The sequence below is a fragment of the Anoxybacillus andreesenii genome (assembly GCF_030813005.1).
GTDB lineage: Bacteria > Bacillota > Bacilli > Bacillales > Cytobacillaceae > Robertmurraya > Robertmurraya andreesenii.
The window spans coordinates 1-115,343 of the sequence record NZ_JAUSTU010000011.1 but is presented as its reverse complement, the minus strand read 5'-3'; the positions used below and the strand labels follow the sequence as shown (position 1 = coordinate 115,343).

General features: G+C 40.2%; 109 protein-coding genes, 1 rRNA gene and 3 pseudogenes. 83 read left to right on the top strand and 30 right to left on the bottom strand.

The features are described 5' to 3' along the window. Positions 1–145 precede the first annotated feature (145 nt). The gene (locus J2S07_RS12780) at positions 146–715 is read left to right on the top strand and encodes a Uma2 family endonuclease (RefSeq protein WP_307150798.1); all 570 of its coding nucleotides are present in this window, start codon (positions 146–148) and stop codon (positions 713–715) included. Positions 716–817: 102 nt separating this feature from the next. On the opposite strand, the gene J2S07_RS12775 is transcribed toward J2S07_RS12780, so the two are convergent. Continuing rightward, entirely contained in the window at positions 818–1,750 is a 933-nt protein-coding gene (locus J2S07_RS12775; protein WP_307150797.1) for a helix-turn-helix transcriptional regulator, read from the bottom strand. 181 nt (positions 1,751–1,931) lie between these two features. On the opposite strand from J2S07_RS12775, the gene J2S07_RS12770 reads away from it, so the two are divergent. The 4 genes from J2S07_RS12770 (at position 1,932) to J2S07_RS12755 (ending at position 5,493) form a co-directional block, all read left to right on the top strand. Next, positions 1,932–2,894 carry a cation diffusion facilitator family transporter gene (locus tag J2S07_RS12770; protein ID WP_307150796.1) on the top strand — a complete coding sequence of 321 codons (963 nt, stop codon included), beginning with the start codon at positions 1,932–1,934 and terminating at the stop codon, positions 2,892–2,894. Positions 2,895–3,030: 136 nt separating this feature from the next. Next, positions 3,031–3,816, top strand: coding sequence for a Cof-type HAD-IIB family hydrolase (locus J2S07_RS12765; protein WP_307150795.1), 786 nt, complete (start codon positions 3,031–3,033; stop codon positions 3,814–3,816). A gap of 196 nt (positions 3,817–4,012) precedes the next feature. Next, positions 4,013–5,059 carry a hypothetical protein gene (locus tag J2S07_RS12760; protein ID WP_307150794.1) on the top strand — a complete coding sequence of 349 codons (1,047 nt, stop codon included), beginning with the start codon at positions 4,013–4,015 and terminating at the stop codon, positions 5,057–5,059. Next, the gene (locus J2S07_RS12755; RefSeq protein WP_307150848.1) at positions 4,978–5,493 is read left to right on the top strand and encodes an EAL domain-containing protein; all 516 of its coding nucleotides are present in this window, start codon (positions 4,978–4,980) and stop codon (positions 5,491–5,493) included. Before J2S07_RS12760 ends, J2S07_RS12755 begins: the two co-directional genes overlap by 82 nt. Before the next feature lie 44 nt (positions 5,494–5,537). Here J2S07_RS12755 and J2S07_RS12750 read toward each other — a convergent pair whose 3' ends face one another. Continuing rightward, positions 5,538–7,274, bottom strand: coding sequence for a HAMP domain-containing methyl-accepting chemotaxis protein (locus J2S07_RS12750; protein WP_307150793.1), 1,737 nt, complete (start codon positions 7,272–7,274; stop codon positions 5,538–5,540). 148 nt (positions 7,275–7,422) lie between these two features. Between J2S07_RS12750 and J2S07_RS12745 the strand changes: the two genes are divergently transcribed. The 5 genes from J2S07_RS12745 to J2S07_RS12725 all read left to right on the top strand — a co-directional run bounded on the left by J2S07_RS12745 (position 7,423) and on the right by J2S07_RS12725 (position 13,521). Beyond that, entirely contained in the window at positions 7,423–7,845 is a 423-nt protein-coding gene (locus J2S07_RS12745; protein ID WP_307150792.1) for a universal stress protein, read from the top strand. Positions 7,846–8,089: 244 nt separating this feature from the next. Beyond that, a complete protein-coding gene (locus J2S07_RS12740; protein WP_307150791.1) occupies positions 8,090–9,772 on the top strand; it encodes a methyl-accepting chemotaxis protein in 1,683 nt (560 codons plus the stop codon). A gap of 401 nt (positions 9,773–10,173) precedes the next feature. Next, on the top strand, positions 10,174–10,869 hold the full coding sequence (locus J2S07_RS12735; RefSeq protein ID WP_307150790.1) for a response regulator transcription factor: 696 nt from the start codon (positions 10,174–10,176) through the stop codon (positions 10,867–10,869). Positions 10,870–11,208: 339 nt separating this feature from the next. Next, on the top strand, positions 11,209–13,029 hold the full coding sequence (locus J2S07_RS12730; protein WP_307150789.1) for a sensor histidine kinase: 1,821 nt from the start codon (positions 11,209–11,211) through the stop codon (positions 13,027–13,029). A 315-nt stretch (positions 13,030–13,344) separates the two neighbouring features. Further along, complete coding sequence (locus J2S07_RS12725; RefSeq protein ID WP_307150788.1) at positions 13,345–13,521, top strand: anti-repressor SinI family protein; 177 nt, start codon at positions 13,345–13,347, stop codon at positions 13,519–13,521. A 52-nt stretch (positions 13,522–13,573) separates the two neighbouring features. Here the strand turns inward: J2S07_RS12725 and J2S07_RS12720 are convergent, their stop codons facing one another. The 4 genes from J2S07_RS12720 to J2S07_RS12705 all read right to left on the bottom strand — a co-directional run bounded on the left by J2S07_RS12720 (position 13,574) and on the right by J2S07_RS12705 (position 17,640). Beyond that, complete coding sequence (locus J2S07_RS12720) at positions 13,574–13,945, bottom strand: universal stress protein (RefSeq protein WP_307150787.1); 372 nt, start codon at positions 13,943–13,945, stop codon at positions 13,574–13,576. A gap of 156 nt (positions 13,946–14,101) precedes the next feature. After that, on the bottom strand, positions 14,102–14,998 hold the full coding sequence (locus tag J2S07_RS12715) for a peptide ABC transporter permease (protein WP_307150786.1): 897 nt from the start codon (positions 14,996–14,998) through the stop codon (positions 14,102–14,104). Further along, the gene (locus J2S07_RS12710) at positions 14,995–15,897 is read right to left on the bottom strand and encodes an ABC transporter permease subunit (RefSeq protein ID WP_307150785.1); all 903 of its coding nucleotides are present in this window, start codon (positions 15,895–15,897) and stop codon (positions 14,995–14,997) included. The genes J2S07_RS12715 and J2S07_RS12710 overlap by 4 nt, the downstream gene beginning before the upstream one ends. Before the next feature lie 183 nt (positions 15,898–16,080). Continuing rightward, the gene (locus J2S07_RS12705) at positions 16,081–17,640 is read right to left on the bottom strand and encodes a histidine kinase N-terminal 7TM domain-containing diguanylate cyclase (RefSeq protein WP_307150784.1); all 1,560 of its coding nucleotides are present in this window, start codon (positions 17,638–17,640) and stop codon (positions 16,081–16,083) included. A 582-nt stretch (positions 17,641–18,222) separates the two neighbouring features. On the opposite strand from J2S07_RS12705, the gene proV reads away from it, so the two are divergent. The 4 genes from proV (at position 18,223) to J2S07_RS12685 (ending at position 22,149) form a co-directional block, all read left to right on the top strand. Next, entirely contained in the window at positions 18,223–19,431 is a 1,209-nt protein-coding gene (gene proV / locus J2S07_RS12700; RefSeq protein ID WP_307150783.1) for a glycine betaine/L-proline ABC transporter ATP-binding protein ProV, read from the top strand. A gap of 1 nt (position 19,432) precedes the next feature. After that, positions 19,433–20,260: an ABC transporter permease gene (locus tag J2S07_RS12695; protein WP_307150782.1), complete on the top strand. Its 828-nt coding sequence runs from the start codon at positions 19,433–19,435 to the stop codon at positions 20,258–20,260. 26 nt (positions 20,261–20,286) lie between these two features. Continuing rightward, positions 20,287–21,189 carry a glycine betaine ABC transporter substrate-binding protein gene (locus tag J2S07_RS12690; protein WP_307150781.1) on the top strand — a complete coding sequence of 301 codons (903 nt, stop codon included), beginning with the start codon at positions 20,287–20,289 and terminating at the stop codon, positions 21,187–21,189. A 102-nt stretch (positions 21,190–21,291) separates the two neighbouring features. Continuing rightward, on the top strand, positions 21,292–22,149 hold the full coding sequence (locus J2S07_RS12685; RefSeq protein WP_307150780.1) for an MBL fold metallo-hydrolase: 858 nt from the start codon (positions 21,292–21,294) through the stop codon (positions 22,147–22,149). A 28-nt stretch (positions 22,150–22,177) separates the two neighbouring features. Here the strand turns inward: J2S07_RS12685 and J2S07_RS12680 are convergent, their stop codons facing one another. Continuing rightward, entirely contained in the window at positions 22,178–23,074 is an 897-nt protein-coding gene (locus tag J2S07_RS12680) for a TetR/AcrR family transcriptional regulator (protein WP_307150779.1), read from the bottom strand. Between the two features lie 251 nt (positions 23,075–23,325). Between J2S07_RS12680 and J2S07_RS12675 the strand changes: the two genes are divergently transcribed. The 12 genes and pseudogenes from J2S07_RS12675 to J2S07_RS12615 all read left to right on the top strand — a co-directional run bounded on the left by J2S07_RS12675 (position 23,326) and on the right by J2S07_RS12615 (position 39,256). Beyond that, positions 23,326–24,795: a DHA2 family efflux MFS transporter permease subunit gene (locus tag J2S07_RS12675; RefSeq protein ID WP_370872823.1), complete on the top strand. Its 1,470-nt coding sequence runs from the start codon at positions 23,326–23,328 to the stop codon at positions 24,793–24,795. A 166-nt stretch (positions 24,796–24,961) separates the two neighbouring features. After that, complete coding sequence (locus J2S07_RS12670) at positions 24,962–27,568, top strand: calcium-translocating P-type ATPase, PMCA-type (protein ID WP_307150777.1); 2,607 nt, start codon at positions 24,962–24,964, stop codon at positions 27,566–27,568. A gap of 302 nt (positions 27,569–27,870) precedes the next feature. Beyond that, the gene (locus J2S07_RS12665; RefSeq protein WP_307150776.1) at positions 27,871–28,638 is read left to right on the top strand and encodes a MeeY/MeeF family manganese export membrane protein; all 768 of its coding nucleotides are present in this window, start codon (positions 27,871–27,873) and stop codon (positions 28,636–28,638) included. A 134-nt stretch (positions 28,639–28,772) separates the two neighbouring features. Beyond that, positions 28,773–29,111: an SCP2 sterol-binding domain-containing protein gene (locus J2S07_RS12660; protein WP_307150775.1), complete on the top strand. Its 339-nt coding sequence runs from the start codon at positions 28,773–28,775 to the stop codon at positions 29,109–29,111. Positions 29,112–29,258: 147 nt separating this feature from the next. Then, positions 29,259–30,395: an acyl-CoA dehydrogenase family protein gene (locus J2S07_RS12655; RefSeq protein WP_307150774.1), complete on the top strand. Its 1,137-nt coding sequence runs from the start codon at positions 29,259–29,261 to the stop codon at positions 30,393–30,395. Next, positions 30,395–31,754: pseudogene (locus J2S07_RS21940) on the top strand (acyl-CoA dehydrogenase family protein). Before J2S07_RS12655 ends, J2S07_RS21940 begins: the two are co-directional and overlap by 1 nt. Positions 31,755–31,794: 40 nt before the next feature. Further along, the gene (locus J2S07_RS12640; protein ID WP_307150771.1) at positions 31,795–33,342 is read left to right on the top strand and encodes a kinetochore Spc7 family protein; all 1,548 of its coding nucleotides are present in this window, start codon (positions 31,795–31,797) and stop codon (positions 33,340–33,342) included. A gap of 157 nt (positions 33,343–33,499) precedes the next feature. Next, positions 33,500–34,828 carry a hemolysin family protein gene (locus J2S07_RS12635; RefSeq protein WP_307150770.1) on the top strand — a complete coding sequence of 443 codons (1,329 nt, stop codon included), beginning with the start codon at positions 33,500–33,502 and terminating at the stop codon, positions 34,826–34,828. Between the two features lie 139 nt (positions 34,829–34,967). Next, the gene (locus tag J2S07_RS12630; protein ID WP_307150769.1) at positions 34,968–36,560 is read left to right on the top strand and encodes an acyl-CoA dehydrogenase family protein; all 1,593 of its coding nucleotides are present in this window, start codon (positions 34,968–34,970) and stop codon (positions 36,558–36,560) included. 215 nt (positions 36,561–36,775) lie between these two features. Further along, positions 36,776–37,348 carry a TetR/AcrR family transcriptional regulator gene (locus J2S07_RS12625; protein ID WP_307150768.1) on the top strand — a complete coding sequence of 191 codons (573 nt, stop codon included), beginning with the start codon at positions 36,776–36,778 and terminating at the stop codon, positions 37,346–37,348. A 50-nt stretch (positions 37,349–37,398) separates the two neighbouring features. Further along, the gene (locus J2S07_RS12620; protein ID WP_307150767.1) at positions 37,399–38,337 is read left to right on the top strand and encodes an SDR family NAD(P)-dependent oxidoreductase; all 939 of its coding nucleotides are present in this window, start codon (positions 37,399–37,401) and stop codon (positions 38,335–38,337) included. Between the two features lie 82 nt (positions 38,338–38,419). Then, complete coding sequence (locus tag J2S07_RS12615; protein ID WP_307150766.1) at positions 38,420–39,256, top strand: DUF2785 domain-containing protein; 837 nt, start codon at positions 38,420–38,422, stop codon at positions 39,254–39,256. A gap of 124 nt (positions 39,257–39,380) precedes the next feature. Here the strand turns inward: J2S07_RS12615 and J2S07_RS12610 are convergent. Next, positions 39,381–39,547: pseudogene (locus J2S07_RS12610) on the bottom strand (DUF2200 family protein); the annotation flags it as partial. A 251-nt stretch (positions 39,548–39,798) separates the two neighbouring features. Here J2S07_RS12610 and J2S07_RS12605 point away from each other — a divergent pair. Both J2S07_RS12605 and J2S07_RS12600 read left to right on the top strand, forming a co-directional pair. Next, the gene (locus J2S07_RS12605) at positions 39,799–40,260 is read left to right on the top strand and encodes a hypothetical protein (RefSeq protein WP_307150765.1); all 462 of its coding nucleotides are present in this window, start codon (positions 39,799–39,801) and stop codon (positions 40,258–40,260) included. Between the two features lie 211 nt (positions 40,261–40,471). Beyond that, the gene (locus J2S07_RS12600; RefSeq protein WP_307150764.1) at positions 40,472–41,137 is read left to right on the top strand and encodes a putative endonuclease domain-containing protein; all 666 of its coding nucleotides are present in this window, start codon (positions 40,472–40,474) and stop codon (positions 41,135–41,137) included. A 284-nt stretch (positions 41,138–41,421) separates the two neighbouring features. Here J2S07_RS12600 and J2S07_RS12595 read toward each other — a convergent pair whose 3' ends face one another. Both J2S07_RS12595 and J2S07_RS12590 read right to left on the bottom strand, forming a co-directional pair. After that, entirely contained in the window at positions 41,422–42,399 is a 978-nt protein-coding gene (locus J2S07_RS12595; RefSeq protein WP_307150763.1) for a sensor histidine kinase, read from the bottom strand. A gap of 11 nt (positions 42,400–42,410) precedes the next feature. After that, positions 42,411–43,109, bottom strand: coding sequence for a LytR/AlgR family response regulator transcription factor (locus J2S07_RS12590; RefSeq protein ID WP_307150762.1), 699 nt, complete (start codon positions 43,107–43,109; stop codon positions 42,411–42,413). A 168-nt stretch (positions 43,110–43,277) separates the two neighbouring features. Between J2S07_RS12590 and J2S07_RS12585 the strand changes: the two genes are divergently transcribed. Both J2S07_RS12585 and J2S07_RS12580 read left to right on the top strand, forming a co-directional pair. Next, complete coding sequence (locus J2S07_RS12585; RefSeq protein ID WP_307150761.1) at positions 43,278–44,030, top strand: ABC transporter ATP-binding protein; 753 nt, start codon at positions 43,278–43,280, stop codon at positions 44,028–44,030. Then, positions 44,020–45,177: an ABC transporter permease gene (locus J2S07_RS12580; protein ID WP_307150760.1), complete on the top strand. Its 1,158-nt coding sequence runs from the start codon at positions 44,020–44,022 to the stop codon at positions 45,175–45,177. Before J2S07_RS12585 ends, J2S07_RS12580 begins: the two co-directional genes overlap by 11 nt. A 168-nt stretch (positions 45,178–45,345) precedes the next feature. Here the strand turns inward: J2S07_RS12580 and J2S07_RS12575 are convergent, their stop codons facing one another. Then, positions 45,346–45,945, bottom strand: coding sequence for an SCO family protein (locus tag J2S07_RS12575; RefSeq protein WP_307150759.1), 600 nt, complete (start codon positions 45,943–45,945; stop codon positions 45,346–45,348). A gap of 245 nt (positions 45,946–46,190) precedes the next feature. Beyond that, the gene (locus J2S07_RS12570; RefSeq protein ID WP_307150758.1) at positions 46,191–46,550 is read right to left on the bottom strand and encodes a DoxX family protein; all 360 of its coding nucleotides are present in this window, start codon (positions 46,548–46,550) and stop codon (positions 46,191–46,193) included. A 502-nt stretch (positions 46,551–47,052) separates the two neighbouring features. Between J2S07_RS12570 and J2S07_RS12565 the strand changes: the two genes are divergently transcribed. The 5 genes from J2S07_RS12565 to cydC all read left to right on the top strand — a co-directional run bounded on the left by J2S07_RS12565 (position 47,053) and on the right by cydC (position 55,141). Continuing rightward, positions 47,053–48,981, top strand: a complete 1,929-nt coding sequence (locus J2S07_RS12565) for an endonuclease MutS2 (RefSeq protein WP_307150757.1) — start codon at positions 47,053–47,055, stop codon at positions 48,979–48,981. A 314-nt stretch (positions 48,982–49,295) separates the two neighbouring features. After that, positions 49,296–50,699: a cytochrome ubiquinol oxidase subunit I gene (locus tag J2S07_RS12560; protein WP_307150756.1), complete on the top strand. Its 1,404-nt coding sequence runs from the start codon at positions 49,296–49,298 to the stop codon at positions 50,697–50,699. Continuing rightward, on the top strand, positions 50,686–51,699 hold the full coding sequence (gene cydB, locus J2S07_RS12555; protein ID WP_307150755.1) for a cytochrome d ubiquinol oxidase subunit II: 1,014 nt from the start codon (positions 50,686–50,688) through the stop codon (positions 51,697–51,699). Before J2S07_RS12560 ends, cydB begins: the two co-directional genes overlap by 14 nt. After that, positions 51,699–53,423 carry a thiol reductant ABC exporter subunit CydD gene (gene cydD, locus J2S07_RS12550; RefSeq protein WP_307150754.1) on the top strand — a complete coding sequence of 575 codons (1,725 nt, stop codon included), beginning with the start codon at positions 51,699–51,701 and terminating at the stop codon, positions 53,421–53,423. The genes cydB and cydD overlap by 1 nt, the downstream gene beginning before the upstream one ends. After that, positions 53,420–55,141 (top strand): thiol reductant ABC exporter subunit CydC, encoded by a 1,722-nt coding sequence (gene cydC, locus J2S07_RS12545; protein WP_307150753.1) that lies wholly within the window; start codon positions 53,420–53,422, stop codon positions 55,139–55,141. The genes cydD and cydC overlap by 4 nt, the downstream gene beginning before the upstream one ends. Positions 55,142–55,250: 109 nt before the next feature. On the opposite strand, the gene J2S07_RS12540 is transcribed toward cydC, so the two are convergent. The 4 genes from J2S07_RS12540 to J2S07_RS12525 are packed head-to-tail and all read right to left on the bottom strand — an operon-like array spanning position 55,251 to position 59,030. Then, on the bottom strand, positions 55,251–56,324 hold the full coding sequence (locus tag J2S07_RS12540; RefSeq protein WP_307150752.1) for an ABC transporter substrate-binding protein: 1,074 nt from the start codon (positions 56,322–56,324) through the stop codon (positions 55,251–55,253). After that, entirely contained in the window at positions 56,317–57,123 is an 807-nt protein-coding gene (locus tag J2S07_RS12535) for an ABC transporter permease (RefSeq protein ID WP_307150751.1), read from the bottom strand. Before J2S07_RS12535 ends, J2S07_RS12540 begins: the two co-directional genes overlap by 8 nt. Position 57,124: 1 nt before the next feature. Beyond that, positions 57,125–57,928 (bottom strand): ABC transporter permease, encoded by an 804-nt coding sequence (locus J2S07_RS12530; RefSeq protein WP_307150750.1) that lies wholly within the window; start codon positions 57,926–57,928, stop codon positions 57,125–57,127. Further along, entirely contained in the window at positions 57,918–59,030 is a 1,113-nt protein-coding gene (locus J2S07_RS12525; protein WP_307150847.1) for an ABC transporter ATP-binding protein, read from the bottom strand. The genes J2S07_RS12530 and J2S07_RS12525 overlap by 11 nt, the downstream gene beginning before the upstream one ends. Positions 59,031–59,236: 206 nt before the next feature. Between J2S07_RS12525 and J2S07_RS12520 the strand changes: the two genes are divergently transcribed. From J2S07_RS12520 to J2S07_RS12510, 3 genes are all read left to right on the top strand, one after another. Beyond that, positions 59,237–59,767, top strand: coding sequence for a sigma-70 family RNA polymerase sigma factor (locus tag J2S07_RS12520; RefSeq protein ID WP_307150846.1), 531 nt, complete (start codon positions 59,237–59,239; stop codon positions 59,765–59,767). Then, positions 59,748–61,004, top strand: coding sequence for a DUF4179 domain-containing protein (locus J2S07_RS12515; RefSeq protein ID WP_307150749.1), 1,257 nt, complete (start codon positions 59,748–59,750; stop codon positions 61,002–61,004). Before J2S07_RS12520 ends, J2S07_RS12515 begins: the two co-directional genes overlap by 20 nt. 203 nt (positions 61,005–61,207) lie before the next feature. Then, complete coding sequence (locus J2S07_RS12510; protein WP_307150748.1) at positions 61,208–61,972, top strand: MerR family transcriptional regulator; 765 nt, start codon at positions 61,208–61,210, stop codon at positions 61,970–61,972. A gap of 149 nt (positions 61,973–62,121) precedes the next feature. On the opposite strand, the gene J2S07_RS12505 is transcribed toward J2S07_RS12510, so the two are convergent. Then, a complete protein-coding gene (locus J2S07_RS12505) occupies positions 62,122–63,615 on the bottom strand; it encodes a peptide MFS transporter (RefSeq protein WP_307150747.1) in 1,494 nt (497 codons plus the stop codon). Positions 63,616–63,836: 221 nt separating this feature from the next. Here J2S07_RS12505 and J2S07_RS12500 point away from each other — a divergent pair, with 221 nt between their 5' ends. The 3 genes and pseudogenes from J2S07_RS12500 to J2S07_RS12490 all read left to right on the top strand — a co-directional run bounded on the left by J2S07_RS12500 (position 63,837) and on the right by J2S07_RS12490 (position 66,038). After that, on the top strand, positions 63,837–64,178 hold the full coding sequence (locus J2S07_RS12500) for a hypothetical protein (RefSeq protein ID WP_307150746.1): 342 nt from the start codon (positions 63,837–63,839) through the stop codon (positions 64,176–64,178). Between the two features lie 175 nt (positions 64,179–64,353). Then, positions 64,354–65,237, top strand: a pseudogene (locus tag J2S07_RS12495) (ABC transporter ATP-binding protein). 6 nt (positions 65,238–65,243) lie between these two features. Further along, positions 65,244–66,038 carry an ABC transporter permease subunit gene (locus J2S07_RS12490; protein WP_307150745.1) on the top strand — a complete coding sequence of 265 codons (795 nt, stop codon included), beginning with the start codon at positions 65,244–65,246 and terminating at the stop codon, positions 66,036–66,038. An 11-nt stretch (positions 66,039–66,049) separates the two neighbouring features. Here the strand turns inward: J2S07_RS12490 and J2S07_RS12485 are convergent, their stop codons facing one another. Then, entirely contained in the window at positions 66,050–66,241 is a 192-nt protein-coding gene (locus J2S07_RS12485; RefSeq protein WP_307150744.1) for an SE1832 family protein, read from the bottom strand. A gap of 243 nt (positions 66,242–66,484) precedes the next feature. Here J2S07_RS12485 and J2S07_RS12480 point away from each other — a divergent pair, with 243 nt between their 5' ends. Together J2S07_RS12480 and J2S07_RS12475 are read left to right on the top strand one after the other, a co-directional pair. Continuing rightward, entirely contained in the window at positions 66,485–66,919 is a 435-nt protein-coding gene (locus J2S07_RS12480; RefSeq protein WP_307150743.1) for an acyl-CoA thioesterase, read from the top strand. Between the two features lie 151 nt (positions 66,920–67,070). Further along, positions 67,071–68,291 (top strand): benzoate/H(+) symporter BenE family transporter, encoded by a 1,221-nt coding sequence (locus J2S07_RS12475; RefSeq protein ID WP_307150742.1) that lies wholly within the window; start codon positions 67,071–67,073, stop codon positions 68,289–68,291. 178 nt (positions 68,292–68,469) lie between these two features. Here J2S07_RS12475 and J2S07_RS12470 read toward each other — a convergent pair whose 3' ends face one another. Together J2S07_RS12470 and pepT are read right to left on the bottom strand one after the other, a co-directional pair. Further along, positions 68,470–69,681, bottom strand: a complete 1,212-nt coding sequence (locus tag J2S07_RS12470) for a CynX/NimT family MFS transporter (RefSeq protein ID WP_370872822.1) — start codon at positions 69,679–69,681, stop codon at positions 68,470–68,472. 166 nt (positions 69,682–69,847) lie between these two features. Next, positions 69,848–71,080 (bottom strand): peptidase T, encoded by a 1,233-nt coding sequence (gene pepT, locus J2S07_RS12465; protein ID WP_307150740.1) that lies wholly within the window; start codon positions 71,078–71,080, stop codon positions 69,848–69,850. Positions 71,081–71,253: 173 nt separating this feature from the next. Here pepT and J2S07_RS12460 point away from each other — a divergent pair, with 173 nt between their 5' ends. The 8 genes from J2S07_RS12460 to J2S07_RS12425 all read left to right on the top strand — a co-directional run bounded on the left by J2S07_RS12460 (position 71,254) and on the right by J2S07_RS12425 (position 78,904). Next, positions 71,254–71,934, top strand: coding sequence for a M50 family metallopeptidase (locus J2S07_RS12460; RefSeq protein ID WP_307150739.1), 681 nt, complete (start codon positions 71,254–71,256; stop codon positions 71,932–71,934). A gap of 112 nt (positions 71,935–72,046) precedes the next feature. Further along, the gene (locus J2S07_RS12455) at positions 72,047–72,547 is read left to right on the top strand and encodes a sigma-70 family RNA polymerase sigma factor (protein ID WP_307150738.1); all 501 of its coding nucleotides are present in this window, start codon (positions 72,047–72,049) and stop codon (positions 72,545–72,547) included. Then, positions 72,531–73,562: an anti-sigma factor gene (locus J2S07_RS12450; protein ID WP_307150737.1), complete on the top strand. Its 1,032-nt coding sequence runs from the start codon at positions 72,531–72,533 to the stop codon at positions 73,560–73,562. The genes J2S07_RS12455 and J2S07_RS12450 overlap by 17 nt, the downstream gene beginning before the upstream one ends. A 5-nt stretch (positions 73,563–73,567) precedes the next feature. Beyond that, positions 73,568–73,846 (top strand): hypothetical protein, encoded by a 279-nt coding sequence (locus J2S07_RS12445; protein WP_307150736.1) that lies wholly within the window; start codon positions 73,568–73,570, stop codon positions 73,844–73,846. A 107-nt stretch (positions 73,847–73,953) separates the two neighbouring features. Next, a complete protein-coding gene (locus tag J2S07_RS12440; protein WP_307150735.1) occupies positions 73,954–74,295 on the top strand; it encodes a cupin domain-containing protein in 342 nt (113 codons plus the stop codon). A 902-nt stretch (positions 74,296–75,197) separates the two neighbouring features. Further along, positions 75,198–75,590, top strand: a complete 393-nt coding sequence (locus J2S07_RS12435) for a hypothetical protein (RefSeq protein WP_307150734.1) — start codon at positions 75,198–75,200, stop codon at positions 75,588–75,590. 91 nt (positions 75,591–75,681) lie between these two features. After that, complete coding sequence (locus tag J2S07_RS12430; protein WP_307150733.1) at positions 75,682–78,258, top strand: hypothetical protein; 2,577 nt, start codon at positions 75,682–75,684, stop codon at positions 78,256–78,258. Between the two features lie 25 nt (positions 78,259–78,283). After that, positions 78,284–78,904: an ABC transporter ATP-binding protein gene (locus J2S07_RS12425; protein WP_307150732.1), complete on the top strand. Its 621-nt coding sequence runs from the start codon at positions 78,284–78,286 to the stop codon at positions 78,902–78,904. A gap of 102 nt (positions 78,905–79,006) precedes the next feature. Here the strand turns inward: J2S07_RS12425 and J2S07_RS12420 are convergent, their stop codons facing one another. Continuing rightward, the gene (locus J2S07_RS12420; protein ID WP_307150731.1) at positions 79,007–79,894 is read right to left on the bottom strand and encodes a selenium metabolism-associated LysR family transcriptional regulator; all 888 of its coding nucleotides are present in this window, start codon (positions 79,892–79,894) and stop codon (positions 79,007–79,009) included. Positions 79,895–80,124: 230 nt separating this feature from the next. Between J2S07_RS12420 and J2S07_RS12415 the strand changes: the two genes are divergently transcribed. The 12 genes from J2S07_RS12415 (at position 80,125) to J2S07_RS12360 (ending at position 91,334) form a co-directional block, all read left to right on the top strand. Further along, positions 80,125–80,367, top strand: a complete 243-nt coding sequence (locus J2S07_RS12415; RefSeq protein WP_307150730.1) for a sulfurtransferase TusA family protein — start codon at positions 80,125–80,127, stop codon at positions 80,365–80,367. 83 nt (positions 80,368–80,450) lie between these two features. Then, positions 80,451–80,810, top strand: a complete 360-nt coding sequence (locus J2S07_RS12410; RefSeq protein ID WP_307150729.1) for a DsrE family protein — start codon at positions 80,451–80,453, stop codon at positions 80,808–80,810. 12 nt (positions 80,811–80,822) lie between these two features. Then, a complete protein-coding gene (locus tag J2S07_RS12405; RefSeq protein ID WP_307150728.1) occupies positions 80,823–81,536 on the top strand; it encodes a sulfurtransferase TusA family protein in 714 nt (237 codons plus the stop codon). 157 nt (positions 81,537–81,693) lie between these two features. After that, positions 81,694–82,857 carry a cobalamin-independent methionine synthase II family protein gene (locus tag J2S07_RS12400; protein WP_307150727.1) on the top strand — a complete coding sequence of 388 codons (1,164 nt, stop codon included), beginning with the start codon at positions 81,694–81,696 and terminating at the stop codon, positions 82,855–82,857. 14 nt (positions 82,858–82,871) lie between these two features. Beyond that, positions 82,872–83,312 (top strand): OsmC family protein, encoded by a 441-nt coding sequence (locus tag J2S07_RS12395; RefSeq protein ID WP_307150726.1) that lies wholly within the window; start codon positions 82,872–82,874, stop codon positions 83,310–83,312. A gap of 314 nt (positions 83,313–83,626) precedes the next feature. Continuing rightward, complete coding sequence (locus J2S07_RS12390; RefSeq protein WP_307150725.1) at positions 83,627–84,526, top strand: ABC transporter ATP-binding protein; 900 nt, start codon at positions 83,627–83,629, stop codon at positions 84,524–84,526. A gap of 1 nt (position 84,527) precedes the next feature. Continuing rightward, on the top strand, positions 84,528–85,268 hold the full coding sequence (locus J2S07_RS12385; protein WP_307150724.1) for an ABC transporter permease: 741 nt from the start codon (positions 84,528–84,530) through the stop codon (positions 85,266–85,268). A 4-nt stretch (positions 85,269–85,272) separates the two neighbouring features. Beyond that, positions 85,273–86,415, top strand: a complete 1,143-nt coding sequence (locus tag J2S07_RS12380) for a sensor histidine kinase (protein ID WP_307150723.1) — start codon at positions 85,273–85,275, stop codon at positions 86,413–86,415. Beyond that, a complete protein-coding gene (locus tag J2S07_RS12375) occupies positions 86,412–87,014 on the top strand; it encodes a response regulator transcription factor (protein WP_307150722.1) in 603 nt (200 codons plus the stop codon). The genes J2S07_RS12380 and J2S07_RS12375 overlap by 4 nt, the downstream gene beginning before the upstream one ends. A gap of 143 nt (positions 87,015–87,157) precedes the next feature. Then, positions 87,158–87,367 (top strand): hypothetical protein, encoded by a 210-nt coding sequence (locus J2S07_RS12370; protein ID WP_307150721.1) that lies wholly within the window; start codon positions 87,158–87,160, stop codon positions 87,365–87,367. 449 nt (positions 87,368–87,816) lie between these two features. Continuing rightward, a complete protein-coding gene (locus J2S07_RS12365; protein WP_307150720.1) occupies positions 87,817–88,311 on the top strand; it encodes a DoxX family membrane protein in 495 nt (164 codons plus the stop codon). Positions 88,312–88,415: 104 nt separating this feature from the next. Further along, a complete protein-coding gene (locus J2S07_RS12360; protein WP_307150719.1) occupies positions 88,416–91,334 on the top strand; it encodes a DEAD/DEAH box helicase in 2,919 nt (972 codons plus the stop codon). Between the two features lie 56 nt (positions 91,335–91,390). Here J2S07_RS12360 and J2S07_RS12355 read toward each other — a convergent pair whose 3' ends face one another. The 3 genes from J2S07_RS12355 to J2S07_RS12345 form a co-directional block, all read right to left on the bottom strand. Beyond that, entirely contained in the window at positions 91,391–91,573 is a 183-nt protein-coding gene (locus J2S07_RS12355) for a YfhD family protein (protein WP_307150718.1), read from the bottom strand. Between the two features lie 96 nt (positions 91,574–91,669). After that, positions 91,670–91,798 (bottom strand): YfhE family protein, encoded by a 129-nt coding sequence (locus tag J2S07_RS12350; RefSeq protein WP_307150717.1) that lies wholly within the window; start codon positions 91,796–91,798, stop codon positions 91,670–91,672. Positions 91,799–91,874: 76 nt separating this feature from the next. Next, the gene (locus J2S07_RS12345; RefSeq protein ID WP_307150716.1) at positions 91,875–92,777 is read right to left on the bottom strand and encodes a TIGR01777 family oxidoreductase; all 903 of its coding nucleotides are present in this window, start codon (positions 92,775–92,777) and stop codon (positions 91,875–91,877) included. Positions 92,778–92,884: 107 nt separating this feature from the next. Between J2S07_RS12345 and recX the strand changes: the two genes are divergently transcribed. Both recX and J2S07_RS12335 read left to right on the top strand, forming a co-directional pair. Beyond that, on the top strand, positions 92,885–93,694 hold the full coding sequence (gene recX / locus J2S07_RS12340; protein ID WP_307150715.1) for a recombination regulator RecX: 810 nt from the start codon (positions 92,885–92,887) through the stop codon (positions 93,692–93,694). Positions 93,695–93,721: 27 nt separating this feature from the next. Continuing rightward, positions 93,722–94,042 (top strand): YfhH family protein, encoded by a 321-nt coding sequence (locus J2S07_RS12335; protein WP_307150714.1) that lies wholly within the window; start codon positions 93,722–93,724, stop codon positions 94,040–94,042. 42 nt (positions 94,043–94,084) lie between these two features. Here J2S07_RS12335 and J2S07_RS12330 read toward each other — a convergent pair whose 3' ends face one another. From J2S07_RS12330 to J2S07_RS12320, 3 genes are all read right to left on the bottom strand, one after another. Then, positions 94,085–94,243: a YpzG family protein gene (locus tag J2S07_RS12330; RefSeq protein ID WP_307150713.1), complete on the bottom strand. Its 159-nt coding sequence runs from the start codon at positions 94,241–94,243 to the stop codon at positions 94,085–94,087. Between the two features lie 65 nt (positions 94,244–94,308). Beyond that, complete coding sequence (locus J2S07_RS12325; protein WP_307150712.1) at positions 94,309–94,485, bottom strand: small, acid-soluble spore protein K; 177 nt, start codon at positions 94,483–94,485, stop codon at positions 94,309–94,311. 142 nt (positions 94,486–94,627) lie between these two features. After that, a complete protein-coding gene (locus J2S07_RS12320) occupies positions 94,628–95,608 on the bottom strand; it encodes a metal-dependent hydrolase (RefSeq protein WP_307150711.1) in 981 nt (326 codons plus the stop codon). Positions 95,609–95,783: 175 nt separating this feature from the next. Here J2S07_RS12320 and mutY point away from each other — a divergent pair, with 175 nt between their 5' ends. The 11 genes from mutY to J2S07_RS12265 all read left to right on the top strand — a co-directional run bounded on the left by mutY (position 95,784) and on the right by J2S07_RS12265 (position 106,970). Continuing rightward, positions 95,784–96,899, top strand: a complete 1,116-nt coding sequence (mutY, locus tag J2S07_RS12315) for an A/G-specific adenine glycosylase (RefSeq protein WP_307150710.1) — start codon at positions 95,784–95,786, stop codon at positions 96,897–96,899. Beyond that, positions 96,889–97,638 carry an enoyl-[acyl-carrier-protein] reductase FabL gene (gene fabL / locus J2S07_RS12310; protein WP_307150709.1) on the top strand — a complete coding sequence of 250 codons (750 nt, stop codon included), beginning with the start codon at positions 96,889–96,891 and terminating at the stop codon, positions 97,636–97,638. The genes mutY and fabL overlap by 11 nt, the downstream gene beginning before the upstream one ends. A gap of 67 nt (positions 97,639–97,705) precedes the next feature. Beyond that, a complete protein-coding gene (locus J2S07_RS12305; protein WP_307150708.1) occupies positions 97,706–97,903 on the top strand; it encodes a gamma-type small acid-soluble spore protein in 198 nt (65 codons plus the stop codon). 213 nt (positions 97,904–98,116) lie between these two features. Beyond that, positions 98,117–98,368, top strand: coding sequence for a YgaB family protein (locus tag J2S07_RS12300; RefSeq protein WP_307150707.1), 252 nt, complete (start codon positions 98,117–98,119; stop codon positions 98,366–98,368). A gap of 154 nt (positions 98,369–98,522) precedes the next feature. Next, the gene (ntdP, locus tag J2S07_RS12295) at positions 98,523–99,053 is read left to right on the top strand and encodes a nucleoside tri-diphosphate phosphatase (RefSeq protein WP_307150706.1); all 531 of its coding nucleotides are present in this window, start codon (positions 98,523–98,525) and stop codon (positions 99,051–99,053) included. 326 nt (positions 99,054–99,379) lie between these two features. After that, on the top strand, positions 99,380–101,128 hold the full coding sequence (locus tag J2S07_RS12290) for an ABC transporter ATP-binding protein (RefSeq protein ID WP_307150705.1): 1,749 nt from the start codon (positions 99,380–99,382) through the stop codon (positions 101,126–101,128). Between the two features lie 172 nt (positions 101,129–101,300). Then, complete coding sequence (locus J2S07_RS12285) at positions 101,301–102,293, top strand: ABC transporter ATP-binding protein (protein ID WP_307150704.1); 993 nt, start codon at positions 101,301–101,303, stop codon at positions 102,291–102,293. Beyond that, on the top strand, positions 102,286–103,269 hold the full coding sequence (locus tag J2S07_RS12280; RefSeq protein WP_307150703.1) for an ABC transporter ATP-binding protein: 984 nt from the start codon (positions 102,286–102,288) through the stop codon (positions 103,267–103,269). The genes J2S07_RS12285 and J2S07_RS12280 overlap by 8 nt, the downstream gene beginning before the upstream one ends. 47 nt (positions 103,270–103,316) lie before the next feature. Beyond that, positions 103,317–104,933 carry an ABC transporter substrate-binding protein gene (locus J2S07_RS12275; RefSeq protein ID WP_307150702.1) on the top strand — a complete coding sequence of 539 codons (1,617 nt, stop codon included), beginning with the start codon at positions 103,317–103,319 and terminating at the stop codon, positions 104,931–104,933. Between the two features lie 117 nt (positions 104,934–105,050). Then, positions 105,051–106,055 (top strand): ABC transporter permease, encoded by a 1,005-nt coding sequence (locus tag J2S07_RS12270; RefSeq protein WP_307150701.1) that lies wholly within the window; start codon positions 105,051–105,053, stop codon positions 106,053–106,055. Between the two features lie 15 nt (positions 106,056–106,070). Continuing rightward, positions 106,071–106,970, top strand: coding sequence for an ABC transporter permease (locus tag J2S07_RS12265; protein ID WP_307150700.1), 900 nt, complete (start codon positions 106,071–106,073; stop codon positions 106,968–106,970). A 39-nt stretch (positions 106,971–107,009) separates the two neighbouring features. Here the strand turns inward: J2S07_RS12265 and J2S07_RS12260 are convergent, their stop codons facing one another. Together J2S07_RS12260 and J2S07_RS12255 are read right to left on the bottom strand one after the other, a co-directional pair. Next, complete coding sequence (locus J2S07_RS12260) at positions 107,010–108,092, bottom strand: FUSC family protein (protein WP_307150699.1); 1,083 nt, start codon at positions 108,090–108,092, stop codon at positions 107,010–107,012. 174 nt (positions 108,093–108,266) lie between these two features. Then, the gene (locus J2S07_RS12255) at positions 108,267–109,562 is read right to left on the bottom strand and encodes a glutamate-1-semialdehyde 2,1-aminomutase (RefSeq protein ID WP_307150698.1); all 1,296 of its coding nucleotides are present in this window, start codon (positions 109,560–109,562) and stop codon (positions 108,267–108,269) included. A 153-nt stretch (positions 109,563–109,715) separates the two neighbouring features. Between J2S07_RS12255 and J2S07_RS12250 the strand changes: the two genes are divergently transcribed. The 5 genes from J2S07_RS12250 (at position 109,716) to perR (ending at position 113,328) form a co-directional block, all read left to right on the top strand. Continuing rightward, positions 109,716–110,120, top strand: coding sequence for a potassium channel family protein (locus J2S07_RS12250; protein WP_307150697.1), 405 nt, complete (start codon positions 109,716–109,718; stop codon positions 110,118–110,120). Positions 110,121–110,210: 90 nt separating this feature from the next. Then, on the top strand, positions 110,211–110,681 hold the full coding sequence (bcp, locus tag J2S07_RS12245) for a thioredoxin-dependent thiol peroxidase (RefSeq protein ID WP_307150696.1): 471 nt from the start codon (positions 110,211–110,213) through the stop codon (positions 110,679–110,681). A 353-nt stretch (positions 110,682–111,034) separates the two neighbouring features. Further along, entirely contained in the window at positions 111,035–111,616 is a 582-nt protein-coding gene (locus tag J2S07_RS12240; protein ID WP_307150695.1) for a hypothetical protein, read from the top strand. 211 nt (positions 111,617–111,827) lie between these two features. Then, entirely contained in the window at positions 111,828–112,778 is a 951-nt protein-coding gene (locus J2S07_RS12235) for a D-2-hydroxyacid dehydrogenase (RefSeq protein WP_307150694.1), read from the top strand. 112 nt (positions 112,779–112,890) lie between these two features. After that, positions 112,891–113,328, top strand: a complete 438-nt coding sequence (gene perR, locus J2S07_RS12230) for a peroxide-responsive transcriptional repressor PerR (protein WP_307150693.1) — start codon at positions 112,891–112,893, stop codon at positions 113,326–113,328. A gap of 251 nt (positions 113,329–113,579) precedes the next feature. Here the strand turns inward: perR and J2S07_RS12225 are convergent, their stop codons facing one another. After that, the gene (locus J2S07_RS12225) at positions 113,580–113,939 is read right to left on the bottom strand and encodes a YgzB family protein (RefSeq protein WP_307150692.1); all 360 of its coding nucleotides are present in this window, start codon (positions 113,937–113,939) and stop codon (positions 113,580–113,582) included. A gap of 149 nt (positions 113,940–114,088) precedes the next feature. On the opposite strand from J2S07_RS12225, the gene J2S07_RS12220 reads away from it, so the two are divergent. Both J2S07_RS12220 and J2S07_RS12215 read left to right on the top strand, forming a co-directional pair. Beyond that, positions 114,089–114,964, top strand: coding sequence for a nucleotidyltransferase-like protein (locus J2S07_RS12220; protein WP_307150691.1), 876 nt, complete (start codon positions 114,089–114,091; stop codon positions 114,962–114,964). Positions 114,965–115,256: 292 nt separating this feature from the next. After that, a 16S ribosomal RNA gene (locus tag J2S07_RS12215) occupies positions 115,257–115,343 on the top strand; the annotation flags it as partial.

The window sequence follows — 115,343 nt, the reverse complement described above, 5'->3', positions numbered from 1 at the left end:
GAGAGAAAGGTTATCCGCAAATGAGCCTAATGAGGACATGAATCATTGAAATCATGGGAAACATGTCCCCATTAACAAGCCGGGGGACCACAAATCCATTAAAGCCAGTGATATAATGGAAATAAAAAGGGTGATTTTTGAGGGCATGCCTGAAGAAAAAAGAAAGTACTCCTACGCCGAATACATGTCTTGGGATGAAGATTTTCTTTGTGAAGTGCTGGATGGTGAAATCATTTCAATGTCCCCGTCACCAACCCCAAAACATCAGGATGTCGTAGATGAACTAACTGCTGAATTTAAGATGTTTCTTAGAGGCAAAGAGTGTATGGCATTTTCTTCTCCGATTGATGTTTGTTTATTTGCGGAGCATGAAATGAAGTACGAAGAAATTAAAGATTGGGTTCAGCCCGATTTAATCGTTGTCTGTGACCGTAGTAAAATAGGGGAAAAGAATATTATTGGAGCACCCGATCTTGTCATCGAAGTGTTGTCCCCTTCTACCACAAAAAACGACCGCTTAATAAAGTACAAGAATTATGAAAAAGCCGGGGTAAGAGAATATTGGATTGTTGATCCGTATCATATGTCCGTTGAGGTATATGAATTGAATAAAAATAGTTTTGATCGTACAGGGATATATCTTAAAGAAGACAACGTGAACGTAGGAGTTTTAGAAGGATTTAGCATCAACTTGGGGAATATCTTTAAGGATTAATTTACACAACATGAACGGACCTAAAATATTGGGGACCCATATAGCAGGAATTTCTCACAAAAAAGAATTTCCTGCATATGTCTTGGGATAAAGTCCAGTACCTTAGGTCTCGTAGATGATTTTCCCTGATAGGCTGAGATCATATCCGTGCAATTGTTCTAGCTGCTTACGGTAATCGAAGGAAGAGACGGATTCTTTGATGGTTTGAAGCAACTGTAAATTTTCCTTTGTTTTTAATACAACGAGATCGTATTGTTCTTTAATTAATGGGATGAAGTCGACATTGACCATTTTCGCGACATTCTCAATTCCAACTCCCACATCGGCTTGACCACTTGCTACAGCTGAAGCGATAGAAAAGTGGCTCGTCAGTTCCTTCTCATAGCCCTTGATGGAATCCCTTGAAATCCCATGTATGCGGAGCTGCTCATCGAGTAAGGCTCTGGCCCCAGAGCCTTTTTCACGATTGACAATTGTGACTTGTGCCCCCGCTAAATCCTCCCATTTTCTTATGTTCTTTGGATTGCCCTGTTGGACGTAAATCCCAGCATTCCGACAAACGAGATTGATCAGCATATAGGAATGGTTGACTAATATCCGTTTGACATAAGGAAGATTGTACTCGCCCGTATCGCCATCGAATAAGTGTACACTGACCACATCGCAGTCTCCGTTATACATGGAAATCAAGCTATTTAAGCTACCCTCATATAATCTTAATGGCGTTAAATCAGTGTTTTTTTCAATATACTTGCTTAAAATATCTAGTACGATGTCTTGTCCACTAATGATAATTTGCTTTTTATTATTTTTATCAATGCCTTGTTTTGCTTCTACAGATGGGTAAGTCTGATCGGAAACAGCCGTTTTCCCTTTTGATTTATATCTTTCAAGATCCTCGTGCTCAACTCTCATTTGCCTACCGACTCTAAAAGCGACAAGATCACCTTTTTTGATTAGATCATAAACAGTCAATTTGGATATCTTCAATAATTGAGAAACCTCTTCAATAGTATATGACGAGTTATTATTCATACGATCACTCTCCATGTCTATTATAGCTTGAATTTGTTTTTTAAGTGAAATTTGAAAAAAATCCTTTAAAGATAAAATTAATTATAATAAAATATAACTATTTTTAACGGGGTTTCAAACAATAAGGAGGTAGGATCATAAACGAATAAAATTTCAAAAAAAAATTATACTGGAGGCTTGTATGGCACAAAAGGAAAGCTTATTAAAAAAGGGAAATAAATCCTCTTTGATAGCTGCTATCGTCAATACGATTATCGCAATTGTAAAGGGAATTGCTTATTTTATGACTGGGAATGTGGCGATGTTTGCCGAGACGATGCACTCCTTAGGGGATGCAGCGAATCAATTTTTCGTGTATATCGGTAGTGCATTAAGTAAAAAAATGCCAACGGATCGCTATCCGAATGGATTTGGACGGCTCGTAAACCTAGTCCTTTTGGGGGCAGTTCTTATAGTAGGGATTATGAGCTATGAAACCATTAAAGAGGGAATTGAGCACATCATTCATCCGATTGAATCTAGCGGAATTGTGATCAATCTGTCCGTCTTAGGTGTTGGTGCAGCATTGGAATCCTATGTCCTTTTTAAAGCGATGAAGGAAATTCTCCACGATACCCATACAGAAGCAAAAGGTTTTGCGATCTTAATAAAGAGCTTCGCTAAGCTTAGCAGTGCAAAGCCTGCTACAAAGCTTGTTTTTATGGAGGATTTTGTTGCGACCTTAGGTGGAGTTATTGCCATTATCGGAATTTTAATTTCTTATTTTCTTGGATTTCATGCGGCAGAAGGCATAGCCTCTGTCATGATAGGATTGATGATGTTCTATGTGGTAGGAAAGGTTTTCCTCGATAATGCGAAGGGTGTTCTTGGTGAAGCAGACGATGCATTAGAGGAGGAAATTGGGAATTTCATTATAACCTACCCGGAAATAAAGGACATTCAAACCATGTACGCTGTCAAAGAGGGCGAAGATTTCCACATTGAGATGAAGCTTGAAATCAACCCGGTGCTGACTGTTAGGGAGGCCACAAGAATTAAGGATGAGATCGAAGCGAAGATTTATGATGCATTTAAAGGAGTAACTGATGTCATCATTGAATTTGTTGTGGACGACGGGGTAATGAATTGGGGCAACAATAAGTGACATAGAATGGAAAAAAGATATGGAAAATAGCCAAGGTAAGCAGTTTCTAAGTTTTTCGTACATAGATCAGGTATACATATTCTGATTGCAAACGAACAATATGGATATAGATATCATATAGAAAGTTGGAATAAGTATGGCACAACCAAGCGTTATTTTTTTCGATATTGATGGGACTTTGCTTACAGATGAGAAAGTATTGCCTGCCTCTACAAAGGAGGCCATCTTTACCCTTAAATGTCTCGGTCATACCGTGGCGATCGCTACAGGAAGGGCCCCTTTTATGTTTAAGGACCTGCGACGGGAGCTCGAAATCGACACCTTTGTGAGCTATAACGGTCAGTATGTTGTTTTGAATGGGGAAGTCATTTACACAAATCCATTAAAGATGTCCCCACTCGTTCAATTAACAGAAGCGGCTCTATTGAATAACCATCCAGTGGTGTATATGGACCATGAAGATATGAAGGCGAATGTACCAGAGCATGACTATATAAATGAAAGCATCGGTTCACTCAAAATCAACCAATTTCCGACTCATGATCCGCTCTATTATGAGGGGCGTGAGCTTTATCAAACGCTACTTTTCTGTCCGGAGGGTGAGGAAAAGCAATATGAAGAGGCTTTTCCAGACTTTGACTTCGTTCGCTGGCATCCAGTTTCCTTGGATGTACTCCCAAAGGGTGGCTCGAAGGCAAATGGCATTGCCAAGGTTGTTGAAAAATTAGGCTTTCCAAAAGAAAGACAGTATGCTTTCGGTGATGGCTTGAATGATAAGCAGATGCTTTCAACCATTGAAAATAGTGTTGCGATGGGAAATGGGGAGGAAGAAATCAAACAGGTCGCCAAATATGTAACAAAGTCTGTTGAAGAGGATGGCATTCTTCATGGGCTGCAAATGGTTGGCTTGCTGCCTAAATAATTATGTTGAGATTATGAGTCAGTCCTCAGCTGGAGGGACTGGCTTTTTTTATAGGAAAATTGGCTTAAATTAAATCTTTAAAAATGTTCAAGTAAACACTATTGTGATATTATTTAACTATGCAAATCAAATGGTATTTTTGGGAAATCATTACTTAAAAAATACCTATTTTAACCAGAAGTAATGGGAGAATTATATGACCAAATATAGAAGCGTACTATCCCAGTTTAATAGAGATATTCCCCTCCTCCTTTGCCTGATGGGGCTTGTGTTCCTTACTTCGACCTATAAGTTGACGTTTATCTATGGGATTACGATTACCTTCGCCAGTATTTTCCTATTTTTGATCCTGAGGATTTATGGGCTTGCGACAAGCATAATTACGGGATTATTAACCTTTCTTTTCATTCCAAAGGAAATGAGCCATATTGCTTACCAAACTATTTTTTTATTAGAAATCGTGTTCGTAGGTTTGTTCTTTCTAAAGGGAAGAAAAGCAAAAATGTTCTATGTGGATGTGCTTTTTTGGGTGTTAATAGGTGGAGCCCTCCTGTTTTTTATGAACCGGGAATTTCTATCAGGCTATGCCCTCCCCTTTAAAGTCTGTAAAGATATTATTAATGCACTAGTGAATGTTCTCATAGCCGATATGCTCCTTGCCTATTTTCCATTTTATAAATTGTTAAAATCAAATCGACTGAGCAAGAATAACGTCTCTATCCACCAATTTTTGGCGCATATTACCTTATTATCTGCTCTGCTTCCTTTTTACGTTAGTGTCACAACGAATACAATTAATATTTACGAATCGATTTCAACGGATCTAGTTGAAGAGGCGAGAATGACCGCCACCCGAGTCGAAAAACAAATTCGTGCTTTAAAGCAAAATGGACTGGTAGATCCATCCGTATTAAGAAAAATTCTTTTCGAGAACGAGTCACAGGAATACGTGATGATCATTGAACAGAATAAAAGGGTTTTGGCAGCAACCAATGACCAAGAAGGGACTAGCTCAACAGTATTGGCTCAAAAATATCGGGCCAAGGAGATAAAAGAGCATTTTTATGAGTTTCTTCCGCTGGAAAATAAAGATATCCAGCCTATTGTTGGTCACTTATACACGCTTGCAAACAAAATAAACAATGGCAGGAAGAGGAATCGATCTTTATTCCGATCTCCGTCAATATTTCAGCTAAACATTTTCAACAGGATTATCTTATTTCAATGGTCAAGAAAGCATTGAACGAATCAGGCTTGGCCCCGGAGTATTTGAAGCTTGAGATTACGGAAAGTGTCTTTATTCGAAATCCTGAACATGTGGCGGAAGTGATTCATCGGCTAAAAGGTATGGGAGTCCAGATTTCTATCGATGATTTTGGCAAGGGATATTCATCGCTATATCAGCTCTTGTACTTGCCAATCGATGAGATCAAAATTGATCGTCAGTTTATCAGGGATATCCATCAAAATGATAAACAGGCCCTTTTGGTAAAATCGATTTTGGAGTTAGCACGTGGATTGCAATTGAATGTGGTTGCAGAAGGTGTAGAAACAAAGCTAGAAAATGAAGTTTTGCTACAAATGGGCTGCTATGAAATTCAAGGCTTCCTTTTCAGTCCTCCTTTGGCAAAGGAGGATATCATCAAATTACTGCAGGCAGAAAGAAATAGTATTTGAATAGAAAAAATCCCTCATCACAAAATTGTGGTGAGGGATTTTTGTTAGACTTTAAATCTAGCCACATTCTCTTGTAATTCTTGTGCTAGGACACTTAAAGAATGAGCGGATGCGGAGATTTCTTCCATTGAGGCATTCTGCTCCTCTGCCGATGCGGCAACCTGTTGCGTGTTTCCAGCAGATTGCTGTGAAATGGTTGCGATTTCAGACATTTTTTGGACCATATTATCTGTACTAGCATTTACTTCTTCGACTACAGCAGATACTTCTTGTGCTTGTACAGTTATGTTGGAGATAAACTCTGTGATTTCCTGAAATGATTTTCCTGTTTCATTGACTTTTTCAATTCCTGATTGAACAGATTGTGTTCCTTCCTCCATGGACATGGTCACATCATCGATTTCTTTTTGAATTTGTTCAATAAGAACCCGAATATTATCTGTCGCTTTATTTGATTCCTCTGCTAGCTTTCTCACTTCATCCGCCACAACAGCAAAGCCTTTTCCATGCTCACCTGCCCGGGCAGCTTCAATGGCAGCATTTAATGCGAGAAGGTTCGTTTGGTCTGAAACTTGGGAGATCAAGTCAACAATATGGCCAATTTCTTTTGAACGATTGCCGAGCACATGAATGATGCCAGCGATTTTTGCAACATGCTGTGCAACGACTTCCATTTGAGAAATGGTTTCGGATACGACAATGTTTCCAGCCTCTGCTTTTTCGTTAGAGGTCATGCTCAAATCTGACACGATTTGGATGGAAGCTGCAACCTGCTCCATTCCTTTCGAAATTTCTTGCATCGATTGGTTTCCTGCCATAGCACTTCCTACTTGTTGTTCAGAACCAGAAGCAACATCCTGAATGGCAATCGTGATTTGTTCTGTCGCCTTCGAGGTTTGCTCTGAGCTTGCTAGCAGCTGTTCAGCTGATGCTGCTACCGTTTCGGAGGTCACCCTAACCTTGCGGATCAAGTTGGCAAGACTCGTTCCCATTTCATTAAAGGATTCAGCTAAATCGCTAATTTCATCTTTATTTTTTACCTGGATCGGATCCATTGTTAAATTCCCATTCGCCACTTCTTTTACGTTATCATTAACAAATTTCAATGGCTTCGTGATCATCTTTGCTACGATATAGGCAATCGATAAACCAAGGACAATCCCTCCAATTAGGAAGCCAATAATCATCCAGAAGCTTTGGGTAGATTCTTTATCCGCTTGGTTGCTAGCTATTTGTGCATTTTCTCGATTCAGTTCGACTAACTTATCAAGGTTAATTTGCATACTGGAGTAGGCATTATCTGCTTCGCTAATTAATGAAAGCAACCGAATCCCGTTAATATTCCCTGTCCCTTTGACAATATCCATGCTAGACCCAAGTTCAATAAATTTTTGATGTATTTTGGCGTAATTTTCCCATTTTCCTTTCAATACTTTAAAATTTTCTTTTTCCTCTTCTAACGTGATCATGGCTTCGAACTTTACAAAGGCTTTGTCGATTTCGGAAAAGGTTTGATTCATTTCTTCCTCAATGATTTTAAGCTTTTTCTCGTCAGGCTCAATTATATATTTGTATTCATGGGAAGCAAGATTTTCCGTTAAATAGTTGATATTATTAATCAACTCAACACTCGGAAGCCACTTTTCTGTTATTTCCGAGGACTTATCCTTAATACTATACATACTATAAATGGAGCCCAATCCTAAAAGCCCCATAATGAATAAGACGGATATAAAGCCTATGTATAATTTTTTTGTTACCGTAAACCTTATTCGTTTCATCTCTATCTCTTTCCCCCTAGTGGTTCCTAGTATATATTTCCCATTATACCATCTTGTAAATAATAAAAACTATTTAAATATTCCATAATTAATATTATAAAAGTATAATATAGCTAGTATCCTATTATCAATAAAGGAGAGACCAAAAATGATATTCTCAAATATTTTAGTTCCATTTGATGGTTCAGAATTAGCTATGAAATCATTAGAAAAAGCGATAGAGTTTGCAAAATTGGATCGTACGGTGAAGGTAACAGCTCTTCATGCCTACCAGCTTCCCATTAAGCGGGTTCCAGATGCTATTTTTAATCCAGTGAAGAATATGATTATGGAGGACGCCCATGCCACGATCGAGCCGGCGAAGAAAAAACTAGAAGTCATTTCGGAACAATCGGAAGCAATGATTGTGGAAGGAGCTCCGATAAAGGTCATTCTAGAAAAAGCTGAGGAGCTAAACTGTGATGTAATTATTATGGGAAGCCGTGGGCTAAGTGGAATCAAGGAGTTCTTGGGAAGCATTAGCCACTACATCTCGCAGCATTCTCCTATTCCATTATTGTTAATAAAATAGACAAAAAATCCCCCAACTACTCGTAAAAGGGGGATTTTTTTTTTCGTTAATATGGTGTTGATCAAATAGAATGGGCATATTTCATCAAGAATCCCCCTTAGAACAATCCTTTAATCTTTTCGGAATTCACCAAAAAGATAAAAAAGCTTCAACAAAACCTAAGTAAAATAATGTATTATTATGGTTAAATGTGATAAATGTCATAGTTCGAAGTGTGCAGACAAACATAATAGGGGGGATTTGCTTGTCCATTCGTCTTAAGCTTTTTATCAGTAATGCGCTTTTAATTTTATTGTTTTCTGGTACTGAGCTATTCTTAATAACAAAAATGGAAGCGCATAATCAAATGATTCAGGATATTAAAGAGCATTCATTAGAAGTCGCATTAACGATGGATGAATTGAAATTAGATGTTATCCAGGTGCAGCAATGGCTAACGGACATCAGTGCGACAAGGGGACAGGATGGCTTAAATGACGGTTTTGATGAAGCAGAAATCTACGCAAAGGATTTCAATGAAAATGTTCAACGGCTGGAGAAACTAGGTGTCGATGCTTCTTTACTTTCCTCATTTCAAGATTCTTTTGATGACTATTATGATATGGGAAAAAAGATGGCTCAGTCATACATTGATGGAGGACCAGAGCTAGGTAATCAAATTATGGGAGACTTCGATGTATATGCCACGGAAATCAATGAAAAAATCAATGAATTTCGTGATAAGTCTCTGATTGCCATCCACGAGGATATGGATTCATTAAATCGAGAGGTGCAACAAAGCAAGCTTTTTGCATGGTCTCTATTAGGAATCGTAATCATTGTATCGGCTATATTGGGAAATCTTATATCCAGACCAATTATCCGAAACCTAAACCTATTAAAGGCTTCCTCTCAAGAGATTGCATCAGGCAATCTGACTAATGAAATTAGGATCAAGACAAAGGATGAGGTCGGGGAATTAGGACAATCCTTGGAGACAATGCGTCATGATTTGCTTCATATAATAGCGAATATTAAGGATTCCGTTCAGACGATTAATGATAGCAGTCACCATTTATCAGCATCCGCAGAGGAATCGGAGGCGTCCTCCAGACAGATCGTCGAATCGATGGAGCAGGTGGCTGGTGGATTAGATAACGAATCACAACAGGTCCATAATATTTTGGATACGATGAAGAATACAACAGCAAATTTAGAAAAGGGAAATGCCTATCTGGAAAAGACCCTTCATATTTCATCTGTTTCTACAAATTTAGCCAATGAGGGCAAACTAAAAACACAAGCTGGTGTTGAAGCCCTCCTGAGATTATTGGTTGATTTAGAGAATGCGACGAAAAAGGTACTAGATTTGGGTGAACGGTCCAATGAGATTGGGGTCGTTATTGGATTAATCAATAATATCTCAGAACAAACTAATCTATTAGCTCTCAATGCCTCGATTGAAGCTGCAAGAGCAGGGGAGCAAGGAAAAGGCTTTGCCGTTGTTGCTGAAGAGGTTCGAAAGCTTGCCGAGGAAACGAAGGAAGCCACTGCCAAAATCACACAGGATATCAAACAGATTCAGGAGGATACACAAGAGACAATTGCCGTAATGGAGCAGAATCTTGAGCTCTTCAAAAATGAGGTTGAAGTGATTGAAGGAAACAATGAATCTCTAGAAAAGATATCAGCTAGTGTGAAAGAAACAGAGGAGAACATTCAAGAAGTGAAGGAGCTATTCAAGGAGAATTTGGAATATGCGGGCAGTGTAGAAGCGATGATTACGGAAATTACCGCCTCGGTTGAGGAATCTTCAGCTTCCTCGGAGGAGGTTCTATCAACCGTTGAGGAGCAAACGGCCGTCGCACAGGAAATTTCTAAGAAGGCGAACGACCTAGAAAATATAGCGGAGGAATTGGAAAGCCATATAACAAAATTTACTATTTAATTACGATGAAGGGAGTAGTCAAAAAAGAGACTGCTCTCTTATTTTTGACAGGGCATGATTCTAGGAAGAATATAAGCAAGGCTCTTTTCTCAAACATTGTTGCTTTGAACAAAAAATTATTAGACAATAAAGTTGTTTATGCTGTCTATCTGTTGAAACAACGGAGAAAAGTGCTACTCAAACTATGCGTATCGCACGCCTAGTATGAAACGGAATGGCCGGTATTAAGGACATTCCAGAACCACAATCCGTGCGAAAACAGCCATAAACAATTAGTAGAATGTTCCTAATTATGCTATAATAAAACAAATATTTCCATCAATTTCTGTCTCGTACTGGAGGGCTTTGGAAGGATTGCATCAGCGAATTGAGTGAAAAGTATTTTCTATTTGAGGTGGGCTATGAAAGAGAAAATATCTATTTTAATTGCTGATGACCAACCAATTATTCGTGATGGATTAGCCACGATTTTGAGCCTTGAGGAAGACATGGAAATCGTCGGTAAGGCGAATGATGGAAAGGAAGCTGTAGAGTTAGCCCGTCTGACCAATCCGAGTATTCTGTTGATCGATATTCGCATGCCAGTAATGAATGGAATCGAAGCAGTTCGAGAGATTAAGCGTTTTTTGCCAGAACTTCCGGTCGTCATGCTGACGACCTTTTCTGAACAAGAATACATAATAGATGCACTTAAAGCAGGAGCATCCGGCTATCTTTTAAAGGATATGGATACTGACCAGCTTATCAGTTCGATTAGAAGCTTTGTCTCAGGACATATCATTTTTCCTGTAGGGATTAAAGATTTCTTGATGAATCACTCGAGCACTGCATCAGATGGTACTCCGACGTCAGAAGGAAAATCTATATTTCTATTATTAGAGCAAAAGGGGATCTCGTTTTCCGAGCGGGAAAAGGAGTTGTTAGACCTCGTGCTGATGGGAAAGACGAATGAGGACATAAGCAAAGAATTTTATCTATCTGTTGGCACGATTAAAAACTATTTAGGAGCCATTTACAAAAAAATAGGGATTAATAGCCGTTCTGAGCTTATGGCCTATATTTATTCGTTATTAAAGGAGCATGATTTTTTAAAATAAAATAAGATTCTGTTTAACTGGCTTTCCGTGAGGGTCAGTTTTTTTGTTTTATATGGAGGTGTTTCGGATCGCCTTAGGTAACATTATGCTAGCCAATGGTCACAAACTGTAGATCATCTATTTATCGCAAAATTTAAATGATAAAATATTTGAAAGACCAGATGCTGAAACGGGGCGTGCTAGATCATGAAAAAATTATCGGTGATATTAGCCATTCTGATTACAATTACCTTGGCATGGTTAGTCTTATTTAATTCTTCCTCCCAATGGAAGTAGGATTCTTACCCGCAAGCAAGGAGTGGATGGCTAGATCTAAGTAAGGTCTCCACGAAAGAGGTGGTGCCTCTTAACGGTGAATGGGCATTTTATTATAAGAAGCTGTTAGAATCAAATGAGATTATGGGTCATAACCCAACCGCCAATGTCCCGATACCAGGTATGTGGTCAAGCTATGAAGATGGACAAGGAAAGGTTTTTTCAAACCAAGGATATGGAACGCTGCACCTAATCTTGAAGGTTGGCTCGAAGGAAATTGACACGGAAAAAGCTTTGTACATTCCAGTATTTAATACTGCCTATGAAATATATATTGATGGAAAAAAGCTCGGAGGTGCCGGGAAAGTAGGTAAAAATAAGGAGTCTATGACTCCACAGTATTTACCACAAATCTTCTATTTCACTCCAACAGCAGAGCAGGTAGAGATTATTATTCAAACCTCCAATTTTTATCATATGAAAAGCGGGGTAAGCAAGGAAATTCTTTATGGCGATGCGGTGCGAGTAAGTAAATTAATTGATAAAAGAATTGCAAAGGATAGCTTTTTATTTGGCGTTTTCATCCTCATTATGCTCTATCATCTTGCTTTCTATTTTAACAGAAAACGGGAGTTCAAATCCTTCGTGTTTGGAATCCTTAGCTTTGTCATCGCTATGCGCATCGTCCTGATTGGAGAGTCACTACTTTATCAATATTTTCCGAACTTTAATTGGACAATCGGCTTAAAAATGGAATACCTAACTGTCAACTTTGGTTTCTTTCTTTATAGTGTCTTTTCCTACTATCTTTACCCTCATGAATCAAATATTGTCATTTACCGAATTTCCCTATTGGTAACGGGAGCGTTTTCTCTTTGTGTGCTTCTTACTCCTCCGACAGTATTTGGGTATTTGTTGAAGCCATCAGGGGTTGTAGCAGGCTGCCTAATTGTCTACTTCTCTTATGTGTTTGTTTTATCCATCATTAGAAAGCGCGAAGGGGCATCGATTATTTTTGTAACGGGTCTGTTTTTCTCATATACAGGGGTTCATGATATCTTGATGTATTTCGGCTTTATCCAATCTTTGGATCTCGTTCCTGTCGGCTTTTTCGTATTTATATTTTCTCAATTCATCGTTCTTGCAAATGGGTATGCAAGGTCATTTAATGAAGCTGATCGCTTGAACGAGAAGCTGAGGGAATTGAATGAGCATTTAGAGGATAGGGTCCAAGCACAAACAGCAACCATTGAGATGGCGATGAAAGAAACAGCTGTCGCATTGGCGGATAAGAAAGTACTTCAGGAGAGAAATCGAATCATTGGAGAAATTCATGATACCGTTGGTCATATTCTTACTTCAATCATTATTCAAATAGAAGCGGGAAAAAGGCTCATTAAAAAGGATTCTGCTCTTGCCATAGAGAAGCTTGAAATCTCCCAAGGACAGGTTCGACAGGGATTGAATGATATCAGAAGATCACTCCGACTCATTAATGATGATAGAACCGTTGTTAAGGATCTTCTTTCTATTAGATCCCTGATTAAGGATACAGAGGCCAATATGGGAGTAATCATAGAAAGGGATATAAGACTAAAAGAAGAATTATCAAAGGATCAAAAACTGGTCATTTATCGTGCCTTGCAGGAGGGACTAACGAATGGGGTTCGTCATGGTCAAGCAAAGCATTTTACTTTTGAACTCTTTCATGCGGATGAAGAAATTATTTTTAGACTAGAGGATGATGGGAACGGAGCGGATGAAATTAAGCATGGAATTGGTCTTGAGGCGATGCAGGAAAGGGTCAAACGAGTAGGCGGAACTATGTTTGTAAGATCGGAAAAAGGAAAAGGCTTTACGATAGAAATCCAAATCCCGCTTATTCCTCCTAACAATTTTGAATGAGGCATTGAGAGAGCAATGAAGAAGACGGCTGTTGCTCTTGCAGATAAAAAATTAGCTCTATTACTGGCTTTCACTTTTTGAAGGTCAGTTTTTTTGCTGCGGAATTTGCCCAAGGTCACATATACTTATCCGAAGGTCACTTTTCAGTATTTAAACAATAATTAACGTTGAATTCGTGATATATTGTATTAGTATTGGGAATATTTGAACAAATTGTGTCCTTAGTTGTTGCTGACTAGGCTGGCTGTATAGAATAAAAGAGCTGAAGCCTCTGAATCTTTGGAATATTGGGAGAAACCTTTTAGGGGGATTATGATGAATGGAATCACAGGCAAAAATGAAGAATTGGATAAGGATTGGCTGCAATTAATCATTGAGGCAAAAAAGATGGGGATTCAAATGGAAGAGATTCGTGATTTTTTTATTCATAATAGCCCGAATAGCCAAAAACAAATAGAGTTACTTTCCTTTCCAAAAAGGAAAACTGTCTAATTTGACAAATGGTGAATGCCATAACGACAATCTTCCTTTATTATCATACCGATTAACTTGGAATAAACACAATGGGGCAAGGTGCCATGGTGAGTGTGGCTTGACTGACACTTCCTAACTTTCTATCAGAATTTCCCGCTCCCTTTGTACCCATTACGATGCAGCGAATATCTGCATCCTTTGCTTCCGTAATAATTTCAATAGAGGGAGTTCCTAATCTAATTTTTGAAGAATAAAGCACTCTTGCTTCTTCTAGCAATCTGGCTGCTTCAGCAATTACACTTTCTCCAAGAATTTGATGATTTGGCTGGATGTTGATTAGCCTAATTTGATCCCCATAGGCCTTTGCCATGGAGATCGCAAAGCTTAAAGCATTTTGAGATGTTTTTGAACCGTCAATTGGAACAATGATCTTTTTACTCATATCTGTCCCTTCCTTCTGAGATTATCATTTCCTCATTTTTAGATTAGAATGATTATTCATCCAATTCAAGGACTAGAATAGACAAAACTATGACTTTTTCCCTACGTTCTTCTAAATGAAGCTATTCAAAAATTTGTAAAGAAAAAGGACGCCCCTCTACCCTAGACGCTTCTGCAATCCCTGTGCCAAAATATTGAAGGTCAAAATCACATAGGTCATCGCGAGCGCAGGGTAGAATGGGATCCAAACGGGTCCTCTTATATCATTAAAGGCATTTAACAATAGCATCGGCCAAGAGAGTGAAGTATTTTGAAATTCAAAGGCACCAGGGTCAATTTGAACAAAATCTTGGGCAACAAATATCCCAATAAACCCTAATTGTCCAAGGAGAAACATCACTTTCCCCATATCTCCAACAAGACTCACAAGGACTCTTCCATAGAGAAAAGGCATATAGTAATTTTTTAATAATCGAACATTCGTGACGCCAATGGCGTTTCCACCCTTAACGAATTCCTTTGTTGAAATTTGATTGAATTCTACTTTTACCATTTCTGCTACTCTACCAATTTCAACGGCTGCGATGATGAGTACGACAAAAACGGGCCTTATTTCCGTTTCAAGAATTGGTGGCAGGGTGACGAGCAAAATCACGACGATGATGGTTGGGATATAGGATAAGAATCCATTGAGCCAGTTTAGAACTGCATTGGCACCAAGCCATCTTTTGTGTGCAAAATAGGCAAGGGGAATGGCCAATAAATATCGAACAACTGTGATGGATACGACGATAAGAAGAGTTTCTTTCGCCCCCAAAACAATGAGACTTAAAAGATCTCTTCCTAATCGATCGGTTCCTAACGGAAAATGATCGGAGGGATCGAAAGGAGGGATAGTCGGAATCTTATCGACCCAAAGATACTCAATAACTTTTAATTCCGCATCAATCCCGGGAAGGAACTTTCCAAAAAAGGTGATGAAAAGAAGAACCAATAGCATGACTAAACCTAAGCATAATAGAATATTATTCTTCATAAATTCAACGATCTTCATCTTATTTCTCCTGACCTTTGGGGTACTGTCCAAAATCTAACCATCTTTGAAAATAGCACAGTGACAAACATGAATGCTAGAAATGGGAGCATATAGGCTAAGGCACTTACATCGTCATGGGCAAGAATGCTGCCTAAGAGATGATAACCAGCATCTTGATAGCTTGATAATTTTTCGATAATTGGCAAGCTTGATAGGATATATAACATGATAAATTGTATTTGATTAAATAGTGAATAAAGGCAATTCTTAAGCATATGCTTGAGAACACTGATCGTTTGTAGCCCTTTTGCTCTGGCTGTTCTCAAGTAATCTTGACCGACTTCATTTTCTAAGGCTGCTGCTGTATATTTTGTCATATGAATCAAAGGAAAAATTGTTAAGGCTATCATAGGGACGAAAAAATTATACCAGTGATCATTCCCATATAGGCTAAAGCGTGGAAATCCTAGGTGAAATAGCTTGATCAATAAATACTGAACAGCAATAAAGAAAAAGAAATCAGGTATAGATGAAAAGATCCAAGAGAAAAACGATTGAACCCTTCCAAAGAAGCGATTACGAAAATAGAACTGAACAATTCCTAAAAGAATCCCAAAAATAATGGAAAGCAGGAAGGCCGGGATAATGATATAGAGATCCCGTTTAAGAAATTTTTGCACTTCCTCAACAATAGGAACCCCATATCTATTCAGTCCAAAGCCTTTTTCTATCTGGAAATGCTGAATAAATGCCACAATATTCTCCCTAAATAATTCCAACGTAAACGGATACTCCGCTGTAAAGACCAAGCCGCCATGATGAGTGACGGACATTTCTCTTGGCAAAAGCAAAAGTAAAATGAAGCCAACTACGATTAAAACAAAGACTAGTAAACTTTTAACAATCTCCCACCACATAAGAACCCCCGAATTATCTTTCTGATAGAATAATATAAATTTTCCCACAAGTGGGATTAATTGGTCAAATGTTCCTATAAGAGATTTTGAATTTTATGATGTTATACGATGCTAGAGGGTTAAAGAGGTAGCTAAAAAAAGCAGCAGGTTCATAATTGACAAACCTGCTGCTTTTTTGATGGATTAATTCGTAAAGACCAAGTTATTAGCACATTGGATCGCATTTCTACCACTATTCTTAGCAGCATAGAGAGCCTGATCTGCTTTGTTGATGACCATATCAAGGGACATGGAGGCTGTTGCTTCCGCTACACCGAAGCTCGCCGTGATCTGGATTTGACCGGTTGCAAGTGGTAACGGAGAATTTTCCAGCATGGAGCGAATTTCCTCAGCGATATTTTCTGCCTCTTCCATCGAGAAATTTGGCAAGGATACGATAAATTCTTCCCCGCCAAAGCGAGCAAAGATGTGTTCAGATTCAAGAATGCTGTTACAGATTGCTACGAGATGGCAAATCGCTTTGTCCCCAACATTATGCCCATAGGTATCATTCACCTTTTTAAAATGATCGATATCGAATAAAAGGAGAGAAAAAGGCTGAGTTTTCTTCTTGGCTTGATTCAAGAGCTCTGAACTTCTTTCCATAAAATAGATACGATTATATATCTTCGTTAGACCATCTGTGAAGGCTAACTCTGTAAGCCGATTCTCCAGTTGTTTCTGTTCGGTAATATCATGGACAACAATCGTTTTTCCAACGCTAATATCTTTCCCTTTCAGAACGGGAGTAGAATAGATTCGATAATGCTTTTCTTCTACAGTGCTCCATTCATACTCTTTGATTGTTATTAAAGTATCGGGTGTTAAGAGGCTGTGAAAGGCTCCGTCTAAAAGGGTCTTGATATTATTCCCAATGGAGGAGGAATCCAATTGCGATATCAGCCTTTTAGCTGAAGCGTTATAATCGACAATCCGATTTTCCGTATCAACAACGAGAACTGCGTCACGCATGCCCTCAAACACACGATTACGAGCAATTGGAGCGAGTACAAAGAGATTGCTAGAAAGAATTGCCCAAAAATACAAAGCAGAAGTTAAACACATTACGATTGGAACCGGGTCCATCCCCATAGGTGATAATCCCATTAAATAAAGAAAAGAAGCGATCATAGGAAGAAGATTACTTAATAAAAGGGTCATGATTTGTTTCCAGTACACCCACTTTGTTTGCTTCCAATACCAAATAAGAAGAACAATCCCCACCAACAAACAGGCAAACGTATAGCTTCCGTGCACAATATACCATGGACCAGGGAGCATATCTGCAAGTGGAGAAGGCTCATTTGGTCGTAAATACACGGAGCGGTACAATAAATGGTGGAAATCATTCGTTAAACTTATGATTGATGTGAGAAAAGGGATGAATAGAATGAACCCGACAGTTTTCTTATGGATAACCCTTTCTAACCCGACGTAATGCATAACTAGAAGTAGACCACATGGAGGGATGAAGGGGAGGCCGAGGTATTGTATCTTAAGCCACAATTTGATTTCGGGTAATGTACTGCTAGCGAGCTCAATCGCATGACTAAATATGTAGATAGCAGAGAGGAAAGTCATCCAAATGAAGAGTTGGCTACTGGAAAAATCTTTTCTTTTTACATAGGCATACACCCCGAGTAAAACAGATAAAACACCAGATATCGAGGTAAAGACAATGTAAATAAAAATGTCATTATTCATATTAGATACTCCGAATTTATCTACTTTTTTATTTTGCTTTGACATTTCGTATTATAGCAAACAAAAGGAAAAGCCAATATAGAAATCTACAAATATTTATGGAAACTTTCAATGATTTCACGATGATAGGAGAGCGCAATTTTTAGTATGATTAGCTCGAAGGAAAAAAATCAAAAGCGAAGTTAGAATCAAAGTTTATTAACTAAGCTCTGTTATATTCTGTATTGACTTATATACCGCCTTATACGCGTACGTTCATAACGTTTTTCGTACCGAATAAAACCCATTCACGCACACGTATAAGGCTAGAGTCAAACTGTACATTAACTATAAGAGGCCTGCCACATATGAAGCTTTGTGGGGTCCCTTTTTATGCGGACCTGAAGTTATCTGGAGGATATGGGAGGAATATGGAAGAACTTTAAGGATTTGCCAGTTAAACGAACGAGACACGAGGATATCCGTGGTTACCGCGGAATATAGAGGGATATCAAGTTTGTTTCAGATTATTGATAGGTCTACACTTTAAATATGCGGGTGAAAAATTCTGAAAAACAAACCGAAATCAATTGAGGTGAAAAGATGAATGATCCAAAAATAGAGGTTCGAAATGTCTCGAAAATTTTCGGGAAATCACCCCAGCAAGGTGTAAAAATGCTAAATGAGGGCATGACGAAAAAGGAAATTCTCGAAAAAACGGGGATGACCGTTGGCGTAAATAAGGCTAGCTTCAAGGTGTACGCTGGTGAGATTTTTGTCATTATGGGTCTCTCAGGAAGTGGAAAATCCACGCTCGTCCGAATGTTTAATCGACTCATTGATCCAACAAGTGGTGAAGTCCTAATTGATGGACAAGACATTGTCAAAATGAAGCCCAAGGATCTAAGAGAGGTTCGGAGGACAAAATTGGGCATGGTCTTTCAAAAGTTTGCTTTGTTCCCACACCGAACCGTATTAAGTAATACGGAGTATGGGCTTGAAATGAGGGGAATAGATAAGAAGACTCAGAGGGAAAAAGCGATGGAAGCCTTGCGCCTAGTGGGTCTAGAAGGCTATGAAAATAGTTATCCAAGTGAGCTTAGTGGTGGAATGCAGCAACGGGTTGGTCTAGCAAGAGCTTTGGCTAATGATCCGGATATTTTACTCATGGATGAGGCCTTTAGTGCCCTTGATCCACTAATTCGCAAGGATATGCAGAACGAACTGCTTGAACTGCAGGAGAAAATGGAGAAAACGATTATTTTCATTACCCATGATTTAGATGAAGCGCTGCGACTTGGTGACAGAATCGCTCTCATGAGGGATGGTTCCATCGTTCAGATCGGGACGGCAGAAGAAATTCTAATGAATCCTGCCAATGATTATGTGGAACGTTTTGTCGAGGATGTTGATTTATCGAAGGTCTTAACTGCTGCCCACGTGATGAAGCGCCCAGAGAAACTCCTTGCTGAAAGGGGGCCGAGAGTGGCACTCCAAATTATGAAGGAGGTTGGGATCTCGAGTGTGTATATCGTCGACAAAGGCCGTAAGCTAATAGGGGCGATTACGGCACAGGATGCAGCGGATGCAGTGAAAAATGGGAAGAAAATTGAAGAAGTGATGATTCGTGATATACAGACTGTCTCACCCGATACTTTATTAACGGATCTACTCGAGTGCGTAGCTACAGCTTCATTACCTGTCGCCGTTGTAGATGAGGAAAACCGCTTAGAGGGAATCATTGTTCGCGGTGCGGTGCTGGCAGCTCTTGCAGGTGATGAAATTCAATTGAATGGAAAAGAGGTGAATTAGGATGGCGATTCCAAAAATACCTCTTGCCGAGTGGATTGATCATTTTGTCAATTTTCTTCGTGATACACTAGAACCATTTTTCAATCTTATTTCGGATGGAATTGGAAGTTTTGTAGATTTACTTGTTTGGCTTTTAACAATAATACCTCCTTCTATTCTTATCATACTCTTTACTGGAATTGCCCTTTGGGTAAGCCGGTGGTCAACCGCAATTTTCACTGCAATCGGCCTTCTCCTAATCTATAACCTAGGTTATTGGGATGGAACGATTGACACTTTGGCACTTGTGCTAACCTCTGTCATTATTTCCATTGTGATTGGAATTCCGATTGGGATTGGAATTTCCCAAAATGATCGTGCCCGGAATATTGTTACGCCAATTCTTGACTTTATGCAGACAATGCCAGCGTTCGTGTATTTAATTCCAGCCATTCTCTTCTTTGGGATTGGAGTGGTGCCAGGCATTATTGCCTCAGTTATTTTTGCGATGCCACCAACGATTCGACTTTCCAATCTTGGTATTCGCCAGGTTCCAGAGGATCTGATAGAGGCTGCTAATGCGTTTGGTTCAACGACCAAACAGAAGCTATTAAAGGTTCAACTGCCACTAGCCATGCCAACGATTATGGCGGGTATTAATCAAAGCGTCATGCTATCACTTTCAATGGTGGTCATTGCCTCCCTTGTAGGAGCGCCTGGACTTGGAGCAGATGTGTACCGAGCAGTCACACAAATTAAAGTTGGAGTAGGGTTTGAGGCCGGTTTTGTAATTGTCATTTTAGCAATCATTTTAGACCGGATTTCACAAAATATCGGGATTAAAAAATAAGAACCAATAACAAGGGGGAAATGTTCATGTATAAGAAAAAGTTCTACCTTTCCTTAGTATTGTTTGTCACAATGTTGTTAGCTGCATGTGGTGGGAAGGAAAGTTCCGGTGGGTCGTCTGGGGATGGAAAAAGTAAGGATTCTATCGCAGAGCAAGTGAACTATAAAATTATTGGAATTGAGCCAGGGGCAGGCATAATGAAGGCAACGGCGAAGGCTCTTGAAGATTATGATAATCTAGCTGATTGGAAGCTCGTTGAATCCTCATCCGCTGCGATGGCATCAGAGCTCCAAAAGGCCTATGAAAAAAAAGAACCAATTATTATTACTGGTTGGACACCACATTGGAAGTTTGCCAAGTTTGATTTGAAATATTTAGAGGATCCAAAAGGAATATACGGGGAAGAAGAAACGATCGAAACCTTTGTACGTCAAGGATTAAAGGATGACGAGCCGAGTGCTTATACGGTACTGGATCAATTTTACTGGACACCGGATGATATGGCTGCAGTCATGGTTGAAATTCAAGAAGGAGCAGACCCAGCAGAAGCTGCTTCTAAATGGATTGAAGAGAATAGTGACAAGGTAGCTGAGTGGACAAAGGGTGCTGATGAAGTTGATGGGGAAAAAATTAAGCTTACCTATGTAGCTTGGGATTCAGAAATTGCAAGTACCAATGTGGTTGGAAAGGTATTAGAGAGTATCGGCTATAAGGTTGAATTAATTCAATTAGAGGCAGGCCCAATGTTTGCTGCCGTTGCACAAGGAGATGCAGATGGAATGGTTGCGGGCTGGCTGCCGCTGACCCATGCTGATTACTTAGATGAGTACGGTGACAAACTTGAAGGACTGGGAGCGAATCTTGAAGGAGCAAAAACAGGCTTAGTTGTTCCAGCATATGTTGAAGCCGATTCAATTGAAGACTTATAAGGTCTAATGGTGTCTAGGGTGACTAGGCACCATTTTTTTAATCATAGAATTTCTAATCAAGGAGATACTTTGTTTGATTTTGAAATGATAAGGGTGGGTTTTATGGAGAAGGAAATGAGCTATGGCAGCGATCATAAATACATACCTGCAACTTCGATTGGAAGTGGGATTGGGATTGAGGTATTGCCCGATTTGTACAACCACACCGTGCAAATTGTTAATTTTCAATTAGTAGGCCATCCAGAAACGAAGGATTTTGTATTGATAGATGCGGGAATGCCCAATTCTGCGGATGAAATTATTGGAGCAACAGAGGAGCGATTCGGTTCAGATGCTCGTCCAAAAGCGATCATTTTAACGCATGGACATTTCGATCATATTGGTGCGGTGATTGAACTGGTGAAGTATTGGGAGGTTCCGGTGTATGCCCATGAATTAGAAATGCCATTTTTGACAGGAAAAATGAGCTATCCGGAACCGGATCCAACCGTTGAAGGTGGAATGGTAGCCAAAATGTCCCCAATGTTTCCGATTGAACCGATCAATTTGGGAGATCGGGTGGAGCAGCTTCCAACCGATGGAACGATTCCTTATATGCCAGGATTTAAGTGGATTCATACTCCTGGGCATACTCCAGGTCATGTGTCCTTTTTCAGAGAATCAGATTGTACTTTAATTGCTGGAGATGCCTTTGTGATGGTCAAGCAGGAATATTTATATAAAGTGCTAACCCAAGAACAAGAAATTAGCGGCCCCCCAAGATACTTAACGACAGATTGGAAGGCTGCAAAAGAATCTGTTATGAAGCTAGAAGCGTTAAAGCCTTTGGTGGCAGTCACTGGTCATGGGCTACCAATGTCTGGTGATTTATTATCTGAAAGTCTAGAAAGACTTGTAAGAGAATTTGATACGATTGCTCTCCCGGATTATGGAAAATATGTGGATGGCAAACTCCATTAAAAAAACTACTCTATTTTCCTCATAAGATTTAGAGTAGCTCTTCGTTTATAAAGTATTGTTTGATCTGCTCTTCCAACTTCTGCATATCTCCTGCCTTGAAGAGGGAAGGCTCTGTCTTTAGGACTGAGAGAACACTTTCAATTAAAAATTTTCGAGGTTCCTTTGTGTTCACAAGCTCATCAAGGATAAAATCAAGAAGCTCGATATATTTTAATGGCTCATGGCTGTGATGAAGTGATTTTTTCAGTGATAAAATGGAATGCTGAAGCTTCTGTTGTAAAGCCTTTGTGCTCTTTTTGCAATCTGGCAACCAGGAGGTTAATTTTTCCGGTGGGAGGAGTTGTTCACCCGATTCTGCTACTTCCTCCACTATTTTCACGATCCGGTTCACACTGTACCTGACAACCTTTTTGATCGCCGTTCTTGAGTTTGATTCAATTGAGTAATATTTGTAATTATGATTAAGGATCCCTAGAAACATAATGGAACAATCTAATAGATACGGTTCCTTATCATGACCAAAGATATCCTTAAATCGATTATGAGTCCAACGAATCACTCTAAAGTGTCCCTTTTTAATAAACTGTTTCAGCTCTTCATCATTTGAGAAGAAGACCTCCTCAAAAAGGGAGGATAAGTTATTGGACCGGTTCATCTCCAGCTGAATTTCGATTTGCTTGATAAACACTTCGATATCGCTCGGATCTTGACCCATCAGTAGTTCATTTCGTTTTTTATTGATTTTTTCATAAATGGACTTTAAGAGGGCTATTAATAGTTCATTTTTTGAAGAAAAATAATTATAGAAAGTTCCCTTGGAGATGCCGCTGTAGTCCAAAATATCTTGGATGGACGTGGCTTGAAATCCTTTATCTATAAATAATTGGTGAGCCATCTTAATGACGTGCTGCTTCCTGTCCTTCATTCCTAATCACCTGCTGGTTATATCATGAAAATAGACTGCCAGTATAATTTATAGTATAGGATAATCATTATTTTTACAAACAGAATATTTATGGTTTGACAATTTTTGAACCGCTGTTATATGATATATTTTATGTTCTGCATGAACGATAGGTTCAATATAATGGACTACATGTCTAATAAGGGGGAATAAACTTGGAAGGTTCTATTCAACATACGGATCGCCCACCGTATGGAATTATTGCTATTTTGATGATCGGGGCATTTATCGCATTCTTAAACAATACGCTTCTAAATATTGCGCTACCTTCTATAATGAACGAGCTTGAGGTCGGTCCAACAACCGTTCAATGGTTGACGACAGGCTTCATGTTGGTTAACGGGGTTTTGATACCAACAACTGCATTCTTAATTGAAAAGTATACCGTGCGTCGCATCTTCTTGGTTGCGATGTTCCTATTTTCCATGGGTACGATTATTGGAGGTTTGGCCCATGTGTTCCCAATTTTACTGGCAGGGCGTATGCTTCAGGCATCTGGTTCGGCGCTATTGATGCCTCTATTAATGAATGTCATGCTTGTCAGCTTCCCAGTTCATAAGAGGGGGGCAGCGATGGGAGTATTCGGACTGATTCTAATGGCAGCGCCAGCTATTGGTCCAACCCTGTCAGGATGGATCATTGAGCATTATGATTGGAGAATGCTCTTTCACTTTATCACTCCGATTGCGATTATCATACTCATTATCGGCTTTTTCTTACTAAAAGATCAAAAGGAAAAAATCAATAAGCGTCTTGATTTTCTTTCCCTTATCTTATCTAGTATCGGTTTTGGTGGTTTATTGTACGGATTCAGCTCTGCTGGCGCTAAAGGATGGGATAGCCCATATGTATACGGGACTATTACCGCAGGTGTTATTGCCTTGATTTGGTTCATCCTTCGACAATCGAAGTTCGAAAGCCCAATGCTCAATTTCAAGGTCTTCAGGTACCCGATGTTTGCCTTATCGTCATCGATCACAATGGTTGTAAATATGGCGATGTTCTCAGGGATGCTTCTACTGCCTATCTATGTTCAGAATTTGCGAGGAATCTCACCGATGGACGCTGGGTTGTTGATGCTTCCAGGGGCGCTTGTGATGGCAGTGATGTCTCCTATAACAGGAAAATTATTTGATAAATTCGGTGGACGCATTCTAGCAATCATTGGTTTAACTATTACGGTCATCACGACCTTCTATTTTGCTAAATTAACTCTAGAAACTACCTATACACATTTAATCATTCTTTATACGGTCCGTATGTTTGGTATGTCTATGGTTATGATGCCAGTTTCCACAAATGGACTGAATCAGCTACCGAGAAAATTCTATCCACATGGCACAGCGATGAACAATACCTTAAATCAGGTTTCAGGTGCCATCGGGACGGCTCTTTTAGTAACGGTGATGTCAACACGTACGGAAACACATGCGAAGGAGATTGCCAAGGATGCGATGAAGTCGTTTCAAGGTCAGCCAGATGCCGCTGCTATTGCACAAATGAAGCAGCAAATCGGTGCACAGGCTATGCTTGAGGGAATTAATGATGCCTTCTTTGTCGCAGGCTGGATTGCTATTGTTGCGTTGATTCTTGCATTATTTATCAAGCGGGCTACACAATCAGATGAGCAAGTGGGAGAAAAATCAAAGCCCAAAGTAAAAACAAAATTAGCAGAAAATTAGAAAGGAGCGTGTGCTTCTCTCTTTTTTATGTGAATCATTCATTGTCGATGGCATGTCTGAATGATACCCTCCTTTTCTAAGCTTCACAAAGAACATTAAAAAAATTAGTGAGAAGGGAGTTAAAATTTGTCATAATTATAGTAGAGAAAATGGAAGGGGAATCCAGATGCCGAGCTTTTTTAAAATGTCGCTTACAGAAGTTCTTAAGACCTTGAATGTAACCAAGGCCGGCTTAACAACAGAAGAAGTAGAGGAAAGACGAAAACAGTATGGATATAATGAATTAGCCGAAGGGAAGAGGAAAGGCATAATTCAGGTGTTTATTGAACAGTTTAAGGATTTTCTTGTCATTATATTGATTATTGCGGCCCTCATATCGGCATTTCTTGGTGAAATAGAAAGTACGATTGTTATTTTGGTGGTCCTTATTCTTAATGCCATTCTTGGAACAGTTCAGCATATGAAGGCGGAGGCGAGTCTTAATAGCCTAAAATCCCTATCTGCTCCAAATGCGAAGGTTTTAAGGGACGGGCAAATCATTGAAATCCCCTCAAGAGAAGTGGTGGTAGGGGATATTCTTTCTCTCGATGCAGGTGATTTTGTTAGTGCAGATGGGAGGATTATAGAAAATCATAGCCTTCAGGTGAACGAAAGTTCGTTGACTGGTGAATCTTTAAGTGTGCTCAAGGATGAGGAGCCAATTCAACAAAATGAGGTTCCGATTGCTGACAAGAAAAATATGGTTTTTTCAGGGAGCTATGTGACCTACGGCCGAGCTGTTGTCGCAGTAACGAATATCGGAATGGATACAGAGATAGGGAAGATTGCTAATCTCTTGGAATCTGCACAGGAGAAAAAGACGCCTCTCCAGGCAAGTCTTGATGAGTTTGGGAAAAAGCTCGCTTTATTGATTATCGGGATAGCGATCCTGATTTTTGCGTTGGATATGTGGAGAGGACATGATCTTGTTGATTCCTTTATGTTTGCCGTGGCCCTTGCCGTAGCTGCGATTCCTGAGGCCCTAAGCTCGATCGTGACGATTGTTCTTGCCTTTGGAACCCAGAAAATGGCGAAGGAAAATGCGATTGTAAGAAAACTTCATGCTGTTGAAAGCTTAGGGAGCATCTCCGTCATCTGCTCGGATAAGACGGGTACCTTAACTCAGAATAAAATGACAGTGCAGAAGGTTTATGTGGACCATCAAGTGCTTGAACATGGCGAGCTAAAAATGGATAATCCGCTTGAAAAAAGAATGGTTCTTATGTGTCTTTTGTGTAATGATGCCGTGACAATCGAAAACAAGGAAATTGGTGATCCGACTGAGGTCGCCCTTGTTAATTTTGGTGAGGAGCATCATTATGATGAACTAATCATGCGGGAAAAATACGTTCGCATTGATGAGCTTCCTTTTGATTCAAATCGAAAGCTGATGAGCACGGTGAATCAGTACGAAGGAAAGCATCTGATGTTTACAAAGGGAGCTGTGGATGTCCTTTTATCACGGGTGGAATACATAGAAACCTCAGAGGGAATAAGAAGATTTACGGAGAAGGATCATGAAGAAATTGAAGGAATCAATCAGAATTTTTCTAAGAATGGATTGAGGGTTCTGGCCTTTGCTTATAAAGAAATGGAAATGGATCACTCAGTAAGTCTAGAAGATGAATATGGTCTTACCTTTGTCGGATTAACGGCCATGATGGACCCACCGAGAGAGGAATCCCATGAAGCCGTCGCTGCATGTATTGGTGCAGGGATTAAACCAGTTATGATAACAGGGGATCATAAAATTACGGCATCTGCGATTGCTCGCCAAATCGGGATACTGAAGGATGATTCCGAAGCTGTCGAAGGGATGGAAATTGAGAAATGGTCCGATGAAATGCTGAAGGAAAGGGTTGCTGACCTTTCTGTTTATGCGAGGGTTTCACCGGAACATAAAATAAGAATCGTCAAGGCCTGGCAGGAAAAAGGAAATGTGGTTGCGATGACAGGGGATGGTGTCAATGATGGTCCTGCCTTAAAGCAAGCTGATATTGGGGTTGCCATGGGAATTACCGGGACAGAAGTGGCAAAAGAAGCATCCTCGATGGTGTTAACCGATGATAATTTTTCAACGATTGTGAAAGCCATTTCTAACGGCCGCAGTATATATGCTAATATTCAAAACTCAATCAAATTCCTTTTGTCTGGAAATACAGGGGCTGTCTTGACTGTTCTCTATGCTTCGTTCTTTGCTTTACCAGTTCCGTTTGTAGCGGTACACCTTTTGTTTATTAACCTTTTGACTGATAGTTTGCCTGCCATTGCCATTGGACTAGAGCCTTATAACAAAAAAATTATGAAGGAAAAACCACGGGATATTCATGAGCCCCTTCTTAACAAAGCTTTCGCAGGAAGGGTCTTATTTGAAGGCATTCTAATTGCCATTTCGACTTTGATTGCCTTTTCCATTGGGTTGTCTACTAGTGATCATATGGTCGCAAGCACGATGGCTTTTGCAACATTATGCTTAGCGAGATTGTTGCATGGCTTTAATTCTCGAAGCAATCAGTCTTTATTCAAAATTGGTGTTTTTTCAAATCAATTTATTTGGTATGCCTTTATCATAGGCATTGTTTTATTGCATCTAGTGTTACTTGTTCCAGGGCTTCAAGGGATATTTGAAATTGCTGTACTAAGTCCTTCCGAGCTGGGGTCCATTTATGCTCTTGCATTCATGCCTCTTATCGTTATCCAGGTGTATCGAGTTATTTTTGTGAAAAATAATTGACGGGAGAAGTGGGTATTGAGTATATTAAATATATAAATATCGTTCTCCTAAAGGGGAGTAGCTTTAACAGCAAGGTCGTCATTTCAGAGATTTTTATCTCTCGGCTTTGTTGGCTATGAGTTGGATTTAACTCTTAGTTAGCAAGACCTTTACCAATGGTAAGGGTCTTTTTGTATTTTCTAGAGCCTTTACCATTTTCGGTAAAGGCTTTTTCTGTTTAAGGCTGGTGATTATTGCTTGAGTCAGGAAAAGGAGTACAGGAAATAATATGACAACTATTACAATTATTAGGGGGGAAGTAAATGGATATTTCAATATTGTTAGAGTACGGCTGGGTTTTATTACTGTTGGTGGCTTTAGAGGGATTGTTGGCAGCGGATAATGCACTCGTGCTTGCCATCATGGTACGACATCTTCCAGAAAAAGAACGAAGAAAGGCATTGTTTATTGGTCTTGCAGGCGCCTTTGTGTTCCGTTTTATTTCGTTGTTTGTGATTTCTTTTCTCGTTGATGTATGGCAGATTCAGGCGATCGGTGCATTATACTTGCTGTTCATCTCCATTAATCATATTTTGAGAAAAACGGTTATGAAAAAAGAGGCAGTTGAAAAAGAGAAAAAGGAGAAAAAATCTGGATTTTGGATGACAGTTTTTAAGGTGGAACTGGCAGATATTGCCTTTGCCATTGATTCAATTTTGGCTGCAGTTGCCCTTGCTGTGAGTCTTCCGAGCACCAATCTTCCAACCATCGGCGGGATGGATGGTGGAAAATTCCTTGTCATTTTTGCAGGGGGATTAATTGGAGTAGTTATCATGCGATTTGCGGCAGATTTCTTCGTCAAGCTACTTCAATCAAGACCAGGGCTTGAGATTGCCGCCTTTGCGATTGTCGGTTGGGTTGGGGTCAAGCTTCTTGTTATGACATTGGGGCATCAGGATGTGGGATTCATTCCATATGACTTTGCTCATTCTCCATTATGGAAAATTGCTTTTTACATCGTCTTAATCGGAATTGCAGCGGCTGGATGGTTCTTGACAAAGGATCGGAAAAGAGAGCAGTCGGCAGCATAGGGTCATACAAAGTTAGGGACTACCAACCAACCATGATAAGGAAAGCCCTACATTATTCGGAATTTCAATTTTATCCCCTAGAAATTATGATCAACATAGCAACTTAATCATGTGATATGGGGAGGAAAGTAGCAATGGCAGAGTTGAAGGAAATAATTCGGGAAATTGATACAGCGTTAGGTGCAGACCCAAGTCGTGCAAATGGTCTCGAGGCTGTGTACCAATTTGATCTTCATGGGGGACAAACGGGTTCGTACCATATTGTTTTAAAAGGAGAAGAGAGCTATGCGGCCGAAGGTGGAGCTGAAAAACCAGACTGCACTTTAAAAATGGATTCGGAAGATTTTAAGAAAATGGTTGAGGGAAATTTAAATGGAACGCAAGCATTTATGAGTGGAAGATTAAAAATCCAAGGAAATATGGGGCTGGCATTGAAGCTTCAAGATGTGTTAGCAGCCTATCGTACTGTTTAATGGGAATCTAGCTTCCTCGTGATTCCGGGGATACTTTTGAACCAAGAGTCTTCGAGGGGATAAAATTTAGCCATTTACATGAATGATTCATTAGGAACTTCCCCGACTCTGGTGGAAGTTTCACTTTTAACAGAGGAGGAAAAAAATGTGACATCCTTTCTACCTACAGACGAAGAAAGAGAATTTATTGAAGTCGCAAAAGGATTTGCTCTAGAAAAGATTAGACCTATTGCGAGAGAGGTTGAGGATAATCGAATAGTGAATGACAAAATGGTAAAGGAATTAGAAGAACTAGGCTTTCTTTCGCGGGAAATGCCAGAGGAATGGGAGGGATTGGAGCTTCCCTTAATCTCTCAGGCACAAATATTACAAGCATTAAGCTACGGCGATTTAGCCGTTATTCAAGGTCTGCCAGGTGCTGGTGATGCCGCATCATTCATAAGACTTCAAAAGGATCACCCTATTTTATCCTTACACAAGGAAGAGCTTATTCAGTCAAACAAGACCATTGCTCTCCTAGATTTATTAGAAGTAGCGAACAGTCAAATAACGATCGAAAAGACTGAAAATGGTTGGATGATTGATGGTGTTTCTCAGCCTATAAGACTAGCAAGCTTTGCTGATTATGTCATTGTTGCAGCTAAGGATAATGAAGGCGTACCAGTCGTCCTGTGGGTGGATATTTATCAGGACCAAGTAAAGGTAGATTCAGGGGATTATCGTTTAGGATTGTTAGCTTCTGGTACAGGAAAAATCATTTTTGACCAAGTTCAAATTTCGAAGCAGCTCGCCTTGGCTGAGGCTGAAGATGCAGTTAAGCTGATGGCTGATACGCGTAATCGAATTCGAGTCCTACAGGCGGCTAAACAGGTTGGATTAATGGAAGCCGCATTAGATTATGCAACAGAATATACAGCTGGACGAAAAGCATTTGGTCAAGAAATCGCTAAATTTCAAGGTGTATCCTTTCGAATTGCGGATATGGCGATGGAAACGAGAATTGCGGCCCATTTAGTCTGGGAAGCGGCATTGGCGGTTGATGGAGGAAAGAACACAGCAGCGGGTTCATCCATAAGAGCATTATATCGGGCCCATCGTTCGCTCCGGTTTGTCACGGATTCAGCAGTACAACTATTGGGAGGACACGGATATGTTCAAGAGTACCCTGTTGAAAAATGGATGAGGGATGCCCAGGCCCAAGTTACTTTGTACGGACGTGAAAGAGAATTATTGATCGAAAGAGGAGAGCAAATCTTGAGTGGAGCGATTGGGGTGACCGTTTGATGATTAGTTATGAACTGACAGAGCAGCAACAAATAAAAGCAATGACCCATTGGTTTGCTAAGCATGAAATTAGGCCGATTGCGATGGAAGCGGATCGATTGGGGAAAGTGCCTGACGATTGGCTAGATAATGTTAACAAAATGGGAATTCATCTGAATACATCATCCTTTGGCGGTGGAGAATCCGATAAGAAGTCATCGAAAAAGGAACGTGAAGGCAATCGTTTAGGCGTCATCGCAACAGAAGAAATCGCCTGGGGAGATCCAGCCATTGCATTATCTTTGCCCGGCGCTGGGTTAGGAGGTCCACCGATACAAAGCAGCGGAACCCTAGAACAAAAGGAAAGATTTTTATCGATTTTTACAAAGGATAAGCCACGCTGGGGGGCCTATGCCTTAACTGAGCCGGAAGCGGGGTCTGATGCCTCAGGGGTACAGACAACCGCTAGAAAGGTCGATGGCGGCTATATTTTAAATGGACAGAAAATTTTTATTACCAATGGTGGGCGTGCATCATGGGTTGTTGTATTTGCAACTGTAGATAAATCACTGGGCAGAGCTGGGCAGAGGGCATTTGTCGTAGAGAAGGGGACAAAGGGCTATAGCTGTACAAAGCTTGCCAAAAAAAATGGGGCTTCGGGCAAATGAAACCGCAGAGCTGCTGTTTGATGATTGCTTTGTACCTGATGAAAATTTATTGGGTGGTGAGGAATTATACAAGACGGCCGTCTCAAAGCCATCAGGGTTTCAGGTGGCAATGAAAACCTTCGATAGCACTCGACCGATTGTTGCCGCAATGGCGATTGGGATTGCGAGAGCAGCATATGAATATACGCTAGATATTGTGAGGCGCGAATATCCTAAGTCAGGCCAATTATATACGATCGCAGCTGAGATCTTAGCAGAGGCAGAACAGGAAATCGCAGCAGCAAGATATCTTACTTGGGAGGCTGCCTGGAAAGAAGATATCGGGCTCGCAAATGCGAAGGAAGCGGCTATGTGTAAAGCATATGCAGGGCAAATGGCATTGGATGTTTGTGCAAAATGCTTGGAAATATTAGGACCAGTAGGGCTGGATGGACATATCGTGGAGAAATTAAGTGGTTTCTTGTTAATTATCGGAATCTTCTCATATATATATCCTCAATTTTCAACGATTTTTGGCGTATTAACGATCTTTTTATCCATCCTTTCAATTATGGGCGCTTTAGGTGGCTTTGTTATTGGAACCATCATAGGAATCTTCGCGGGAGCTCTTTGTATCGCATGGGATAAAGAAGAGGTCTCTGTTTCAGATGATTTTCCGACAAAAAAGCAAGCTAAAATAAAGCATGAGGATGTTAATTCCGTACAAGCGTAAATAGAAAGATTCAAATGATTACTGTTTGAGGAGAATTCGCATGAATAAAAAAAGGCTCCGGTTTTTTCTTACCTTTTGGCTCATCTTTGTATGCGTTTTTTCCTCTTCATTCATTGAATACAGGCCAATTCAGGCGGAAGGAAATTTCGTTAGTGCCGCTGCAAATCATAGTGGCGGCTTTGTCATTCAGTCTGAAAAGGTAGATGGTATGCTGGATTTACTAGGAATTCTTGCTGGAAAAATAACGATCTTTGACGGTGACATTTATGGATTAACCATCACAAAAAGGTTAAATGTAGGTGGAAATCAAGAACCGTTAATGATCAAAATTACATCTCCAGGTCCAATTCCGGTAAATAATTTAAAAGCAACCACATTAGGGAATCGGATACCTGAGTTTGGTGGATTGTGCATGCCATCTAGGCTAGGTAGGCTTTGTATGGAAAATGTAGTGATGACGGTTACCGATCAAGCTGCCGCTGCCATTAGCCTACCCAATGCGAAGATAGAAACCTGTTATGAAAGCCAATGTGGTTCCATACCTGAAGGTGGTTCAATGAGTGAAGAGGAATTTAAAAAGCTTCTCGAAGAATTAGAAGCCAATGAGTTATCATTAAAGGATATATTGGATGAAATGAGAAAGGACTCCGAAAAGGTATCATTACTAGAGCAATTGATCAATCAAGCTTCCAAAGCTTTAGCCGAAATCGATCTAGATCAGCCGAACACGTTAAAGGAATTATTGGCGAAAATAACAAATGACCTCACTGAAGAAAATATCGCACAAGTGGATCAGGCGCAATTAATTGACGATACCAAAGCATTATGGGAGCAGCAAGATAGCTATATCCAAGCAATCTCACCATTTTTGGAAATAATGGATGATGCGACAAGCTTGGCGGACCAATTGGAAGCGAATCTGAAAAAAATGGAGGAATCGTTAAAGAAAATTGAGTCAATGGAGGTCCAAGAAACGACCGACAAAAAGCTTCAATTAGTAAAAAGATATGCTGAATTAATAAAAGTCGCAGAAGAAATCAAGAACGGTTCTGATCAAGCAGAGCAACCAAATTCGGAAGAAATTGATCTGAAAATGGTTCGAAACAAGCTTGAAGAATATAAGAAAATCATCCATCCATTCATTGAGCAGCTTAGGGAATTACAGACAGAGAAGGATGGGATTGAAGCTACAAAAGTAGAGATTGAGACAAAGAGTAGTGAATTGAAGGAAAGAATCATAAGCCTAAAGGAAATTCTCGGGGATGATGTAGTAGCGAGTCTATTAGGAAATGATGCACCCAAACAAGGGGATGCAGCCAGCTCAGAAGAAACGGAAGATAATCAACATACAGAATCGGATTCAAAACCAGAACCGAACTGGGAATCAGATCATAATGGGGGAGATGAGAACAAAAGTAACCCTCCTGAGAGTGGACTTCCAGTAGAAGCGCCAAATAAAACCGGTGTGCCGGCAAGTGAAGCAAGCACTGATGTGCCTGTAGAAGAGAGTGAGGTACCATCGCAAGTCAAAGAAAGTCGATTAAGAAAATGGTTGGATGATGTGAAGGATTGGCTAAAATCCCCATAAGCCATAGAGATAAATGGCCCCACCTATTAGAAGGCTGGGGCCTGAATGATTAATTTATGTATGGGAATGGATCATGTATTTCGTTAATACTCCCAAGTGAGTCAGGGTATAGTAAGAAAATAAGTCATGGATTCTTACAAATAGGCAGGTGACTTTCTTGGGTACGGATATTCTCATACTGCTCATATTGATTTTGATAAATGCTTTCTTTGCTGCTTCGGAGATGGCGCTTGTTTCCATTAATGATAATAAGTTGAGATTATTGGCGGAGGGTGGGGATAACAAAGCAAAGGCCGTTCAGAGCCTATTGACAGAGCCAAGCCGCTTTTTGGCTACGATTCAAATTGGAATAACTTTATCGGGCTTTATGGCAAGTGCTTATTCGGCAAGAAGCTTTGCTGGGATTATATCAGACGCAATTCTCCATCTTCATATCCCAGTTAGCAGAAATGTTCTAGAAATGCTCTCTACGGCATTAATTACGATTATCCTGTCCTATTTCACCCTTGTCTTAGGAGAGCTAGTCCCCAAAAGGCTGGCGATCCAGAAAGCAGAGGAAATTTCCTTTATCGCTGCAGGACCGATCTCCTTTTTGTCAAAATTAACGGCACCTTTTGTTAAGCTATTAACGCTTTCGACCAATCTCATTGTCCGTCTGTTTGGCTTAGACCCACATGCAGAGGAGGAAGAGGTAACGGAGGAAGAAATTCGCATGATGGTCGATGTGGGGCAGGAAAGAGGAACCATTTTAGAAACGGAAAAAGTGATGATTAATAATATTTTCGAATTTGATAATAAAACGGTTTCTGACATTATGACCCATCGAACCAATATTGTCGCGATTCCCGCGGACTATAGCTTACAGGAAGCCGTGCGCTTAGCAAATACCGAGAAATACACAAGATTTCCAGTTTATGAAGAAAATATGGATCATCTTATTGGCATTCTACATATTAAAGATCTGTTTCAATATATGGAAAATGGACAGGAACAAAGGTTCAATTTGCGGGAACTAGCACGTGAACCTTTTTATGTGCTGGAGTCAAGCCGGATTGATCAATTGTTTAAGGAAATGAAGAAAAATAAGGTGCATATGGCCATTGCGATAGACGAGTACGGGGGAACAGATGGAATTGTCACGATGGAGGATTTACTTGAGGAGATCGTAGGGAATATTTTTGACGAGTATGATGATGCCGAGATGGATATTGAGGAGATTATCCAAATCAATGATACAGAATTTTTAATGTCAGGCACCGTTGATCTCGATGATGTAGAGGATGCGTTAAAGCTTGAGCTACCAACGGAAGACTATGATACATTGAGTGGTTTTATCATGGGGCAGCTCGGGTATATTCCTAGTCCAGAAGAAAGCCCTGTGATTGAATACGGGAAATATTTATTTGCAGTTGAAGAAATACATGATCGTCGCATTTTAAAAGTGAAGGTCACTGTGAAGGAAAATGAAGAATTAGAAGAAAGCTGAGCGGGAACTCATTCTTTTTAGCAAGGGAGCGAGAAAGGATGAGTTTTTTTAATATTTGTCCTTTGCTATCGACGTTGGCGTCCTTTTGCCTTTATAATTATTCTGAATAGTTTATTAATTCTGCAAGGGGGACGGATCAATGAAAGTAGTAACGGAGACAAAAGGTCAAAACTCGTATAGCTTTCAGGAATTTGTGGAGAAACGTGAGAAATTAGACTGGTATAGGGATGAACCGTTTTTACAAGAAATGGCGAAGAAATATCTTCGTCATGACTTTAACGACATTCATGAAAAAATCTTATCTTTTTCACCGAAAGTGTCAGGGGAGTGGAATCGCCTGGCGGAAAGGCTTGCACGCCCAGAGGTCCATCCTTATATGCTTCATTTCGATGCTTTTAACAATCGGATTGATCGGATTGTTCGACCTGTTGAAACCCATCAGCTCGAACAAGGGGTATTTGGAGAAGGGTTATTTTCAAGTAAAATGTCACCTTGGGAAAGCTTCATTAAAAGGATGCTGATTCACCAATTAGGAGAAGCGGGGGTAGCCTGTCCCTTAACATGTACGCATGGATTAGTGGCTTTGCTGGAGCAATTCCCGGATGATGAATACCCGGAGCTCTACGATATTCTTATGCATACGAAGGAAGGAGAGGGTGGAGAATTCGCCATTGGAGCCCAATATATGTCCGAGATTCAAGGTGGTTCGGATTTACCGGCGAATGTATTAGAAGCTGTTCCAGACGGGAAGTATTATCGATTGTATGGGAATAAATTTTTCTGTTCCGTTGCCCATGCCGATTACTCCGTAGTTACTGCGAAAATTTCTGAGTCAGAAAAGGTTTCGACCTTTATTGTGCCTTCCTGGTTACCGGGTGATAAGGAGCGGGAAAAGCGCAATAGCTATGAAATTAATCGCATTAAGTGGAAGATGGGAACTGCTGAGCTTCCAACCGCTGAAATTGAATACAAGGGGGCGTTAGCCTATCCAATTGGACCAAAGGATAAAGGAATTGCCGTGGCAGTGGGGATTGTTTTGACCTTATCAAGATTGGAAATCGGCATTGCCTGTGCAGGTTTTATGCTACGTGCCTCCAGAGAAGCAGAGCTGTATAGTAATTTCCGTACCGTTTTTGGCAAGAAGGTGAAGGATTATCCTTTATCCGCAAGCAAGCTAAGGAAGATTAAGAGTGCGGCCGAAAGAACAACAGCAGGTGCTTTCAAAATCTACGATTTGTTCCTTAAGCTGGAGCAGCCTCTAAATCCAGGGTTGAAATCAGATCATCCACTTGAAATAAGAAAGCAGTTATTTAACCTACGGGAGCTCGTCTTGCTGCAAAAGATTAACGTCACCCAGGAGGGTGCTGAAGTCTTGCGCGAGGCCATTTCCATCTTTGGTGGTCATGGCGTGATGGAGGAGTTCTCATCCCTTCCTCGGATCTTCCGGGATGTTGTTGTCAATGAGCAATGGGAGGGTCCACGCAGCCTGCTGCTAACCCAAATTTATCGGGATATCTCAAGAGTTGTCGACTGGTATCCACCTAGAGAATTTGTTCAGGGAGTGCTGGAAGGAGCGCCAGAGGAAACCATTCAAGAGTTTTCTGTGCAATTAGAGGAACTTCTACAAAAGCCGGTCCTCGGAGAAGTAACAGAGGCCTCCATCGAAGCCGCAGCCGAATGGGATCAATTCTGTACCGCCTTCTTCAAGGCCTACCAAGAAACCGCCCTTTAATTTAATTCGGTACTTTAATTCGGTACCTGGTACCGCCCGTGGACATTTTTTCGATTTTGTCCATATGGGGTGGACAGTGCAACGAACAATTTGTGTTTACAGAGGATTGTGAACCTAAATCACGAAATTTAGGCAAAATTTCAAATAGAAATTATTGACTGCTGTTCAAAAGGAGGATATTATTTAATTGAACAGTGGTCAATAAGGAGGAGAAAATGTCACCTAGAAAGTCAGTAGAGAGAGAACTTACAAGAGAAATGATTATGAACGCTGCACGAGATTTGTTTACCACAAAGGGATATGAGCATGTTTCAATGAGGCAAATTGCAAACATTTTAGGCTGTAGTCATGGAGCTATCTACTATCATTTTAAGAACAAAGCGGAACTGTTTTTTGCCCTTGTCGAGGATCATTTCAAAATGCTAAACAGCATTCTTGACGACATTATGAAACAGGAGTTAGATAACAGAGAAAAGCTTAGGCAAATATTTGTCGGTTATATAAGGTTTGGGCTAACCTACCAGAGCCACTATGAGATTATGTTTTTGATAAAGGATGATGAGGTAAAAAACTTCATTAACCAAGAGCCAAATCATACTTATGACAATTTTGCCAAAAGCGTATATTCCCTTTGTGAGTGGAAAAAGGTTACTCTTCAGGATGTATGGAGCATTTTTCTATCCTTGCATGGCTTTGTCACTCATTACTGTAGACATGTCGTCGGATTTGATGACGTTAAGGATATGGCTTATCGACATGCTGATTTCTTGCTGAAGGCGATTGAGTAATTTTTTTTTAAGATTTATTGACCAGTGGTTAATTAAGAGGAGGACAGAATATGAAGAAAGCACTTGTCGTGGGAGCAACTGGTGGAATGGGCTACGCTATTGTAAAGGAATTAATATTAAGGGGTGTTGAGGTAATAGCATTTGCTCGGACGAAATCGAAAATTGACCAACTATTTGGTGATGAGCAGAATGTGAAGGCCTGTGCAGGCGATGTGTTTAACATGGAGGATCTGTTAGAGGCAGCAAAGGATGTGGATGTAATTTTCCAGGCCGGAAACATTCCCTACTCAGCATGGGAGGAAAAACTGGAATTATTTATGGGCAATATTTTAGCTGCTGCTAAGTCACAGTCAGCCAAGCTTGTCGTAGTGGACAATATTTATGCCTACGGAAGAAGTGATGGGAAAAAGGTTAGTGAGGATTTTCCTAAGAACCCACATACAAAAAAAGGTCGAATCCGTTTACGTGTAGAGAAACTTATTAAGGAGTCTGGCATACCATTTGTGATTGCCCATTTTCCTGATTTTTACGGACCGAATGCAGAAAATACAATCCTTCATTATACGCTAAAGGGAGTTGCGAATGATAAAAAGTCTTCCTATGTGGGGAATCAGGAAATTGCGAGGGAGTTTATTTTTACACCAGATGGTGCAAAAGCAATTGTTAATTTGGCGTTAGAGAATAATGCCTACGGACAGAACTGGAATATTCCTGGATATGGTGTCATTAAAGGGAGAGAAATCATTGAGTTGATTAGAGAGAACATCGATTATCAAAAAGGAGTATCGACTATTTCCAAAAGTATGATTCGTTTTTTAGGGTTATTTAACCGGGATATGCGCGAGGTTGTAGAAATGTTTTATTTAAATGAAGAACCAGTGGTTTTGAGCGGGTCGAAATATGAGCAATATTTCGGTGAATTGCCTCGGACCTCCTATCGTGAGGGATTGAAACAAACGATTGAATATATGAGAAAAAACTTATTGTAACAAGGGGGTAGGTTAGTTATGGTATAATATGGGTGTTGATAGGAGCGAGTTAGGAGAAAATTATATATAGAGTGAGGAAAGTATGACTTTAAAATCAGAACTAACAAAATTAGAAATCACTTTACAACAAAGCAATATAGATAATCTTATTGACAAAATGTTGGATAACATCGGTTCCATCGACCCAGAACTTAGGGATACGCTAATCTATAACTCATTTGGAAAACTGATAATGGAAGACTATTTAACACAAAAACAAATAAATCATATTCTTGAGGTTTGTCTTAGAAACTTATTTTTGGATATTGGTGAAAAAGAAACTGACTCCGTATTTACCCGTTCTTTTTCCGCCTTGGTGATTGTGCTAATCCTTATGAAAGATAGGGAAAATCGGTTCCTGCCAGATGATATTGTAATAGAAGCAATTCAGGGAAGTATTCAATATTTGAAATTAGAGGTAGATGTTCGAGGCCATGTGGTGGGAAAAGGATGGGCACATAGTATTGCACATGGTGCAGATTTACTAACAGAAGCTATCAAACATCCAAGCTTTTCTATCATGCTATCTTCCGATTGTCTTGAAGCAATCAAGCAATGCCTATTCAAAGAAAGCACCAATCAAGTACCGTATGTTGATGATGAAGAGGAAAGACTTATTTTTGCAGTAGAAGCCCTTCAAGAGATAGGTGTAACGGATAATGAAATTGAAAATTGGATTGTATCAATTTCTGATGAACTAAGTGCATTAGAAAAAGAAGGATATAGTTTAAATTTCTTCTGGAAGAAATCCAATGTTATAAACTTTTTACGAGGATTTTATTTCAGACTGCTGTACAAGAATGAGAGGTTAAATATACAGGAGATAATTACAAAAATTTTAGAACATTGGTATAGCCGTTCCTATAACCACACTCAATAAAAGGTTGTTTTTTCTAGTAAACTGAGCGTTATTCATAGAGGATTAACGCTCCATTTATTGGGGATGGGAAAAAACTGCAGGAAAAGAGTATGATTCTAAAAATACTTTCATCATAGTATCTGTATTATGATGGTGTCCGCAAAATCTTCTCCATCGTTTTTCCTTTTGCAAGCTCATCGATTAGCTTGTCCAAGCAGCGAATTTCCTGCATCGTTGGTTCTTCGATTGTCTCCACTCGGACTCCGCAAATTACACCTTTGTTCAAGGCCGGGAAGGGTTTAACTGGGGGGTTAGAACTTCATAAGTAGTAGTTATTTTAATGTTTGACAAAATTAGGATTTATCTTAAACTAGAAGTAGTTCTATCCCCAATAACTTCGATTAACAAAATACTAATTTCTCAGTCATTATTTATACCGACCTCATGAAAACACTTCTTTTTCTGTAACAAAAATTTTCCCTTCTCAAATCAAATCAACAATCTATTTCTTTTTATTAATCCCTTAAAAATTCAATTTTTTAAATACAGGAGATGATAATTCTGTGGCATCGAATATTTATGCGACAAAATGCCCTTGTTGTGGACGTTCAGCTATAGAAGATTATTATTACAAAACGGGTGAACAATATACCATTTGCATACGTTGTGGTTATAATTATTCAAAAACAATTAAAAAATGGACGACTGATTGCTTGGAATATAAAGAAGAAGAAAATGAAGGAAATGGTGTTGTAGTTTTAGAAGAGAAAGGCGGAAACCGTAAAAAAATTTTATTAGATAGCGTTGTTACAGATGAGCAATTGGAGGACTATAAAACATCTTTTTGGGCTGAAAATATCAATCAGGAAAAAAGCTATGTAGTTTTATTTAAAGACGGAGTTTTTACAGTCTTTTTAGGATATCCTCCTGAAAATTTCTATTTGTCCTTTGAAGATTACAGGGAAAAAATGTTTGCTAAGTATGGGTACCCTGATTATGATTTCATGGTTCCTATTGAAGAATAGTTAGTTGATTTCGAAGTTAATAAAATTGTTTAGTCGAAGTTATGGATTCTATCCCCCAAATTAAAAAATTATCGGCCATCTCAGATTTCCCCGAGTCAACTTTTACAAGAAGAAACAATTTTCCAGAACCCTTTTCGAGATTATTATATTGATTTATTTACTATACAGTTTGCAGTAAATGACATGACCATTGGACAGGAGGAGGGATATTGTGGGATTTGAAAAAGAATACCAAGTCTTTATGAATGCCCACATGCAGGTGAGAACTGGTGAACGGTTGCGGCGCTTACAAGAAGGTCACAACCATGCTGAAATGTTATTTTTGAAGCAAGTGTGGTGGCCCTTATTTAATCATTTCCAATTTCTTCATCCAGAATATGAAGTCGACGATTTCAAGGATGGCAAAAGGTATTTAGATTTTGCATACATTCGTCCAGCCATCCGGATTTGCCTTGAGGTCGACGGTTATGGCCCACACCTAAAGAACATTAGTAGATGGCAATTTGCCGACAATCTGGAACGACAAAACCAGTTGGTGATTGATGGATGGACCGTAATTCGATTTTCTTATGACCAAGTCAATGAGAAGCCTCGTCGATGTCAACAGATTGTTCAGCAAGTGATTGGCCGATGGTTGGGTGATGAATTGGACCAAACATCTTTATCCTTTCATGAAAAGGAAGTAATTCGGCTAGCGATTCGAAAAGGAGATGTCATATCCCCTATAGAAGTCGAGAAGTATTTGAAACTAAGCGACAAGACGGTAAAAAAAATACTATCTCAACTAGTCGAGAAAAAGATGTTAATTCCCGCATCTGGGACTAAGAGGATCCGCTCTTATCGGTTGGGGGACCGAGTTAAGCATCCAATCCTATAAATAGGCGGAGAAACTTCGCCTAATTTGTAAATAAGTTAAAAAATTGCTTGATTAGACGGAGAGATTCCGTCTAATCAAGCAATTTATGTAAAAATGGGAGGTTTTTCTTTGCATAACAGGAAAACCTCCCCTTATAAACCCCAAAAGACGCCGCTTTCAGCATTTAACCGAAAAATCTCCGCTTATTCATGTTCGCTAGTTACGTATTAAGGACAATTCTTCAAAAATAAAAAAACCATAGTCTCAAAAACTAGGCTCCCATCAGTTAACTGGGAGCCTAGTTTTTAAACCACAGCAGGAATTTTAATTTTGACAGTAAATTTCTGGCTCTTGTGGACAAAGTCTAGATAACCATTGTGTTTGGCAACGATATCAAAAATGAGTTTGGTACCTAGTCCCTCATGACCTTCTCCTTTTGTAGTATTGCCGTAGGATTCAAAGAGCTGATCGAGAACATCAGTCGGAATTGCTGGGCTATCATTCTCACAAATCATCAAAAACAAGCCACTTCGCTTGTAAAACTGGAGGGTAAGAGTGGCTTGCCTCCCATTTGCTGCTTGCCATTCCTCACAGGCATCAATACTGTTGGAAAGAAGATTTCCAGCAAGAGTGACGATCTCCTTATCAGAAAGAGGCAGGCTTGATAAAGGAATATCAATATCGTAAACCACTTCAATTCCACTGGATTTCGCGCGCCGATACATTTGGTGAAGGACCCCAGCTACCACTCCTCGTTCACCTTTAATCGAAAGGTTCGTCTCCTCATATCCCTCTACCAGTTGCCCGAGATAGTCTCTTGCTTCCTCTGATTGATGATTTTCGAGCAAGTAATGAAGGGATGAAATATGTTTCAGAAAATCATGCCGTTCACTGCGAACGACACGATAGGTTTCATTAAACTGCTCCCTCTGCTCTTCATAATCTCTAACACTCTTCGAAAGATAGAACATTTTTTGTGAGAGTAAAAGCCTAATTCCTTCAATAGAAAGAAATAATCCAAAAGGAACCACGTTTGTCCATGACGTTTCCCCGAAAATATTCATGATTAGTAGCATCCCTTGCATCACAAAGAGCAGCCCATTTACCTTCGTACTAAGAGAATCGATATGCAGCAGCATTTTTCTATTTAATAAATAAGATGTTCCTAATACTAAAATAGCCGTTACATAGACGGGAATAGCAATGGGGAGAAGATTCAGTACTGCCTGCAAATGGAGAATGGCAAGTATGGAAATCGTTCCCCAATAAATAAATGGCCTCAAGCGTTTCACCTCTAAAAATAGTACTCTTGCAAAAATTCAACCTTTTCCTTTGTAATCATTGCTTGTTCATCGAGTCCCTCGAAGGTCACAATATAGGAGTTTTTAGCATAGAGAGAAAAGTTTTTGACATAATGGATATTGATAATAAAGGAGCGGTGGGAGCGGATAAAATCTCTTTCTCTTAGCTCTCCTTCTAGTTCATTTAAGGTTTGATAGGTTTTAATCGGTCCTGATTTCGTAAAGATCGTTGTTGAACGACCGGACCGTTCAATGAAGACAATATCCTTTTTCTGAACAATATGGATATCATTCTTTCTTTTTATATAAAGTCTGCCTGCAATGTCAGCTGATTTCGTTTTTTCAAGCAAGCGTTCAACTGATTTTTCCAAACGTTCCTTTGAATATGGTTTCATGATGTAATCGTGCACATTTAACTCAAAGGCATGAACGGCATAGCCGCTGTTGCCGGTAACAAATATGACCGCAATATTGAGTGCATGTGAATGTATGATATCTGCAAGCTCATAGCCAGAAAGGGTAGGCATCTCAATATCCGCAATCAGTAAATCGATCGCTTCTTTTTTGATCTGTTCATACGCTTCTTCCGCCGATAACGTTGCAAACACGATCTCTACACCTGGAACCCCTGCTATAATGCCTTTTAGTTTTTCCAAATCGATAAATCGATCATCAACAAGTCCAACCCTCATGTTCTCCCCAACTTCTCCCAGTAGATTATTAATCTATTTTACCACCAAAATAGGCAAATTTGACCTTTTCACGACAACAAATGGAATATTCGCGACATAAGTGAAGATTTACCCTTCGGATGTTTGTATGATGAAATCAAGAAATCAAACAAATGAGGTGTAAAAAAAGTGATTGAAATTCAAGAGGTTACGAAACAGTTTAAGGATAAAAAGGCTTATGTCACGGCGTTAAAGCATGTTTCTTTCAAGGTTAGGAAAGGCGAGGTTGTTGGACTCTTAGGAGAGAATGGGGCTGGAAAAACAACATTGCTTCGCTCGATTGCCACCCTTCTTAATCCGACAGAAGGCAAAATAAGTGTTGGCAGCTTTGATACAGTCAAAAATCCAGAGGAAATAAAAAAGAATATGGGGGTACTATTTGGTGGCGAAACAGGTCTTTATGACCGATTAACTGCCAGGGAAAATCTTGAATATTTTGCAAGCCTTTATGGACTCAGCAAACACGAGACAAAGGTTCGAATTGATGACCTCGCCAAGATGTTTGGCATGAAGGATTACTTAAATCGAAAGGTTGGCGGATTTTCGAAGGGAATGAGGCAGAAGGTGGCGATTGCGCGAACCTTGATTCACAATCCAGAAATCATTCTCTTTGATGAACCAACAACGGGTCTTGATATCACTTCATCCAATGTGTTTCGTCAGCTTGTCCATCAGTTAAAAAGTGAGGGCAAGACGATTGTTTTCTCCAGTCATATCATGGAGGAGGTTTCCATGCTATGTGACTCGGTTGCGATGATGCATAAGGGTGAGCTGGTATATCATGGGGACTTAGAAGAGCTTTATAAAGAAGAGGGAAGTAAGGATTTAAACTATATTTTCATGAGCAAATTAGTAAGGGGGAACGAACATTATGCTTCTTAATATTTATATAAAGGAAATGAAGGATAGCTTTAGGGACCGGAGAACACTGTTATTAACTGTATTTTTGCCAATCATCATGATGACTGGATTAGTGCTATTCTATGAGAAATTATTTTCAGATGGGGAAGGGGATTCCTTCACTTTAGCAGTAAGCTCTTCCATCACAGCAGAAGAGGAAAATATCTTCGTTGGCTTTGAAAATATCGAACTGGTTAAATCCTCAAATCCAGAGGAAACCGTTGAAAACGGAGAAGCACAGGCAGCACTACTTTTAACAGAGAATTTTGCCGAAAAGATTCAAAAAGGAGAAGATGCCTCTGCTACGATTATTGGAGATTCTTTTAGCCAAAATTCATCGAATCTGATGAATTTGGTCACAAGCGCCTTTGCAGTTTATGAAAAGACAATCATTTCTACAAGATTACAAGCGGAGGGTACTGACCCGAGTGTGATCCAACCTTTTACCATTGAGCAAAGGGAATTGTCAGGAGAAGATTCAAGCATAAGCTTACTAGCGATGCTCATTCCGATGATGCTAGCATTAGCCATTGGAATTGGAGCCGGGCCTGCAGCAGCTGACCTTTTCGCTGGGGAGAAAGAAAAGAAAACAATGGAGGCATTGCTAATGACTCCAGTGAAACGCTCAACCCTTTTAATCTCAAAGTGGTTAACCATTACCTCCATTGGGACAATTACAGGGATGATTACATTAATCGTCGTAGCTTTAGAAATTACTTTCCTTACAGAAAACTTAAAGAAGGCTGTTACTTTGGGTGAAAATCCAATTCTTATCGTGGGCTTAGCCATTCTCATTTCGATTGTGTATGCCATGTTTACAGCATCTGTATTAATGCTCACTAGTATTATTGGGAAAACGGTCAAGGAAGCTCAAAGCTATAGTTCCCCAGTTATGATGGTCGCGATGTTCCCAGCAGTCATTACATCAACCATTGGGGTCAATGAACTTTCAATGAACTATTTTATCATTCCAATCTTGAATCTATTTAGCTTATTAAAAGAATTGCTCTTCGGTATTATTGATTACCAACATATTATAATTGCGATTGCTAGCAATCTGGTATGTGTGATAGTCTTCTTTATCATCAGCCGCATCCTGTTCCTAAAGGACAAATGGGTCATGAACTAATTCGGTACTTTTTCTTTGGTACTTCTTTCTTCGGTACCAGGTACCGCCGGTGGACATTTTGCCTGATTTGTCCGCCACAGGTGGACAGTAGTGAGGATAAATTAAGCCCACTTGGTATTCGTAGAATAATGAATACCAAGTGGGCTTTCCTATATTACAGATGGAAATCTAATCAATGCTTTTGAGGTCATGAATGATATCATCATATGGCGGGTTAACCCCATCATATCCCTTAACGGCAACCCCATTCCGGTCAATTAAGAAAAATTTCGTGCTGTGACTGACTTGATCCGTTCCTGCAGGTTTCTCTGCCAACGTTTTTACTGATTTTGCAAGTCTTTGAATATCCTCTTCTGAATAACCAGTAAGAAAATCCCAATTCGAGAAATCCGCCTCATATTGGGCTCCACATTCCTTCAGGATCTCAGGGGTGTCATTTTCGGGATCAACAGTGTATGAAACTAGATGGTAATCTAGATTCTGTTCTTTCAGCTTCGTTTGAAGTTTAGCCATATTCGCAGTCATCGGGAGGCAGACGGTGGTACAGTTTGTAAAAATCATATTCATAATCCAAGGCTTTCCTTGGAATTTTTGAAGGGTTGTTTTTTCATTATTTTGGTTGACAGCTTCAATATAAGCGAGGGCCCAGTCATATTCGGGAACAAATTTGTCCTCAGATACGGTTTTCCCATTGTTATCGATATTCTGGGTTTCTTCCTGTTCTTGAGTACTGCAAGCACTTAAGAGCAGCAGAGGAAGAATAAGCAAAAGCGACCACCCATATTTTTTCATCATTTCACCTAATTTTTCATTTTTATGTCTTTAGTATAAGTTCATCGAGAAAAAATATAGTGAAGGGGATCACTTTTGCTTACAAAAAAATGAATACTTCGCTACTATGGAATAGAAATGTCCACTCCAGATGGACAAAAATGACAAAATGTCCACGGGAGGTACCAGGTACCATCAGTGGACAAAGTGGCCTGTTTGTCCACCGGCGGTACCTGGTACCATCACTTCAATCGAGATGAGTTCTTATAGAGGACCGTCAGAAGGATAAGCATGACTATATCTAGTCTGGCACTGAAAGCGAAAAGGAAGAAACCGGATGTTAGAATTGGAACTTTTGTAAGAATAATAGCGGCAATCATAATTAAGATTAACGGAATGGAAGCATTTCTTACGTGTTTATTCGTAGCAATTAAATGCCCACAAACAATTTCTACTAATGCCACCACGTACATAAAGTAAATTGGATACGGAAGCCCTAAACTAATAAAGGTATTGCCAAGCTCCTCGCTAAAAAATTTCATCAGTCCAGAAATGATAAAGACAAAACCAACTGAATATCTTATGTAGGTTAATTCATTCAATTTAATTCCCTCCTTTTTTCTAAACTATATGACCCCAGTGGACAAACCATGAGCTTTTTAAAGGAAGTTAAAGCAATAGCTGATGCTGAGTTTTCAAAAAAATCTGTACTAAATGAGATAAATATGGTAATAATAAGGTATCGGTTATGGTTTTTAATAAGGAAACCAAACTAAAAGGAGTTTGTTTTATGGAAATTGGAGTTCTTAACTAAACGTAATTCCATACGTGCGTGTTTCAAAAAACGGTGATCTACCAGGTTTATTTAGTGATCTCTTTTTTGAGACAGGATAGTTAAGAACACAATTTGCGTTGACTCCTCTATACGGATGATGTTGGCCTTTTTATGCCATTGTCAATCTATTTAAACGTATCCATCGCAAAGGGACGATTCTGTTCTTTTGCGATTTTTTGTTTTTTAGGGAGGAATCTGACATCCAATCTACTCTGTTTTTCCTCGCACGTATGTGAAGAGATTTCACCATTTTTAAGGAGGAAAAAGAATTGAATTCACAAACAGTGGAAGTATTGCAATTTCAAGATTTAAAGGAAATAGTTGCATCCTACGCCATTTCGGAAATAGGAAAGGAACAAATCTGTGCTCTCGAACCCTCTTTTTCGAAAAAGCAGATTGAAGCTTGGCTGAGAGAGGTTTCCGAAGCAAAGGAAATCCTTAAGATTAGCTCGAGCGTTCCTATCCCAAGCTTAAAAGGGATGAGCATCATTACGAAAAATCTCCATAAGGGCTTTGTCCTGCGACCAGAACAGTTGATGGAGGTCTATGATTTAATTATTTGTGTCGACCGCCTGAAACGGTTCCTGAAGGATAAGGAATATGTGGCCCAAACGATAACTACGTATGTTTATTCCTTATACGATTTAAAGGAGCTTGCTGATGAAATCATTCGCTGTATTCGTAATGGAAGGGTCGATGATTATGCGAGCAAGGAGCTATTAAAAGTTCGCAAGCAGATCTCTATTTTAGAGGAGCGAATAAAAGTACGAATCGATCAATTTTTGAAATCAGCAAAAAACAGTAAATACATTCAGGAAAATATCGTTAGTGTTCGGAATGGTCGATATGTCATCCCGGTAAAAAAGGAATACAGAAAGAATATCAAGGGAGCCGTTTTGGATACCTCTGCTTCAGGCTCCACCGTGTATATCGAGCCAGAGGAAATTGGCTCGATTCAAGATGAAATTGAGCTTTTAAAAATTCAAGAGGAAGCGGAAGAACATCGCATTCTTCAGGTGCTAACAGGACTGATAGAAGAGTGGGAGATGGAAATCAACCTGGCAGTCGAAACGATGGTTCAGTATGATGTCATTTTTGCTAAAGCGAAATACAGCAATAGGATTGAAGGGATCGCTCCACAAATGAATGAATATCACACCATTCGGTTGAAGCAGGCACGTCATCCATTGTTAGGCGAAATAGCTGTTCCATTAGACTTTGTCATAGGGGAAGATTACGATGCCCTTGTCATCACAGGACCAAATACTGGTGGAAAAACGGTGACGCTTAAAACGGTGGGGCTTTTGACAATGATGGCACAATCAGGGCTGCATATCCCAGCTGCCACGGGGAGTGAGGTCGCTATTTTTGAAAAGATTCTTGTGGATATTGGCGATGGGCAAAGTATTGAGCAATCTTTGAGTACTTTTTCCTCTAGAATTAAAAACATTATTGAGATTCTTGTTGAAACGACTCCGAAATCTCTCGTTCTATTGGATGAATTAGGAAGTGGAACCGATCCGGCTGAAGGGATGGGCTTAGCCACAGTCATTCTTGAGGAGCTTTTTCATAAGGGAGCAACCCTTCTCGCAACGACCCATTATAGTGAAATAAAGGCATTTGCAGAGGAAAAAGAGGGCTTTGAAAATGGGGCGATGGAATTTGATCTAAATAGTCTTGAGCCGACCTATCGTCTAATTATTGGAAAAGGCGGAGAGAGTCAAGCTTTTGATATTGCGATGAGACTAGGGCTGCATCCAAAGCTAATCGAAAGAGCCCATGAGGTAACATACAGAGAGACCAAACAATACGAGGAATTACCAGAGTATCGATTGCAGGATTTAGACCGTCAGCTTGCCATGAATGCCAAGTATGTTTACAAGCAGAAGCATGGAAAAAAGGAAGAAAGAAAAGTAGAAACCATTGCCTTCAGACGTGGAGATAATGTGAAAATTCCTTCAATCGATGAATTCGGGATCGTCTCAAAGCCTGCTGATTCAGTTGGGAATGTCGAGGTTTTGGTGAAGGGTGAAATCATGAGCTTTAACCACAAACGATTAGTTCTTTATATTTCCGCAGAGGAGCTCTACCCAGAGGACTATGATATGGATATCATTTTTGAAACAAAGGAACACCGGAAGATCCGCAACGAAATGGCTAAAAGACATGTCGATGATGTGATTGAAAAGGATTCATAGCTTGTAGGAATAGGCTGTCTCACTCGAGGCAGCCTGTTTTGATCCTGCAGTGGTGTGGATTACCTATCGAATAGGGTGTGTCCACCCCATGTGGACAAAATCGTCCAAATGTCCACGGGCGGTACCTGGTACCATTTAGGGTTTTGTTATATAAATATAATAATCTCCGTGGGAGGTTCTTAAATTATTTTAAGAAAACACTTTAATTGGTAAAGTTTTTAAATTTGTAACAAATATTCCTCTACAATTTCACAATTAAAAATACTTATGCTGATATATTAATTTGTAGGAAGAAAGAAGGGAGGAAAATAGTAATGGAGGATTTGATTTTAGCGAGGATACAATTCGCTTCTACTACTCTATTTCATTTTATTTTTGTACCATTATCGATTGGTCTAGCTTTTATTATTGCGATTATGCAGACGCTGTATGTTGTCAAGAAAGAGGAGATTTACAAGAAGATGGCTCAGTTTTGGGGGAAATTCTTCCTCATTAACTTTGCCGTCGGTGTCGTTACAGGGATTTTACAGGAGTTCCAGTTTGGGATGAACTGGTCGAGCTATTCAAGATTTGTTGGGGATGTATTCGGTGCGCCCCTTGCAATCGAAGCGCTTCTTGCCTTCTTCATAGAATCGACCTTTATCGGGCTTTGGATTTTTGGTTGGGACAAGCTGCCAAAGAAGCTGCATTTAGCCTGCATTTGGCTTGTGTCCATTGGAACAGCGATTTCAGCCCTATGGATTTTAGTCGCCAATTCCTTCATGCAAAACCCCCTTGGTTATGTGATTGAAAACGGCCGTGCGGAAATGAATGATTTCTTCGCTGTTATTACAAATCCGAAGGTGTTGGTTGCTTTTCCGCATACAATTTTTGCGTGCTTTGCAACAGGGGCCTTTTTTATCCTTGGAATGAGTGCGTGGAAGCTTCTCCAGAAAAAAGATATCGAGTTCTTTAAGCGCTCCATGACTGTACCGATGATTGTTGGCCTTATTTCTACATTAGGAATTGCCTTCTCTGGTCACTCACAAGCAACCTACCTCATGGATGCACAGCCGATGAAAATGGCTGCAGCAGAAGGGGTATGGGAGGACACAGCTGATCCTGCCCCGTGGACGTTATTTGCCATTTTGGATACAGATAAGAAAGAGGCTTCGGCAAGAATTGAGATTCCCTATGCACTAAGCTACCTAGCCTATGGAAAATTTAGTGGCAGTGTCGAGGGGATGAACACCCTGCAAGAAAAATATGAAAAAGAATTTGGAGACGGAAATTATATTCCTCCGGTTAAGACCACGTTCTGGAGCTTCAGAATTATGGTGGCTGCAGGAGGTTTGATGATTCTCTTAACCCTAATCGGCCTCATTAAATTCTGGAGAGGAAAATTAGAAAACAGCTCCAAGTATTTAAAATGGATGATTCCAGCGATTTTCTTCCCATTCATCGCCAACTTCTCAGGATGGATCATGTCGGAAATCGGTCGTCAGCCTTGGATTGTCTACGGCCTTATGACAACGGCAGATGGAATCTCGCCAAATGTTTCAGCGGGTAGCGTTTTATTTTCATTAATTACTTTTTCGCTAATTTATACATTGTTAGCCATTGCCATGGTGTATTTATTTGTGAGGGTGTTTAAGGAAGGTCCATTTAAAAAGGCAACGGACGACCTTCATGTCGCCGATCCGTTCAGTGAAGGAGGTGTAGCAAATGGAGCTAAGTGAATTATGGTTCATACTCGTTGGTGTACTCTTCGTAGGCTTTGTTTTCCTAGAAGGCTTTGACTTTGGCGTAGGTATGGGAACAAAATTCCTTGCCAAAAATGATACAGAAAAAAGAATGCTGATTAACTCCATCGGTCCATTTTGGGATGCGAATGAAGTGTGGTTAATCACCGCAGGGGGAGCCATGTTTGCAGCATTCCCGCATTGGTATGCGACGCTTTTTAGCGGCTATTATATCCCGTTTGTCGTGCTGCTGCTGGCATTAATTGCCCGGGGAGTGGCCTTTGAATTCAGAGGAAAAGCACATTCTTCAGCATGGGTGAAGACATGGGACTGGGCAATCTTTTTAGGCAGCATTCTTCCCCCATTTTTACTAGGGGTGTTATTCAGTAGTCTCATCAAGGGTCTCCCGATTGATGAAAACATGGATATGCATGCTGGGCTTCTAGATATTGTGAATGTCTATACGGTCGTTGGTGGTGTGGCATTTGTCCTGCTGTCCTACTTGCATGGCCTAATGTTCACTGGCCTCAAGACAGAGGGTGCGCTTCGTGAAAGAGCAAACCGAGCGGCACAAAAGGTATATCTTGCTACTGGAATTGTAATCGTGTTATTTGTCGTCCTAACCGGAATTTATACAGATGCATTCGCTAACAGAGGGGCGATTCTCATTCCGCTCTATATTGTAGCTGTCATATGCTATTTAGCGTTGCTTCCTCTTCTTCGCAAAAAGAAAGAGGGACTCAGCTTTGCGACAACAGGGCTCATCATGGTTCTGGTAACATCATCATTCTTCATTGCCTTGTTCCCGAACGTCATGATTAGCTCTACCGACTTGGCCTACAATTTAACGGTCTATAATGCTGCTTCGGGCGCCTACTCGTTAAAGGTCATGACCATTGTTGCAGCAACGATGGTTCCAATTGTTTTAGCCTATACCATTTGGAGTTATTATATCTTCCGCAAAAGAGTAACTCATAAGGAGCATTTAGAATACTAATGGACAAGCAGCTTCTTCGTTATGAAGGTAGTAAAAAAACAATGTTCATCATTGGTCTTCTAACGGTTTTCCAAAGTGTTTTCATCATTTTACATGCCGTCTTTCTTTCGACGGCTATTACGAAACTATTCAAAGGGGCAGCAGTCAATGCTGTCCTTCCCTTTCTTTTTGGCTTTGGTGGATTCTTTTTCCTCAGGCATTTATTGCAGTGGACGAAGGAGCGAATGGCATATCGTTTTGCAGAAACAACAGCGCTTTCCTACCAAACTCTTTTATTAGAAAAATTATTTCGGTTGGGACCAAGGGGAGTTGGACGTCACGGTTCAGGTAGTGTCATTACCCTTTGCTTAGAAGGTATCACCAATTTCCGCACGTACCTAGAGCTATTCATTCCACGGGCCGTTTCCATGATTTGTATCCCCCTCTTTTTACTAGTCTATGTGTTTACGGTTGATGCTTTATCAGGGGTCGTTCTTCTCGTGACGATGCCGATCATGATTGCCTTTTTGATTTTGCTTGGCCTCCTGGCTCAGAAGAAAATTGATGCCCAAATGGATTCGTACCGCTTATTATCCAGTCACTTTGTCGATTCCTTGCGCGGTCTTGTAACCTTGAAATTTCTCGGAAAAAGCAAATCCCATGAACACGCGATAAGAGCGGTTAGTGAGAGGTATCGAATGGCAACGAACCGCACGCTGCGCCTCGCTTTTCTATCGACCTTTGCTTTAGATTTCTTTTCGAGTCTCTCGGTTGCCGTCGTAGCGGTTGAACTTGGATTACGTCTTATTGATGGAAAAATAGGCCTCGAGTCAGCACTCATGCTCTTGATTCTTGCACCGGAATATTTTCTGCCGATTCGTTCATTTGGAAACGATTATCATGCGACGATGGACGGAAAGGATGCCGGAGACAAGATTCATGAAATCCTTTCGCAGGAGGATAGAAAATTAATAAGCACACAGCCTCTTCCTCGTTGGAATGAGGCAAGTTACTTAGCGGTTAGAGGGCTCTCAAAGGCATCAACTGAAGATGAGAGCTTCATAGTGAAGAATTTGGATTTTGAGGTGAAGGGTTTTCAGAAAATCGGGATTGTTGGACAATCGGGGGCTGGCAAATCGACCTTCATTGATTTACTGGCTGGCTTAAGGGATAAGAGCAGCGGGACTATCCTGTTTGATGGAATTGAGGTTGAGAGCTTTACTGTCGATGAATGGCAAAGGCAGCTCTCTTACATCCCACAACATCCATATATTTTTTCAGGGACGGTTGCGGAGAATATTCGTTGGTATGCGCAGCATTCCAGTAAAGAGGATTTGCTGCTTGCCGTTGAACGAGCTGGACTTTCTGAGCTGGTGAAGAGCCTGCCAAATGGGTTGGATGAGAAAATTGGACAGGGTGGCCGGAGCTTAAGCGGTGGGGAGGAGCAGCGAATTGCACTAGCGCGAACGATTTTGCAGGAACGTCCGATCATGCTTTTCGATGAGCCGACCGCCCATCTAGATATTGAGACGGAGTATGAAATTAAGGAATTGCTATTACCGTTATTGGAGAGAAAGCTTGTCTTTTTTGCGACCCATCGTTTGCACTGGATGAAGGAAATGGACCTCATCTTTGTCTTACAGGAAGGTCAGCTGGTCGAATGCGGCTCCCATGAACAATTATTGGCAAAAAAGGGGCACTACTTTGAACTCATTTCGGCAGCGAAGGGAGGAAGGGGAGTATGAAACACTTCAACACATATATCAAGCCCTATTTGCGGCAATATTATCGTTCGATTAGCCTAGCAGTCTTTTTTGGGCTATTAACTGTGCTGGCGAGTTCGATGCTTACCTTCACCTCAGGTTATTTAATCTCGAGTGCCTCCCTCATGCCCTACAATATTTTGATGCTGTATGTACCGATTGTCCTTGTACGGACGTTCGGAATTTCACAGGCGGTCACGAGATATATCGAGCGTCTCATTGGGCATAATGCGGTCCTAAAAATCTTATCTGACATGCGAGTTTGGCTTTATCGAATGTTGGAGCCACAGGCACTGTTTATTCGCGAACGATTTCAGACAGGTGATTTGCTTGGAACTCTTGCAGACGATATCGAGCATCTGCAGGATTTGTATATCCGTACCATTTTTCCAACGATTGTCGCTTTATGCTTATTTGCGGGTTCCATCATCTCACTATCCTTATTTGATTGGAAATTCGCTCTTTGGATCGGATTTTGTTTAAGTCTCATTGTTGTGGTATATCCAGTTTGGTCCTTATTTATATTAAAAAAACGGCAGCTTAAGCAAAAAGAGGTGCAAAGTCGGTTGTATTCCAATCTGACCGATGCGGTCTTTGGATTGACCGATTGGATCATTAGTGGCAGGGAAAAGGATTTTATTAACGGATTTCATAGAGAGCGCGAGGAGATATTCGAGGTTGATCGACGTCTCCGCTATTGGAATCAATCTCGAGAGCTGCAGTTAAGAATTTTGTCTGGACTCATCTTAATCATGATGGCAATTTGGTCAGGTTTTGAGGCGCAGGCTGGAGGGATTGCTCCGACCTATATTGCGGCCTTTACGCTTGTGACATTGCCAATTATCGAGGGGCTACTTCCCATTTCACACGCGATTGAGCGTATTCCTGCTTATCAGGAATCATTGCGTAGAGTAGGAAATATTGAGAGAGGCGACAGACATGAGGCGAAACCAATAGAAGTAGGGAAGTCAAATGCTGCTAACCTAGTGGCTGATCACTTGACCTACCGTTATGCGGGTAGTCAAGAAGATGCCCTTCATCAAATGAGCTTATCGATTCCTCAGGGGCATAAGTTCGCCCTGTTAGGAAAAAGTGGGGCAGGGAAATCGACATTTTTACAGCTGCTGCTCGGAGCTCTTGTGCCTATCAGTGGGAAGGTAGAATTAAATGGTCAGCCTTGTCATTGCTATGGTGATGCCATTTTTGAGCAGATTAGTGTCTTGAATCAAAAGCCGTACCTTTTTGCAACAACGGTGGAAAATAATATTCGTCTTGGGAATCAAACGGCGACAAGAGAAGAAATAGAGCGGGTTGTGAAGCAGGTTAAGCTTGATCAGTATATTAACTCCTTACCTCTTGGCTTAGCCACACAAATGGAGGAAACAGGGGCCCGTTTTTCTGGTGGTGAAAGACAAAGGATTGCTCTAGCAAGAATATTATTAAAGAACACCCCAGTTGTCATTCTAGATGAACCGACCGTCGGTTTGGACCCGCAAACAGAGGCGGATTTGATTGAAACCATTTTTGAAGCATTAAAGGATAAGACCGTTGTTTGGATAACTCATCATTTGATGGGCATGGAAAAAATGGACAAGATTGTTTTCATGGAAAAAGGAAAAGTGGCCATTGAGGGCAGTCATGAGGAATTACTGGAAACGAGTGAGCGGTATCAGAGATTGTATGAATTAGATCATGGATGAAAAGAAGTAAGGGACATCTTTCTCGCATGAGAGATGTCCCTTTTTCACAATTGTACACTCCACGTGGACAAAATCAAACAAATGTCCACGGATGGTACCAGGTACCATTTTATTTTCGATGCATCTTAAATTCTAAGAACAGGTCATTGTAAAACGCTAGATTTTTTTTGCCGAGGTTTTCGTATACTTCAAGCTTGTCGGTCAGCTCTGGCGATGGGTAGAAGCGTTCGTCCTCGACCATTTCCTTAGGCATGTGCTTGAGTGCCTCTTTGTTTGGAGTCGAGTAGCTAACCCATTCCGCATTCTGAGCAGCAATCTTTGCATCAAGCATGAAATTGATAAACTTGTGAGCCCCCTCGATGTTCTTTGCGGTTTTTGGAATCACCATATTATCGAACCAAAGGTTAGACCCTTCTGATGGCACAACATAATCGAGGTTTTCATTTTCTCCCATCATGTCCGCCGCATCCCCAGACCAAACGAGCCCGACAGCTGCTTCCTCATTGGCGATCAGCATCTTGATCTCGTCGCCAACAATGGCTTTGATATTCGGTGTGAGAGTATCGAGCTTTGCCTTCGCCTCATGCAAATGCTCTTTGTTCGTATCATTTAATGAGTATCCCAAGCTATTCAGACCCATTCCAATGACCTCGCGAGCCCCATCCGTTAAAAGAATATCATTTTTTAAGGAAGGATCCCATAAGTCGTTCCAGCTTGTGAATGGTTTATCACCGACCAATTTTGTGTTGAAGACAATCCCCACTGTTCCCCAGAAATATGGAACGGAATACTTGTTATTAGGGTCAAATGGGAGATCCATGAAGCGTTCATCAATATTCTTCAAGTTCGGCAGCTTGGATTGATCAAGCGGAAGTAGCAAGTTCTCTTCCTTCATTTTCTGAATCATATACTCGGAAGGTATAGCAATATCGTACGTTGTTCCACCCTGCTTAATCTTTGTCAGCATGGCTTCATTGGAATCAAAGGTTTCGTAAATCACCTTAATTCCTGTCTCATCCTTGAAGCGTTTAATGAGATCAGGGTCAATATAATCGCCCCAGTTGTAAATGGTTATCGTATTTCCACTTGAAAATCCCTCTGCGGAATTCAAACGGTTGATAACAAACAACAGAACAGCTGAAGCAATGACAACGGAAAGAAATACACGGATTAGCTTAATCATTCCTAATCCCCCCAACCTGTGTCTTTGTGCGTTGTGTAATAAAGTAGTAAATAATCACCAGTAGGATGGTGAACAGGAACAACAGGGTCGAGAGTGCATTGATATTTAAAGAGATTCCCCGACGGGCGAGGGAATAAATTTCAACTGAAAGGGTTGAGAACCCGTTTCCTGTTACAAAAAAGGTAACCGCAAAATCGTCTAATGAGTAAGTTAGGGCCATGAAGAATCCTGCGAAAATTCCTGGTGTAATATAGGGCAGGATGACCTTCGCCAGTACATCCCATTTGCTTGCCCCTAAATCCCGGGCTGCATCAATTAAGGTTGGGCTCATTTCTAATAATTTTGGCAAAACCATGATGACAACGATCGGAATGCTGAACGCAATATGAGACAACAGAACGGAGTAGAAGCCAAGCTTGATGCCTGCTGTCGTAAATAAGATAAGAAAGGATGCCCCAATAATGACGTCAGGGCTTACAATCAAGACATTGTTTAAAGAAAGAATCGTATTCTTCGTTTGTCGTCGTCTTAATTGGTAAATGGCAATCGCTCCTAATACTCCAATGATTGTCGAGAAAAGAGCGGATAGCAAAGCAATCACCAGTGTATTTAACACGATAATTAATAACCTGGTGTCTTGAAATAAATCCTTGTACCAGTCGAGAGTGAAGCCTTCAAAGTCGTACATCGTGCCGCCGCTATTGAAAGAGTAAAACACCAGAAAGAAAATTGGCGCATACAAAATCAAGAAAATTACAGCCAGAAACACTTTTGATAAAGGGGATATTTTTTTATCCAAGCTACATACCCCGCTTTCTAGTTCCTGTAAGAACCATAAATAGGAACATGATAATAATTAAGAAAACCGCAATCGTCGAGCCCATTCCCCAGTCCTGTGTCACAAGGAAATGCTGTTCAATCGCTGTACCGAGGGTAATCACACGGTTGCCGGCGATGAGTCTTGTCAACATGAACAAGGAGAGTGCAGGGATGAATACAACCTGACAACCAGACTTAACCCCATCCATCGTTAATGGAAAAATAACGCGACGGAAGGTGGTCCATTTGGAAGCTCCTAAATCATGAGCGGCGTCAATAAAACTTGGATTCAGTTCATTTAACGCATTAAAAATCGGCAATATCATGAATGGAATAAAAATATAAACCGATACAAAAATAAAGCTAAAATCAGTAAATAGGATTTGCTTTGTTCCAATGCCAATGACTTCTAAGAAGCTGTTTGTGATACCATAGGTTCCAAAAATTCCAAGAAATGCGTACGCTTTTAGCAATAAGTTGATCCACGATGGAACAATGATTAAGAGCAGCCATAGATGCTTGTGTCTCGTTTTCGTTAATAAATAGGCGGTTGGATAGGCCACCAGTAACGAAATGAGTGTAATTAAAAAAGCATACCAGAACGAACTCAGGGTCATTTTTAAATACACGGGAGTGAAGAACTTTTGGTAGTTCACAAGTGAAAAATGACCTTCAATATCAAAGAAAGAGTAGTAAAGAATGAGTAGAATAGGTGCAATGACAAATAAAGCAATCCAAAGCCAGTAAGGGATCATGTAAATATTACGAGTGAGCTTATTTTCCATTGCCTTCTTCTCCATCACTGTAAGCTTCTAAGCGACGATCAAATTCTTCCTCAGTCTCGCCAAATCTCATTACGTGAATTGCCTCTGGGTCAAAATAGAGTCCGATTTCATCCCCGACTTCGGCGGCTTTGGTAGAATGTACAAGCCATTCATTGCGGTCCTTGTCATAGCAGCTAATTTCATAGTGAACGCCACGGAAGGTCTGAGCATCAACTCGCACCTGAAGTTTTCCGCGCTCGACGGTGGTTATTTCTAAATCCTCAGGGCGAATGACAATTTCCACGGGTTCATTTTTATTCAAGCCCTGGTCTACACATTCGAACTGCTTGCCAAGAAATTCAACAAGATAATCCTCAATCATACGACCCTTAAGAATGTTAGACTCCCCAATGAAGTCTGCAACAAATCGGTTGATTGGCTCATCGTAAATATCCTTTGGTGTTCCGCTTTGCTGAATTTTTCCTTCATTAATAACGAAGATTTCATCAGACATCGCAAGGGCTTCTTCTTGGTCATGGGTGACAAAAATAAACGTGATGCCCAGACGCTGCTGAAGCTCACGCAACTCATACTGCATCTCATATCGGAGCTTTAAATCCAATGCGGACAATGGTTCATCAAGAAGGATGACCTCTGGCTCATTGACAATCGCACGAGCAATCGCGACACGTTGTCTTTGCCCTCCAGACATTTCTTTAATCTCCCTTTTTTCATAGCCCTTTAAGTTGACGAAGCTAAGCGCTTCCTTCACCTTTTTATCTATGTCAATTTGGTTCATTTTTTTAATACGCAATCCAAATGCCACGTTTTCATACACATTCAAATGAGGGAATAAGGCGTAATCTTGAAAAACGGTGTTTACCTGCCTCTTATTAGCAGGAATATCATTTATTTTTTTTCCATTAAAAAAAATCTCACCCTTAGATGCTTCTGTAAAACCGGCGATTAAACGAAGGATCGTTGTTTTACCACATCCAGATGGACCGAGCAGAGTATAGAATTTCCCTCTTTCAATCTCGAAGCTAACATCATTAAGAACTGGTGGATCGTCATCGTATTGTTTAGTTACATGATTGAACTGAATAATTGCCTCGTTTTTCAACACATAGCAACCTCCCTCTTATTTAGTTACTTTACCCTATGATACGATTGAAAATGAATAGATCAAAGGATTTTGTTCGGTTCGGAATAATTATACATGAAAAGACAATAACCGCCATATTTTTTTTGGATAAGAGTTCTAATTAATGAAAACTTTTTTGTGATTAGGAAGTCTAATAGTTATTAGTAGGGGGTGGAGCCTTGAATATGGATGAACAGCTTGCGAAAGAGGCAGTTGCCGGAGATGAACAAGCTTTTTTACAGATATTGAAAAATTATAAGGTTAATTTATATAAAACCGCATTATCCTATTTGAGAAATGAACATGAAGCAATTGAGGCGGTTCAAGAGGTAACTTATCGGGCGTACAAAAATCTTCCTAAACTAAGAGAACCAGCTTTTTTCAAGACATGGTTGCTTCGAATCATGATTAACTATTGCAATGATCAATTGAAGAAGAAAAAACGGGTTGTCTATGATGACGATTTGTTAAGTGGGCATGGGGTTGAGGAAAGATATCGGGATGTTGAAATGGATGAGGCACTGCAGCTCCTGGATGAGCGCTCACGTGAAATAATTACGCTTAAATATTTTCATGGGTTAAAAATTAGAGAGATCGCAGCAGTGTTTGATTGTCCTGAGGGAACGGTGAAGACTTGGCTTCATAAGGCGTTGAAACTCTTAAGGGAACAGCTTGAAGAGAAGGGTGGGGAGGATCATGGAAGAGAGATTGGATGAGTATCGGAAGCGGTTGGATAAAGAGGAGATTCCGGCTGATTTGCTCGATCACGCGATTGAGGCTGGGGTTCAAATGGCGAGGCAAGAACAGAAGCGACGCCCGCGGCGAATATGGATTTTGAGTGTGGCAATGGTCGCTATTTTATTGGTCGGGTTTTCTAGTATCGGAAAGATCATGGAGCTCATACAGCATGACAAAGGATTGATGTCGGCTGTAGAACATGAATATTATGAGGAAATTGGTGTTTCTGAGAAAAAAAATGGGATCGAATTCGTGATTGAAGGGGCAATTGCCGATGAGAAGGGGTTGGTCCTCTTTTATACTATTAAAACAGATGAGAAACAGACTAATATTAGCTTCGAAGATATTGATTTGAAGGTCTTAGACGAGGGAAAAATCAATCCTAGCTCGATCAGCTCTGGTGGGTTGCATAAAAGGGAAAATAGCAAGAAGTCCTCTAGTGGAATGCTTGAATTTTTCTTTCGTGATAACTTAACCTCTCGAGAGTTTCAGCTTAAAACGGCAGTAAAAGGGGATGGGGTGAGAGAGAATTTTTCATTGAACTTTTCCCTGACAAAAGAAATCCGTATGAAAAAGGTCTATCCTTTGAATAAGACCGTGGTCATTGAGGGGCAGAAAATTGATTTTGTCGAAGCAACGATTTTTCCATTGCGAGTCGCCATTCATTTGAAAATAGATCCGAATAATACGAAGGAGCTGTTGGAAATTGAAGATATGCGCTTAGTTGACGAGCATGGGGAGGTTTGGTCAAAAATATTGAACGGGACAACACGGACTGGAGTCACAGAACACGAGTTCATTTATTATTTGCAAAGCAACTATTTCAAAGAGCCGAAGGAACTGTATCTTGCTTTCGGTAAAATTCAAGCTGTAGATAAAGAATATCGTGAGGTTGTTATTGATACGGAGCAAATGAAAATCTTGAAGCAGCCTCCTGGTAACAGATTAAAGGGTTTAGAAATTTATGGCGGCGATATTAGGATGAAGCTATATACAGAAAAAGAATTTCCATATGGAATCTTCAGCGAGGTTGTAGATGGGAAAGGCAATACAGTTGATATTACGTCAAACTATATGAGTAGTCGACGTGACGAAGGCTACACACTATCGGGGGTTACTATTCCGGATTTGAAATCATATCCTAACCCGATTTCATTGAAGTTATCCTTCTTTCCAGAATGGATTATCGGAGATGAGAAAATAAAGATCAAATAATAGGAGCCCGGCCACATGACTTCATGTCATGCCCGGGTTTTCTTAAATCGAAATGGATGGAAAATAATAAGAATGGATTCCTTAGTGTCCACTGCAGATGGACAAAATAGAAAAAAAGTCCACGGGCGGTACCAGGTACCAAATTAGGTGTTGACCTTGACGTTGCGTAAAGGTGTATCGTTGAAGCATAAGGAGGTGAGCAGATGGAGTATACGGTCCAGAAGCTAGCGAGCTTAGCGGGTGTGAGTGCGAGGACATTGAGATATTACGATGAAATTGGGATTCTGAAGCCGGCCAGAATCAATTCTTCGGGATATCGAATTTATGGTCAGAGGGAAGTCGATCGACTCCAACAGATTTTGTTTTACCGTGAATTAGGTGTGAATTTAGAAACGATCAAGGAAATCATGACTTCTCCGTCTTATGATAGCACGAAGGCTCTGCAGGAGCATCGCGTTCAACTCCTTGAAAAACGTAAACAGCTTGATTTACTCATAAAAAATGTGGAGAAAACTATTTCTGCAACAGAAGGGAGAATGACGATGAGTAATAAAGAAAAATTTGAAGGCTTTAAGAAGCAAATGGTTGAGGAAAATGAAAAAAAGTATGGAAAAGAAATCAGAGAGAAATATGGAGAGGATACCGTCAACAAGTCCAATGCGAAGTTCATGGATATGTCTCAGAAGGATTATGAGATGGTAACACAGCTTGAAGCACAAATGAGAGAAAATTTAGCAGAGGCATTAAAAATAGGTGATCCGAGTAGCGAATTAGCACAAAAGGCGGCGGACCTTCACAAGCAGTGGCTCACCTATTACTGGACTGAGTATAGCAAGGAAGCCCATGCTGGACTTGCACAAATGTATGTAGATGATGAAAGATTTAAGGCGTACTATGACAAGGAACAGCCAGGTACGGCGGAATTTTTAAGAGATGCGATATTGATTTACACAGGCGCAAAAAAATAATAAATGGTACCAAAATATAAAGGCCTCGCTATTTTTTAGCGAGGCCTTTACTGTATATAACTGTCCACCCCATATGGACAAAATGAGCAAAATGTCCACGGCTGGTACCAGGTACCGAACAAAAGGTACCGAATAAAAAATACCGCCTATTAACGAACACCCTTTATAAAGCTTTGAATTTTTGGAGCGAATAGGAATAAGAGAATTCCGAGAACGATTGAGGCACAACCGATCACTCCAAAGTAAAGTATTTCTGTTTCAGGTGTATAGAATTTCACGATTTGTGCATTAAGCGCCTGGGCCGCTGCATTAGAGAGGAACCAAAGGCTCATCGTTTGAGCGGAGAATGCTGCTGGCGCAAGCTTTGTCGTTGCTGATAATCCAACTGGAGATAGGCAAAGCTCACCGAGAACGACTACAAAATTACTTAGTACAAGCCAAAGTGGGCTTACGAGAGCATCTGTACCAGCCAAATAGCCAGGGATAAGAATCACGAGAAACGATAGACCAGCGAATAGTAATCCAAGAGAAAATTTCTGAGGAATCGTCGGTTGACGCTTCCCTAGCTTAACCCAAAACCAAGCAAATACAGGAGCTAGCGTAATAATGAATAACGGGTTCAGGGATTGGAATAGTGCTGGTGAAAGTTTAAATCCTGCAAAGTTCAATTGAGTACGTTCATCTGCAAAGTTCGCCAGAATGGTTGAGCCTTGCTCTTGGATCGCCCAGAACATGACAGCAGCTATAAATAAAGGGATATAGGCAAGCAGATGAGAGCGCTCAACATCCGTAGTTTTTTGACTGCGATACATGACAGTGAAATAAATAATCGGCAGCGTTACACCCAAAATTCCAACAAGTGCAATAAAACTATCAAATGTTAAAGCACCCATCATGATGGCTATAACAATAATAACTGCTAATATCACTGCACTAATTCCTATAATTGTATATACTTTCTTCTTTTCATCATTAGAAAGAGGATTTGCGACGTGTGTTCCAGCAAGCCCAAGATTTTTCTTCTTGGTCAAGACAAACATGATAAGTCCAATGAACATCCCGATCCCTGCAAGACCGAAACCTAGATGAAAATCATGCTTCATTCCTACTTCACCAACAATGAGTGGTGAAATAAATGCACCGAGGTTAATCCCCATATAGAAAATACTGAAGCCTGCGTCACGGCGATGATCCTCTAAGCTATATATCTCACCAACAATGCTGGATACGTTTGGCTTAAGTAATCCTGTACCTAGAACAATAAGAACCATCGAGATGAAGAGCATTGTTAAATTTCCCGGCAAAGCAAGCACGATATGACCGAGCATGATAAAGATTCCACCGAAAAATACAGCCCTAGACGTACCTAGTACACGGTCTGCGAGCCAGCCTCCAATGATTCCCGACATATACACGAGAGAACCATAAATGGACATGACGGCCATTGCGGTATTCTTGTCAATTCCTAATCCGCCTTTTGTAACCTCGTAATACATATAAAAAAGCAGAATGGCTTTCATTCCGTAGTAGGAAAATCTTTCCCAAAACTCTGTAAAAAACAGAGTGAATAACCCCTTAGGATGACCAAAAAATCCTTTCTGAGGTACACTTGCTACAATTTTCTGTCTATTTTCGTTTGTCATGATGAAACCTCCTTGATATTTTACTATAATACTTTCAAAGCTTTTATCTTGTCAAAATAAATTTTTGGAATCGGTGGTAATTTTTAAAATATTAATTTTTGGCTGCAATAGACAAAACTTAAAATTATTTCAGAAAATTGTTTTTTAGTAAAATGACTTGAGTTTAAGTATTTTATAGAGTTATTGACCGATGTGGTCAAAAGTGCTTTGGAGGTTTTATTTTGGCAGAGAAATTTTTATTGATTGAAGAAGAAAAGCAGGATTGGGAGGAAAAGGACATATTCTACAAATACAAGCAGCTAGCCATCTGGAAATTAGATGTGTTTGGCAAATACCCAGAAATGTTCAATTTTCTAAAGAATGCCTATCTTGAGGACAATAAAGAGGTAAAGCCAGAGATTGACTCACGAGCAAAAGAGCTGTTGTATTCAAGCTATCAAAGTTTTTTTTCAGAGATTGACTACTCGAAATTTAAAGATGAAATTGATGCTGAAAAGGCAGTCCATATTATCTATTGGTCGATGGAGGGCTATTTGAATCAATTTCAGGATCGGATTAGGTAGCTTTCCTTCAACCAGGAGGAATTTGATGAAATGATTGCCGAGATGGACGCATATTTAGCGGTATTGAAAATGGCCTTTTACAAGTAGGGGTTATCGTGCGTCCGAAAGCAACAATATTTGAAAAAGCAACAATATTTGAGAAAAGGGCTTACAAGTAAGCGGTAGGGGAAGAACGATGAACGTAATTGAAATTGCCCATCTAACGAAGAGATACGGGAATGCGAGAGGGATTGAGGATATCACTTTCATGTGGAGGAAGGGGAGATATTTGGCTTTATTGGACCAAATGGGGCCGGAAAGTCGACGACGATAAAAACGCTTTTATCTTTAATTTATCCGACGAGCGGCAATGCAAAGATTTTTGGCAAGGATGTCACCGAATTTGGGCCCGAGATTAAGCAAAATATTGGCTATTTGCCTTCAGAGGTTTTTTATTATGACAACATGAGGGTGAAGGATCTCCTCAAGTATTCCGCTAGCTTCTATAAAAAGGATTGCACGAAGAGAATCCATGAGCTTGCCGAAATATTGAATCTTGATCTCACAAAGAAAATTACCGATTTGTCGCTTGGGAACAAAAAGAAGGTGGGGATTGTTCAAGGGCTTCTCCATGAACCAAAGCTGATTATTTTGGATGAACCAACAAGTGGCCTCGATCCTTTAATGCAGCAGCGTTTTTTTGAACTCCTGGAGAAAGAGAATAAGAAGGGAGCAACCATTCTCTTTTCTTCTCATATTTTGAGTGAGGTTCAGCGCTTGTGTGACAGAGTGGCCATTATTAAAGAAGGAAGGCTTGTAACCGTTGAAAAAATAAGCACCCTTAAGGAAAACAATTATAAGCGATTTAAGATTGAAGCAAAAGACAAGCTAGCTAAAGAGTACTTTGCAATCGATGGAATTAATAAGCTTGAAATCAATGAGAACACGGTAAGCTTTTTATTCAAGGGTGATGTGAATGAGGTGAATAAAAGGCTATCAACGATACAAGTAACGAATCTGTGGGTAGATGAGCCAGACCTTGAGGAAATTTTCATTCATTATTATGAAAAGGAGGCCTAGTAGGCTATGAATATGTTTTTATATGAGCTCAGAGCAAGCCGAAAGTCGACGATTGTTTGGACGATATCCCTTGTTTCTGTCCTCGTCCTATTTATGTCACTATTTCCTTCCTTTTTAAAGGATGTAGACGAGGTCAATAAGCTCTTAGAAGGATTCCCTGAGCCTGTCAGGAAAGCACTTGGTCTTGAAATCGGGAGTCACGGTAGCTTACTAGGCTACTATTCCTATTCATTTACCTATTTGGCTTTAGCTGGAGCAATTCAAGCCATGAACTTAGGGACAAATATTCTTTCAAAGGAAGTTCGAGAAAAGACGGCTGATTTTCTTTTGACAAAGCCAGTGACGAGGACCCAAATCGTTAAGGCGAAGCTACTAGCTGCAGTTACCTCTCTGTTGATAACGAACCTTGTTTTTTTAGGAGCTGCAGGACTGACCGCTACAATGGTCAAAACAGAAGCCTATGATGCGAAGGTCTTTTACATGATTTCTATCACTCTATTTTTTATCCAATTGATTTTCCTGGCCTTTGGTCTTCTGGCTTCTGTCATCATTCCAAGAATCAAATCGGTATTGGCCGTATCCTTGGGAACTGTATTCGCTTTTTTCCTTATTGGAATGCTTGCTTCAACAGGTGAAGACGAAGTGAAACGATTGTTTTCGCCATTTAAATATTTTGAGGCAAAAAAGGTCATGTATGGCGGAGGGCTAGACGGAATGTTTGTTGGGGTTTCCTTTGCCTTGATTATTGGGTTAATACTTCTAACATTTATTGGGTTTAAAAAGCGCGATCTATTTGTATAGGAGAAGAGCTGTCATTGTGGCAGCTCTTTCTTTTCGGCTAATTCCCGGTAAAGAATTTTTAATTCTGCTTCGATTTCGGCAATTTGTTTTTCTAAGGGAGAAAGATTTCCATCGACATATTCGAGCTTTTCCAAATCATTTTGCAGACGTACATAATCCATTTTCAACTCTTGAATCTTATACTCAATTTCCTTTTGATTCAAAGTAAACACCTCATCTCTACTCTATTTTTATCATAAAGGCACCATTTTAGCTAATTGTTGATCTTACATTGTCTTATACGCACGCGTTCTCTACGTTACTCGTACCGAGTAAAACCCATTCACACGTACGTATAAGGCCAAAATCAACATCCAACATTAACTCAGTCACCACAAAGTATAAGTCTGTTAAATTGTTTGAATAGTACAAATTATTTATAATGAGGAAAAAGAGAGGTGACAGTCTTGAAAGAAAAATTTCGTTTTTTTCATCGACTCAAGGTGAGGTATTCGGAAATAGATGGTCAAAAGATTGTCTTCAATGCCCATTATTTAACCTATTTGGATGTTGCGAATGGGGAATATTTTCAAGAAGGGCTTGGGTTAGACTTGCATACTATTATGGCGGAGGGCCACTTTAATTTTGTGTTGGTCAAATCAACACTGGAGTATAAAAATTCGGCAAGGCTTGGGGATTGGCTAGAGATTGGATGCCGAGTATCAAGAATGGGAATTAGCAGCTTTACGATGGAATTCTTGATTACGAGAGTAGGAGAGGATACCCCGATTGTTGTGGCAGAAATCATTTACGTCAACTATGATCCAGAAAAACATCGCTCTCAGCCGATACCTGAGTATATTCGGAATCGCATTCGAGAATTTGAAGGGCTTCAGGAATAAAAACAGTCTCTTCCCCTTTCTGATAATTAGAAAAGTTGTATAATAGTTTAATAGCCTCCGGCGGATGCCTCAGATTTTTTCGAGCGAGCTCGAAAAAATCTGGGCGCAAATACGCCAAGGTGTATTTGATAGAATAAAAGGGGACGGCATCATGTCTGAAATACAAAAAAGGGGAGGTATCTCTCTACTGGGAGATCTGAATCAAAAAAATATCGCGGCTGGACTTGTGTCGGGGATTTTTATTATTACGGGTCCAGTGGCTCTAATATTAGAGGCTTCCTTGAACGGGCAATTTTCAATGGAGCAGACGATCCAATGGGTGTTTTCCGTCTATGTATTTGGTGGTTTGTTTGGCATTATTCTTCCATTATATTACCGGATGCCGATTGTCGGAGGTCATTCAATCTCCGCTGTTGCTTTTCTGGCAACGGTCACGACACAGTTTACCTTCCATGAATTAGTCGGTTCTTATATCGTCTCGGGACTATTAATGCTTTTAGTAGGGTGTCTCGGATTTTTTTCAAAGTTGATGAAGATGGTGCCAAAAGAGATCATTGCGGCCATGCTGGCTGGAATGATTACGAAGTACATGGTGAATTTTGTTGTCTCGGCTACCCAATTGATGGTTGTGGGTGGGGTATCACTCGCTGCCTTTTTTATTTTTAGTAGATGGAGAACTAGAGTACCACCAATTATCGCGGCTATTACTGCTGCGTTCATCTCTCTTCTAATCATCTATCCTTTTGAAGGTAGCGGCTGGTCTCACGGGATGCTCATTCCTCAACTTCAAATGCCAGACTTCCATATCCTGAGCTTTTTATCCGTTTCGATTCCGCTCGCCTTGCTTATTTTAAGCAATGATGCGGCAGTAGGACTTGGCGCCTTAGAGCAAAATAAATACAGTCCTCCCGTCAATCGGATTATTACATTAAGTGGGATTTTTTCAATGGTTGCCAGCTTTTTTGGTGGTCAGTCATCGAATATTGCGGGGATGGCAAGTGCAATTTGCTCTGATGAGGAAGCGGGTCCAAAGGAAAAAAGATATATGGGAGCGGTTGTTTCAGGAGTCTTACTTTTTCTATTTGGAGTATTTGCCTGGAAGCTTGTTCCACTCATTCAAGTGTTGCCAAAGGACTTTATTTCCATCATCGTTGGCTTTTCTCTTATTGGAGTATTTGGCAACAGCTTAACAACAGGATTTTCGAGGCCGTCGATGAGAGTGAGTGCAGCCTTTGCCTTTATGATTGCACTATCCAATATTACGATTTGGAACATCAGTGCGCCAGTATGGTCCTTACTTATAGGGAGCTTTATTGCTAAGTACATCGAGAAAGACACGATGGCACCGATGGAAAAGAAGAAAACCGCATAAAAAAACTTAAATGAAATAAGTAACACAATAAAATGTAAAACGGACTCTGTGTCTTCCTGGAGGAACTTTTTTGCGGATGCAAAACCAGCGACGGGTGTTTGTCACAGCGTTGTTGTGCGAGTTGTACCGTCTAATAAAAAATCGTACGTTCAATGGTTGAGCGTACGATTTTTCTATTCTAAACAGCTTCTTCCTTCTTTTCCAATACATATTGATTTCTGCCTGCACCCATTCCAGAGATTGTCATGATAATCGTAATAATAATTAGAAGGATTAACGGAAGTACCCATGAATGAAGGGTATCAAAAATAATTCCCAAAGCAATTGGTCCCAATGCGGCTAATATATAACCAATTGATTGTGCCATACCAGATAGATCGGCTGCCTGGGTCGCATTTCTTGCTCGTAATGCAATTAACGTAAGGGCGAGGCTGAGTGACGCGCCAGTGGCAATGCCGATACAAATAATGTAGAAAGTCAATAACGCAAAATTTCCACCAATGAGCAGGCCAACAATCCCGATAATACAGATAATTCCTATTCCTAATACAAGTGATTTTTGATTTGGGAGCTTATCTGCAACTACGGGAATAATGAAATTGAAAGGAATCCCAGAGAACTGGATAATCGACACCATCCAGCCGGCAGTTGTAGTATCAATGCCTTTGCTTACGAGCATTTCTGGGAGCCAAGCAATAAAGCAAAAATAAATCAATGACTGTAATCCCATAAAAATCGTCAGCTGCCACGCTATAGGAGATTTATACAGCGAGCGACTTTCGCTAGTTTTCTTTGCACTACCATTAGTGATACTCTGTCTTTGCTTCAATTGAGGGACCCATACACATAGAGCGGCGAGCGCCACCACTCCCCAGACGGTAAGAGATCCCTGCCAGCCTAACCCAGCATTTTCAGCAAGGGGAACGCTAATTCCGGGCGCCAAGCCAGCGCAGATTGCCATGGCCACCGTATAGATTCCAGTCATTAAGCCCACTTTTGTTGGATAGGCTTCCTTGACCATTCCTGGTAAAAGTACGTTGCAAAAGGCAACTCCAATTCCGATAAACCCTGTTCCGATAAATAGGGTTGAGACCCAGCCAGCGGAGCGGGTCAAAATTCCACACACCAACAGGAGTAAGGCTAAAAAGATCGTCATTTCTTTTCCTAATTTCTTAGCAACCTTAGGTGCGATTGGGGATAGTAAGGCGAATGCCAGCAGAGGAAGGGTGGTGATAAATCCTGCAGCACCATTTGACATACCGGTGTCGTCTCGAATCATACTGACAAGGGGACCGACAGAGGTAATGGCAGGTCTAAGGTTAAAGGCGACAAAGATGATTCCTGCGATAAAAAGAAAATTTCTACCTGCAACATTTTCTGATTGAATCAGAGATGACTTCTGCATTATGCGAACACTCCTGCTAAGGTTTCTATGATAAAAATAGTAAATAATAGTATTGTACAATAAATCTGATAATTTTGAAATTGAAATGCACACTTTTAAAAAAATAAGAAGAGATTCCGTAAACTGAATCCCTTCTTAAAGGCAATTATTTTCAAGCTTGCTCCTCAAATAAGCGCAAGATTTCCACGATGACCTTTGATGCTTTTTCCATATTCTCGACGGAGATAAATTCGAATTTTCCGTGGAAGTTCTCACCACCCGTGAAAATGTTTGGAGTAGGAAGCCCCATGTAAGATAGCTGGGAGCCATCTGTACCGCCGCGAATTGGTTCAATAATTGGCTCAATCCCTAGATTGGTCATTGCCTTATGGGCAATATCGACGATCTCTCTAACTGGTTCAATTTTTTCTCTCATGTTGTAATACTGATCATTCATCTCAAGGATAATATTTTCTTCTCCATACTTTGCACGAAACTCTGCTACAATAGCCTCGATCTTTGCTTTACGCTTATTAAAGTTGTCGCGGTCGAAGTCACGAATGATGTAGTAGAGAGTAGTCTTTTCTACGTCCCCATTAACCGAAATCAGATGGTAAAAACCCTCATAGCCCTCTGTATACTCGGGAGCCTCTTCAGCAGGAAGCTTGCTATTGAACTCCATCGCTATTTTTCCAGAGTTAATCATTTTGCCTTTCGCAGTCCCTGGGTGAATATTATTGCCTTTGAATGTAATTTTGGCCGCTGCCGCACTAAAGCTTTCATATTGAAGCTCTCCAAGTGGACCACCATCGACGGTGTACGCAAATTTTGCATTAAATGCCTCAACATCAAATTTATGCGGTCCTCTACCAATTTCCTCATCGGGGGTGAAAGCCACTCTCACTTTTCCGTGCTTGATTTCTGGATGCTTGATTAAGTATTCCATCGCTGTCATAATTTCGGCAATTCCTGCCTTATTATCGGCACCTAGAAGGGTCGTCCCATCGGTGGTAATTAACGTATGACCAATATAATTCTTGAGATTTGGATATTCTTGTGGAGATAGCACCACGTTCAGATCTTTGTTCAGTACGATCTCATTCCCAACATAGCCCTCAACAAGCTGTGGATTCACGCCTGCCCCGGTAAAATCGGTCGCCGTATCAACGTGAGCGAGGAAGCCGATGGTCGGAACTTCTTTATCTGTATTAGCCGGTAAAGTAGCCATCACATAGCCGTTCTCGTCGATGGTCACCTCAGTCATGCCAATTTCCTTCAGCTCATCCACTAGCATATTGGCAAGGGTCAGTTGGCCCGGAGTAGATGGGCATGTCCCGGAATCTTCATTGGATTGTGTATCCACTTTTGCATAGCGAGTGAGTCTTTCAATTAATTTGTCTTTCAAACTGTTTCAACTCCTTGTATGATTTAAGAAAAAACTGAAATATTCAACTAATATTATACTATTAGTTATAGAAATTTCGAAAATGAAACTTTCCTTCCTCTAATTTCGTAAAAATGCTACGCTTAAAAAAATCGAGATTGCTGAAGAATAATTTCTTAAAGGAAGGGGATCAATTGAGAAATCTTTCAGAACGGATTAGTTTGAAGTTTGTATTGTTTGTGGGTCTAGCCATCCTTCTTACTTATGTTCCTTTTATTGGTAATTATGTGCGTATCGTAAATACTCTTGTTCATGAGACAGGGCATGCTTTAATTGCTCTGATCGGTGGAGATGTCCACCAAATTTCCTTGTTCATGAACACAGAAGGGGTCACGTATACAAGCCACAGCTCATGGGTTGGGGGATTTTTCACTGGTGGGGCAGGCTATGTTGCCTCCTCATTAATGGCATTTTTAGCGTTTTGGTTGATTAGTAGGAAAAGGTATAACATTCTTATTGTCATCCTAGTTGGACTGATTCTTTTGAACGTCGTCTTGTGGGTGCGGAATTTTTACGGCATTTTTTGGCTATTATCCTTTGGAGCAGGGTTTCTTTTATTGTTATTTAAAGGGTCTTCTACACTCGTTCAGAATTGTTTATTACTAATCGCCAGCATTCTCTTAGTGGAATCCGTGTCAAGTGCCTTTACAATTCAGATGTTGAGCTTTATTCAGCCTCATTCTGCTGGCGACGCAACAGGGCTTGCGCGATCAACTGTATTCATTCCTGTTCAAGCTTGGGGGGTCATTCTTTTTGCCCAATCACTGCTGTTTGTCTGGTTTGGGTTTAAAAAAGGGATATACCGAATCGATTAGAAGCTTGTAATCTGTATGCATCCATGCTTTGATTGGATGATGCAGATTTTTTTTTTGAATTCCGCAACTTTTTATAGACCTAAAACGTGGATAGAGTGAAAGGGGGAACGAGATGGATTTAGATGAGATTTATGAAGCATATGTGAATGACTTATACCGCTATCTCTTTTCCCTATCAAAGGATCACTATACTGCAGAGGACTTGGTGCAGGAGGCCTTCTATCGGGCGTATATTCAACTTGAGACTGTTGAAATTTCCAATATCAAGGCATGGCTTTTTAAGGTTGCGTATCATGCTTTTGTTGATTATACACGTAAGAACAAGAGGATTATTATACGTGAGCAAGTTTCAGAGAGAGTGACCGAGTCAACCCCAGAAAGGAGCTTTTTAGAAAAAGAAGGATTTAATCTTCTTCTCCAAGATATTCATTCGTTAAAAAAGCAGGAAAGAGACGTCATACTCCTATGTGATTTGCACAAAATGAAGTATCAGGAGGCAGCAGATATTTTGGAAATGAAAATAAATACGGTAAAAAGTCATTTACTACGTGGTCGAAAGAAAATCATCGAAAAAGTGAAAGAAAGGAGGAGTAGGTTTGAACAAGAAGGATAGAAATGAAACCAAGGATGAGGAACTATATGAAACATTGATTCATGATTCTGTAAAGGAGTTTGAAGATGCCCATTCGCATAATGAAAAAGAATTAAAACAAATCGTACAAAAAAGCAAAAACTCAGCTTTAAGAACAAATATATTAATTAGCTTGGCGGTGCTACTACTTATTGTGCCAGTTATGACGCTTTCAACTTATTTCTACTATGCGATTGGGGGGCGGGCGAATAATCTTATTGAGGTTGCCTCAAAAACAATCTATGTGACCGAGCCCAATATGAGTCTTGAGGAAATGGAGCTTGAGGAGGATATTGGGTTTTTCACAATGAACATCACGTTTGATGTATTTAAGAGAATCGGAAAAGAAGACTATAAGGTAGGAAATTATGAAATTTATCATGCTTTCGACAAGCCAAGCCTTCCGAAACGAAATATGTCTCTTGAAAGGCCGATGCCAGAGATTCCGTCCGAGGAGACAGAATACTTGGTTCATCCAGATGCTGCCATTCCATTGGATCGGAGTGATGAGTGGGAAATTCTGAGAGGCCTCCCGGATGGAACGGTGTCAGAAGTGTACGTATCTTTGACTCAGCTGATGAGTCCAGAAGAGATAGAAAAACAATTTGGAAAAAATATCGAGGTAAGATGGCTAGCAGTGGATACAGGTGTCGAGGCAAATCATTTAGATGGAGAGGGACTTTATGTCACACAACTCGGATACCCTGCGCAAATTGATGATACGACCTGGTCGCCTTTTAATGGGAGGGATCAGACTAATGAGGAAGTCTTTATGGATATTCTTCAGTTTCTCGAAAAGAATGAGGATGTGACAGTCAAAATTGCGAGAGGTAAATCCCTCATGTTGTCTGAACGGATTTCATATTTAAAACAGCATGGGATTCACGTATATGGTGCGGTCGTAACTGGGCCGACTCCTGAGTTAAGAAAGCTAGAGAATAATCAACTTGTTAGAAGTATAAAAGTAGGTGAAGTGAAGCTATGGAATTGGAAATGAACAGGATGAAAAGAATACTATCATTTGCCGGACTATTGTCTTTTCTAACAGCTCTGGTTGCGTTAGCTGGCTTAAATATTGGTCTCCTATTAGATGGTGATGAATTCCCTGATTTTTTCCTAATTAGGCTTCCGATGATTGGTCTTGCACTAGGGATTGTAGGACTGTTTGCAAAAAAAAGCTCAAGACATTATGCGATCTGGGGAATTGGTCTATGCTTGTTTATTTACCTATTTACCTTCCTTATGTTTGGACTCGCATGGATTATCAATACAAAGCCGTAAAAAGAATGAAATTGTTGATGGAGATCACAGCCTCTTTAAGTGTGAACGTTTATTCTAAAGAGGGCAAGGAATAATAAGCCTTATTATCACTGAAAGGTGTGTTTGAAATGAAACAAGTTAATCTTCAAGATTATATAGAATACAGTGAAGAAAGATTCACAAAGCGAATTGTTTTCAAAGAAGGGGACAGCACTGTTTTCGTACTAAACTTCACCGCAGGGCAAACTTTGCCTACTCATAAGCATCCAGGAACGAATGTGTACTTGCTTGTTGTTGAGGGTGAAGGGACCTTTACCATTGATGGAAAGGAAGTTAAGGCGAAGAAAAACGATGTCATCTTAGCTGATGGTGATGAGGAATTTGCTTTCGTGAATGACAGCAATGGAAACACAAGCTTATATGTCATGCTCAACAAAATTCCAGATGAAAAATATGCTCAGAACATCTAGCAATAATTAGAGGGTTATCCTAAAAGTTAATGAAAAACAACTTTTGGGATAACCCTCTTTTTGTTTGGTGAAAAAATGGTGGTATGCTGGATAATGAAAGCGCCCATGCTGTAATTTCAAAAATGATAAAGATTGTGTTACCCCAAATCTATTCGAGTTTAGACAATTGCTAAAGGTCCTACCTCCACATATGCTTCCTCTTGTAATTCTCCAAGAACAGCTTAAATAATCGATTTGTTAGGTTTCATGTCACCTACCAGCAAGCTCTTATGCGGTCCTCTTTAATCATTAAATTCAACCAATAGAATGGAAGCTTCTCTTATGATATGTGCACACGTCCTTACACAAAAACAATAAGCTATTAATCATCCTCCATCTTAATAAATCAATTCTAGAATCCTTAGTAAAATAATTTCAACAAAAGATGCGTAAGTCCTTCTTCGATTTCCAACCCTTAAGATTATTTACCAAAATGAAATTGAATTTAAATAAATTTATTAGAATAGACAAAGTATTCATTTAATTGGAGTTGAATAACATTTCGCAAGAAAAGTTACCTGCGTAATTTGATATATTTTTGATTGATTCTGACTTGAAAAGCGTTGGTAAAACTATAAAAAAGTAAAATAATGAAATTTTTTGATAATTTTGTAAAATTATGTTGAAAATTCTGTAAATTAATTATATGATTGAATTGGAAGGAGGTGGAAGTAAACTAAGGTCTAATGAATACCAATATTATTATAGAATATAGAAAAGCATCTTCTTGATTTCTCATTGGCATAAAAACTCCTAGAAATCTACTAACTTCTTCATTCTTTGAATTCCCGTAACATCTTAATAATTGGTAAATATTTGATTAGTATGTACAAATTCGAATTATTTTTAAGGAGAGGATTTCATTGAAAAAACTTATTAGTAGTCTATTAATTATTGGAAGTTTGATGTTCGTGGTTCCAGCATTTGCCGAGGAACCTGAAGGAAAAGGTGTAACTCCTGCAGCAGCACCTATTGCTAGTTTAAGTCCAATGACCATGAATGGAGATTCTGGTACAGCTTATGATTGGTATGTCTCGACTACATCGGCGGCTAGACCCTATAAGTTTTATTTTGATCCAGGAGATGGTTCTGGTGTAAAATTTTCTACTTATAAAAATGAAGCATCTCAGAAGTTTGAGCATATTTATCCTAGAACCACAATAGCAAGCAAACCATATCAAACTGTTGGTTATGTAGCTGATCAATATTCAGTTTCGGCTAAAGTATATGGTAAAGCAACAATAAGATCTTTCTAATAAACGAATTTTAAAAAGCAAACTATTTTCTGTTTAATGCTGTATAAGCCCAGATATTTTTAATACCTGGGCTTATAATGGGGGACTGAAAGTGAAAATTAGGCTAATAAATAAGATGAGTAAATGGCAGCTAAGTTCCGTTTTGTTTGTAATTTTTTTGCTATTACCTATTTCTTTTCTGTCACTTACAACTGCCTCTGTAACGATTAAGAGAGATATTTATGATTTTTCAAGAGGGAGCTATGATCTATTGCTTCGCCCACAAGATAGTCGGACCCCTATTGAAGAAAAATTTGGTTTAGTTGAAGAGAATTATTTAGGTAATGGTGACGGAGGTATTACGATTGAACAATGGCAAAGTGTACTAAGTAGAAAAGATATAGAAGTCGCAGCTCCTGTTGCAGCAATGGGACTGTATCGAGCTGCACAATCTACGGTTTCTTTACTAGAGAGAGAAGACACTTCAATCCGCTATAAAATAAACTATTCCACAAGTGATGGATTAAACACATACCAGATTGGAGATGAACTAATATCATATATAATTCCTGACAATGAACATCCCCTAGGCTATACTACAATAGTTAGTCCATCTATTGGACCAAATATGCTTAGAGGAGATACTCCATATTTTGAATATCCATCTTCATACCACCAGGTGGTGGCAGTTGATCCTGAACAAGAAGGATTACTGACTGGAGAAGAATTATCTGTTTTAGACGACACAAAATTTGGATTAGTCGACGGTTTTAAAGGTGTTCCAATATTAAGTCTACAAAATACAAAACATCCTCTGAAAGCAAAAATTGAAATCGAAACTCTACCTATCCATGATTCCGAATTGCTTAAGCTTAAAGAGAGATATAATATTGAATATACAGATAATGGTAGTTGGACATTTGAATCAATTCTCATAACAGACCCAGAGCAATACTTACAGGTAATAAATGATATGGAAAAAATTAAAGGAGAAACTTCTAAAACAGTAGAACTGGATTTTTCAAAACTAGTCTCCCCTTTTTATGATGATGTGATCTACTTAGATGAAAATTACAATTTTAATATAGTTGAAGATGAAGAAGAATTTATAGTGGAACGAGCAGGTTCATTAGCAGTATTTAATCAAGCTAGTCACTTCGTTGCAGAACCAATAGACTATAATATTGAAGGTGAAAGAATTTCAATTGCACTTAAAGATAGAGACAGAGAATCTGGTATACCGTTATACCGAAATATACGCGAAGAAATTAATTATGTTCTTAAAGAGAATAGTAATGAAGTAGGAAAAGGGGAAGGAATTCAATTTCTTCACTCAGGCTATTTTAAAGGGATGGATAATTCCGAGGAACTTGCTGCCTCCCCTTTAGGAATTTATGGTATCTATAAGACATATCTAGCTAAAGATAAGGATAAAATCATATTTCCAACTTCCTTGCCTGGAAGCTTTATAAATACACCAGCACACGGTCTAATTTCAATAAATTGGGCAGAACAATTGAAAGGAGAAGCTCCAATCGATGCTATCCGTGTTCGTGTGGCGGGAATAAAAGGGTATGACAAACGAGCATCGGAGAAAATCAAGCAGGTTGCAAAAGAGTTAGAAAATGAAGGATTTACTGTTGATATAGTGGCTGGCGCATCAAGGAAAGAAATGACAATTGAAGTAGAAGGAATTGGCAAAGTTATTCAAGCATGGACAAGTCTTGGTGCTGCGGATACTATCGTTGAAAGTTGGGACATTGTCAAAATTGTTCTTTCTACAATATTTGGATTAGTAAGCATTGTTTACTTACTATTTAGTTTTAGGCAAATAAAAAAAATTAGAGAAGAAGATGAGCGACTTCTTTTTAGTTTTGGTTGGGACGAGACCCAAATAAGAAGGCTTAGGTGGAAGGAATGGGTTAGTTTGATGGGATATCCTTTCATTACAGCTCTTGTTATCTTTATAGTTTATAACCTAATTAACCAAAAACTTTTTCTAGTTATCAGCCTGTTCGCTGTATTTTTGTTTACAGTACTATTATTAGGTCTTGTTGAGTTGATTGTACGAAGAAATGACACTAATACTGAACGCATACGAGAAATCCCTGGATCAGTGACATGGAAAAGTATTTGGCATTATCGCCAATTCATAATTTTCTCAAATGTTCAAGTTATTATCATGGCTTTTATAGCTAATTTTCTGACTCTGTTTTTGATAAGAGAGAAGGCAAGGACAATAGAAACGACGTTGGGATTGTATGTACATGGAGATGTGGATTGGTTTTATACGACTATCTTAGTGATATTGTATACTTTAATATGTTTGACTGTTATTGAAAGCTTGTTATCATTGTGGAAGAAACGGTCTGAAGAAATATTTTTGTTCCATCATATTGGTTGGGGAAAGAAATCACTTTATATGTTTTATTTAAGAGAAGTTTTCTTTTGGACTATAGGGGCAGTTATATTTGGTGCAGGTATTGCATATATAGTGCATCACTCTTTGTTTGGAAGAATACAAGCTGAAGGAACGTACTTATTATTCATAAGTTCCACAGTAATTTTTATTGTACTCTGTTTGTCATTTTTTATTCTTTCGTTCGTTTTACGAAAGCCATTTATTATTCATGATAGAGAGGAAGGATATAATGGAACTAGAGGTAAAGAACTTGAGCAAAACCTATAAGACAATTTCTGGGGAATTGCCAGTCTTGAAAAATGTATCCTTTTCTCTTGAAAAGGGTGATTGGCTAACCGTGATAGGTCCATCAGGTTCCGGAAAGTCCACACTTTTACATTGCATAGCTGGAATCATTTCACCTGATGCAGGAAGTGTCATCAATTATAACCAGTGGCAAATCCACAATGCTAAAAATGAAGAAGTCCAAAAGTTTAGAAGAGAAAGATTAGGATTTATTTATCAGGATTATAAACTGTTTCCGCAGTTTAATACCCTATTAAATGTCATGCTTCCCTTAATTCCGTATGAGAAGAAAGAAGTTTTAATTAAAAAGGCAGAACAATTGCTGGAAAGAGTCCAACTTTCAGAAAGAATGAAGCAAATGCCCGGCCAATTATCAGGGGGAGAAAAACAACGTGTTGCTATAGCAAGATCTTTAATTAATAATCCGGATCTTTTGATTTGTGATGAGCCTACAGGAAATTTAGACGAAAAGAGTAGAGATGATATCGTTGAATTATTAAAAGAATTGAATTCGGAAGGTACTAGTATCATTCTAGTTACTCATGACCGAGATATAATGGGATTTGGGCAAAAGAAGCTTGAACTTCAATTCGGCAGAAGTCAGTTTTTGTGTGAAGAGATTTCATGATAAAAAACCAAGACTCGTCCTTCAAAATAAAAGTATGAGTCTTGGATTTTAGTTGAATCCATTTTGAAGATTGTTTCAAAATGGATTCTTTTATATTGATATTCAAAACCACTTAGTTTTCACCATCTCAATAAAAAGCTTTGCCACAAGCGATAAGGTTTTCATCTCGTTATAAACAAGATAAAAATAGCGTTCTTCATCAAAGTCCTCAATTTCATGAATCTGTAGGTTGCCACTTAACGAAGCCCCTCTCGCCGTTATTTCCGAAATGATTGCAATTCCAATTCCCTGCTTTACAAATTCAATGAGGGCTTGGCTACTATCGGTATAAGCTACAATGTTAAGCTGCTCTTCTTTAATACGATGCTGCTTCAAGAATTTCTCCAATATCGCCTTTGTTCCAGAATCCGAGTTTCTCATGACAAAGGGATAACGGGCGAGTTCCTCCATTGAAACAGTCTCTCCAAACTCAAATTCCTTTGACGATATGAGAACAAGCTTCTCCTTTAATAATGGAAGGTAATGAAGATGATCCTTTTCGTATTTTTCTCCTAGAAATCCTAAGTCCACTTTTCCACTTATGACTCGCTCTGCTACGATTCGGGAAGGAAATTCATGAATGGCAAAGGTGACATTCGGATATTCATTCCGAAACTCTTTGACCATTTTGGGCACAAGAAATTGACCAGGAACGGAGCTAACCCCAATGTGAATCATACCCTTTAATTCTGTCACGCTTTCCTTCATATCAAAAATAGCCTGATCCTTTAGCTGCAGAAGTTTTTGAGCCCAGTAATATAAGCGTTCCCCGTATGGAGTAAGGATCGTATCTCTTCCTACCCGGTCGAAAAGCTGGACATTCAAACTTTTTTCCAATGATTGAATATGGGAGCTTACGGTAGATTGACTTAAATAAACGGCCTCTGCAGCCTTTGAAAAGCTCTTGTGCTCGACCACCTTTGTGAAAATATAGAGCTGATGTAAATCCATATCCTTTTCCCACCTATACGAAAAATCGATTCATTCTCATTGATATTATAGATAAATTGAATTTATCTAATCATACCACTTTCTTATAATAGAGAAGGAGTCAGAATCTATATAGTTTTTGACAAATACCCCCCCGTCAAATGTAAATAATAGGAAACGTTTACATTTGACGGGGTGCTTATGAGCATCCATATCTAGGTCATTACATATGAAAAGGGAGGCGAATATTTTTGACATCCCAAATTGAATCTGACTTAACCTATGATGCTGGGCCAACAGGCTGTGGCGAGCTTATCATGAATCTATTTTTAACCATGAAGAAAATGAAGGATGGTCAGGTCATTAAGGTTATTTCCTATGATCCAGGAGCACGTGAGGACCTGCCTGCATGGTGTCGATTACAGAAGCATACCCTTCTTAGACGGGATGATGAAGGCAAGGTAAGTCACTACTATATTCAAAAAGGTAAATAGTGTCCGTCTGGGGTGGAAACTGTCCACGGGCGGTACCTGGTACCAAGAGCAAGGTACCAACCAAAATTAGGAGGAATGAAAAAATGGGTAAATTTCTAGTTAGTTTAACAAATGCAAAGAATGATGCGGATAAAGCAACAGTGGGTTTTGTTGTTGCCAATGCAGCAGTGGCTTCAGGGCAAGAAACAGTGGTATTCCTTAACGTTGAAGGAGCTTATCTTGCGTCAAAGGGCTATGCAGATGACATTCATGAGGAAGGGTTTGCGCCGTTAAAACAATTAATGGATCAGTTTGTTGAGGCTGGTGGAACGCTTTGGGTGTGCAGCCCATGCTTTAAAAAGCGTGGTCTTGATGAGGAAAATCTTGTTGAAGGTGCAACCATTGTCGGTGGAGCAAAAGTTGTTGAGTTCCTAAGCCAAGGCGCAGCTTCCATTACATATTAAAAGGTGAAAAATATGTGGAGTCCACAGGCAGTTTGTGATGGCGGGGATTTGGATTGCGGCTCTGGACTGCTGTTGATCATTAAGAAGGCGATGGACCCAATAGCTGCAGGTGAGATCCTTGAGGTGCGCAGTCGGGAAAGAACGGTGGCTGAGGATTTGCCGGCATGGTGTCGGATGGTGAATCATGAGTTTCTTGGCTCAGAGCCTGGGGAGAATACGATGTGCTACTTTCTCCGCAAAGGTTCTAATCAAGAGGAACTGAAACAGGATCTGGAAGCGGCGAAAGGCTATCAATGGAGTGTGCGTGTACAAGGAGAAAAGGGTCTTTCGGCAAAGGTTCATACTCGTAATCATACCTTCCAGGTGGGCCAGCCAGCTGATTTCAGTCCGAAAGTGGATGCACCAAGTGCAGTCGATTATCTGCTTGCATCTCTTGCAGGAAGCATTACCGTTGGATTTAAAGCACAGGCTTCCAAAAGAAACGTGACGATTGATAATGATGAGCTGACCTTAAAAGGAAGCTTAGAAAATGTTCTCTATCATATGGAGTTGGAGGACGAAGGTAGTCCAAGAATGAATAATATTCAAGGGACCTATTATGTTTCCTCCCCTGACGATGAAGAGTTGCTAGAAGAACTATGGGAAAACACTCTCAAGCGCTCACCAATTTACCAAACGTTGAAGGACACAGTTGAAATAGAACTAAAGCTCTCTATTGTATTTTAGGATCTGTTAGTCTTCGATGTTGATTTCAGCCTTAAGGTTTCGCGTGAACGGGTTTTATTCGGTACGAAAACTCTCGAGAACGTACACGTATAAGGTGATAATAAGATTAACAACCAAATATAACAGAGCCATATTTTCAAAGAAGGGAGAGAAAATGATGGCTGAAGACAAATTTCTCACAAGCGTGATTGGCAGCTGGCCTCGAACAAAAGAGGTTCAAAGAGCGATGCGCGATAAAAAAGCTGGAAGAATCACAGACGAAGAGTTTCATAACATTGCAGATGAATCGATTCTACAAATACTAAGATGGCAGGAAGAAGCGGGAATTGATTTTGTTTCAGACGGCGAGCAGCGCCGAGATAATTATATTTCCTTTGTAGCTGAGCACTTAAACAATGTTCAGATGCTCTCGGTTTCGGAACTGCTCGACTATATCGAGGACAAAGCCAGCTTTGAAGAAATACTAGGAACATTGGATGTACCTGCTTATTCGATGACGAATCCTGCGGCAACTGGAAAAATAAGCCGGAAGAAACCATTAGCTTTGAACGATTATTTATTCTTGAAAAAAAATACGGACAAAGCAATTAAAGTGGCATTACCAGGACCATACCTCCTTACTCGATCCATGTGGGTAGAGGGCTTATCGAAGGAAGCCTATCCGACTAAAGAGGATCTAGCGGTGGATATTGTTAAGGTTTTACGTGAAGAGCTTGAGGATTTAATTGCGGCTGGATGCGATTTTGTCCAATTTGACGAGCCTGTGTTGACAGAGGTTGTATTCACAAAGAAAAATGCAAACAGAACGTTTATGTGCGGTGCGTTAACGGCAAAGGCTGATGCGGAAGAAGAGATTGCTTTTGCTCTTGATCTGATGAACCAAGTGACAGAAGGAATGTTGGATAGAGGTACAAAAATAGGTCTTCATGTTTGCCGTGGCAACTGGAGTACAGAGGAAGAGGTTCTCCTTCGCGGTCCATATTATCCATTAATTCCGTATCTCGCCAGTGTGAACGTCGACCAGCTGGTTCTTGAATACTCCACTCCACGTGCTGGTGAGCTTGATGCCATCCGTGAATTTGGCGGGAAGGAATTGGGCTTTGGTATCGTTAACCCTCGAACAGAAGGGATCGAATCGGTTGAGGAAATGGTAGAACGGGTGAAGGAGATTCGCACATTTTTACCTGACCACAAAATCTATCTTAATCCGGATTGCGGCTTCGGAACCTTTGCTCAAAGGCCGATGAACAGCGATGAAATATCGTTTGAAAAGTTAAAGGCAATGGTAACAGCAGCAAGAATTTTAAGAGAAATGGTTTAATGAGGAGGAGACAAATGGCACAGTTAATGAACGTGAAGGTGAACGGAACCGGGACGGTAATGCGACTAGATGCAGTAGCCGGCAAACATAAAATTGCAATTGATGAGCCAGTTTCATTTGGTGGAAAGGATTCAGCGGCAGATCCCCTTTCAACCTTTTTAGTTTCCCTACTTGCATGTGAAAATGTGATGGCTCAAATCATTGCAAAGGAAATGGAGTTCGACCTTCAAGGAATATCCTTTGAAACAGAAGGTACGATTGACATAAGTGGACTTATGGGGAATCTTGAAGTAGATCCGAAGTTTCAGGAGGTTACAGTTAAAGCGTTTGTGAAGACAACTGAAACCCAAGAAAGAATTGATGAAATGAAAAATGCGGTCGATTTACGCTGTCCGATTTTTAGAACAATAAAAGATGCTGGCATTCCAATTACCAATGACTGGGTGAAAGCATAATGATAAAGCTCCTAAATCATAATGATTTGGGGGCTTTATTTGTTATTGGAAGTTAGAAATTGTAAGATTGGTGACTGTTCGATCCATTGTGTGAGAGCGAGTGGTGCCCAATAGAGGTTATTGGGGCACGAACAGAAGGGAAGTTCGAGGTGAGTTGTACCCAATAAGGGTTATTGAAGTACGAAATAAATCACAATGGGTTATATCCAATAATTTTAAAATGACAAATGTCACCTCATAATTATGACATAATCCACTAATCCAGTATTTCCCTCCTGGCTATAATGAAATTAGAAATCACGGAGGTGGAGGAAATGGAGCAGATTATTTCATTGCAAAATATTGCTAAGAAATTTAAAGATAAAAAAGCAGTTGATGATATATCTTTTTCAATCAAAAAGGGAGAGATTGTCGCTATTCTCGGGCCGAATGGAGCAGGTAAGTCGACCACAATGCTTATGATGCTTGGGTTATTAGAACCAACAAGCGGCAGCATTAACATATTTAATCGGAACCCGAAGGAAAAACAGGTTCGTGAGCGCATTGGAGCGATGCTTCAGGAGGTCAGTGTCATTGATGCCCTGAAAGTGAAAGAGGTCATCCAGTTATTCAGAAGCTATTATCCAAATCCGATGGAATTTGCAGAGCTCGTTACCCTTACTGGCCTAAATGATGAGGATTTAAAGAGAAAAGCTGATAAGCTCTCAGGTGGGCAAAAAAGAAGATTAGGTTTCGCATTGGCTCTAGCAGGCAACCCTGATGTGCTGTTTTTTGATGAGCCGACCGTGGGGATGGACATTTCCTCAAGAAAAAGATTCTGGGACACGATTCAAGCACTGAAGGAAAGAGGAAAAACGATTATCTTTTCCACTCACTATCTGCAGGAGGCGGATGATATAGCGGAAAGAATTCTCCTCTTTAATGAAGGGGTCATAGTGGCAGACGGAACACCGAAGGAAATTAAGAAGCAGCTTTCCAAGCAATCCGTTTCATTTATCGACCCAGGGAATCTTTCCCTTGAAGAGCTTCAGAGCCTGCCAATCGTTAGAGACGTATACAGGAAAAATAATCGTGTCTATGTCGTAACAGAGCAAACAGATGATGTATTAGAATATTTATTTTCGACAAAAGAAAAGGTCCAAGGAATTCAAATAGAGCAGGGACGTTTAGACGAAGCTTTTGCAGAGCTTACTGAAAATAAGGAGGCTATCTAAAATGAAAACAATCCTCACACAATGTAAATATGAGATCATACGCATCATGCGAAATCCCTATTATGTATTTTGGTCATTGTTTATGCCGATCGTGTTTTACGTCGTTTTTACAAAAATATTCAATTCGAACATTGAAAATCAACAGGAATGGCAGGCACATTACCTCATGTCAATGACGACCTTCAGTGTAATGGGTTCAGCGATTATGACCCTTGGAATCCGTCTTGTTGAAGAAAGAACAAAGGGCTGGTCGATGTTCATGCGTATCACTCCTTTATCCGATAGTGCCTACTATTTTGCCAAAATGGTTGGTCAAACCGTGATTCATGTTCTATCGATTGCCGTCATCTTTACCGCAGGCGCTCTTATAAATGGAATTTCTCTATCCGCATTTGAATGGCTGATGAGCGGCCTATGGATCTTGGTGGCATCTGCCCCATTTTTAGCCATAGGGGTAGTGATTGGAACAATGAAACGGGTGGATACAGCATCAGGTATCAGTAATCTCATTTATATGCTTTTAGCGATTTCGGGTGGAATGTGGATGCCGATGGAAATCATGCCAAAGGTGATTCAAAATATTGGCCAGTGGTTACCATCTTACAATTTCGGCAATGGAGCATGGCAAATTATTCGCGGGAATGCTCCTGAGTGGTCAAATATTTTCATATTATTCGGATACCTCGTCGTTTTCGTGATATTATCAAGCTATATAAGGAGAAAACAGGAAGCGGCGGTGTAGAATTTTGGCAGCAGATCGAAAAAGGTTTGAAATCTTTCCAAGACGGTATGGATTCTTTCCCTATATATTCTTAGTCTATTTATTCATGCCGGCGTATTATATGAGCTTTGCGGAGGGTTGGAAAAAGGGGGTGGGCATTTGCCTGCTTCTCATATTTCTCATTACGTACCGTCAGCTTTATACCATTCTTGAAAGTAAGCGTCACTATACCTTTTGGTTGGCGGTACAGGTGGGCATTATTCTTATTCTTTCGATTTTCTACAACATGAACAACCTATTTCTCGGATTTTTTTCTGCTCATTTTATCGGCTATTATAGTGAAAAGAAAAAATTCCTAACAGCTTTAACCATATTTGGGATTGTGATTGTTTTGCCACTGGCGCACTATATCATAAATAATATCTTCTCAAGCAATATGTTCTATTTAGTTCCCTTTATTATTATCATGCTTATCACCCCATTTGGGATTCGTTCCATGAATAGTAGGATGGAGCTTGAAATGAAACTGGATCAAGCAAATGAACAAATAAAGGAGCTTGTGAAGCGTGAGGAGCGGATGAGGATTGCCCGCGATCTTCACGATACACTTGGTCACACCCTATCCCTTCTTACGTTGAAAAGCCAGCTAGTTGCAAAGCTTGCCCTTAAGGATCCAGAAAGAGCGAGTCATGAGGCGAAAGAAATGGAAAGAACCTCCCGTTCTGCCCTAGCTCAGGTACGAGAGCTTGTTTCTGATATGAGAACAATTACGGTGGCAGAGGAGCTAGTTGAAGCACAGGCTATTCTGAAAGCAGCTGGAATCTCCTTTCATTTAAGTGGGGACACAGCGCTTAAAGATACTCCGCATCTTACACAAAATATTTTGAGCATGTGTTTGAAGGAAGCGGTCACCAATGTTGTTAAGCATAGCGGTGCCAATCATTGTTTTGTCACTCTTCGTCAGCTAGAAGGGGAGGTTACGATGACAATAGAGGATGATGGGAAAGGAATGCCAACCCAAGAATCTCACGGTAATGGGTTGAAGGGGATGGGTGAGCGTCTTGAGTTGATTGATGGAACACTTCAGCTATCCACGAACAAAGGGACAAAACTAGTCATTTCCGTTCCAATCATTGTAAAAGAAAGAGAGGCTGGAGTCGTATCATGATTCGAGTGATTATTGCAGAAGACCAGCGGATGCTAAGGGGCGCTTTGGGTGCCCTACTAAATTTAGAGGATGACATCGAAGTGATCGCAGAGGTAGGGAATGGGGAGGAGGCCTTCAAGTCTATTCTTAGTCTTCAACCAGACGTATGCTTAATGGATATTGAAATGCCCATCAAAACAGGACTGGATGTAGCAGAAGAGTTAAAGCAGCTTGGCTCCCCTTGCAAGATTATCATTTTAACCACCTTTGCTAGACCTGGTTATTTCAAGAGGGCGGTAAATGCGGGTGTACACGGATATTTGTTAAAGGATGGACCAAGTGATGAACTGGCTGAAACCATTCGCAAGGTGACACAAGGGAAAAGAGAATACGCACCCGAGTTAGTTTTCGGTAGCCTTCAGGAGGAGAATCCCCTTACAGAACGAGAACGTGAGATTATGAAGCTAGTAGCTGAAGGAAAAACAGCAAAGGAAATTTCCGCAGAGCTCTTTTTATCTTCAGGGACAGTTAGAAACTATATATCGGAAGTAATCAATAAATTGAATGTGAAAAATCGCATTGAAGCAATCTCCATTGCCCAAGAAAAGGGCTGGCTGTAGCAACAATGGTTGAGAAAAGAGCCGTAGTTTTCCACCCACTTTGATTGTTAAAATCTATCAAATCTCTTTGGAACATTTCATTCATGAGAGAAAAGAAGTATGATAGAGAAAAGGCATCTAGAATCGTCAAAAGGGGTGGATATATGAAGACGTATCGAATTTCCTGGTATGCAGTGGTGGAGGATGATAGTGTCTTAGATGGCCGAAGCTTAATCCACGCACAGACTCAGGAAGAAGCAATTGAGAAATTAGTTATTAAAAAGTCTCATGAGTACCGTCTTAAAGCCAATATGGTACAAATTCAATCAATATGGGAGATTCCAAGCGGTGAATCCAATGAAAGCAGCTCATAAAGGGTTGCTATTTTTTTATAAGTTATCCTAAAAGATATCCACATAAAAAGTACCTTTATAACAACCATCCACAAAGTTACCCACATTATCCACATTATTATCAGGAAATACTCACAAAAAGTTATCTACAAATGAAAAAGTGGGATGAATTAATATATAACAAGGCTTTTATTATATTCATCCACATTATCAACAGGGGTGTGGATAAGTAGGTTCATTTTTTGTTCAAATTTCTCAAAATTAATATGTAGAAATTGTGAATTGGATTGTTTCCACTGTTGGAATGGTATATAGTAAAACTATAGAAAATAAGTGAAAAACTTCACAAGATGTTCACCCAAGTTACTTTCTATTAACTATAAGCTGGCCGGCTTATCATACAAACCTTTGTATTCAAAAATTTTTTACATCAAATTGTGAATGATATCACAAAAAAGGAGAGGTTTATGATGAAATGGTGGAAAACTCCACAAGTATCTGTAGCTTGGACAATTATTAGAATTTGGCTTGGTCTTCAATGGATTGAAGCAGGCTGGGGTAAAATAACAGGTGGGTTTGATGCTTCAGGATTTCTGAAAGGCGCAATTGCGAGTGCGAGTGGGGATCATCCAGCAGTACAAGGATGGTACGCAGCATTCCTTGAAGGTTTTGCATTACCAAATGCCGATTTATTTAGCCATTTGGTTGCCTATGGTGAATTATTAGTGGGACTCGGACTCATTCTTGGTGCAGCTACTATCCCAGCTTTAATTGCAGGAGCATTTATGAACTTGAACTTCATGTTAGCAGGAACAACTAGCACTAATCCAATTTTATATACAGTTGCAATGGTTCTTTTATTCGCAGGAAGTGGAAGCTATTACTGGGGCGTCGACCGCTTTGCAGTACCGTTTATTAAAGCAAAATTAAACAAAGATAATAGAGCAGTGGTTAATCAAAATTAAAGGGTGTTTATGAGGAGGACGAAATCATAGGGTTTCGTCCTCCTCTTTTTTTGGTATCCTTATGATATAAATGGAATGAACTAGCTAAGGAAGGAGCCGTCCATTTGAGGATTAATCATAAAAGTAATTCAAGGGAAAAACAAAGCTTATCAGATGAATTATTACGTATATTTGAGGAGCGGCCTCTTCGTGCAACTAGGAATCAGCAATATTTTGAGGATAGAAAGGTTCTTGAAACACAATTCATCCTTCATACAATCCAAGATGAACATGGCCAAAACCTATTCGGGATAGAAATTCAAGTCGAAGAAATACCTGTACTTGAAATACAGAATTTTTTTAAAAATGTACAGAACGGAAAAAGATATGATCTTTCGGTAACCTTTACATACGATCCAGCGATTCACTGCTTTCAACGTGAAGTGGATGAGCTAATACAAGAACTGATTCAAATTTGCGGTGTTGATAAGTTTTTTCCTGAGGAATCCATTAATAAAAAAAATCTCTTGTTGATTCCACCGTCTTCCTGGAGCCAAGTCCTTTCATATCTCATCAATGTACCAAGCACCCAGCTTAAGTACAATGGGAAAGTGTTTCGCGGACTACAATTGTCAGAGGCACTCCATACTGTTCAATTTGATTTCAAAGAAGCAACGGGACAGGGGTATCAGCTATCCATACAGGGCTTGGGGCAGATCATGCTGATGCCGATGTACCACTGTGTTCTTGACAATGGGGTACTTGTCCATTTGGATCAAGCAGGCTACAAGCAATTCATGAGTATAAAGGAAATGCTAGAGAATACCAACTTAAGCTATATCCCGATCCCTCAGGAACAGCTTTCTTTTTTTCTGGAAAAAGTTCTGCCAGGATTAAAGAGGCTCGGTCCTGTTCATATTTCCGAGACTCTCTCGCAGGAACTCATACAGACACCACTCGTTGCTAAGCTTTATCTCGATCGAATTCGAAATCGCCTCCTTGCCGGCTTGGAGTTTCATTATGGGAATGTAGTCTTTAATCCCTTAGAACAGAATAAACTGGCTGACAGCGTTCTCCTTTTTAGAGACCGGAGAAAGGAAGATGAGATTCTTCATTTGTTCGATGAAAGTGGCTTTGCCAAAACGGATGAGGGGTATTACCTACAGAATGAAGAGCTAGAGTATGAATTTCTCTATCATACGATACCGCAGCTCGAGAAAATGGTGCAAATTTATGCTACCACTGCGATTAGGAATCGTATATTCAGGAGCAATGACCGTCCGCAAATCCGGGTCAAGGTAAAGAGGGAGCGGACCAATTGGCTTGAATTCAAGTTTGAAATGGGGAGTATACCAGAAAGTGAAATTCGAAATGTTTTGCAAGCCCTTGAGGAAAAGAGAAAATACTACCGCTTGAGGAATGGTTCCCTTTTATCATTAGAGGCTAGGGAATTTGAGGAAATCAATCGCTTTTTAAGAACGGTCCCTAATCAGCATTATGAGGATTTTGAAAAAGGGTTGGAGCTTCCCATTCTGAAAGGGATTAGTTTTCTTGATGCAATTATGGACAACGACGCATTTGCTCCTGAGGAATCCTTTCAGCAATTTTTGGAGGAAATTCGTCATCCCGAACGGCTGCGGTTTGAGGTGCCTAGGCCATTAGATGCTCTATTGAGGGAATATCAAAAGCAGGGTTACCAGTGGATGAAGACCCTTGCTAGCTATGGCTTTGGAGGGATCCTCGGAGATGATATGGGATTGGGAAAAACCGTGCAGAGCATTACCTACATTCAGTCGGTCCTCTCCGAAATTCGCACGCAAAAGCTACCAGCTTTAATCGTCTGTCCGTCCTCAGTAACCTATAACTGGTTGAATGAATTTAAGCGGTTTACCCCTAACATCCATGCCCTTGTCATTGATGGGGGGAGAAAGGAAAGACGGAGGCTTGAGCAAAACATAGAGGGTGTAGATGTTATCATTATTTCTTATCCATTATTACGTAGTGATCTTCATTGGGCTGAGCAACAGGAGTTTCACACAGCGTTTTTTGATGAGGCTCAAAGCTTCAAGAATCCGATTACACAAACAGCCAAAGCGGTAAAGAAAGTCAAAGCGAATCATCAATTTGCTCTTACTGGTACACCGGTCGAGAATACGGTTGAGGAATTATGGTCGATTTTTCATGTTGTTTTTCCTGAGCTGTTTCAGGGATTGAGGGAATATAGCCAACTATCACGCAAGCAAATAGCTCGCCGTTCAAGTCCCTTTCTTCTTCGGCGCTTGAAGGAGGATGTATTGGCGGAGCTTCCAGAAAAAATAGAAATCCAAGAATCAGTAGAGCTTTATCCTGAGCAAAAAAAGCTGTATGCTGCTTACTTGGCGAAGCTAAGACATGATACATTAAAACACTTAGATAAGGATACGATTGAGAGGAACCGCATTAGAATTCTAGCGGGTCTCACACGATTGCGCCAAATATGCTGTCACCCAACTCTGTTTGTCGATGGCTATAAAGGGGGAGCAGCGAAGTTTGATAAGCTGATGCAGCTCGTCGAAGAATCGCAGCACGCTGGAAGAAGAGTCCTCATCTTTTCCCAATTTACTAAGATGCTTGGCCTGATTGGGAGACAGCTGACATTAAAAGGTATATCTTATTTTTATCTAGATGGGGCTACACCTTCTGAGGAACGGGTAGAGCTTTGCGATCGGTTTAACTCAGGGGACAGATCATTCTTTTTAATATCCTTAAAAGCGGGTGGGACTGGGCTTAATTTGACGGGAGCAGACACGGTGATCCTCTATGATATTTGGTGGAACCCAGCGGTAGAGGAGCAGGCAACCGACCGTGCCCACCGAATCGGGCAAGAGCAAACGGTAAAGGTAATCAAGCTGCTTTCTAAAGGAACGATTGAAGAAAAGATGGAGCAGCTCCAAAACAAAAAGCGGCACTTAATCGAAGAACTCATTGATTCCAAGGAGAATCGAGAATCCGCATTAACTGCAGAGGACATTCGGGATCTGCTAATGCTGGATTTAGAAAGCTAAGTTTTTAAAAAAAATGAACCAGTGGAGGAAGCCCACTGATTCAATCACTTATTTATTTATTTTTTCTGTTTTGCACGACAGTCGGCTGCATTGGAGCGCGCCATCGCTTCCAAATCTTCATGATCTGCCAAATCGCGATCAAACTCAACATCTAGACCATCCGATTTCATATTTTTTGGAACTTGTGGAAGCTTCGCCTTGTTTTTATCTCTTGTTTTCTGTCCTTGAGCACGTCCCAATCTCATGAACCCCTTTCAAATTGAAAAGTAAGGAAAACCAGCTTGGCTTTCCTTACTTAGTCTGTACGGAGCACTTTGAAAATATGAATGGTTAAATTAATGTTTCGCTTTCTTTTTTGTGTAGCCTCCAGCCTGATCGGCCATCTTAAATTCATGGGAATAAACAACTTCCTGCATGCTTGAGAGGGTGCTTTTTGACTTATCTCTTCTTTTCTTATCTGCCAATTTAGTTCATCCTTTCCACAAAGAATAGTAAATGCAAATACTTTCTTATTTTTCCCGAGTTGGAAAGGATTGATACTTAAGATGAATAAATATCCTTCAATGCCTCATCAATTTGAGTGTATTGAAAAGGGTATCCGTACTTTTGAAGCTGTTCAGGAATAACCTGTTGGCCTTCAAGAACCAATATGCTCATCTCACCAAGAGCTATTTTTAAGGCAAAGCTAGGAGCTGGAATCCAATGGGGACGACGAAGTGCCCTTCCGACTGCCCTACCTAACTCCTTCATCCGAATTGGATGAGGTGAAGTGAAGTTGACGGGTCCAGAAATTGTTTCATGTTCAATGATAAATAATAGGGCATTGACCACATCATCAATATGAATCCATGACATCCACTGTTCGCCCGTTCCAACGGTGCCTCCTACGAAAAGCTTATATGGTAGTGCCATTCGAGGGAGCGCCCCTTCTTCCTTGTCCAAAATAATTCCAAATCGGCAATAACAAGTACGAATTCCAAGCATAGATGCTTCGGAGGCTTTTTCTTCCCATTGTCGGACCGTTGTTGCTAAAAAATCCTTGCCTGATTTCCCCGTCTCCTCCGTAAAAGTTTCTGTGAAGGACGTTCCATAGTAGCCAATGGCACTAGCATTAATAAGAGCCTTTGGTTTCTGCTCGAGTCTCCTCAAGATCGAAATAATCGCTTCTGTAGCTTCCAAACGACTAGTTAAGATTTTATTTTTTCCTGTTTCGGTCCAGCGGGTATTAATGGACTCACCTGCTAAATTAATCACGATGTCAATCTGATGTAGCTGACTTACTGGCTCGCTCCCTTCAACTAGCCACTTTACATATGTCAGATTCTGCACATTATTCTTGGGTGGATTTCTTGTTAATATAAATAACTCATGTCCCAGATCTAATAGTCTTTTCGTTAAGGCTTTTCCAACAAAGCCAGTCCCCCCAGCAATGGCAATTCTCATGCTTCTCCCTCCCATTTAAATCACTAATGATTAATTTTGCTTTCCGGTCGATAAAACCCTTTAAAAACTTTTCTTTTTCAACTACGATTAATGAGGAGGTGAAAAAAATGGCTATTATTACGAAAATCACCACCCAAAAGAAGAGCACCGACCGCTATAACATCTTCCTCGATCATGGAAATGGGGAGGAATATGCGTTCAGCGTTGATGAGGATGTACTGATCAAATTTAATTTGAAAAAAGGGATGGAGCTAGATGACTTTGCGATCATGGAGATCAATTACCAAGATGAGATCCGCAAAGCCTATAATTCAGCCATTCAATATCTGTCTAGAAGAATGAGATCGGAAACAGAGGTTAGGAACTTCTTAAAGGAAAAAGAGAGTCCTGAGCCAGTCATTCAAGAGGTTATCCATAAGCTCTACGAATATCAGTTCCTTAATGATGAGGAATATGCTCGCGCCTTCGTACGTACGCAAATGAATACAACGGACAAGGGCATAGAGCTGATAAGGAGAGAACTGAAGGAAAAGGGGATAAAGGGAGATCTTTTAGAAGCAGCCTTGAAAGAATATCCACTCACGAATCAGATCGAAAAAGCTAAGGAGCTTTGGAAAAAAGCCATGCAAAAATATTCCAAAGAATCCGATCGAGTAATGAAGCAAAAAGCGGAACAGAACTTCATTCGAAAAGGATACTCCTATGCTGTCATTGCCATAGCGATGGAAGAAGTAGAAGACATAGATGAAAGTGGGGAACTGGATGCCCTTAGATATCAAGGGGAGAAGGTACACCGAAAATATAAGCACCTAAAAGGTTACGAATACGAGCAAAAAATGAAGCAAAGCTTATATCGAAAAGGATTTTCTATAGAGATGATTGAAAGATATTTGTCTGAAATAAATGACGAACAGTAGAGAAACCCAATTCTAGAGGTGAGAACAATGGATGAAAAAAGATATAGTGACATGACAGAATATGAGCTCCAGCAGGAGATTGCAAAGCTAAATGAAAAAGCAAAAAAAGCGGAACAAATGGGGATGGTTAATGAGTTCGCAGTTTTGGAAAGGAAAGCGGTGATGGCGAGGGCTTATTTGTTAAATCCAAAGGACTTTAAACCGAAGGAAATTTATGAAATAGATGGAGATCCGGGTACCTATTTTCAAGTTGAGTATTTGAATGGCGTTTTTGCTTGGGGATTTCGCCTTGGGCAAAGTAAGACGGAAGAAGCATTGCCGATTTCGATGCTGAAAGCATTAAAGTAACCAGAGCCAAGGATCGCTCTGGTTACCTTGCGTAAGACGCCATTAAGAGTTTTTCCTAATTTGACGGTGGAGAATAATAAGGTCTTGTGTCTCCTGTGTCTCTCCGTTGACCTGGGAGTGTGCATGCTTCACGCGAAAATTTGGTGAAGTAAAAGGGCTTGAATATGGATTGTTGTCAAAGAATTTTTTGCTGTTACCCATAATTATCCAGCCTCCTAAGCCGATTTTTGAACGGACTTTTCTTCATAATGAGTAAGAATGGAGTCTTATTCTAAAAGCTCAGAGGTATCGGAATCCCGTTGATTTGAAGCTCTCATTCGTTCCTGCGGACGTGTATTGATGGTCCCATCAGCTCGCAATGAACTGTACTCGGCTTTCGCGCGAGGCTCACCTTCAAATTTGTTCGTTTCCTGATTTGGGAAATTCTTTGCCTTATTTCTCATATGATGCCCTCCCTATGCAAACTCGAATCACACCCCGCTATTGACGTGCGTTTTGATAGTCAATAACGTAATCTTAGTATGGGCGCATTGAAAGGGAAGTATGATGGGAAAAAATTAAAAAGCGATGCAACTAGACATCGCTTTAGTTAGGGAGAATCTGCAGTTTTTTGCGAAGCTTTTCTTCGCTAAAGATCCATCCCGTATAGGAAGATAAAATATTTAGGTCCATATCTAATTGAACGACCGCAACAAAGGGATAGTGGTCCTTGCTGCGATATCTAAGGTCAATGAACTTAACCTCATAATAATTGTCGTATTCATCAACCTCCCAACGATACACCGGAGAAAAGGAAAGGAAGGCAGATAGGTTCTTGTCCTTTTTTGCCGCTTCGATAACAGGTGATTCAGGAACCTTTACGCGTGCAAATTGGTCAAGAATCGTGACTTCATTATTATGAGCGCGCCCGACAAAAAATTGATGCTTGTTCATGACCGCAACTCTCCACTGATGAAACTTCATCGTTGGAGAAATAATGATGTCGGTCGCATCTGGGATGATTGTTCTGACTTCACGCAGCACTTTTCTTTGCCTAATAAAACGATATACATAATAGGCAATGAGAATAGCATAGATCCCTAAAAAGGTGTAACCAGGATCAAATCCTACTCCCCAAATTACTAAACCGACGACATGGAGGCCAAAAATTATCGGGTCAAAGGTATTAATGACGCCTAGGGCCACCCATTTTGATGAAAATGGTCGTAAGGCTTGAGTTCCATAGGCATTGAAAATATCAACAAAAACATGTAGAAATACAGCTAAAAATGTCCACAGCCATAAATGCAGCAAATTCGCTTCAGGAAAAAAAGGATAAACCACCGCTACAATGGCGAGCGGCCAAAGCAATACAGCGGGAATCGAATGGGTAATCCCTCGATGGTTTCGAATATACACAGCATTGTTCCGAAGCTTTAGCACAGTATCGATGTCGGGAGCCTGTGACCCAACAATCGTACCGATCATGACACTTGTTGCGGTTGCCGCACTTCCTGCTACAATCGGATCTAAGGTTGCGAGACCGCCTAGGGCAAGTCCCATTACGACATGAGTACCAGTGTCCAAAGGGAAACCTCCTTAGGAAGGATGAAATTCTTTTTTGTAATTTAATTCTAACAACAAATCTTTTGTAAATATACAGTTATCACGCTATTTTTAAAGAGAACTTAATAATTGAAATAAAATGTTCAAAAATCATTTGTAACGTTATCTAATAGGGTAGGCAAAAGGAGGCATATTCATGACAGATTCCTTAAAAAACCTAGCATCGATTGATAAAGATGCCTTCAGCCATGATTTGATTTCGTGGTTTACCGAGGAGCAAAGAGAGCTTCCGTGGAGAAAGGATCAGGATCCATATAAGGTATGGGTTTCGGAGATTATGCTGCAGCAGACAAGAGTGGATACGGTCATTCCGTATTTTAATCGATTCATTGAGCAGTTCCCAACCATTCAGGATCTCGCTCAGGCTGAGGAAGAGAAAGTTCTCAAGGCATGGGAAGGGCTGGGCTATTATTCTCGTGTAAGAAATCTTCAGAGTGCTGTAAGAGAGGTTCATGAGAAGTATGGTGGAACCGTTCCTGCTACTAAGGAAGCGATTTCGACGCTTAAAGGGGTGGGTCCATATACAGTGGGAGCGATTTTGTCGATTGCTTATGGTATACCTGAGCCAGCCGTTGATGGAAACGTCATGAGGGTCATCTCACGGATTTTATCGATATGGGATGATATTGCCAAGGCATCCACAAGAAAAATATTTGAGGAAGCGATTCGCACGTTAATTTCGGAGGAAAATCCTTCTTATTTTAACCAAGCCTTGATGGAGCTAGGGGCGCTCATCTGTACTCCAACCTCTCCGTCCTGCTTATTATGTCCAGTAAGGGAACATTGCCATGGATTCCATGAAGGAGTGGAAAATGAACTTCCGATCAAGACAAAAGCGAAGAAGCAGCGACTTGTCCATTTGGCTGCCGTTATCATTAGGGATGACGAAGGAAACACCGTCATTCACAAGCGCCCAAGTGAAGGATTGCTCGCAAATATGTGGGAATTCCCTAATGTTGAGATCTCTTTACCTTTTTACAGGGACAAGGGTTATATTGAATCCTTGCTTTTGGAGCAATTCGGAATTAAGGTCAAGATGGCACAAGCAATAAGTCGAATTGAACATGTATTTTCACACTTAAAATGGGATATTCAAGTGTTTGAGGGGAAATTGCAGGGGCCAATTGAAGAGGTAGAGGATTTAAGGCTCGTTTCCCCAATTGAAATCGATGAGTTTCCATTTCCTGTATCACATCAAAAAATAATTCAGCACTACAAAAAAGTGGAAGGGGATGTTACCCATGACGAATAAAGTTGCATTGGTGACGGGAAGTAGCCGTGGAATTGGAAAGGCAACTGCTCTTCGTCTCGCAGAAGCAGGCTACGATATTGTCGTCAACTACGCTAGAAGTAAAACGGCGGCACAAGAAACGGCCGAAGAGATTGAAAAGCTAGGAAGAAAGGCATTAGTCGTGAAAGCTAATGTGGGTGATGTTGAAAAAGTAAGGAAAATGTTTGAAGAAATTGATGCAACATTTGGTCGCTTGGATGTGCTTGTAAGCAATGCGGCTTCAGGGGTCCAAAGACCGATCATGGAGCTTGAGGAATCCCACTGGAATTGGACAATGAATATCAATAGTAGAGGCCTTCTTTTTTGTGCGCAGGAAGCGGCGAAGAGAATGGAGAAAAATGGCGGTGGAAAAATTGTTAGCATTAGCTCATTAGGTGCCATTCGCTATTTGGAGAATTATACAGCAGTTGGCGTGTCGAAAGCAGCAGTTGAAGCTTTAACTCGTTATTTAGCTGTTGAGTTAGCTGAGAAAAATATTGTGGTCAACGCTGTCTCAGGTGGCGCGGTCGATACTGAAGCCCTGAAATCCTTTCCAAATCGGGAGGAGCTTTTAGCTGAGGCAAGGGCGAAGACGCCAGCGGGAAAAATGGTTGAAATTGATGATATCGTAAATACGGTGATGTTTTTGTTAAGTGACGAAGCTAGCATGATTCGAGGTCAAACAATCATTGTCGATGGTGGAATTTCATTGCTTGTGTAAATTTATTAAAAAGGTTGGATAGTAACCTCCAAATCGGGACAAATTAATGATCGTGGAGGTGATAACAGTGGCAAAACCAAACAAATCTCAATCTGGAACTAATATTCAACAGGTTCGCCAGCAAAATGCACAGTCAGCACAAGGCGGACAAGGACAATTTGGCACTGAGTTTGCAAGTGAAACCAATGCACAAGAGGTAAGAAAGCAAAACCAGCAAGCTGAATCTAACAAATCCCAAAATGCTGGCCAATTTGGTCAGGAATAGCGTAAATATACTTAAGAGAAATGCCCTTTCTTGAACGAGAGAGGGCATTTTTCTAGTTTCGCCGATATATTTGATTTAACGCTGATATCATCCCGAAGCTACCATTCGACAAAACCTCCGATTACCCTACATAACTAGTCAAAGGAATCCCTATCTGTTCCTCGAATATATTTAGTGCGAATACTTAATTCAATTTTAAGGACGGTGTTTTTGATGAAGGACTTCAGCCGTTTAGTTAGTGAACAAATGGAAACAATGGAAAAATTGTTATTTCTTCAATCTGAAATTGAACGATGTCAAGAAATCGAGAATGAACTTAGAGAGCTGCAGGAAGAAGCAAAACGAGAATCTGTTTGCGCTGAAATTGAGAGGAAGAAGAAAGAGCTTAAGGAAATTCATGATATTTTTGAAAAGCAGACTGAAGAGCTAATTCAGTCCTATCAAGACACTGCTGCCCTTGTATGAGTAAAGCTAAAAGCATAATTTTGTGAGGAGGCATTGAAATAAATCAATGCCTCTTTGTTTTAAATTCTGACTTTTACCGTTATAATAATAGAAAGAGAAACTGGACAGGTTATAGATATTTCAAGTGTTCGGAGAATGAAAGTAGGGAGAAAAAATGGATGTACCTCTGGAGGGTGAACCGATACAAATTCATAGTTATAAGCATAATGGCCATATTCATCGGATATGGGAGGAAACAACGGTTCTAAAGGGAACGCAAAATTTAGTCATAGGTGGAAACGATCGGACAATCGTAACTGAATCGGACGGAAGAACATGGGTGACGAGAGAGCCCGCAATCTGTTATTTCCATTCACAAATATGGTTCAATATTATTGGAATGATTCGTGAGGATGGAATTTACTATTATTGTAATTTAAGCTCACCGTTTATCTTTGATGGTGAAGCTTTAAAATATATCGATTATGATCTAGATATTAAAGTCTATCCTGATATGACCTTTAATTTACTGGACGAGGACGAATATGAGCGCCACCGTAAGGAAATGAAGTATCCAGAAGTGATAGACCAAATATTAAAGGCGAATGTGGATAAATTAATTCGCTGGATTCGTCAAAGAAAAGGTCCATTCGCTCCGGACTTTATTGATATTTGGTATGAAAGATATTTAACTTACAGACGCTAAGAATGGAAAAAGCTTGAGATTACGCCTGTTGACATCGTTTCAACAGGTTCATTTTTTGAAATGAACAGGTTCATTTTTTGAAATGAACAGGTTCATTTTTTGAAATGAACAGGTTCATTTTTTGAAATGAACAGGTTCATTTTTTGAAATGAATGGGTTCATTTTTTTAGAAACTATTATATTTTGTCGTTGAGCGACGTATCGCCTTATACGTGTACGTTCATTAAGTTATTCGTACCGAATAAAACCCATTCACGCACACGTATAAGGCTGCATTTAAGATATCATTTGAAAAATAGAGAGTTTTCATCTAGGGGGAAAACAGGTTGGGCAGTATACGCAGATATATGAAGTTTGTGGCGCCATATCGAGTTCAAATCTTTGGGACAATTGTTATCGGCATCATCAAGTTTGCCATTCCCTTACTCACGCCACTATTAATTAAATATGTCCTCGATGATATCGTTGGCAACGACCTATTATCCATGGATGAAAAGGTCACAAAGCTTGTTGTTGTGATGTCTATAATGTCTATTATTTTTCTGATTCTACGTCCACCGATCGAGTATTATCGACAATATTTCGCACAATGGACCTCAAGCAGAATTTTATATGATATTCGAGATAAATTGTTCACTCATATCCAAAAGCTAAGCTTTAAGTATTATTCCAATACAAAAGCGGGAGAGGTTATTTCTCGGGTCATTAATGATGTCGAACAAACGAAGGTATTTGTCATTACTGGACTAATGAATTTGTGGCTGGACTTGGCCACGATCGTGATCGCTGTCATCATTATGCTGACGATGGATGTTTCCTTGACCATCGTTTCTGTTATTCTTTTTCCGTTTTATGCCTTTTCCATTAAGTACTTTTTCGGGAATTTGCGAAGCTTAACAAGAAAACGGTCACAGGCGCTTGCAGAGGTTCAAAGCTATCTGCATGAGCGTGTTCAAGGAATGCCGGTGATTAAAAGCTTTGCGATTGAGGATGAGGAACAAAAGCGTTTTGATGCGCAAAATAGTAATTTTCTTACCAAGGCAATTGACCACACAAGGTGGAATGCCAAAGCATTTGCCGTAGTTAATACGATTACGGATATTGCCCCACTTCTTGTTATTGGCTTCTCCGGCTATCAGGCGATCAAAGGAGAGCTTTCAGTTGGAGAAATGGCTGCTTTTATTGCCTATATTGATCGTCTGTACAATCCATTAAGGAGATTGGTCAATTCTTCTACCACTTTGACTCAATCATTTGCTTCAATGGACCGGGTATTTGAATTTATGGACGAGAAATATGATATTGATGACCGTCCTGATGCCATTCCTTGTGAGCATGTAAAGGGGCATATCAAAATAGAAAATGTAAGCTTTGCTTATGATGAAAAGGAAGAAAAGGTTCTAAAGAATATTTCTCTTGATGTGAGCCCGGGAGAGACGATTGCTCTTGTTGGGATGAGTGGCGGCGGTAAATCCTCTCTAGTCAGTTTGATTCCAAGATTTTATGATGTGACAGAAGGAAGAATTCTCCTTGATGGGGTGGATATTCGCTCCCTCAAGGTTCGGACACTTAGGGATAAAATCGGGATGGTTTTACAGGACAATATCCTCTTCAGCGAATCAGTTAAATCAAATATCTTGATTGGAAAGCCAGATGCAACCGATGAAGAAGTATTAGAAGCTGCAAAGGCGGCCAATGCTCATGAATTTATTATGAATTTGCCAGAAGGATATGATACAAAGGTTGGAGAACGAGGAGTCAAGCTCTCAGGTGGACAGAAGCAGCGTGTAGCTATTGCACGGGTTTTTATTAAGAATCCTCCGATTCTAATTCTTGATGAAGCAACCTCGGCATTGGATTTAGAAAGTGAGCATTTGATTCAGGAAGCACTAGAAAAGCTAACAAAAAATCGAACCACCTTTATTGTTGCTCACCGACTTTCAACGATTACACATGCCGATCGGATTGTATTAATCGAGAACGGTGAAATCGTAGAAATTGGGAAACATCATGAACTAATGGAAAAACAGGGGAATTATTATAAGCTATTTCAAATTCAACAGCTCGAAAATTGACGAAATAAGGATGTTAAGGCATATAGCTTTAGCGTCCTTTTTTCATATTCCGACAAAATAATTCAGAAATTTTAGTATATAAAAATAATTCAGAAAAATAGTGGACGGAACTTTATTTCTTTTGTAAAATGATGAATATTAGAGAAATAGAATTTTTGAAAGGGGTAAAGTTGTGACTCAAGCGCCAGTTTTAGATGTGAGAGAACTAAGAACCTCTTTTTTTTCTTCCGATGGGGAGATTCCTGCGGTTGATAATATTAGCTTTTCCGTAAAGAGAGGAGAAATCCTCGGCATTGTCGGTGAATCTGGCTGTGGTAAGAGTGTCACCTCTCTTTCCATTATGAAGCTAGTTCCGCAGCCTCCTGGAAAAATAGTTGGTGGGGAAATTCTTTTAAATGGAGAAGATATCGTTCCGGCTTCTGAAAGAAGAATGCGTCAAATTAGAGGGAATGATATCGCGATGATTTTTCAAGAGCCAATGACCTCCCTAAATCCATTATTCACCATTGGGAATCAGCTTACGGAAGGCATCATGCTACATAAAAAAGTGAAAAAGAAAGCGGCTACGAGGCTAGGGATTGACATGCTTAAGCTCGTGGGTCTGCCCCGGGCTGAAGAGATTATGAAGGAATATCCGCATCAGCTTTCCGGGGGAATGCGGCAAAGGGTAATGATTGCGATGGCCCTATCCTGTGATCCGAAGCTACTTATCGCTGATGAACCAACAACTGCTTTGGATGTGACCATTCAGGCTCAGATTCTCTCATTAATGAAGGAACTAAATCGAAAGCTAGATACGGCCATCATTATGATTACCCATGATTTAGGCGTTGTAGCTGAAATTTGTCAACGGGTGATTGTTATGTATGCGGGACAGGTTGTCGAGGAAGCAAGCGTAAGAGAAATCTTCAAAAATCCGAAGCATCCATACACCATCGGTTTACTAGAATCGGTTCCAGATGTGCGGGAGAAGAAAGAGAGATTATATTCCATCCCAGGAAATGTGCCAAGGCCAGGCTCCATTCATCAGGGCTGCCGTTTTGCAGCACGCTGTGATAAGGCCTTTGACCGTTGCTTTAACGAGAACCCGCCACTCTATCCATACGGAGATCGGCATGCTGTTCGGTGCTTCCTGCATGAATCAGGAGGTGAAGCCCATGAGTGATGTGTTGTTAAAGGTAGATAACCTGAAGAAATACTTCCCTATCAAAGGCGGAATATTTGGCAAAAGGATAGGGGAAGTGAAGGCAGTTGATGATGTTAGCTTCTATGTGAAAAAGGGGGAAACCCTTGGTCTTGTAGGAGAATCAGGCTGTGGAAAATCAACTACCGGACGAGCGCTAATGAGATTAATAGAGCCGACAGAGGGACAGGTGCTCTTTGAAGGGAAAGACTTGACGAAGCTAAATGCTGAGGAAATGAGGCGCATGAGAAAGGAAATTCAAATGGTCTTCCAAGATCCATTCGCTTCTTTAAACCCGCGACACACGATCCAGAAAATTCTTGAAGAGCCTCTCATTGTTCATGGAATCAAGGACAAGATGGAGCGAAAACGGAGGGTGAAGGAAATGCTGGAGGTGGTAGGGTTAAATAGCTATCACGCAAAGCGCTACCCTCATCAATTTAGCGGCGGACAAAGACAGCGTATTGGGATTGCCCGCGCCCTAATGACAAAGCCAAAACTCATTATAGCGGATGAACCCGTGTCTGCACTAGATGTTTCGATTCAGTCTCAGGTTTTGAATCTACTTGAGGATCTTCAGAAGGAGTTTCAACTAACCTATATTTTTATTGCCCATGATCTCGGGGTAGTCAAGCATATAAGTGATCGAATAGGGGTTATGTATTTAGGAAGATTAGTAGAAATGACCGAGGCAGAAAGGCTGTATGAAAAGCCTTCCCATCCATACACGAAGGCCTTACTTGCATCCATTCCAATCCCGGATCCAGATGTACAGAAGGAAAGTGAATTGTTAATGGGGGATCTGCCGAGTCCATCCAACCCTCCTAAGGGTTGTGCTTTCCATACCCGCTGTAGTGAATGTATGGAGGTTTGTAAAACGGTAAGACCAGAACTTAAGGAGATAGAACCAGGTCATTTTGCTGCTTGTCATTTATTTAACAGTGATAATCAGCATTGATGATAAAGAGGGAGAAATATTCTCAAAAAAAACAAAGGGGGATCAACATGCGACAACGGAAAGGAATTTGGGCAGTTGTATTCTTATTAGTGCTTTCCTTGGCTTTGGTAGGATGTGCTAAGGATAAAGCAGGCAATGATGCCAAGGAACCGAAGGATAATGATGATGGGAAATCAACCGAGGAAACTGCTTCTGGTGGGCAGCTTGTCTTCGGGCGTGGAGGAGACTCTACTTCCCTTGACCCTGCTACTACTACAGAAGGGGAAGCATTTAAAGTTACACAGAATCTCTATGAAACTTTGATTAACTTTGGTCCGCAGGATACAGAAATTCATCCGGGCCTTGCCACAGAGTGGGAGCAAAGTGAAGACGGATTAAAGCATACGCTTAAGCTTCGCGAAGGCGTAAAGTTCCATGATGGCACAGACTTCAACGCAGACGCAGTCGTATTTAACTTTGAGCGTTGGAAATCAGGAACTGGCGAAGAGTTCCCTTACTACAGCTCCCAATTTGGGGATAGAATTGCAGAGGTCAAAGCGGTTGATGAGTATACCGTCGAGTTCACATTAACCGCACCAATTGCACCATTTTACAAAAATCTAGCGATGTCACCATTTGGAATTGCTAGCCCAGCAGCTGTTGAGCAGCACGGGGAAAATTTCTTCAAAAACCCAGTTGGAACAGGTCCATTCAAATTTAAGGAATGGAAGGAAAACGATCGCATCACGATTGTGAAAAATGAAGAGTATTGGCAGGAAGGATTACCAAAGCTTGATGAGGTTATTTTCAGAGTTATTCCTGAGAACTCCGCTCGTCTGAATGCGCTCATGTCAGGCGAGGTTGATTTGATTGATGGAGTGAATTTCAGTGATAAGGAGACCATTGATGGCAACCCGGACCTTCAAGTGTTTGAACGTCCTTCATTGAATATTGGCTATCTAGGGTTAACGTCTACACGTAAGCCACTTGATAACAAGCTAGTGCGTCAAGCACTGAACTATGCGGTTAATAAGCAAGCGCTCATCGATGCATTTTATGCCGGTGCAGCGGAACCAGCAATCAACCCGATGCCGCCAGTAGTGGCTGGCTACAATCCAGATGTGAAGGATTATGATTACAATCCGGCGAAGGCAAAGGAACTTCTTGCTGAAGCGGGGTATCCTGATGGATTCGAGATGGAACTATGGGCTATGCCAGTTCCGCGACCATATATGCCAGAGGGACAAAAGGTAGCCGAAGCACTACAAAATATGTTTGCTGAAATTGGGGTCAAAGCGGAAATTGTAACGTATGAATGGGGTACTTACCTCGATAAAGCAGCGAATGGAGAAGCAGATACCTTCCTTCTTGGCTGGACCGGGGATAATGGAGATGCGGATAACTTCCTATATGTACTTCTAGATGAGGATTCGATTGGGTCCAACAACTACTCCTATTACAAGAATGCGGAGGTCCACGAGTTGCTTCTGAAAGCACAAGCCAGCCCAGACCAGGCTGAGCGTGAGGAGCTATACAAGCAGGCACAGGTCATTATTAAGGACGATGCACCGTGGATTCCATTAGTTCACTCTACCCCACTATTAGCAGGTAGATCAGATATTTCCAATTTCTTACCTCATCCGACAGGCTCTGATTTACTATCATCTGTTGAATACACGAAATAAGCCCTTTTCTTAAAAAAGGCTGTCTAAATAGCAACCATTACTTAAATAGCCAAAATAAAGGTAGAGGAAAAGGGGGTTGAAAGAATGACTCCCTTTTCTTTTTAGAGAGGTGTATATATGCTTTCTTATACGATCAAACGCCTTCTATCATCAATACCAGTTTTAATAGGTCTTATATTAATTGTCTCTTTCATGATTAGGGCGATTCCAGGAAATCCAGCACGGATGATTCTTGGACAATTAGCCACTGAGGAAGCGGTAGCAACCTTAACGAAGCAGCTTGGCCTTGATCAGCCTTGGTATCTCCAATTTTTTCAATATCTAGGAAACCTATTAACGGGAGATTTAGGGGTGTCCTTAAGGACGAAATCGCCAATCAGTGAGGAGATCTGGCCTTTCTTAGCGGCAACAGCGGAGCTCGCCTTCTGTGCGATGCTGATTGCTATCGTAATCGGTGTCAATGCAGGAATTATCAGTGCATGGTTCCAAAACTCCTGGTTTGACTATATCGCTATGATTCTTGCCTTAATTGGTGTATCGATGCCGATCTTCTGGTTAGGGTTAATGGAGCAATGGGTGTTTGCGATTAAGCTTGACTGGCTGCCGACCTCTGGCAGGGAAAACGTTCGAGATCCGATCGAGTCGATGACCAATTTCTACATCATCGATACCTTGCTGCAAGGTGATTTTGAACAGCTCTGGGTAGTTGTGAAGCACCTAATACTACCAAGTGTTGCGCTGGCGACGATCCCGATGGCGATCATCGCTAGAATTACTCGTTCGACCATGCTTGAAGTGATGAAGTCTGATTTTATTCGCACGGCAAGAGCAAAAGGGCTTCGTATGTTCTGGGTCGTGTACAAGCATTCCTTGAAAAATGCAATCATCCCTGTTCTGACCATCATCGGCTTACAGACGGGACTGCTTTTGGGAGGAGCAATCTTAACAGAGACGATATTTAGCTGGCCTGGAATTGGTCGCTATATATACGAAGCGATTAATTATCGTGATTATCCAGTCATTCAGTCAGGTATTCTGATCATTGCGTTGATTTTTGTCACGATTAACTTAATTGTTGACCTATTATATGCCGCTATTGATCCGAGAATTAAATATGATTAGGTAGGGGGAGAGGATATGGAGCTTACAACGAATAAGAATGCTCAGCTGCCGATTGAATCAATGGAAGAAAAAGCTGTCTCCCCCTGGTTAGAGGCCTGGAGGAGCTTTCGAAAAAACAAAATCGCTGTGGCCGGAACGGTTATTGTCTTATTTTTTATCGTGGTAGCAATTATTGCACCGGTTATTGCTCCAGAAGGGATTAATGAACAGAAGCTAGCAAAACGTCTATTATCCCCTTCGAGTGAGCATTGGTTTGGGACGGATGATTTTGGACGAGATATTTTTTCACGGGTGGTGTATGGGGCAAGAATTTCTCTATGGGTAGGGTTCGTAGCCGTAATGGGGTCGATTATTGTTGGTTGTCTCTTAGGGATTATTGCGGGCTATTATGGAAGATGGGTGGATGCTGTTATTTCGCGCTTCTTCGATATTTTGCTCGCATTTCCAAGTATTTTGTTGGCGATTGCCATTGTCTCTGTCCTAGGACCATCCTTGAAAAATGCGCTCATTGCCATCGCGATTATCAATGTACCGAACTTTGGCCGCTTAATCCGTTCTCGTGTATTAAGTGTAAAGCAAGAGGAATATATCGTGGCCGCAAGAGCGGTTGGAATGAAAAATAGTCGTATCCTCTTTCATCATGTGCTGCCGAATAGTGTGGCACCCATCATTGTTCAAGGAACATTAGCGATTGCAACGGCAATCATAGAAGCGGCTGCGCTGGGCTTCTTGGGATTAGGTGCAGGGGCTCCAAATCCTGAATGGGGGAAAATGCTAGCGGATGCGAGGCCATTTTTAATCCAAGCGCCATGGACGATGGTCTTTCCTGGCATTGCGATCATGCTTACCGTCTTAGGCTTTAACCTAATGGGGGATGGACTGAGGGATGCACTGGATCCACGGATGAAAAACTAGGTAAACTAAAAAACGAGAGCAGCTGACTGGTCAGCTGCTCTACTCTTGAGTCGGTTCTTCAATATTCACTTCATTCGCTTTTTTATGAAAAGACCTAAAGCTTGTGACAAGCACATCCAAATGGTCTAAATGCTCTTCGTAGTCAATCATAAATGAGATTAACTGCATGATATGGAAAAAGGTGATGTCATCTTCATCAATCATTTCCTTCTGCTTGGCGATGAAAAGACTGAACAATTCCTTGCGATTTAAGCAATATTTATCATCCTCAAGGGTTGTCTGGGGCTTTACCTTGCCAATGAATTTCAACATGATTCGTTCATGCCGATCGATTAAGAAATCAAGCTGATGCTGGATTTCAAGGTGGAAATCCTCCGGTAATTGAGAAACATCATTCTCAAAGCGGTGAAGCCTTTTTAGGATTTCAATCGCTTTTTTCGTTGTTTCAATCATTTGCCGATAGATGACAAGCTTCCTTGCTTTCGCAATCCCATTTTTCTTAAAATAATTTCTTTCTTCCTTATACATGATGTAGAGCTGATTAAGCTTAATCACATCTTCCTTCAGCTTCTTGATATCTTTTTTCAAAAACGTATGCTCTGAGGCGTGGCGTGAGTTAATCCGTATCCATCTAGTCGCTTCTTCTGTAGCAGTAGCAATTCGTAAATATAGCTTATTCTCATATTTTGGTGGTAAAAATACAAGGTTAACAATAAAAGCCGAGAGAATTCCAAGCATGATCGTTAAGAAACGAATGATAGCAAATTGGATAAATTGATCCCCAGGAGCCTCCATTATGGCAATCATGGTTACGAGCGAAAGACTAATGGTATTTGAGATGTTTAATTTTAGATTAATAGTTATGACGATGATTGCGGCTATTCCAACCACAGCCACACTATTTCCTAGTGTCAAAACAAAACCAACAGCAATAAGGGCTCCAATGACATTTCCTTGTATTTGCTCAATAATCGATAAATAAGAGCGATATATCGTTGGCTGAATAGCAAAAATGGCAGCAATTCCAGCAAATATTGGTGAAGGCAGGTGGAGAACCTGAGCAAGCAGCAGCGCAAGAACTATCGCAATCCCCGTTTTAAAAATGCGGGCACCAAGCTTCATAGTTAACTAATTCCTTTCTTAAGATCAAACAGCAATATTACATACTTTAAACCATTTTACAGTAGTTAACAATAGCTCTTTTTTCAAAGCGAAAAATTTCCTATAAAAAATTGCACCTCCAATTGTTAGAACAGGTGTCTCACAATTAGAGGTGCAATTCAAGTTCCGCTTTGCTTATTTTTCAGCTAGTTCTTTAAATGCGTTCTGTACAGCATGGATCGTTGCTTCCACGTCTTCCTTCGTATGGGCGATCGTTAAGAACCAAGCTTCATATTTCGATGGTGCGAGGTTGATTCCTTGCTTGAGCATCAGCTTGAAAAACTTTGCAAACATCTGTCCGTCTGTGTTCTCTGCTTGCTCATAGTTCTCGACCTTTACATCAGTGAAATAGACTGTTAAGGCACCTTTTAGACGATTGATGGTAATAGGAATTTGATATTCCTTAGCAGCAGCGACAATTCCCTCTTCAAGCAATGCGCCAAGTTCATCTAAGTAGTCGTAGACACCATCCTGTTTTAATACCTCTAGACAAGCGATTCCTGCCTGAATGGAGGCGGGATTACCAGCCATGGTTCCTGCTTGATAGGCAGGTCCAAGGGGTGCGACATGCTCCATAATCTCTTTCTTGCCACCATAGGCTCCGATCGGTAGCCCTCCACCAATGATTTTTCCCATTGCCGTCAAGTCAGGCTGAATACCTAGGAGATCCTGAGCTCCTCCATAGGTGAAACGGAAAGCGGTTATGACTTCATCGTAAATGACAAGAGCGCCAGCTTCATGAGTAAGATCATTCACTTGCTGCAAAAAGCCTTCCTTCGGCTCCACGATTCCGAAGTTACCGACGATTGGTTCAACAAGAACAGCTGCAATCTGGTCTCCCCATTTTTGTAAGGCTGCTTTAAATGGTTCGATATCATTAAATGGAACGGTGATAACCTCTTGCGCAATACTTTGCGGGACGCCAGCTGAATCCGGTGTACCAAGAGTGGAAGGACCTGAGCCAGCAGCAACGAGCACTAGATCCGAGTGTCCGTGATAACAGCCGGCAAACTTAATGACTTTATCCCTTCCTGTATAGGCTCTCGCCACGCGAATCGTTGTCATCACGGCTTCTGTCCCAGAATTAACAAAACGAACCTTCTCAAGATTCGGCATTGCTTCCTGGAGCATTTTTGCAAATTTTACCTCATGGGGTGTTGGTGTACCGTAGAGAACCCCTGTTTCGGCCGCTCTTTTGATGGCCTCTGTAATATGTGGATGGGCATGTCCAGTAATAATCGGGCCATAAGCCGCAAGATAGTCAATGTATTGGTTGCCATCGACATCCCAGAAGTATGCGCCTTGACCTCTTTCCATGACAACAGGAGCTCCTCCACCAACAGCTTTATAGGAACGGGATGGACTATTAACACCCCCAACTATGTATTGCAGGGCCTCTTCATGCAAGCGTTCAGAATTGGTAAACTTCATTCTATATCCTCCTAAATCGGGTCAATTAATTGTGTACGATGTTATTTTAGCACTAATTCGCCGTAATGGAATCGTAGGACATGCAGTTCTAAAAAGATTGAATTTTACGTATAAATGAACAAATAAATGCTACTGCAAGGGATGAAGGGTAGGATGGTCTTATATACCTCGTTAATCTTAATCATCATCTGTATTATCTCGAGTATACGTATTGTTTTTACCCCTTATAAAATCAAAGGAAAATTTGTATCCTTTGAGAATTTTCTGTTTCTTGGGGCCATTTATGCAACGATTATGATCAGTTTTGGACTTATGTACGCATTATTAGAAATGCATCATTACCAAGTTTTTGATGAACACTACACCACCGAGAAGGAATCCTTCCTAGGGAGACTAGAGACGAGTCTATATTTTAGTGCTATTACGCTCTTCTCCGTCGGTTATGGAGATATCGCCCCTATTGGTATTGGAAGGGTCATAGCTGTATCAGAGGCCCTTATTGGCTACACGATTCCTGCTGCATTCGTTGCGAGAACTGTTTTAGATAATAAGCGGTAGGTGCATTCCACTTGTTTTTCACCATTGAATTAGATACGCTTAAGCTATGATAGACCCATCTAATATATGGAAAAAAGCGGAGGGATACATATGGTTGTTGAAATTGGTCAAATGGCGCCTGATTTTGAGCTACCGGCAAGTAATGGAAAGATGGCCAAGCTGTCTGATTACAGAGGAAAAAATGTTATACTATACTTCTATCCCAAGGATATGACACCTGGCTGCACAACGCAGGCTTGTGATTTCCGCGATCAGCATCAAAGCTTTGAAGAGGTTGACACTGTCATCCTCGGGGTAAGCCCAGATCCAATTACTCGCCATGAGAAGTTTATTGAGAAGCATGGCCTGCCATTTTTGCTCCTCGCTGATGAAGAGCACCATGTAGCGGAAAGCTATGGTGTGTGGAAACAAAAACAGATGTTTGGCAAGGTATACATGGGGATAGAAAGGTCCACATTTGTCATCGACAAGGAAGGGAAAATTGCAAAGGAATGGCGTAAGGTAAAAGTAAAAGGCCATGTTGATGAAGCTTTGCAGTTTATAAAGGAAAATTTAACTTGATTGGTTATGCACCCTTTTGGGTGTTTTTTTGTGAGCAACCTTACTGGTTGAGAACTGTAGCTCATGAATGTTTTTTGTATTGATCTGGCTCTCAAACAGGATATAGACAATAAAGTGTAGAATTATTACGTTGGAGAATTTAAATGTCAATGTCACCATACCTATGCATAGTTTAACTTTTTTTGAAAAAATTTCAAAAAAAGTGAAGTAATTAGGCAGTTTTATACGTCTATTATGTATGATGAAAATTTTACTCGAGTTTGGCATGAGTTTTCTATGAAGGGAATATTATAGATTCGGCATAAGAAGAACGATTGGATGTTGCAGAATTTCGACTTAGGTGGTGATATTGAATGAATGAAAAATCAATCTACATCCTCTTAACAGATACGGGGACTTGGTTTTCAAAAATGATCAAGTTTTATACGAGATTTCCATACAATCACATTTCTATCGCTCTAGATGAAGGCTTAGACAATCTATACAGCTTTGGACGTAGGGTTTATCGGAATCCTTTTTCAGGTGGATTTGTGAAGGAGCGGATGGATCAAGGGGTATTTTTTCATCAAAAGGAAACGAAATGTGTTCTATACAAAATGACCGTAAATGAAGAGCAATATAATCAAATCCTGCGAGTGATTTACCAGTTTGAGAGTTTTGCTGCTAATTATAAATACAATTTACTTGGGATTTTTGCGATTGCGGTTAATCTGAGACTAAAACGAGATAATGCTTATACATGTTCTCAGTTTGTTGCAACTGTATTAAATATGAGTGGATTTGAGCTATTAAGCAAATGTCCAGAATTAATGAGACCCGATGATTTTCTCGAGATCCCTTCATTAGAGCTTATTTACGAAGGGAAGCTTCATGAATATCATTCATACTTTTCAGAGCTTGCTTCTTTTGGTGTTAGAAATGCAATAAGTGTCTAGTAAGAATGCAATTATATTATTTTATAGCCCTTTTTTATGAAGTGTGTGCGTATGTCCATTCAATTATACAAGTATTGAATATCCTTATATTAGGGCATACCTCCTCAGACAAATGTTATTTGCAGGTCTTTCTGGCCTGCTTTTTTTATTTTTTAAAGGATCATGACTTGAATGGTAGAAATATAATATAGAAAGAAGGGGGATGAATGAAATGAAAATCATATCTTCTGTTTTACCGAGTGATAAGCTTCAGGAGCAAATTCGTACAGCATTTCCTGATCTGGAGTTTCAATTCTTTAAGGGGATGAAGAGGGTTGCGGACAACTTCTGGGATGCAGAAATATTTATTACATATGGTGAGGATTTAACCGAGGAACATATTCGGAAATCAGACAAATTAAAGTGGATTATGGTGATGTCAGCTGGTCTTGAAAAGATGCCACTTTCTGCTTGTTTGGAAAAAGGCATTATTGTGACTAATGCGCGAGGAGTTCATAAGATTCCAATGGCAGAGTTTACTCTCAGCATGATGCTCCAATATGTCAAAAATACAAAGACCTTGTGGAAAAGGGAAGAGGAAGCAAATTGGGACAGAAGAGTCCCAATGGAGGAATTGGGTGATAAAACGCTATTGATCTTAGGAGTAGGTGCGATCGGTGGAGAGATTGCTCGACTTGCAAAGGCGTTTCGAATGAAAACAATTGGAATCAATCGAAGCGGCTCCGCTGTTGATTATGTGGACGAATTGTATAGGCTGGAGGAGATGCCTTTGCTTCTACCTCGTGCTGATTTTATCGTATCTGTCCTCCCAAGTACGGTGGAAACCACTTATCTTTTAACTTATGAACATTTTCAGCTAATGAAGGAAACGGCTGTTTTTATTAATATTGGGAGGGGAAATTTAGTTAGAGATGAGGTCCTCGTACGGGTCATGGAGGAAAATCAAATTGCTCATGCCTATTTAGATGTATTCGAAATGGAGCCTTTACCAAAGGAGCACCCGTTATGGAAGATGGAGAATGTGACTGTGACACCTCATATTTCTAGTTTGACAAAAAATTATTTACCTCGGTCATTTGAAATATTTGAACAAAACCTACATACATATATTAAAAAAGGCAATCAATATATTAACCAAATTGATTTAACAAGGGGGTATTAATAAGTTGTACATGTACATGAGTTAGAAATATTGACAAAAGTGGATTGTACCTAGTACACTAATTATAAATATTATAAAATAAGAATTCATACTAGAAATGAGGTGCATGGCGGTGTCACAGAACGAATTAAAAGAAGCTCTTGATACCTTAAAAGGAACTGGGGTTAGGATAACTCCACAACGTCATGCGATACTTGAATATTTAATAAGCTCTATGTCACACCCAACTGCAGACGATATTTATAAAGCATTGGAAGGCAAATTTCCCAATATGAGTGTGGCAACAGTTTACAACAATTTAAGGGTATTTCGCGAGGTTGGCCTTGTCAAGGAATTAACGTACGGAGATGCTTCAAGTCGTTTTGATTTTATTACCACCCACCATTACCATGTGATCTGTGAATCGTGTGGCAAAATTGTCGACTTCCATTATCCGGGTTTGGATGAGGTTGAACAGTTCGCTTCGCATGTAACTGGCTTTAAGGTAAGCCATCATCGTATGGAAATCTACGGCACTTGTCCTGATTGTGCAGGCAAGGAAGCACATTAACTGATAGTTTATGCTATCAGTTATTTTTTTTTGCTTTAAATGGATAATCAATATGCCTCGTAATAATTGAGTTTGCTTTCTATTAATATGGATCTGTTATATTTTGTTGTTGATTTACATACCGCCTTATACGTGTACGTTCTCGAGAGTTTTCGTACCGAATAAAACCAGTTCACGTACACGTATAAGGCTAAAAATTAACACTGTACATGAACATAGGCAATATAAAAAATAACCCGGTGGGTGCCGAGTTATTTCGCAGATGTTTCTTTTTTACTGTTATATTTTTCGTCAAATTCCTTACCTTCAAGCTTTTGATCAAGTGTTAATGGTTCGTTGCAGTGCATGCAAATGTCCACTCGTCCCAAAATCTTCGTTGGCTTTTGACAGCTCGGGCAAATGACTTGAACCGTTCTGGTTGAGAGCATTCCAATCCAAAAATAAACAACCGTGCTCGCAATAATGGACAAAAGGCCTAACAACATAAAGATTGTCATTAATATAGGCTTTTCTTTAAAAAATATTCCGAGATACATTACAATAAATCCGAGAAAGACGAGACTCAATGCAAACGTTCGAATTTTATTAATTTTACTTGAATACTTTGCCATGGTTGTACCCTCCTAAAGCAATACTATACCATAAAACGAAAGACGAATTAAATGCTTAAGAAAGCTTTAGGCGAAAAACGTCAAAATAAGAAGGAAATCATTTTTAGATCGTCGAAAATATAGGCTAACACATTAATGGGGGAATGACCGTGGAAAACATTCTTCGTTCCATATATCAGGAAAGAGCAAGTCAACCAGAAACTTTAGGGGTTCTCATGATCGAGAAGAGCCATCTTTCGATTCCAACTACCGACACATTTGATGCAATTCTTTTAATCATTGTAAAAGAAGCGGAGCAGCCTGTGTTTATCAAACATTATTCTTATCTTGATAAAAAAGCAGCTCTACATATAGTCACAGAAAAGCAATTGAGAACTTGGATCTTGTTGGGCTCAAATAAAAGAATCTTTGATTGGCTATATAATGGGAAGGTCCTATTTGATCGCAATGAATATGTCGCAGCATTAATGGAGGAATTAAAGGAGTTCCCGTTTTATGGACGAAAAATCAAGATGGGTCTCGAATTTGCGAAACTGATTCGTAGATATATGGACGGAAAGGCGTTCTTTGAACACCATCACTATCTTGATGCTTACAATCATGTTATTCATTCCTTGCATCATTTAGCAAGGCTAGCAGTGATCGAAAGTGGCTTTCACCCAGAGGTAACCGTTTGGAATCAGGTAAAGCAGCTTGAGCCCGAAATATACAAATTATATGTTGAACTCATCAACAGTGACGAATCGATGGACAAAAGACTGGAGCTTCTTTTTTTAGCAAGTGAATTTCTCATTCATTCAAAAACAAATATTGGTGCAAGTCATCTTTTACAAGTGTTACAGGAAAAAGAAAGCTGGACCTTTAATGAAATGCTCATTCATGAAGAGCTTGCGGAGTATTCGGTTGATCTTGGAATGCTACTTGAATATCTTGTTGAGCGTGGAGAAATAGAAGTAATCAATGTCCAAACAAAGGGAAGAGAAGTTTTTCATCGCAACTATCAGGTTGCAAAAAAATTATCCTAGAAAATTTAAAAAGGGTGTTGACCTTTTTGAGAATACTTGATATATTAATAACCGTCGCTGCAAAACAACAAAAAAATGTTTTTGTAGCCGATGGAACTGTTTAAAAAAGTTTTAAAAAAGTGTTGACGAATTTAAATCAACATGATATATTTAAAAAGTCGCCTCTGAGCGACAGAAACAAACTTGAGCGAATTTTTAAGTTGATTGTTCTTTGAAAACTAAACAAATCATACGTCAACGTTAATTCTAGTTGTTTTTAAAAACAACAAATTTTATGAGCTATTTCAACTCTTTATTGGAGAGTTTGATCCTGGCTCAGGACGAACGCTGGCGGCGTGCCTAATACATGCAAGTCGAGCGATATCTTTGGGGGCTTGCC

What these genes read in the sequence shown, in the direction of transcription:
- J2S07_RS12705 (WP_307150784.1), bottom strand. Translation starts at nt 17,640, where the DNA reads ATGAATAATGACATTTTTATTTACATTGTCTTTACCTCGATATCTGGT.
- J2S07_RS12390 (WP_307150725.1), top strand. Translation starts at nt 83,627, where the DNA reads ATGGAGCAGATTATTTCATTGCAAAATATTGCTAAGAAATTTAAAGAT.
- J2S07_RS12385 (WP_307150724.1), top strand. Translation starts at nt 84,528, where the DNA reads ATGAAAACAATCCTCACACAATGTAAATATGAGATCATACGCATCATG.
- J2S07_RS12745 (WP_307150792.1), top strand. Translation starts at nt 7,423, where the DNA reads ATGATATTCTCAAATATTTTAGTTCCATTTGATGGTTCAGAATTAGCT.
- J2S07_RS12265 (WP_307150700.1), top strand. Translation starts at nt 106,071, where the DNA reads ATGGAGCTTACAACGAATAAGAATGCTCAGCTGCCGATTGAATCAATG.
- J2S07_RS12660 (WP_307150775.1), top strand. Translation starts at nt 28,773, where the DNA reads ATGGCAGAGTTGAAGGAAATAATTCGGGAAATTGATACAGCGTTAGGT.
- J2S07_RS12690 (WP_307150781.1), top strand. Translation starts at nt 20,287, where the DNA reads ATGTATAAGAAAAAGTTCTACCTTTCCTTAGTATTGTTTGTCACAATG.
- J2S07_RS12395 (WP_307150726.1), top strand. Translation starts at nt 82,872, where the DNA reads ATGGCACAGTTAATGAACGTGAAGGTGAACGGAACCGGGACGGTAATG.
- J2S07_RS12235 (WP_307150694.1), top strand. Translation starts at nt 111,828, where the DNA reads ATGAAAATCATATCTTCTGTTTTACCGAGTGATAAGCTTCAGGAGCAA.
- J2S07_RS12750 (WP_307150793.1), bottom strand. Translation starts at nt 7,274, where the DNA reads ATGAAACGAATAAGGTTTACGGTAACAAAAAAATTATACATAGGCTTT.
- cydC (WP_307150753.1), top strand. Translation starts at nt 53,420, where the DNA reads ATGAAACACTTCAACACATATATCAAGCCCTATTTGCGGCAATATTAT.
- J2S07_RS12455 (WP_307150738.1), top strand. Translation starts at nt 72,047, where the DNA reads ATGGATTTAGATGAGATTTATGAAGCATATGTGAATGACTTATACCGC.
- proV (WP_307150783.1), top strand. Translation starts at nt 18,223, where the DNA reads ATGAATGATCCAAAAATAGAGGTTCGAAATGTCTCGAAAATTTTCGGG.
- cydB (WP_307150755.1), top strand. Translation starts at nt 50,686, where the DNA reads ATGGAGCTAAGTGAATTATGGTTCATACTCGTTGGTGTACTCTTCGTA.
- J2S07_RS12540 (WP_307150752.1), bottom strand. Translation starts at nt 56,324, where the DNA reads ATGATTAAGCTAATCCGTGTATTTCTTTCCGTTGTCATTGCTTCAGCT.
- J2S07_RS12440 (WP_307150735.1), top strand. Translation starts at nt 73,954, where the DNA reads ATGAAACAAGTTAATCTTCAAGATTATATAGAATACAGTGAAGAAAGA.
- J2S07_RS12720 (WP_307150787.1), bottom strand. Translation starts at nt 13,945, where the DNA reads ATGAGTAAAAAGATCATTGTTCCAATTGACGGTTCAAAAACATCTCAA.
- J2S07_RS12510 (WP_307150748.1), top strand. Translation starts at nt 61,208, where the DNA reads ATGGAGTATACGGTCCAGAAGCTAGCGAGCTTAGCGGGTGTGAGTGCG.
- J2S07_RS12685 (WP_307150780.1), top strand. Translation starts at nt 21,292, where the DNA reads ATGGAGAAGGAAATGAGCTATGGCAGCGATCATAAATACATACCTGCA.
- J2S07_RS12445 (WP_307150736.1), top strand. Translation starts at nt 73,568, where the DNA reads ATGAAAAGAATACTATCATTTGCCGGACTATTGTCTTTTCTAACAGCT.
- J2S07_RS12695 (WP_307150782.1), top strand. Translation starts at nt 19,433, where the DNA reads ATGGCGATTCCAAAAATACCTCTTGCCGAGTGGATTGATCATTTTGTC.
- J2S07_RS12665 (WP_307150776.1), top strand. Translation starts at nt 27,871, where the DNA reads ATGGATATTTCAATATTGTTAGAGTACGGCTGGGTTTTATTACTGTTG.
- cydD (WP_307150754.1), top strand. Translation starts at nt 51,699, where the DNA reads ATGGACAAGCAGCTTCTTCGTTATGAAGGTAGTAAAAAAACAATGTTC.
- J2S07_RS12760 (WP_307150794.1), top strand. Translation starts at nt 4,013, where the DNA reads ATGACCAAATATAGAAGCGTACTATCCCAGTTTAATAGAGATATTCCC.
- J2S07_RS12330 (WP_307150713.1), bottom strand. Translation starts at nt 94,243, where the DNA reads ATGGGTAACAGCAAAAAATTCTTTGACAACAATCCATATTCAAGCCCT.
- J2S07_RS12270 (WP_307150701.1), top strand. Translation starts at nt 105,051, where the DNA reads ATGCTTTCTTATACGATCAAACGCCTTCTATCATCAATACCAGTTTTA.
- J2S07_RS12375 (WP_307150722.1), top strand. Translation starts at nt 86,412, where the DNA reads ATGATTCGAGTGATTATTGCAGAAGACCAGCGGATGCTAAGGGGCGCT.
- J2S07_RS12345 (WP_307150716.1), bottom strand. Translation starts at nt 92,777, where the DNA reads ATGAGAATTGCCATTGCTGGGGGGACTGGCTTTGTTGGAAAAGCCTTA.
- J2S07_RS12560 (WP_307150756.1), top strand. Translation starts at nt 49,296, where the DNA reads ATGGAGGATTTGATTTTAGCGAGGATACAATTCGCTTCTACTACTCTA.
- J2S07_RS12255 (WP_307150698.1), bottom strand. Translation starts at nt 109,562, where the DNA reads ATGAAGTTTACCAATTCTGAACGCTTGCATGAAGAGGCCCTGCAATAC.
- J2S07_RS12670 (WP_307150777.1), top strand. Translation starts at nt 24,962, where the DNA reads ATGCCGAGCTTTTTTAAAATGTCGCTTACAGAAGTTCTTAAGACCTTG.
- J2S07_RS12530 (WP_307150750.1), bottom strand. Translation starts at nt 57,928, where the DNA reads ATGGAAAATAAGCTCACTCGTAATATTTACATGATCCCTTACTGGCTT.
- J2S07_RS12225 (WP_307150692.1), bottom strand. Translation starts at nt 113,939, where the DNA reads ATGGCAAAGTATTCAAGTAAAATTAATAAAATTCGAACGTTTGCATTG.
- J2S07_RS12775 (WP_307150797.1), bottom strand. Translation starts at nt 1,750, where the DNA reads ATGAATAATAACTCGTCATATACTATTGAAGAGGTTTCTCAATTATTG.
- J2S07_RS12725 (WP_307150788.1), top strand. Translation starts at nt 13,345, where the DNA reads ATGAATGGAATCACAGGCAAAAATGAAGAATTGGATAAGGATTGGCTG.
- J2S07_RS12240 (WP_307150695.1), top strand. Translation starts at nt 111,035, where the DNA reads ATGAATGAAAAATCAATCTACATCCTCTTAACAGATACGGGGACTTGG.
- J2S07_RS12335 (WP_307150714.1), top strand. Translation starts at nt 93,722, where the DNA reads ATGGATGAAAAAAGATATAGTGACATGACAGAATATGAGCTCCAGCAG.
- J2S07_RS12620 (WP_307150767.1), top strand. Translation starts at nt 37,399, where the DNA reads ATGAAGAAAGCACTTGTCGTGGGAGCAACTGGTGGAATGGGCTACGCT.
- J2S07_RS12410 (WP_307150729.1), top strand. Translation starts at nt 80,451, where the DNA reads ATGGGTAAATTTCTAGTTAGTTTAACAAATGCAAAGAATGATGCGGAT.
- J2S07_RS12370 (WP_307150721.1), top strand. Translation starts at nt 87,158, where the DNA reads ATGAAGACGTATCGAATTTCCTGGTATGCAGTGGTGGAGGATGATAGT.
- J2S07_RS12680 (WP_307150779.1), bottom strand. Translation starts at nt 23,074, where the DNA reads ATGAAGGACAGGAAGCAGCACGTCATTAAGATGGCTCACCAATTATTT.
- J2S07_RS12710 (WP_307150785.1), bottom strand. Translation starts at nt 15,897, where the DNA reads ATGTGGTGGGAGATTGTTAAAAGTTTACTAGTCTTTGTTTTAATCGTA.
- J2S07_RS12580 (WP_307150760.1), top strand. Translation starts at nt 44,020, where the DNA reads ATGCTTCTTAATATTTATATAAAGGAAATGAAGGATAGCTTTAGGGAC.
- J2S07_RS12640 (WP_307150771.1), top strand. Translation starts at nt 31,795, where the DNA reads ATGAATAAAAAAAGGCTCCGGTTTTTTCTTACCTTTTGGCTCATCTTT.
- J2S07_RS12770 (WP_307150796.1), top strand. Translation starts at nt 1,932, where the DNA reads ATGGCACAAAAGGAAAGCTTATTAAAAAAGGGAAATAAATCCTCTTTG.
- bcp (WP_307150696.1), top strand. Translation starts at nt 110,211, where the DNA reads ATGGTTGTTGAAATTGGTCAAATGGCGCCTGATTTTGAGCTACCGGCA.
- J2S07_RS12615 (WP_307150766.1), top strand. Translation starts at nt 38,420, where the DNA reads ATGACTTTAAAATCAGAACTAACAAAATTAGAAATCACTTTACAACAA.
- J2S07_RS12590 (WP_307150762.1), bottom strand. Translation starts at nt 43,109, where the DNA reads ATGAGGGTTGGACTTGTTGATGATCGATTTATCGATTTGGAAAAACTA.
- J2S07_RS12325 (WP_307150712.1), bottom strand. Translation starts at nt 94,485, where the DNA reads ATGAGAAATAAGGCAAAGAATTTCCCAAATCAGGAAACGAACAAATTT.
- J2S07_RS12475 (WP_307150742.1), top strand. Translation starts at nt 67,071, where the DNA reads ATGTCTGAAATACAAAAAAGGGGAGGTATCTCTCTACTGGGAGATCTG.
- J2S07_RS12490 (WP_307150745.1), top strand. Translation starts at nt 65,244, where the DNA reads ATGAATATGTTTTTATATGAGCTCAGAGCAAGCCGAAAGTCGACGATT.
- J2S07_RS12520 (WP_307150846.1), top strand. Translation starts at nt 59,237, where the DNA reads ATGGATGAACAGCTTGCGAAAGAGGCAGTTGCCGGAGATGAACAAGCT.
- J2S07_RS12715 (WP_307150786.1), bottom strand. Translation starts at nt 14,998, where the DNA reads ATGAAGATCGTTGAATTTATGAAGAATAATATTCTATTATGCTTAGGT.
- J2S07_RS12675 (WP_370872823.1), top strand. Translation starts at nt 23,326, where the DNA reads ATGATCGGGGCATTTATCGCATTCTTAAACAATACGCTTCTAAATATT.
- J2S07_RS12515 (WP_307150749.1), top strand. Translation starts at nt 59,748, where the DNA reads ATGGAAGAGAGATTGGATGAGTATCGGAAGCGGTTGGATAAAGAGGAG.
- ntdP (WP_307150706.1), top strand. Translation starts at nt 98,523, where the DNA reads ATGGATGTACCTCTGGAGGGTGAACCGATACAAATTCATAGTTATAAG.
- recX (WP_307150715.1), top strand. Translation starts at nt 92,885, where the DNA reads ATGGCTATTATTACGAAAATCACCACCCAAAAGAAGAGCACCGACCGC.
- J2S07_RS12625 (WP_307150768.1), top strand. Translation starts at nt 36,776, where the DNA reads ATGTCACCTAGAAAGTCAGTAGAGAGAGAACTTACAAGAGAAATGATT.
- J2S07_RS12630 (WP_307150769.1), top strand. Translation starts at nt 34,968, where the DNA reads ATGAAAGTAGTAACGGAGACAAAAGGTCAAAACTCGTATAGCTTTCAG.
- J2S07_RS12300 (WP_307150707.1), top strand. Translation starts at nt 98,117, where the DNA reads ATGAAGGACTTCAGCCGTTTAGTTAGTGAACAAATGGAAACAATGGAA.
- fabL (WP_307150709.1), top strand. Translation starts at nt 96,889, where the DNA reads ATGACGAATAAAGTTGCATTGGTGACGGGAAGTAGCCGTGGAATTGGA.
- J2S07_RS12260 (WP_307150699.1), bottom strand. Translation starts at nt 108,092, where the DNA reads ATGAAGCTTGGTGCCCGCATTTTTAAAACGGGGATTGCGATAGTTCTT.
- J2S07_RS12365 (WP_307150720.1), top strand. Translation starts at nt 87,817, where the DNA reads ATGAAATGGTGGAAAACTCCACAAGTATCTGTAGCTTGGACAATTATT.
- J2S07_RS12735 (WP_307150790.1), top strand. Translation starts at nt 10,174, where the DNA reads ATGAAAGAGAAAATATCTATTTTAATTGCTGATGACCAACCAATTATT.
- mutY (WP_307150710.1), top strand. Translation starts at nt 95,784, where the DNA reads ATGACAGATTCCTTAAAAAACCTAGCATCGATTGATAAAGATGCCTTC.
- J2S07_RS12275 (WP_307150702.1), top strand. Translation starts at nt 103,317, where the DNA reads ATGCGACAACGGAAAGGAATTTGGGCAGTTGTATTCTTATTAGTGCTT.
- J2S07_RS12400 (WP_307150727.1), top strand. Translation starts at nt 81,694, where the DNA reads ATGGCTGAAGACAAATTTCTCACAAGCGTGATTGGCAGCTGGCCTCGA.
- J2S07_RS12780 (WP_307150798.1), top strand. Translation starts at nt 146, where the DNA reads ATGCCTGAAGAAAAAAGAAAGTACTCCTACGCCGAATACATGTCTTGG.
- J2S07_RS12250 (WP_307150697.1), top strand. Translation starts at nt 109,716, where the DNA reads ATGGTCTTATATACCTCGTTAATCTTAATCATCATCTGTATTATCTCG.
- J2S07_RS12405 (WP_307150728.1), top strand. Translation starts at nt 80,823, where the DNA reads ATGTGGAGTCCACAGGCAGTTTGTGATGGCGGGGATTTGGATTGCGGC.
- J2S07_RS12765 (WP_307150795.1), top strand. Translation starts at nt 3,031, where the DNA reads ATGGCACAACCAAGCGTTATTTTTTTCGATATTGATGGGACTTTGCTT.
- J2S07_RS12505 (WP_307150747.1), bottom strand. Translation starts at nt 63,615, where the DNA reads ATGACAAACGAAAATAGACAGAAAATTGTAGCAAGTGTACCTCAGAAA.
- J2S07_RS12280 (WP_307150703.1), top strand. Translation starts at nt 102,286, where the DNA reads ATGAGTGATGTGTTGTTAAAGGTAGATAACCTGAAGAAATACTTCCCT.
- J2S07_RS12420 (WP_307150731.1), bottom strand. Translation starts at nt 79,894, where the DNA reads ATGGATTTACATCAGCTCTATATTTTCACAAAGGTGGTCGAGCACAAG.